At 30.3% G+C, this 115,343-nt stretch carries 99 protein-coding genes, 4 tRNA genes and 2 pseudogenes (2 of these 105 running past the window's edge); 40 read left to right on the top strand and 65 right to left on the bottom strand.

Going from position 1 to position 115,343, the window contains the following annotated elements:
* The 3 genes from H0I27_RS03065 to H0I27_RS03055 form a co-directional block, all read right to left on the bottom strand.
* Positions 1-1,462, bottom strand: the 5' portion of a protein-coding gene (locus tag H0I27_RS03065) for a lysophospholipid acyltransferase family protein (protein WP_218732452.1). 347 nt of this gene lie to the left of the window's left edge; only the first 1,462 of its 1,809 coding nucleotides appear in the window; the start codon lies at positions 1,460-1,462; its stop codon lies off the left edge, out of view.
* Between the two features lie 179 nt (positions 1,463-1,641).
* Positions 1,642-2,895, bottom strand: coding sequence for an aspartate kinase (locus tag H0I27_RS03060; protein WP_218732451.1), 1,254 nt, complete (start codon positions 2,893-2,895; stop codon positions 1,642-1,644).
* 1 nt (position 2,896) lies between these two features.
* Complete coding sequence (locus tag H0I27_RS03055) at positions 2,897-3,376, bottom strand: GNAT family N-acetyltransferase (protein ID WP_218732450.1); 480 nt, start codon at positions 3,374-3,376, stop codon at positions 2,897-2,899.
* Between the two features lie 176 nt (positions 3,377-3,552).
* Here H0I27_RS03055 and fbp point away from each other — a divergent pair, with 176 nt between their 5' ends.
* Together fbp and H0I27_RS03045 are read left to right on the top strand one after the other, a co-directional pair.
* The gene (gene fbp, locus H0I27_RS03050) at positions 3,553-4,563 is read left to right on the top strand and encodes a class 1 fructose-bisphosphatase (protein WP_218732449.1); all 1,011 of its coding nucleotides are present in this window, start codon (positions 3,553-3,555) and stop codon (positions 4,561-4,563) included.
* Positions 4,564-4,676: 113 nt separating this feature from the next.
* Complete coding sequence (locus H0I27_RS03045) at positions 4,677-5,285, top strand: superoxide dismutase (RefSeq protein WP_218732448.1); 609 nt, start codon at positions 4,677-4,679, stop codon at positions 5,283-5,285.
* A 107-nt stretch (positions 5,286-5,392) separates the two neighbouring features.
* On the opposite strand, the gene H0I27_RS03040 is transcribed toward H0I27_RS03045, so the two are convergent.
* Positions 5,393-6,922: a sulfatase gene (locus H0I27_RS03040; RefSeq protein WP_218732447.1), complete on the bottom strand. Its 1,530-nt coding sequence runs from the start codon at positions 6,920-6,922 to the stop codon at positions 5,393-5,395.
* A gap of 240 nt (positions 6,923-7,162) precedes the next feature.
* Here H0I27_RS03040 and H0I27_RS03035 point away from each other — a divergent pair.
* The 3 genes from H0I27_RS03035 (at position 7,163) to H0I27_RS03025 (ending at position 7,770) form a co-directional block, all read left to right on the top strand.
* A tRNA-Gly gene (locus H0I27_RS03035) sits at positions 7,163-7,234 on the top strand.
* 15 nt (positions 7,235-7,249) lie between these two features.
* Positions 7,250-7,335: transfer RNA gene (locus H0I27_RS03030), tRNA-Leu, on the top strand.
* Between the two features lie 349 nt (positions 7,336-7,684).
* Positions 7,685-7,770 (top strand) — tRNA-Leu (locus tag H0I27_RS03025).
* Positions 7,771-8,010: 240 nt separating this feature from the next.
* Here H0I27_RS03025 and H0I27_RS03020 read toward each other — a convergent pair.
* The 7 genes and pseudogenes from H0I27_RS03020 to H0I27_RS02990 form a co-directional block, all read right to left on the bottom strand.
* A complete protein-coding gene (locus H0I27_RS03020; protein WP_218732446.1) occupies positions 8,011-8,868 on the bottom strand; it encodes a pseudouridine synthase in 858 nt (285 codons plus the stop codon).
* Positions 8,869-8,904: 36 nt separating this feature from the next.
* The gene (locus tag H0I27_RS03015) at positions 8,905-9,822 is read right to left on the bottom strand and encodes a geranylgeranylglycerol-phosphate geranylgeranyltransferase (protein ID WP_218732445.1); all 918 of its coding nucleotides are present in this window, start codon (positions 9,820-9,822) and stop codon (positions 8,905-8,907) included.
* A gap of 4 nt (positions 9,823-9,826) precedes the next feature.
* Positions 9,827-10,753 (bottom strand): mevalonate kinase, encoded by a 927-nt coding sequence (locus H0I27_RS03010; RefSeq protein WP_218732444.1) that lies wholly within the window; start codon positions 10,751-10,753, stop codon positions 9,827-9,829.
* A gap of 54 nt (positions 10,754-10,807) precedes the next feature.
* A complete protein-coding gene (locus H0I27_RS03005; protein ID WP_218732443.1) occupies positions 10,808-11,203 on the bottom strand; it encodes a toxin-antitoxin system YwqK family antitoxin in 396 nt (131 codons plus the stop codon).
* 25 nt (positions 11,204-11,228) lie between these two features.
* On the bottom strand, positions 11,229-12,308 hold the full coding sequence (locus tag H0I27_RS03000; protein ID WP_218732442.1) for a diphosphomevalonate/mevalonate 3,5-bisphosphate decarboxylase family protein: 1,080 nt from the start codon (positions 12,306-12,308) through the stop codon (positions 11,229-11,231).
* Between the two features lie 28 nt (positions 12,309-12,336).
* Positions 12,337-13,058 (bottom strand): annotated as a pseudogene (locus H0I27_RS02995) (LytR/AlgR family response regulator transcription factor).
* An 83-nt stretch (positions 13,059-13,141) separates the two neighbouring features.
* Positions 13,142-14,185 (bottom strand): sensor histidine kinase, encoded by a 1,044-nt coding sequence (locus H0I27_RS02990; protein WP_218732441.1) that lies wholly within the window; start codon positions 14,183-14,185, stop codon positions 13,142-13,144.
* 207 nt (positions 14,186-14,392) lie between these two features.
* Between H0I27_RS02990 and H0I27_RS02985 the strand changes: the two genes are divergently transcribed.
* From H0I27_RS02985 to H0I27_RS02960, 6 genes are all read left to right on the top strand, one after another.
* A complete protein-coding gene (locus H0I27_RS02985) occupies positions 14,393-14,731 on the top strand; it encodes a MotA/TolQ/ExbB proton channel family protein (RefSeq protein WP_218732440.1) in 339 nt (112 codons plus the stop codon).
* Positions 14,732-14,794: 63 nt separating this feature from the next.
* A complete protein-coding gene (locus H0I27_RS02980) occupies positions 14,795-15,400 on the top strand; it encodes a thiamine diphosphokinase (protein ID WP_218732439.1) in 606 nt (201 codons plus the stop codon).
* An 11-nt stretch (positions 15,401-15,411) separates the two neighbouring features.
* Positions 15,412-15,645, top strand: a complete 234-nt coding sequence (locus H0I27_RS02975) for a hypothetical protein (protein WP_218732438.1) — start codon at positions 15,412-15,414, stop codon at positions 15,643-15,645.
* 95 nt (positions 15,646-15,740) lie between these two features.
* Positions 15,741-16,115 (top strand): hypothetical protein, encoded by a 375-nt coding sequence (locus H0I27_RS02970; protein ID WP_218732437.1) that lies wholly within the window; start codon positions 15,741-15,743, stop codon positions 16,113-16,115.
* Between the two features lie 117 nt (positions 16,116-16,232).
* The gene (locus H0I27_RS02965; RefSeq protein WP_218732436.1) at positions 16,233-16,730 is read left to right on the top strand and encodes a hypothetical protein; all 498 of its coding nucleotides are present in this window, start codon (positions 16,233-16,235) and stop codon (positions 16,728-16,730) included.
* A 224-nt stretch (positions 16,731-16,954) separates the two neighbouring features.
* Positions 16,955-17,338 carry a VOC family protein gene (locus H0I27_RS02960; protein WP_218732435.1) on the top strand — a complete coding sequence of 128 codons (384 nt, stop codon included), beginning with the start codon at positions 16,955-16,957 and terminating at the stop codon, positions 17,336-17,338.
* Between the two features lie 6 nt (positions 17,339-17,344).
* Here the strand turns inward: H0I27_RS02960 and H0I27_RS02955 are convergent, their stop codons facing one another.
* The 5 genes and pseudogenes from H0I27_RS02955 to H0I27_RS02940 all read right to left on the bottom strand — a co-directional run.
* Positions 17,345-17,899, bottom strand: a complete 555-nt coding sequence (locus tag H0I27_RS02955; protein ID WP_218732434.1) for a thioredoxin family protein — start codon at positions 17,897-17,899, stop codon at positions 17,345-17,347.
* 110 nt (positions 17,900-18,009) lie between these two features.
* Positions 18,010-19,221, bottom strand: coding sequence for an NAD(P)/FAD-dependent oxidoreductase (locus H0I27_RS02950; RefSeq protein WP_218732433.1), 1,212 nt, complete (start codon positions 19,219-19,221; stop codon positions 18,010-18,012).
* Positions 19,222-19,314: 93 nt separating this feature from the next.
* Positions 19,315-20,241: a GYDIA family GHMP kinase gene (locus H0I27_RS02945; RefSeq protein ID WP_218732432.1), complete on the bottom strand. Its 927-nt coding sequence runs from the start codon at positions 20,239-20,241 to the stop codon at positions 19,315-19,317.
* Entirely contained in the window at positions 20,241-20,450 is a 210-nt protein-coding gene (locus tag H0I27_RS17610) for a DUF1569 domain-containing protein (RefSeq protein WP_254712748.1), read from the bottom strand. The genes H0I27_RS02945 and H0I27_RS17610 overlap by 1 nt, the downstream gene beginning before the upstream one ends.
* Before the next feature lie 249 nt (positions 20,451-20,699).
* Positions 20,700-21,968, bottom strand: a pseudogene (locus H0I27_RS02940) (hydroxymethylglutaryl-CoA reductase, degradative); the annotation flags it as partial.
* A 144-nt stretch (positions 21,969-22,112) separates the two neighbouring features.
* On the opposite strand from H0I27_RS02940, the gene H0I27_RS02935 reads away from it, so the two are divergent.
* From H0I27_RS02935 to H0I27_RS02920, 4 genes are all read left to right on the top strand, one after another.
* Positions 22,113-24,314, top strand: a complete 2,202-nt coding sequence (locus tag H0I27_RS02935; RefSeq protein WP_218732430.1) for a S9 family peptidase — start codon at positions 22,113-22,115, stop codon at positions 24,312-24,314.
* 11 nt (positions 24,315-24,325) lie between these two features.
* Entirely contained in the window at positions 24,326-25,750 is a 1,425-nt protein-coding gene (locus H0I27_RS02930; RefSeq protein ID WP_218732429.1) for a peptide MFS transporter, read from the top strand.
* A gap of 71 nt (positions 25,751-25,821) precedes the next feature.
* Positions 25,822-27,390, top strand: a complete 1,569-nt coding sequence (locus H0I27_RS02925) for a peptide MFS transporter (protein ID WP_218732428.1) — start codon at positions 25,822-25,824, stop codon at positions 27,388-27,390.
* An 87-nt stretch (positions 27,391-27,477) separates the two neighbouring features.
* On the top strand, positions 27,478-27,999 hold the full coding sequence (locus tag H0I27_RS02920; protein WP_218732427.1) for a DUF255 domain-containing protein: 522 nt from the start codon (positions 27,478-27,480) through the stop codon (positions 27,997-27,999).
* A 34-nt stretch (positions 28,000-28,033) separates the two neighbouring features.
* Here H0I27_RS02920 and H0I27_RS02915 read toward each other — a convergent pair whose 3' ends face one another.
* The 6 genes from H0I27_RS02915 to surE form a co-directional block, all read right to left on the bottom strand.
* Entirely contained in the window at positions 28,034-29,932 is a 1,899-nt protein-coding gene (locus H0I27_RS02915) for a ComEC/Rec2 family competence protein (protein WP_254713133.1), read from the bottom strand.
* A 155-nt stretch (positions 29,933-30,087) separates the two neighbouring features.
* Complete coding sequence (locus H0I27_RS02910; RefSeq protein ID WP_218732425.1) at positions 30,088-30,570, bottom strand: C40 family peptidase; 483 nt, start codon at positions 30,568-30,570, stop codon at positions 30,088-30,090.
* A gap of 35 nt (positions 30,571-30,605) precedes the next feature.
* Positions 30,606-30,941: a n-acetylglutamate synthase gene (locus H0I27_RS02905; protein ID WP_218732424.1), complete on the bottom strand. Its 336-nt coding sequence runs from the start codon at positions 30,939-30,941 to the stop codon at positions 30,606-30,608.
* Positions 30,942-30,952: 11 nt separating this feature from the next.
* Positions 30,953-32,074 (bottom strand): lipid-A-disaccharide synthase, encoded by a 1,122-nt coding sequence (gene lpxB, locus H0I27_RS02900; RefSeq protein ID WP_218732423.1) that lies wholly within the window; start codon positions 32,072-32,074, stop codon positions 30,953-30,955.
* Positions 32,075-32,151: 77 nt separating this feature from the next.
* Positions 32,152-32,439, bottom strand: a complete 288-nt coding sequence (locus H0I27_RS02895; RefSeq protein WP_218732422.1) for a hypothetical protein — start codon at positions 32,437-32,439, stop codon at positions 32,152-32,154.
* Entirely contained in the window at positions 32,427-33,197 is a 771-nt protein-coding gene (gene surE / locus H0I27_RS02890; RefSeq protein WP_218733759.1) for a 5'/3'-nucleotidase SurE, read from the bottom strand. Before surE ends, H0I27_RS02895 begins: the two co-directional genes overlap by 13 nt.
* Positions 33,198-33,529: 332 nt before the next feature.
* Here surE and H0I27_RS02885 point away from each other — a divergent pair, with 332 nt between their 5' ends.
* Together H0I27_RS02885 and H0I27_RS02880 are read left to right on the top strand one after the other, a co-directional pair.
* On the top strand, positions 33,530-35,659 hold the full coding sequence (locus H0I27_RS02885; RefSeq protein ID WP_218732421.1) for a carboxy terminal-processing peptidase: 2,130 nt from the start codon (positions 33,530-33,532) through the stop codon (positions 35,657-35,659).
* Between the two features lie 78 nt (positions 35,660-35,737).
* Positions 35,738-36,184, top strand: coding sequence for a thioesterase family protein (locus H0I27_RS02880; RefSeq protein WP_218732420.1), 447 nt, complete (start codon positions 35,738-35,740; stop codon positions 36,182-36,184).
* Positions 36,185-36,347: 163 nt separating this feature from the next.
* Here H0I27_RS02880 and H0I27_RS02875 read toward each other — a convergent pair whose 3' ends face one another.
* Positions 36,348-37,976: a sodium/sugar symporter gene (locus tag H0I27_RS02875; protein ID WP_218732419.1), complete on the bottom strand. Its 1,629-nt coding sequence runs from the start codon at positions 37,974-37,976 to the stop codon at positions 36,348-36,350.
* Between the two features lie 168 nt (positions 37,977-38,144).
* Between H0I27_RS02875 and H0I27_RS02870 the strand changes: the two genes are divergently transcribed.
* The 4 genes from H0I27_RS02870 to H0I27_RS02855 are packed head-to-tail and all read left to right on the top strand — an operon-like array spanning position 38,145 to position 42,236.
* Positions 38,145-39,137, top strand: a complete 993-nt coding sequence (locus H0I27_RS02870) for a GntR family transcriptional regulator (protein ID WP_218732418.1) — start codon at positions 38,145-38,147, stop codon at positions 39,135-39,137.
* 7 nt (positions 39,138-39,144) lie between these two features.
* Entirely contained in the window at positions 39,145-40,035 is an 891-nt protein-coding gene (locus tag H0I27_RS02865) for an aldose 1-epimerase (RefSeq protein WP_218732417.1), read from the top strand.
* An 11-nt stretch (positions 40,036-40,046) separates the two neighbouring features.
* Positions 40,047-41,198: a galactokinase gene (gene galK / locus H0I27_RS02860; protein WP_218732416.1), complete on the top strand. Its 1,152-nt coding sequence runs from the start codon at positions 40,047-40,049 to the stop codon at positions 41,196-41,198.
* A gap of 15 nt (positions 41,199-41,213) precedes the next feature.
* A complete protein-coding gene (locus H0I27_RS02855; protein WP_218732415.1) occupies positions 41,214-42,236 on the top strand; it encodes a UDP-glucose--hexose-1-phosphate uridylyltransferase in 1,023 nt (340 codons plus the stop codon).
* 466 nt (positions 42,237-42,702) lie between these two features.
* On the opposite strand, the gene H0I27_RS02850 is transcribed toward H0I27_RS02855, so the two are convergent.
* The 11 genes from H0I27_RS02850 to H0I27_RS02800 all read right to left on the bottom strand — a co-directional run bounded on the left by H0I27_RS02850 (position 42,703) and on the right by H0I27_RS02800 (position 67,376).
* Complete coding sequence (locus H0I27_RS02850) at positions 42,703-44,499, bottom strand: alkaline phosphatase (RefSeq protein WP_254713132.1); 1,797 nt, start codon at positions 44,497-44,499, stop codon at positions 42,703-42,705.
* A 7-nt stretch (positions 44,500-44,506) separates the two neighbouring features.
* Positions 44,507-45,610, bottom strand: a complete 1,104-nt coding sequence (locus tag H0I27_RS02845; protein ID WP_218732414.1) for an alkaline phosphatase — start codon at positions 45,608-45,610, stop codon at positions 44,507-44,509.
* A gap of 97 nt (positions 45,611-45,707) precedes the next feature.
* Entirely contained in the window at positions 45,708-47,453 is a 1,746-nt protein-coding gene (locus tag H0I27_RS02840; protein ID WP_218732413.1) for a RagB/SusD family nutrient uptake outer membrane protein, read from the bottom strand.
* Between the two features lie 10 nt (positions 47,454-47,463).
* Entirely contained in the window at positions 47,464-50,433 is a 2,970-nt protein-coding gene (locus tag H0I27_RS02835; RefSeq protein ID WP_218732412.1) for a TonB-dependent receptor, read from the bottom strand.
* Between the two features lie 177 nt (positions 50,434-50,610).
* Positions 50,611-54,447: a two-component regulator propeller domain-containing protein gene (locus H0I27_RS02830; RefSeq protein WP_218732411.1), complete on the bottom strand. Its 3,837-nt coding sequence runs from the start codon at positions 54,445-54,447 to the stop codon at positions 50,611-50,613.
* 278 nt (positions 54,448-54,725) lie between these two features.
* Positions 54,726-56,693 (bottom strand): protein-disulfide reductase DsbD, encoded by a 1,968-nt coding sequence (locus H0I27_RS02825; RefSeq protein ID WP_218732410.1) that lies wholly within the window; start codon positions 56,691-56,693, stop codon positions 54,726-54,728.
* Between the two features lie 15 nt (positions 56,694-56,708).
* A complete protein-coding gene (locus H0I27_RS02820) occupies positions 56,709-59,513 on the bottom strand; it encodes a pitrilysin family protein (protein WP_218732409.1) in 2,805 nt (934 codons plus the stop codon).
* A 215-nt stretch (positions 59,514-59,728) separates the two neighbouring features.
* Complete coding sequence (locus H0I27_RS02815) at positions 59,729-61,102, bottom strand: TlpA disulfide reductase family protein (protein WP_218732408.1); 1,374 nt, start codon at positions 61,100-61,102, stop codon at positions 59,729-59,731.
* Between the two features lie 251 nt (positions 61,103-61,353).
* Entirely contained in the window at positions 61,354-62,790 is a 1,437-nt protein-coding gene (locus H0I27_RS02810; protein ID WP_218732407.1) for a RagB/SusD family nutrient uptake outer membrane protein, read from the bottom strand.
* A gap of 4 nt (positions 62,791-62,794) precedes the next feature.
* Positions 62,795-66,082 (bottom strand): SusC/RagA family TonB-linked outer membrane protein, encoded by a 3,288-nt coding sequence (locus tag H0I27_RS02805; protein ID WP_218732406.1) that lies wholly within the window; start codon positions 66,080-66,082, stop codon positions 62,795-62,797.
* A gap of 157 nt (positions 66,083-66,239) precedes the next feature.
* Positions 66,240-67,376: a FecR family protein gene (locus tag H0I27_RS02800; protein WP_218732405.1), complete on the bottom strand. Its 1,137-nt coding sequence runs from the start codon at positions 67,374-67,376 to the stop codon at positions 66,240-66,242.
* A 347-nt stretch (positions 67,377-67,723) separates the two neighbouring features.
* Between H0I27_RS02800 and H0I27_RS02795 the strand changes: the two genes are divergently transcribed.
* Positions 67,724-68,293, top strand: coding sequence for an RNA polymerase sigma factor (locus H0I27_RS02795; RefSeq protein WP_218732404.1), 570 nt, complete (start codon positions 67,724-67,726; stop codon positions 68,291-68,293).
* Positions 68,294-68,403: 110 nt separating this feature from the next.
* On the opposite strand, the gene H0I27_RS02790 is transcribed toward H0I27_RS02795, so the two are convergent.
* Positions 68,404-68,485 (bottom strand) — tRNA-Leu (locus H0I27_RS02790).
* Between the two features lie 105 nt (positions 68,486-68,590).
* Between H0I27_RS02790 and H0I27_RS02785 the strand changes: the two genes are divergently transcribed.
* The gene (locus H0I27_RS02785) at positions 68,591-69,979 is read left to right on the top strand and encodes a dipeptidase (RefSeq protein WP_218732403.1); all 1,389 of its coding nucleotides are present in this window, start codon (positions 68,591-68,593) and stop codon (positions 69,977-69,979) included.
* Between the two features lie 409 nt (positions 69,980-70,388).
* Here the strand turns inward: H0I27_RS02785 and H0I27_RS02780 are convergent, their stop codons facing one another.
* The 5 genes from H0I27_RS02780 to H0I27_RS02760 all read right to left on the bottom strand — a co-directional run bounded on the left by H0I27_RS02780 (position 70,389) and on the right by H0I27_RS02760 (position 74,223).
* Positions 70,389-70,985, bottom strand: a complete 597-nt coding sequence (locus H0I27_RS02780) for an alkylphosphonate utilization protein (protein ID WP_218732402.1) — start codon at positions 70,983-70,985, stop codon at positions 70,389-70,391.
* Between the two features lie 359 nt (positions 70,986-71,344).
* Complete coding sequence (gene ade / locus H0I27_RS02775; protein ID WP_218732401.1) at positions 71,345-72,967, bottom strand: adenine deaminase; 1,623 nt, start codon at positions 72,965-72,967, stop codon at positions 71,345-71,347.
* A 52-nt stretch (positions 72,968-73,019) separates the two neighbouring features.
* Complete coding sequence (locus tag H0I27_RS02770; protein WP_218732400.1) at positions 73,020-73,568, bottom strand: 5-formyltetrahydrofolate cyclo-ligase; 549 nt, start codon at positions 73,566-73,568, stop codon at positions 73,020-73,022.
* Between the two features lie 19 nt (positions 73,569-73,587).
* Positions 73,588-73,842 (bottom strand): DUF3781 domain-containing protein, encoded by a 255-nt coding sequence (locus H0I27_RS02765; RefSeq protein ID WP_218732399.1) that lies wholly within the window; start codon positions 73,840-73,842, stop codon positions 73,588-73,590.
* 12 nt (positions 73,843-73,854) lie between these two features.
* A complete protein-coding gene (locus H0I27_RS02760; protein ID WP_218732398.1) occupies positions 73,855-74,223 on the bottom strand; it encodes an MmcQ/YjbR family DNA-binding protein in 369 nt (122 codons plus the stop codon).
* A gap of 75 nt (positions 74,224-74,298) precedes the next feature.
* Between H0I27_RS02760 and H0I27_RS02755 the strand changes: the two genes are divergently transcribed.
* Positions 74,299-75,282 (top strand): magnesium and cobalt transport protein CorA, encoded by a 984-nt coding sequence (locus tag H0I27_RS02755; protein WP_218732397.1) that lies wholly within the window; start codon positions 74,299-74,301, stop codon positions 75,280-75,282.
* Positions 75,283-75,551: 269 nt separating this feature from the next.
* Here H0I27_RS02755 and H0I27_RS02750 read toward each other — a convergent pair whose 3' ends face one another.
* From H0I27_RS02750 to ruvC, 3 genes are all read right to left on the bottom strand, one after another.
* Entirely contained in the window at positions 75,552-76,301 is a 750-nt protein-coding gene (locus H0I27_RS02750) for a cyclase family protein (RefSeq protein ID WP_218732396.1), read from the bottom strand.
* 107 nt (positions 76,302-76,408) lie between these two features.
* Positions 76,409-77,536 (bottom strand): radical SAM family heme chaperone HemW, encoded by a 1,128-nt coding sequence (gene hemW, locus H0I27_RS02745; protein WP_218732395.1) that lies wholly within the window; start codon positions 77,534-77,536, stop codon positions 76,409-76,411.
* Positions 77,536-78,090 carry a crossover junction endodeoxyribonuclease RuvC gene (gene ruvC, locus H0I27_RS02740; protein ID WP_218732394.1) on the bottom strand — a complete coding sequence of 185 codons (555 nt, stop codon included), beginning with the start codon at positions 78,088-78,090 and terminating at the stop codon, positions 77,536-77,538. Before ruvC ends, hemW begins: the two co-directional genes overlap by 1 nt.
* A gap of 106 nt (positions 78,091-78,196) precedes the next feature.
* On the opposite strand from ruvC, the gene H0I27_RS02735 reads away from it, so the two are divergent.
* Both H0I27_RS02735 and H0I27_RS02730 read left to right on the top strand, forming a co-directional pair.
* Positions 78,197-79,114, top strand: coding sequence for a flippase-like domain-containing protein (locus tag H0I27_RS02735; protein WP_254713131.1), 918 nt, complete (start codon positions 78,197-78,199; stop codon positions 79,112-79,114).
* On the top strand, positions 79,111-80,292 hold the full coding sequence (locus tag H0I27_RS02730) for a glycosyltransferase (RefSeq protein WP_218732392.1): 1,182 nt from the start codon (positions 79,111-79,113) through the stop codon (positions 80,290-80,292). Before H0I27_RS02735 ends, H0I27_RS02730 begins: the two co-directional genes overlap by 4 nt.
* 133 nt (positions 80,293-80,425) lie before the next feature.
* Here H0I27_RS02730 and H0I27_RS17710 read toward each other — a convergent pair whose 3' ends face one another.
* The 3 genes from H0I27_RS17710 to H0I27_RS02720 are packed head-to-tail and all read right to left on the bottom strand — an operon-like array spanning position 80,426 to position 81,781.
* Complete coding sequence (locus H0I27_RS17710; protein WP_262887957.1) at positions 80,426-80,557, bottom strand: hypothetical protein; 132 nt, start codon at positions 80,555-80,557, stop codon at positions 80,426-80,428.
* A 10-nt stretch (positions 80,558-80,567) separates the two neighbouring features.
* The gene (gene mnmD / locus H0I27_RS02725; RefSeq protein ID WP_218732391.1) at positions 80,568-81,239 is read right to left on the bottom strand and encodes a tRNA (5-methylaminomethyl-2-thiouridine)(34)-methyltransferase MnmD; all 672 of its coding nucleotides are present in this window, start codon (positions 81,237-81,239) and stop codon (positions 80,568-80,570) included.
* A 35-nt stretch (positions 81,240-81,274) separates the two neighbouring features.
* A complete protein-coding gene (locus H0I27_RS02720) occupies positions 81,275-81,781 on the bottom strand; it encodes a DUF4920 domain-containing protein (RefSeq protein ID WP_218732390.1) in 507 nt (168 codons plus the stop codon).
* Positions 81,782-81,901: 120 nt separating this feature from the next.
* Between H0I27_RS02720 and H0I27_RS02715 the strand changes: the two genes are divergently transcribed.
* From H0I27_RS02715 to H0I27_RS02660, 12 genes are all read left to right on the top strand, one after another.
* On the top strand, positions 81,902-82,960 hold the full coding sequence (locus H0I27_RS02715) for a branched-chain amino acid aminotransferase (protein WP_218732389.1): 1,059 nt from the start codon (positions 81,902-81,904) through the stop codon (positions 82,958-82,960).
* A 274-nt stretch (positions 82,961-83,234) separates the two neighbouring features.
* Positions 83,235-85,667, top strand: coding sequence for a glycoside hydrolase family 2 TIM barrel-domain containing protein (locus tag H0I27_RS02710; RefSeq protein ID WP_218732388.1), 2,433 nt, complete (start codon positions 83,235-83,237; stop codon positions 85,665-85,667).
* Between the two features lie 343 nt (positions 85,668-86,010).
* The gene (rplM, locus tag H0I27_RS02705) at positions 86,011-86,466 is read left to right on the top strand and encodes a 50S ribosomal protein L13 (RefSeq protein ID WP_208890954.1); all 456 of its coding nucleotides are present in this window, start codon (positions 86,011-86,013) and stop codon (positions 86,464-86,466) included.
* Entirely contained in the window at positions 86,466-86,852 is a 387-nt protein-coding gene (rpsI, locus tag H0I27_RS02700) for a 30S ribosomal protein S9 (protein ID WP_218732387.1), read from the top strand. Before rplM ends, rpsI begins: the two co-directional genes overlap by 1 nt.
* A gap of 145 nt (positions 86,853-86,997) precedes the next feature.
* Positions 86,998-87,792, top strand: coding sequence for a 30S ribosomal protein S2 (gene rpsB / locus H0I27_RS02695; protein WP_218732386.1), 795 nt, complete (start codon positions 86,998-87,000; stop codon positions 87,790-87,792).
* A 24-nt stretch (positions 87,793-87,816) separates the two neighbouring features.
* Positions 87,817-88,788 (top strand): translation elongation factor Ts, encoded by a 972-nt coding sequence (tsf, locus tag H0I27_RS02690; RefSeq protein ID WP_218732385.1) that lies wholly within the window; start codon positions 87,817-87,819, stop codon positions 88,786-88,788.
* Between the two features lie 147 nt (positions 88,789-88,935).
* Positions 88,936-89,646, top strand: a complete 711-nt coding sequence (pyrH, locus tag H0I27_RS02685) for a UMP kinase (protein WP_218732384.1) — start codon at positions 88,936-88,938, stop codon at positions 89,644-89,646.
* Between the two features lie 28 nt (positions 89,647-89,674).
* Positions 89,675-90,229, top strand: a complete 555-nt coding sequence (frr, locus tag H0I27_RS02680) for a ribosome recycling factor (RefSeq protein WP_218732383.1) — start codon at positions 89,675-89,677, stop codon at positions 90,227-90,229.
* Positions 90,230-90,325: 96 nt separating this feature from the next.
* Positions 90,326-92,701, top strand: a complete 2,376-nt coding sequence (locus H0I27_RS02675) for an RND family transporter (protein WP_218732382.1) — start codon at positions 90,326-90,328, stop codon at positions 92,699-92,701.
* Positions 92,702-93,076: 375 nt separating this feature from the next.
* The gene (gene asnS / locus H0I27_RS02670) at positions 93,077-94,510 is read left to right on the top strand and encodes an asparagine--tRNA ligase (RefSeq protein ID WP_218732381.1); all 1,434 of its coding nucleotides are present in this window, start codon (positions 93,077-93,079) and stop codon (positions 94,508-94,510) included.
* An 85-nt stretch (positions 94,511-94,595) separates the two neighbouring features.
* Entirely contained in the window at positions 94,596-96,053 is a 1,458-nt protein-coding gene (rpoN, locus tag H0I27_RS02665) for an RNA polymerase factor sigma-54 (protein ID WP_218732380.1), read from the top strand.
* Positions 96,053-96,652: a hypothetical protein gene (locus H0I27_RS02660; protein ID WP_218732379.1), complete on the top strand. Its 600-nt coding sequence runs from the start codon at positions 96,053-96,055 to the stop codon at positions 96,650-96,652. The genes rpoN and H0I27_RS02660 overlap by 1 nt, the downstream gene beginning before the upstream one ends.
* Here H0I27_RS02660 and H0I27_RS02655 read toward each other — a convergent pair.
* The 6 genes from H0I27_RS02655 to H0I27_RS02630 all read right to left on the bottom strand — a co-directional run bounded on the left by H0I27_RS02655 (position 96,647) and on the right by H0I27_RS02630 (position 100,989).
* Entirely contained in the window at positions 96,647-97,324 is a 678-nt protein-coding gene (locus tag H0I27_RS02655; protein WP_218732378.1) for a porin family protein, read from the bottom strand. The two genes, H0I27_RS02660 and H0I27_RS02655, sit on opposite strands and share 6 nt — an antisense overlap.
* Positions 97,325-97,444: 120 nt before the next feature.
* A complete protein-coding gene (locus H0I27_RS02650; RefSeq protein ID WP_165734320.1) occupies positions 97,445-97,906 on the bottom strand; it encodes a biopolymer transporter ExbD in 462 nt (153 codons plus the stop codon).
* Between the two features lie 18 nt (positions 97,907-97,924).
* Entirely contained in the window at positions 97,925-98,545 is a 621-nt protein-coding gene (locus tag H0I27_RS02645) for a biopolymer transporter ExbD (RefSeq protein ID WP_218732377.1), read from the bottom strand.
* Positions 98,546-98,549: 4 nt separating this feature from the next.
* Positions 98,550-99,005, bottom strand: coding sequence for a hypothetical protein (locus H0I27_RS02640; RefSeq protein WP_218732376.1), 456 nt, complete (start codon positions 99,003-99,005; stop codon positions 98,550-98,552).
* Between the two features lie 8 nt (positions 99,006-99,013).
* The gene (locus tag H0I27_RS02635) at positions 99,014-99,736 is read right to left on the bottom strand and encodes a MotA/TolQ/ExbB proton channel family protein (protein ID WP_165734317.1); all 723 of its coding nucleotides are present in this window, start codon (positions 99,734-99,736) and stop codon (positions 99,014-99,016) included.
* 209 nt (positions 99,737-99,945) lie between these two features.
* Positions 99,946-100,989: an asparaginase gene (locus H0I27_RS02630; protein ID WP_218732375.1), complete on the bottom strand. Its 1,044-nt coding sequence runs from the start codon at positions 100,987-100,989 to the stop codon at positions 99,946-99,948.
* A gap of 95 nt (positions 100,990-101,084) precedes the next feature.
* Here H0I27_RS02630 and H0I27_RS02625 point away from each other — a divergent pair, with 95 nt between their 5' ends.
* The gene (locus H0I27_RS02625) at positions 101,085-101,783 is read left to right on the top strand and encodes a zinc metallopeptidase (RefSeq protein ID WP_218732374.1); all 699 of its coding nucleotides are present in this window, start codon (positions 101,085-101,087) and stop codon (positions 101,781-101,783) included.
* Positions 101,784-102,176: 393 nt separating this feature from the next.
* Here the strand turns inward: H0I27_RS02625 and lepA are convergent, their stop codons facing one another.
* Positions 102,177-103,973 (bottom strand): translation elongation factor 4, encoded by a 1,797-nt coding sequence (gene lepA, locus H0I27_RS02620; protein WP_218732373.1) that lies wholly within the window; start codon positions 103,971-103,973, stop codon positions 102,177-102,179.
* A 180-nt stretch (positions 103,974-104,153) separates the two neighbouring features.
* Entirely contained in the window at positions 104,154-104,429 is a 276-nt protein-coding gene (locus tag H0I27_RS02615) for an EF-hand domain-containing protein (protein ID WP_218732372.1), read from the bottom strand.
* A gap of 183 nt (positions 104,430-104,612) precedes the next feature.
* Between H0I27_RS02615 and dusB the strand changes: the two genes are divergently transcribed.
* A complete protein-coding gene (dusB, locus tag H0I27_RS02610; protein WP_218732371.1) occupies positions 104,613-105,611 on the top strand; it encodes a tRNA dihydrouridine synthase DusB in 999 nt (332 codons plus the stop codon).
* A gap of 4 nt (positions 105,612-105,615) precedes the next feature.
* Here the strand turns inward: dusB and H0I27_RS02605 are convergent, their stop codons facing one another.
* The 11 genes from H0I27_RS02605 to H0I27_RS02555 form a co-directional block, all read right to left on the bottom strand.
* Positions 105,616-106,200 carry a hypothetical protein gene (locus H0I27_RS02605; RefSeq protein ID WP_218732370.1) on the bottom strand — a complete coding sequence of 195 codons (585 nt, stop codon included), beginning with the start codon at positions 106,198-106,200 and terminating at the stop codon, positions 105,616-105,618.
* Between the two features lie 5 nt (positions 106,201-106,205).
* On the bottom strand, positions 106,206-107,408 hold the full coding sequence (locus tag H0I27_RS02600) for an ABC transporter permease (protein ID WP_218732369.1): 1,203 nt from the start codon (positions 107,406-107,408) through the stop codon (positions 106,206-106,208).
* 14 nt (positions 107,409-107,422) lie between these two features.
* Positions 107,423-107,818: a 30S ribosome-binding factor RbfA gene (gene rbfA, locus H0I27_RS02595; RefSeq protein ID WP_165734310.1), complete on the bottom strand. Its 396-nt coding sequence runs from the start codon at positions 107,816-107,818 to the stop codon at positions 107,423-107,425.
* A 20-nt stretch (positions 107,819-107,838) separates the two neighbouring features.
* Positions 107,839-108,483 (bottom strand): response regulator transcription factor, encoded by a 645-nt coding sequence (locus H0I27_RS02590; RefSeq protein ID WP_218732368.1) that lies wholly within the window; start codon positions 108,481-108,483, stop codon positions 107,839-107,841.
* Entirely contained in the window at positions 108,480-109,232 is a 753-nt protein-coding gene (locus H0I27_RS02585; RefSeq protein ID WP_218732367.1) for a sensor histidine kinase, read from the bottom strand. Before H0I27_RS02585 ends, H0I27_RS02590 begins: the two co-directional genes overlap by 4 nt.
* Positions 109,208-109,858: a hypothetical protein gene (locus tag H0I27_RS02580; RefSeq protein ID WP_218732366.1), complete on the bottom strand. Its 651-nt coding sequence runs from the start codon at positions 109,856-109,858 to the stop codon at positions 109,208-109,210. Before H0I27_RS02580 ends, H0I27_RS02585 begins: the two co-directional genes overlap by 25 nt.
* Before the next feature lie 4 nt (positions 109,859-109,862).
* A complete protein-coding gene (locus tag H0I27_RS02575; RefSeq protein ID WP_218732365.1) occupies positions 109,863-110,471 on the bottom strand; it encodes a hypothetical protein in 609 nt (202 codons plus the stop codon).
* Between the two features lie 339 nt (positions 110,472-110,810).
* Positions 110,811-111,104, bottom strand: a complete 294-nt coding sequence (locus tag H0I27_RS02570) for a F0F1 ATP synthase subunit epsilon (RefSeq protein WP_165734305.1) — start codon at positions 111,102-111,104, stop codon at positions 110,811-110,813.
* Positions 111,105-111,182: 78 nt separating this feature from the next.
* Entirely contained in the window at positions 111,183-112,691 is a 1,509-nt protein-coding gene (gene atpD, locus H0I27_RS02565; protein WP_165734304.1) for a F0F1 ATP synthase subunit beta, read from the bottom strand.
* Between the two features lie 190 nt (positions 112,692-112,881).
* A complete protein-coding gene (locus H0I27_RS02560; protein ID WP_218732364.1) occupies positions 112,882-114,240 on the bottom strand; it encodes an OmpA family protein in 1,359 nt (452 codons plus the stop codon).
* 316 nt (positions 114,241-114,556) lie between these two features.
* Positions 114,557-115,343, bottom strand: partial view of an exodeoxyribonuclease V subunit beta gene (locus tag H0I27_RS02555; protein ID WP_218732363.1) — the 3' end only. It continues 2,342 nt past the right edge of the window; only the last 787 of its 3,129 coding nucleotides appear in the window; its start codon lies beyond the right edge, outside the window — the gene reads right to left on this strand; its stop codon occupies positions 114,557-114,559.

The following is a 115,343-nucleotide window of genomic DNA, read 5'->3' as shown; positions in this document are numbered from 1 at the left end:
CGTAATAATGAGATTTCATAAACTCTATCATTAACGATTTTGAAAAATCTGAAAACTGATTGCTAATAGAAACTCCTCCCATTAAGTATTTATATTCTGGATAACGTAAAGTAACATGTACAATTCCCTTCCATAATAAAAATAGTGGCATTGGCTTTTGTTGATATTCGCCAATAATGAAAGCTCTACCCATTTCTATGGTATTGTCCATCATTTGAAATAATTCTGGCTCAATTCTAAACAGTGTTTGAATATAGAAACCATTAATACCATATTTTTTATAAATATCTTTTCCAAGCCCCATTCTGTAAGCTCCTGCCAAACAGTTTGCTTCTCTGTCCCACAGTAACAAATGGTGATAATATTTGTCGAATTTATCTAAATCTATTTCTTTATTGGTTCCTTCACCTACAGCCCTAAAAGTAACTTCTCGCAATCTACCAATTTCATGTAATAAATTAGGAATCTCTTTTGCACTGGCAAAAAACACTTCGTAGTTCTTACTTTCTAACAACCTACCATCTCCTTTTCTTAAAGCATCTACTTCTTTAATAAATAAATCTGTATTTCTTTGAGGTGTTATTTTTTTAGCAGCCTTTTTAGGAATCTTTAAAGTTTGGGCAGATATTAACTTATGTGCTTTTTCAAAAGGATTAGCCAACATATAAGTTTTCTTTCTGATAAATTCGGAATAAGCAGAAATCTCTTTATATTCTTCTTGGTCTTTTACAGAAATTGGCTTCCCTATTCTTACTTTTATAACTTTACCTCCTTGAGATATTACTTCAGATGGTAATTTTGCAGTTCTTAAAGTATCTGATATTTTTGATAAAAAATAAAATAGACGACTGTTTTTTGCATGAAAATAAATAGGAATTACAGGCACATTCGCCTTTTTAATAAACCTAACAGCACCTTCTTCCCAAGGTTTATCTACATTTAACTTTCCATCTTTATAAGTAGATACTTCTCCTGCAGGAAAAATACCTAAAGGATTCCCTTCTCTTAAATGTAATAATGCATTTTTAATACCAGCTACACTAGATTTAGCATCCTTTCTTGATTCAAAAGGATTTACAGGCATTACAAAAGGCTTTAAAGGCTCAACTCTGTGTAGTAAAAAATTGGCTATAATTTTGTAATCTGCTCTTTTTTCTATGAGTAATTTTAGTAATAAAACACCATCTATACCGCCTAAAGGATGGTTAGACACCGTAATAAAAGGGCCCTCTTTTGGAATTCTCTTTAAATCTTCTTCCGGAATTTCAAATTTGATATCGCAATCATCTAAAATACTGTTTAAAAAATTTAAATCTTTTTTATTTTTATTCTTAGCGTAGATTCTATTGATTGCAGAAATACGAAGTATCCTTAATAGAATCCACCCAATAAAAGTTCCTAAAAAACCAAACTTATGTAAACCAATTACTTGCGCAATCTCTTTAGCTGTTACTAATGCCATATATTATAATTAGACGGAACTGCAAACTTACTAAAAATAAATATTGAATTACTATTTAGTTACTAAAACAGAATAAAGACACCAGTTTTACATGCATCAAAGATTTACTAGCTATTAAAACTTAAAGCTTTTACTTCCATGAAAACGTGTAAAATTAGTGCCTTTTTTATATTGTGAAGTTATTTTGTTACTAAAACAATTTGAATTGTTTCTTTATTTACTTGTGTTAATAAAGGAGTTCCCTTAGCTTCTATACTTGCTACAGCCTTATCATCAAAATGACGTACAGTAAACAAGTCTACACCTTTCTGAACATCAATTTTAAACTGCGTTTTTAACTCATTATAAAATTCATCGAACTTGTTAAATTTATTATCAATACAAACAGAAAAGCTAATGGCAGAATTCTGAATTAAGTTTACTTTTAATTGATAATCATGTAATTTTTGAAAGATATAACTGATATTATTTTCTACCATAAAAGAAAAATCTAATGCAGAAATAGAAACCAAAATCTGATCTTTTTTAACAATAAAACAAGGTATAAAAGGTTCTAACATTTTTCCTTTAGAAACTCTTGTACCTGTTTCCTTTGGATTTACAAAAGAACGCACCAATAACGGAATATCTTTTCTTTCTAGGGGCTGTAATGTTTTTGGGTGAATTACAGAAGCTCCGTAAAATGCCATTTCTATAGCTTCTTCATAAGAAATTTGCTCTAATAAAGTAGTATCTTCAAAGACTCTTGGGTCTGCATTTAAAACCCCAGGAACATCTTTCCAGATTGTAACATTCTCTGCATCTAAACAATACGCAAAAATACCTGCCGTATAATCCGAACCTTCTCTACCTAAAGTAGTGGTGTTTTCTGTATCATTTGCTGCAATAAAACCTTGAGTAATATTTAATTTAGAAGCATCTAATTTTTTATTAATTAGTTCTTGCGTTAAATTCCAATCTACTTTTGCATCTCTATAATTACTATCTGTTTTTATGTAATTTCTAACATCGAACCAGTTATTTTCTACACCAATTTTAGTTAAATATGCACTTACTATTTTTGTTGATAAAAGCTCTCCAAAACAGATAATTTGATCATATACATAATTATATCTCTGCGAAGTATTTCTAGCTAAAAACCAGCTTAATTCTCCTAAAAGGATATCAATTTCTTTATAAATTTCATCATCCTTATCAAACAAATCATTCATTAAATTTTTATGGAAGTCTTCTATAATACCTAAATTTTCAGACAACTTATCTGTCTTATTATAATATGCGTCTATAACCTCTTCAAAAGCATTGGTTATTTTACCCATTGCAGAAATTACAACTACTGTACTTTCCGTTCCTTCGCTTTGTAAAATCTGTGTTACATTTTTTACACTTGCTGCATCTTTTACAGACGCTCCTCCAAATTTAAAAATCTTCATTTTAATTATTTTGAATAAATTTTGATAAGTTTTCTTTGTCCATTTGTACTACAGACCAATCGTTTAAATACGTGGCACCTGTACTTTTATAAAATTCTACTGCATTGGTATTCCAATCTATTACTTCCCACGCAACTCTCTTAAAATTATTGTCATGAGCATATTTTAAAACAGCTGTATACAAAGCTTTTCCTGCGCCTATTTTCTGTTTACTTTGGGTTACTATTAAGTCTTCTAAATGAATAGTTCTTCCTTTCCATGTAGAATAACGTTCGTAAAACAAAGCAATACCAATAATTTTATTTTCTTGCTCTGCTACAAAAACTTTAAACTTAGGATTCTTAGAAAAACCATCTTTTATTAAATCATCTACTGTTACTTCTACAGCATCTGGTTCTTTCTCAAAAACTGCTAATTCTGTGATTAAATTCAGCACAGATTGCATGTCTTTTTCTTCTCCTAATCTTACAGTAAAGTCCATCTTTTTATAAATTTTAATCAAAGATAGTTATTTACATATCTACCAAAAATATTTGAAGATTTTAGACAATTATTTTTGAATTGTTTAAATTTCTAAAGGAAAATTAAATAACTAAAACGTTGTAGTAACTTTAAAAAATATAGATATTTGTTAAAATTAACAACATAACACGCAAAATGACAGGAAAAAAACAAACTTTAGGTGAATTTATTATTGAACATCAACATGCTTTTAAATATAGTTCTGGAGAACTTTCTAGTCTTTTAAATTCTATAAGATTAGCAGCAAAAGTGGTAAATCACGAAGTTAACAAAGCTGGTTTGGTAGATATTATTGGTGCAGCTGGAGACACAAATATTCAAGGTGAAGATCAACAAAAATTAGACGTGTATGCTAATGATAAGTTTATACAGACTTTAACAAGAAGGAATATTGTTTGTGGTATTGCTAGTGAAGAAGAAGATAGTTTTATTTCTATTAATAGTAACGATGAGAATCATCAAAATAAATATGTTGTTTTAATTGATCCTTTAGATGGTTCTTCTAATATTGATGTAAATGTCTCGGTAGGAACGATCTTCTCTATTTATAGACGTATTACTCCTACAGGTACTCCTGTAGAATTAAAAGATTTTTTACAAAAAGGAAGTGCACAAGTTGCTGCTGGTTATGTAGTGTACGGAACTTCTACGATGATTGTTTACACCACTGGAGATGGTGTTAATGGCTTTACATTAAACCCTGCAATTGGTTCTTTTTACTTATCTCACCCAAATATGGAGTTCCCAGAAGACGGAACAATGTATTCTGTAAACGAAGGAAATTATTTAGACTTTCCTTTAGGTGTAAAAAAATATATTAAATACTGCCAGGAAGAAGAAGGAAACAGACCTTATACCAGTAGATATATTGGTTCTTTGGTTTCTGACTTTCATAGAAACATGATAAAAGGAGGTATTTATATGTATCCAAAAGGTTCTAGAAACCCAAACGGAAAACTACGTTTACTCTATGAATGTAACCCAATGGCTTTTATTGCAGAACAAGCTAACGGAAAATCTTCTGATGGTTATACAAGGACTATGGATGTGGAGCCTACTGAGCTACACCAAAGAGTTCCTTTTATTTGTGGAAGTAAAAATATGGTAAATCAGTTAGAGGAATTTATGCAAATACACGGAGAATAAATCTTATTTATACTGTAATCAATTATCAAAACATAAAATACTTGTAAAACCATCCATTTATGGTTAATTTTACAAGCGTAAATAGTATACTAACTTTTAAAAAACATAAAAAAATGGCTTTTCAATTACCGGAATTAGGATACGCTTATGATGCGTTAGAACCAAATATTGATGCAAGAACTATGGAGATTCACCATAGTAAACATCACCAAGGATATACAAATAACTTAAACAATGCAATTGCAGATACGGACTTAGAAGGAAAATCTATTGAAGATATTCTTGCTAATTTAGATATGAGCAATGGAGCTGTTAGAAATAATGGTGGTGGTTTTTACAATCATTCATTATTCTGGTCAGTTTTAAACCCAAATGATAGAGGATATTTATCTGGTGAATTAAAAGATGCTATTGAAGCTGCTTTTGGTACTAAAGATGATTTTATTGCCGCTTTTTCTAAAGCAGCAGCTACTCAGTTTGGTTCTGGTTGGGCGTGGTTATGTGTTTTACCAGGAGGTAAAGTAGAAGTTTGTTCTACACCAAACCAAGACAATCCATTAATGCCAGGTGTAACTTGTGGCGGAACTCCAATCTTAGGATTAGACGTTTGGGAACATGCTTACTACTTAAACTACCAAAACAGAAGACCAGATTATATCAATGCATTTTTTGATGTAATTAACTGGAACGAAGTTGAAAAACGTTACGCAGCAGCAAAATAAGTAACACAGTTGCTTTTAGATATCGCACTCATAAAGTGAATTAACTTAAGAGTAAGATTACTAATTTTCATAAAAAAAGCATCCTAAATTTAGGATGCTTTTTTATTTTACTTACTGTTGCTCTTTTTTAAATATTCTTTATAAGCTTTACTATATTTTTTATAACCAACCTCAACACCTTCTTTCATTTGCTGATGTACTTTTGGATGTTCTTTTTCAAACCATTTAACAAAAGCTAAACCTGGAACAGGAGCCGGATTATAAACAATATTATCCGGAGTCATAGCTTTCTCAAATTCTAATGTTTTTACACGTAGCTTTTCTAATATCTCTTTGTATTTTTTATTAGAAGCTAAGTTATTTAACTGATGTGGATCTTCTTTTAAATTATACAACTCCTCTTTAGGTTTTGTTGCTTCAAAAAATGGTTTTTGAGCGTCATTTAATTTACCTTCTTTATACAGTTTTCTCATCACATGTACAGCAGGTCTGTAAAACTCTAAATAAGCTTGTTGTGCATCATAAGGAATCTCTGGTTTCTCATTTTTAATATAAGACCAATCTTCAGAAATTACAGCTTTAGACTTTTCTTCAATTTCGTCCCATAAATCTCTTGTACCATAAACAAATTCCCTCTCAAAGTCTTTCTTAAAAATTGGTTTTCCGGTCATATAATCAGGAACTTCAATCCCTGCAAAATCTACAATTGTAGCAGTAATATCTGTTGATGAAACCACATCTTTTCTAACTTGACCACCTTTAAAATGCTTCGGATAATACAGTATAAAAGGAATTCTTAACCCAGTATCTTGTAAATACCCCTTTCCTCGGATATTACAACGACCATTATCTCCAATAAAGATTACAATTGTGTTGTTCGCCATTCCCTTGTCTTCTAATTCATTAAAAATCATTCCAACTTCATTATCCATATATTCGATTTGGTCTAAATACTTAGCCCAATCCAATCGTATCGCAGGATCATCTGCCATATATGGAGGTAACGTTACTGTCTTAGCATCTACAGGATGTTTAGACTTCTCTCTAACGTCATCCCACCAATCTCCCCTATGTGTAACATCTAATTGTATCTGAGCAAAAAAAGGTTGATCTTCTTTTGTAAACGTATCATATTTATCAAACAAACCAAACTCCGTTTTTCCATCCCATTTCCCAATAGGCTTACTTTTAAAATTAACATCTGTCTTCCTTCCTTTTTTCATCACTCCATGATGACCTAATATTGTAGTATAACCTACATCTCTTAACAATTTTGTAAACGGTTTATATATAGAATCTAGAGGTACCTTTCTATTACTTCTATGATGCTGTGAGTTTGTTTTAACTTGATGTGTACCAATCATCATTGCAGATCTACTTGGCGAACATATTGGATTGGTTACAAAAGCATTATCAAAACGAATACCTTCTGATGCCATTTTATTTAAATATGGCGTTTTTACGTTTGGCATTCCATAGATTTCCAAATCGGTACTCATATCTTCTGCCATTAACCAAATAATATTAGGTTGCTGACTCTTAACATCATTTATAACCACTTTTTCTGATGTTTTTTTACAAGATGATATTGCAAGAAGCACTAAAAAAGTAAAAGCTACATATTTTATTAATTTCATATTTAAACACATTAATTGTTATCACGTAAATCTACGCATAATTTATAAAAGCTAAATTACTGAACCCCTACATCATGTAATTACAGTATCAAGAACCAATTAATCATGTAAAAATCGCTATCAATAAAAAAGTGAAAAAAAATAAATAAAAAACTTGTCAGAATAATAAAAGATATTATATTTGCACCGCTCTTAGGAATAAGGGTAATTAAAAAGAAAAGTTCTTTTAAAATTATGACTGCGAAAGTAGCTCAGGGGTAGAGCATCACCTTGCCAAGGTGGGGGTCGCGGGTTCAAATCCCGTCTTTCGCTCTATTCAATTACCATGCTGAAGTGGTGGAATTGGTAGACACGCTGGACTTAAAATCCAGTGGTCAGTAATGGCCGTGCGGGTTCAAGTCCCGCCTTCAGTACAATAACCGTTGTTAATCTTTTAGATTTTCAACGGTTTTTTGCTTTTACAAACTTAGGCACTCGCCTACTCCTCACTTTTTATTAAATTTATTTAATTTCATACTTAAACAATCATCAATAATAACAGCTCTATATCAAATAAAAAAAACATTAAACAATAGACTATTAACACTTTATGTAAAAATATAAAAATAATTAATTATTTCTCCATTTAAACATTGCGTACTACTAATAAAGATAATATATTTGCACTCCTTAGAAATAAGGACAACTATAAAAAAGTTCATTAAAAATAAAAAAGTAAAATTTGATTTAATTACCATCTTTACTTTATAAATAAAATACCATGCTGAAGTGGTGGAATTGGTAGACACGCTGGACTTAAAATCCAGTGGTCAGTAATGGCCGTGCGGGTTCAAGTCCCGCCTTCAGTACAATAACCGTTGTTAATCTTTTAGATTTTCAACGGTTTTTTTGCTTTTATAAACTTTCCGCCCAACTCACAGCTAATTACACCCTTTGATTATTATACCTGAATATTGTTTCGTAAAAGTATATATTGTAAACAAACACCTTATGAACCTAAACTGAATTAAAGCACTCAGATCAACTATCTATAAACATAAGATTATATGTAAAAAAAAATCCAGCTAAAAGCTGGATTCTTAATTATTCTATTTCATTATCTGAAGATTAGTAACCTCTAAATTAGTTAACTCTCTCCACCTACCTCTCGGTAAGTTTTTCTTAGTTAATTCAGCAAAAACAACTCTATCTAGCTTGCTTACTTTATAACCAACATGTTCAAATATCTTACGAACAATTCTATTTCTACCAGAATGGATTTCGATACCAATTTCAGATTTCGGTTGACCATCTACATAAGAAACAGCATCGATAAACACTTTTCTACCTTCAATAATAACCTCCCCTCGTAATTTCTCTAAATCTCTTAACTCTAATTTTCTATCTAGAGATGCATGATATAGTTTACGAACATTATGTTTTGGGTGTGTTAATTTCTTTGCTAAATCACCATCATTTGTAAACAGCAACAAACCAGTTGTGTTTCTATCTAACCTACCTACAGGGTAAATTCTTTCTTTAGATGCATTTGCAATCAATTCCATTACTGTTTTTCTACCTCTATCATCATCCATTGTGGTAATGTAGTTCTTAGGCTTATTCAGTAAAATATATCTTTTTTGTTCTGGTGTAATAGAAGTTCCATCAAAACGAACAATATCGTCTGGCTGAACTTTATATCCCATTTCTGTCACCAACTTTCCATTTACCTCTACACTACCGTGCTCTATATACATATCTGCTTCTCTACGAGAACATACTCCAGAATTTGCAATATATTTGTTTAAACGGATCCCTGAGGCGTCATTACTTGCCTTTGGAGTTTCTTTAATTTTGGTAAAAGTTTTCTTTGGAGTTTTTCTAGCTACAGGTTTGCTTTTTCTACTTAAAGGAGTACTTTTTTTACCTTCTTGTCGTCCTCTCGACGAGTTTTTATTTGAATTCATTACTTAAAAATTTTTGCAAAAATACGCAAAAAAACCTTAATTCAATCGGTCTATTACTTTTTCTACAATTAGTTCAGGCTTTATAAAAATTAAAGAGAAAACTCCTATTAAAAGCAACACTTTCAAAACGTTATGCATTAATCTATAATGTTTCGTTTCGGAAGAATTCCATAAATAAAAGCCTAAAAAAACAAGAACAAATAAAGCAAAGTAAAAATAATATCTCATGTAGCTTAAAGCTGGATAACTAAACAAAACTACAATAGGAAACAACGTTAAAAACAATAAGAATATTGATAATTTCTTTGTTCTTACCTCTCCATAAAAAACAGGAAAAGTATCGTAATCATTCACAATTGCTCCCTTCATACTCTGCAAATCTTTCAACAACTCTCTAACCATTATTACTAGAAACAAGAAAATTGCATGAACAAAAATGATTTTAGAAAAGTTCTGAAAATACACAAATACAGCAAAAAAAGGCAAAATGGTAAGTATAGTAGCAGAAACTAAACCTGTAAAAGGATACTTCTTAAGCTTGTGAGAGTAAAACCAAATAGCAAATATATAAATAGCAAAAAACAAAGCTGCTCTAACAGATATTAGGTAACCAAAAATAAAACCTAAAAAATTTAAAGTAAAATAAAGCTTTAACTTCGTAGACTGTTTTACATAATTATCTAAGCCCGTTTTTAATGGTCTATTTATGCGATCTACCTTTGCATCATAAAAATTATTAATAATATAACCAGACGCCACCACACATATACTTGCTAAAACAATGTATAACAAGTCTGCATCAAAAACAATTGTTCTGAGAGATTTTGTAGGCGAAAAAACAAAAATAGCCGCTAAGTATTGCGCTAAAACTAAAACAAGAATATTATACCCCCTGATTACAGAAACTAAGCTTAAAAGTTTAAAAATAATTCTTTTGACTTTAAAACTAGGCATATATTTAGAATCTATAAACCAACTCTAACTTATAATCTTTAAGACTTTTTTGAGCTTTTTCATAATCTTCAGTAAAACCTAAAATATAACCACCACCACCAGAACCACAAAGTTTCAGGTAATAATCATTTGTTTTAATTCCATTTTCCCAAACTTTATGAAAAGCATCAGGAATCATCGGTTTAAAGTTCTTTAAAACTATCTTGGATAATGATTTTACATTTCCAAATAAAGATTTCACGTTTCCTCCTAAGAAATCCTCGATACAAGCGTCTGTAGTAGTTGCAAATTCTTCGCTGATCATTTTTCTAAAACCTTCGTTTTTCATCTTATTCATAAAGATGTTAACCATAGGCTCCGTTTCTCCTATTTGCTCAGAATCTAACAAGAAAACAGCACCTTTTCCTTGTTTTTGAGAAGGAATACCCGCTGGCTCTACATTGTCTTTAGAGTTGATTAAAATTGGCAAACTTAAGTAACTATTTAAAGGATCTAAACCAGAACTTTTACCATGAAAAAAAGATTCCATTAAAGAAAAAACTCCTTTTAATCTTAACAATTTTTCTCTTGTTAAATTTTCTAAAACTGTTATTTTATTATCCGCATATTTATCATAAATAGACGCCACTAAAGCGCCAGAACTACCAACTCCATAACCTTGTGGAATTGAAGAATCGAAATACATTCCGTTTTCAATATCTGTTTTAAGACTAGATAAATTAAACGAAACTAACTCTGTTTCTAGAGAAGATAAATATTTATAAAAACGTTCTAAATTTTGGTTGGAAACTTTAGGTTTTCCAGATAAATCTGATGAAGTTTTTAAAGCTCCTCTGTATGCGTTAAACGGAATTGCCAAACCTTTAGAATCTTTTATAATTCCGTATTCTCCGAAGAGAAGGATTTTAGCATAAAATAATGGTCCTTTCATTTTTCTTTTTTATAGTACTGCAAAAATACAACATATTAAGTTAAGAGATAATTATTAAAAATTCTTGTAAAAAGTTTTCCAAACGCCAACTTTTTCTCCTTTTGTATATTTCCCTTTTTCTTTATTTTTTCCATTCTTATAATACGTTTTCCAAACACCTTCTTCTAACCCATTTGCATAAATTCCAGATGTTCTTAACTCGCCTGTTTCATAAAACTCAGAAAAAACGCCATCATACTTCCCTTCAGAATAGCCTATTTTTCTAAAAATATTACCGCTTTTGTAGTAATACTTTACTTCGTTACCATCAGTAGGAACTACTTTGTAATAATATGATTTAACTTTATTTGTTTCCTTTAAGTCTGCATCTAACCACGTAGTTTTTTGAGCAGAAATGGTTATTGTTAAAAAGAAAATTAAAATTGATAGTAACTTTATAAAAGCTTTCATTTAAATTATTTTTAATTCAGACATTCTATTTCTTATTAGCTCCAAACCCCACAGAGTCATAAATATACTGATTTTTTTGGCAGTATTTAGAAAGTTCTTTATCTATAAATTGATTCACTTTTTCTTTTTCTACCTCAGGATACAACACATGCACATTTGCACCAGCATCTAAGGTAAAACAGATATTGCTATCATTTTCGGTTCTATATTCCCAAATTTTATTGATAATTTCTAAGGTATTTGGTTTCATCAAAATAAAATACGGATTGCTTGTCATCATCATTGCATGCAACGTTAATGCTTCACTTTCTACCAAACTGACGAATGCTTTTATATCTCCGTTTTGTAAAATTTCTGATATCTTACTCAAGTTATCATTTGCTTGTGTAAAACGACTTTCTGCATACGGATGCTCATGCATTAAATTATGACCAACTGTACTAGAAACTTGTTTTTCGCCTTTGTCTACTAACAAAATAGCATCTTGATAATTATGAAAAACAGTATGTAATTTGTATGGAAATTGTACGCCATACAAATCTGAACTTCCTTCTATTTCTGGGTGATTTCCCCAAACAACCATTGGCCCTTCTATACTTCTACTGGCACTTCCAGATCCTAAACGTGCTAAAAAAGAAGCTTTTTTATTAATTTCTTCTACTGATAAATCAGGATTTAATTCAGCCTCTAAACTCATTAAACACATAGCAATGGCACTTAATCCGCTTGCAGATGATGCGATTCCGCTAGAGTGTGGAAAAGAATTTTCCGAATTAATTATCATTTTATAATCAAAAATATAAGGACAATATTCTTGTATTCTTGTGAAAAATTCTGCAATTTTTGGTTTGAATGCATCTTTTTGTTTTCCTTCGAAAAACAAATCGAAATCTACTATTTCCGACTTTACTTTTTTCTCAAAATCAATCGTAGTAATTGTATGACAATTGTTTAATGTAAAACTAATAGAAGCGTTTTTTGGTATTTGCGGATTGCTCTTTCCCCAATATTTTACCAACGCAATATTACTTGGTGTTTGCCAAGTAAAGCTTGCTTTTTCTACCGAATTGTTATTTGATTTCGAAATAAATTGTGCTGTATCCAAACGTCTTGATTTTGCACCAAAGATAAAACTATTTCAAAGAATTTTCAGTTAACTTTTTAAGTACATTTTCTTTGTACGTTCTACTTATAGGAATTGCATTTTTTTCAATTTCAATAAATTCATTCGTATAAGAATCTGTCTTATTTAAATTGATAATATAAGACCTATGAATTCTTAAAAATTGTTGAGAAGGCAATTCATTTCCAAATTACTAATCGTTTCTCTAGTTACTAAAACGGTGTCTTTTGTATGAATTTTGATATAATCAGATAAACTCTCAACATATAGAATATCATCAAAATTAATCTTTACCATTTTACGTTCTGAACGCACAAAAATATAATCGCTTTTAACAGAGGGTTCTTCAACATCAACCTGACTCACAATAACAGTTTGCGTTTCAAAAAACTTATTAACGGCTTGTAAAAAACGATCAAAAGCTATAGGTTTTAACAAATAATCTACGGCTTGCAAATCGAAACCATCAACAGCATATTCTCTGTAAGCTGTTGTAAAAATAATTTTAGACTTCTTGTTTATTGATTTTGCCAAAGACAAACCAGAAATGTCTGGCATATTAATATCTAAAAAGGATAAATCTATATTATTAGAATTTGCTATTTCGAAAGCTTCCATGGCATTTTTGCAACTTTTTACCAAATTTAAATTCGGAATTTTAGCCACAAAAGTTTCTAAAATATTTCTAGCAACTGGCTCGTCATCAACAATAACACAATTAATGGTATTCATTTTTCAGCAATTTGTTTTCATATTGTAAGTACCTTGAGATTTCTCGTCATTCGTACCTCTTTCTGTCGAAATGACAATTTTAATTAAAACTCAATTTTTAAATGTACTTTAAAAGTATCATTATTTTCAATTATTTCTAATTGATATTTGCCTGGATACAACATTTCTAAACGTTTTCTAATGTTCGGAAGTCCAATTCCAGTATTCGTTTCTTCTTTTCTTTTGGATGAATTTTCAATCTCAAAAAACAAACAATTATTTGCTGTTTTTAGACGAATATCAACATTTAAAACTCCGTCAATAATTACACCATGCTTAAAACTATTTTCTACAAAAGGAATTAATAACATTGGCGGAATTTGAAGAGGATCGTTCAGTTTATCTTTACTGAAATTCACTTTTAAAGTATCATGAAAACGCATTTTCTCTAATGAAACATAATCTTCCAAATGATGTATCTCTTCTACTAACGGCACTTTTGGCTTTTCTACTTGATATAGAATATAATCTAATAAATTAGATAATTTTAAAATCATTTCTGGTGCTTCATCCGCTTTAGCGATTGCAAAACCATAAATTGTGTTTAAAGAGTTAAATAAAAAATGTGGATGAATTTGCATTTTTAAGAACTTTAACTCTTGTTCTTTTAACTCTAACTTAGTTTGTAAAAATTTATTTTCTAAAGTCTTTTTTTCATCTAAAGACTTATAATTACTTTTTAATATTTTTAATCCGCTTGCCAAAATCACAATAAAAAAAATACAAACCAAAATTACAGCAGGATTTGTAGTTAATGCTGGCATTTTTTTAAATTCTAAATTAAAATAAAACACAAACCCCACTACTTCTATCATTAAAATAGTTGTAGCGACAAAAACACCTGAATAAATAGTATAAAGAACAAATTTCTTATATTGTTTTTTTAATAAATATTTAGGAATTAAATCATATACAAAAACATACGCAATAATTAATGTTACAATACTTAAAAGAGAAGAAAACCAAAATAAAAAAGCTTTGTTTGATGAACCTACACTAAAAAAACTTTTGAAGAAAAACCAAACAATCATCCAACATAAAAAATGTATTGGTATTTTTTTTAAGACTAATATCAGTTCTTTTTGCATATGTTACAAAATAAAAATAAAGATTTAATTTTTAGGATAATTAGCGACGGATTACTTATTTTAATCTCTAAAAAACAAATTTGACACTTTTTATACTAAAACTACCTGTTTTTTGTAGAAACCAAGTAAAAAGGATTCATTCATCTCAAATATATTTTAAGAACAAACATTACCAATATTTTTGAAACGAATTTAAAAACTTATATTATGACTTACATAACCGAAGGAGGTACTCAATTTATGATCCCTTTATTAATTCTATTCTTTTTAACACTTTTTTTAATTGCAAAAAGTTTTAAAGTAAATTCAGATAAAAACAGAGAACTTATTAAATCTGTAAGTTTATTTGCGCTTGTTTTTGGTTTTTTTGGTCTTTTTCTCGGATTATACCAAATGTTTACTGTGATTGCAATAGCAAACAGTGTATCTCACGGTGTTTTAGCTGTGGGGTTAAAATGTGCAATTACAGCAACTTTATTTGGTTTTATCATTTTTCTTATTGGTAGATTAGGTGTAATTGCACTTACGTGGATTAAAAAAGAATAAGTAAAAAATTACTTGATAAAAATACCCATTTCATTAATTCTGAAATGGGTATTTTTGCATTCTATGCATACAAAAAAAGTTTTTCTACTTCTAAACGGAGAACCTCCAATAGCAATTCCTAATTTGGAGGAATACGAAATTATTTGTGCTACAGATGGCGCTTATCAATTTTTAGAAAAAAATAAAATAAAACCCGATTTTATTAGCGGCGATTTTGATTCAATAAAAAACCTACCAAAAGATATTGAAGTAATTCATACTCCGAATCAAGATTTTACAGATTTTGATAAAATCCTTCAGATTCTATTTGATAAAAGTTTTAAAAACGTTGATGTTTTTGGTGCCAGCGGAAAAGAACAAGACCATTTTTTAGGAAATTTGCACACCGCCATTCAGTGGAAAAACAAATTAAACCTTACTTTTTTCGATAATCATAGTCGTTATTTTTTAGCGGATAAAAATACTGAAATCTTAAATTCTGTTGATAAAACAATTTCATTAGTTCCTTTCCCAAAAGCAAAAAACATTTGCACTTTAGGATTGCAATATCCTTTAGATAAGGAAGATTTAGTTTTCGGAGAAAGAATTGGCACAAGAAATAAAGCAATTACAAACGATATAAAAATTACTTTTGAAAGCGGAGAATTATTCATTTTCATCAACCATTAAAAACGAATACATTGAGTAGAAAAATAAAATTATTGTGGGATTTTAGAGGTCCTGATGCACAAGAAACAGCAAAACATCATACCATTCATTTAAAAGAATTTGCAGAAATGGAAAACTTAACTTTTCATGAAATTAATATTGAAGAAAAAAATCCAATGTTATTTTCTGCCTTCATTACAGTAGATGAAAAAGATATGAAAGTTTATAGAGATGCATTAAAACCTCATCGAGGTGAAGTTGGATAAGATTGTTAATTATTATACAACAAATACACTTTTTTATTTTTCCTAATATAAAATTAACTAATTTTGCAATGTCATAACTTGTATGGCAAAAAATAATGAAGCAGAAACACCAAATACTAAAAGTACTATTACTCATTTCAATTTATTGTTCTGGGATGTATCTTTCTGCAAATACAACTTCTTATTTTAACGCACAAAATGCGAACCAAGATACAGAACAGCTTACCTATTTAGTTACAGCTTCTAAAGTATTTCATGCGCATACACAACAATCAGAAAACTTAGTTTCTGAAACAATAGATTTTTCATTACCCAATTTTAAATTGTCTTCAGACGATTTATTAGCAATTTCTTATACAACTAAACTAGAGTTCAATTCTAAGTTTAAACAGTATAAAAACTACTTAGAAAACACCCTAATTAGACAACGAAAGTCTGATCTTATTTTTCCTTTCCATAATTTTTGGTAACCCTTTATTTTATTTACTAACAACTACCTTTTACGTAGTTAAAATAAAACATTGATATGTTGCGGATACCCGTTTCATATAAAAATCAGTATATCAAAAAAAATTAAAAAACATAAAATGGATTTAGGTACAATAATAATAGGAGTAATATGTATTGCATTATGTGCACTACCTTTTGTATTAACAAATAAAAACAAAAAAAATAAAGAAAAAAAAGTATTAAACTCATTGAAAGAGTTTGCAAAACAGCATAATTCTGAAATTACAGAGCACGAAATTAGTGAATGTTATGCAATTGGTTTAGATGAAAATAAACATGCAATTTCATTTTTACAAAAAACAAAAGAGCAAGTTAATCTTCAGTTTATAGATCTTAACACTATTAAAAACAGCGAGATAAATAACATCAGTAAATCTATAGGAAAGAACGAAACAACACTAGACAAGTTAAACTTAAAACTAAACGTTATCGGTAAAAACAAACCTAGTATTGTTCTTGAATTTTATAATTCAGATATTAATTTTCAACCTGGCAATGAGTTTGATTCTATAGAAAAATGGAACAAAATAATTAATTCATTACTTCAAAATCAGCAACAAAATAAAGCTGCATAATACCCTTAAAATAATAACGGATCTTACTAATTTATATACACAAAATAAGATTCGTTATTATTTATATAGCACTCAACACCAAATAGGTCATTGATGTTTTCCTAAAATTGATATAAAAAACTATATTGAATTTGATTAAAATAAAAGAGGTACGTCATTTGAAGTTAGATATTCTTTATTAGTTTTGTTGTTAGGAAAAGTAAACTCCTCATAAAACTTTATAAATGCAACCTTTTATATTTAATCATATTGCCCTTTCTGTAAAAGATGTAGATACATCTATAGCGTTTTATCAAAAAGTACTACAACTAAAAGAGATTAAAAATACTGCCTCTAATTCAAAAACAAGATGGTTATCTCTTGGTGAAGGAAAACAACTTCATATAATTCCTCGTCCTGATGCGATCATTAAAACGAATGAAGCTGTGCACTTTGCTTTATCAACCAAGGATATTGCAACATTTATACTCCATTTAAAAGAATTAAAAATTGAGTATTCCGATTGGATCGGTACACCAAACAAAGATTATGTTAGAAATGATGGTATTCTACAGGTGTATTTTCAAGACCCAAACGGATATTGGATTGAAGTAAATAATGATGTCTAATAGATACTATTTCCATTTAATACCACACCCCATACTTGGTTTTTGGTTTTCTAAAGTGGGTTTATTTTCTAATAAATTATCAAGAGAATTACGTAAATCAATTCCTGTTACCGGTTTTCCGTTTCCTGGTCTAGAATTGTCTAATTGTCCGTGATAAACAGCTTTTAAATCTTTATCAAAAACATAAAAATCGGGTGTACATGCAGCATCATACGCTTTTGCTACTTCCTGCGTTTCATCATATAAATACGGAAAAGGATAGTTTTCATCCTTAGCAAGTTGCTTCATCAATTCAGGCGAATCTTGTGGATAATTCTCAACATCATTAGCACTTATCGCAATAAAGTTAATTCCTTTTTGTTGATACTCGTTTGCCATTTTTACCAACTCACTATTTACATGAATTACAAACGGACAATGATTACAAATAAACATAATTACTGTTCCTTTTTCTCCTTTTGCTTCGTTTAAAGAAACAAAAGAGTTATCAACTGTATTTAATAAAGTAAAATCAGGTGCTATTGTTCCGTTTTTAAACTCGTTCGATTCTGCTCTTGCCATAATTATATTCTCTTTTATTATTTTTTCACCACTCGTCATTGCAAGGAACGAAGCAACCTCTCCGTTAAAAAACAGATTACTTCGTTCCTCTCAATGATATTTTTAATATTTTAATCTTCTGCCAAAGCATTTGCACAAATAAAACCACTTGTCCACGCATTTTGGAAATTGAAACCTCCAGTAACAGCATCAATATTTAAAACTTCACCAACAAAAAATAGATTTTGGTGTTTCTTACTTTCAAAGCGTTTAAAGTTAATTTCTTTTAAATCGATTCCTCCAGCAGTTACAAATTCATCTTTAAAAGTAGTTCTTCCGTTGGCATTAAAAACACCTTTTGTCAATTGGTTTGCTAAACCTTCTAATTGATTATTATTTAAATCTGCCCAATTCTGAGTTGCACTAATTCCTGCTGCAAGCACAAAACGCTCCCACAATCTTTTAGAAACCTCAGCAAAAGGAGATTTTAAAATAGCCGTTTTTCTAGGTTCTTTCTTTTTTAAATTTAAAAGAACATTTAAAACTTTATCGGTTGGTCTAGACAACCAGTTTACCTCTACGTTATATTGATAATTTTTATCAGCCAAAATTCTTGCGCCAAAGGCGGATAATTTTAAAACCGCGGGACCACTCATTCCCCAATGTGTAATTAACAAAGGTCCGGATGCTTCTAATTTTGTTCCAGAAATGGTAACTGTAGCATTTGGCACAGAAGTTCCTAATAAATCTACCAATCTTTTATCGTTAATATTAAAGGTAAATAAAGACGGAACTGGTTCTACAACGCTATGATCTAATGTTTGGCATAATTCCCATACTTTTTTAGAACTTCCTGCAGCGATCACTAATTTATCAGCTTCAAAAACTTGTTCTTTTGTGTTGATAATCCATTTATTATCTTGTTGAGAAACCGAATTTACACCACAGTTTGTTAACACTTTAATTCCTAAGTTATCAACAGCATTTTGAAAACAATCTATAATTGCCTGACTTGTATTTGCTTCTGGAAAAACACGATTATCGTCTTCTATTTTTAAAGGAACTCCTCTGTTTTCGAACCATTCAAAAGTATCGCCTGTCATAAACTGGTGAAAAGGCCCTAACAATTCTTTTTTTCCTCTTGGATAGAATTCTGTTAAGTCCTTTGGAATAAAACATGCGTGTGTAACATTACATCTTCCACCTCCAGAAATTTTCACCTTTTGTAAAACGTCTTTTCCTTTTTCGAGAATTGTAATATCTAATTCAGGGTTATTTTCTTTAGCGTTTATCGCTGTAAAATATCCTGCTGCTCCTCCTCCAATAATTATTACTTTACTCATTTGTTTATCTTATATAAAACCTCTCGACTGCGCTCGAGGAGACATTTAGAATATTAATTGTCAGGTCGAGCGCAGTCGAGACCTAATATTTTATTATAAAACCATCTGACTGTAAGTCAATATGGTTTCAAATCCTTTATTTTTAAAATAGCTTGGTGTTGATGCGTCTCCTGTTACTAAAACAAAATCTCCTCCCCAAGCACCTAAACTTTTTACCGATCCAAAATAGTCTGGAAACAACTTCTCTTTAACTGTTTTTAGTTTTATAATTGAACTGATAATTTGTTCATGTTCAACTATTAATTCCTCAAATTCTTGTAATGATTTTGTAGTTAAAAATTCCTCAGAAATTTCTGAAATTCTCTTTATTTCTTTATCAAAATTAATGTTACTCTCCCTGAACTTTGCAATTCCTTCTTTAGAATCTTGCTTCTGATTTAAATGAACAAAAAACAAATTCTCTTTAAAATTCGGATTGAATTCCACTTGCTCAACAACAGGTTCTTTATTTTCTATTTGATAAAAAACTGGCGTATCGTTTTGTGCACAAGCAATATCATAACCACTTCCTTTAAAGGAATTCCAAAGCAATTGAAAAGCATCTACTTTTGCCCAAGATGCTACAGAATTTATTAATGTAGATGAAGTTCCTAATCCCCAATTTCTTGGAAATGTAAGGTTTGTTTTTACAACAAATCCGTTTTCTGATGCTAAAAAATCTGGATTTAAGTTTTTAGCTTCTTTTAAAATATCTAACAACGTTTCTGCAATAACCTCTCCACTTCCTTCTTTATCGGAATTGAAAGTACAATTTATCAAACGTAGTTTTTTTAAATCGAAAACAGCCTCAAACCAACATTCTCCGGTGTGTGTAAAACTTCCCCAAATAATTTGAGGTTCTTTTATTTTCTCAACACTTAAATTTTGTCCAAATTTAGTTGGAATTGCCAAAGATTTTGCGCCATCTAAAACAAGATATTCTCCTGTTAATAAAAGTTTTCCGTTAGAATAAAAATTCATTATACCAATCCAAATTGTTTAAAATGATGTGTAAAATGTTTTACATGAAATTTCTGCCAATACTCATAATCTAACTCTCCAAAAAACGGATGATTTTCAGCTTTGGCTATTTCAAAATGAACTTTAAAAGCATCAATTTGAATGAATAAATCATGAATTGCTTCACCTACAGAATTAAATTTTAAGGCATTTGGTTCTTCAGACAACATACTTGCTTTAAACCCAACTTGCAACTCCCCTTCTGTATTTAAAAAAGGTTTTCTTCTTGCTGATTTTTCATCAGAAACATAATAATCAGCAGCTATTTTTCCATTAGAAATTTGTAATAAAAAACTTAAATGTTCTATCATTTGTTGCCCATTCATCTTCCCAAAAAGCGGCTTTGTCTTTTCATCAATCTTAGCCAGTTTATAACTTACCAAGTTCTTATTAAAAAAATCAATCCAATTGATAGAAGGTTTTCTTAAAGCATCTATTTTTTCTACAACTGCAGAATGTGTCACTGTCTTTTTATCAAAAAAAGCTGTAACTATTTCTTTTTCTTCTTCGGTAGCATTAAACTGATTTAAGATATTCTGTAAATGCATTTTCATGTGTCCATGCTGAATTCCCATAGTCGTTAAAGCTCTTAAAGCTGCAAAATTTTGAGCCAAACCTGCTGCTGCCATAATTTGCATTAAAGTTCTTGCAGATGGTTTTTGCAACATTTCTAAAGATAACTTTGCTAGAGGATGTAAACCTGTTAAGCCACCAACGGTTCCTAAAGCCAACGGAATATCAATCCAGAATTTAAAAATTCCATCATCAATAGTACAATGAGACAAGCTAGAGTATTGTCCGGATTTAGAAGCGTACGCGTGCGCACCAGCTTCTACTGCTCTAAAATCGTTACCAGTAGCTAAAACAACAGCATCAATTCCATTCATAATTCCTTTATTATGCGTTACCGCTCTATAAGGTTCTATTTCTGCAATTTTTACTGCTTGGTAAAATTTCTCTGCAAATCTCTGAGGATTCTCACCTCCTAATTCTTCTATCTTACAACTCACTTCTGCCCTAACCAAACATTCTGGAACGTAGTTAGAAAGTATGCTCATTACAATTTCTATATCGTCTTTTTCAAACTTTTTAGCAATTGCTTCTAAACATGAGTTTATAAAATTTGCACCCATTGAATCTTTCGTTTCAAAGGTTGCGTGCAGTTGATAATAGTTTTCTAATTTATCAGTTTTATCAACTAATTTTATATCTAAAATTCCACCACCACGTTTTTCCATATTTTTAGTGATGGAAGCCGTTGCAGCAAATAATTCTGTTTTATTTTTATTAAAATAGTCTTCAAGATTGGTTTTATCTCCAGCATACATAAAATGGACTTGCCCAATTTTTGTTGTACCAATTACCTTGGTTTTAAAACCTCCTCTTGTACTCCAAAATTTACCAACTAAAGAAGCAGCTGCTACTACAGAACTTTCTTCTACCACCATAGGAATTACATAAGTTCTATCATTAATTACAAAATTTGGTGCAATACCAAAAGGCATGTAAAAGTTAGAAATTGTATTCTCAATAAAGTCATCATGAAGTTGTTGCAATTCAGCATCATCATTCCAATATTGTTTAATTATATCTTTTGTATGGGAATGATTGTGGAAATAATTCTCTGTTAACCACGTAATTTTTTCATCTTTCGTTAACTTAGAAAAACCAGAAATAAGTTTGCTCATTAATTTGGGTATAAAACTATCAACAACAAAGATAAGTCAAACTGTTAAAACATTAATAGATAATCAACATTTATGGATTTTTAAGATATTTTTTATGGATTTTTGCGTAAACTTGGCAAACTTTTATCAAATACAAGGTCTACAATGAGAAAAGGAGTCTCCCTTACAGTTATTTTACTATTAATTAACTGTATAACATTTGCACAAGTAAATGCAAGTAAAACATCAAACAAAAAAAACATAACATTAGAAGAAATCTGGAACGGAACATTTTCTGCAGATAGAATGAATTCTTTAAATTCTATGAATGGCGATTATTATGCTGTTTTAGATTTTAATAGATCATCTAGATCGGTTACTGTGGATAAATACAGTTACAAAACTTTAGAAAAAGTTGAAACAATTGTAAATAGTGCCGATTTAAAAGGTTTAAATAGTTTCTCTTCTTATAGTTTTAATAATGATGAAACCAAACTGATTTTAGGAACCAACTTCCAACAAATTTATCGTCATTCTAAAAAAGGAACCTATTATGCCTATGATATTGCTTCTAAAGAATTGACGTTGATTGGTGAGGCAATTCAAGAACCAGTTTTTTCTCCGGACAATAAAAATGTAGCGTATGCAAAAGACAATAACATTTTTATTAAAAATGTAGCTTCAAACAAAATTACTCAGGTAACAACGGATGGTAAAATAAATGAAATCATCAACGGAATTACAGATTGGGTCTATGAAGAAGAATTTGCTTTTGTAAGAGCTTTTGAATGGAATAAAACAGGAACTCATTTAGCTTTTTTACGTTTTGATGAAACCAACGTTCCTACTTTTTCTATGGATGTTGTTGGTACAGAATTATACCCAACACAACAAGTTTTTAAGTATCCTAAAGCAGGTGAAAAAAATGCAGATGTTACTTTACACATGTATACGCTTTCATCTAAAAATACAGAAACAATTTCTTTAGGAGATTATGAATATATTCCTAGAATTAAATGGTCTAATGATTCAGATATTTTAGTTGCAACGACTTTAAACCGTCATCAAAATAACTTAAACCTACACAAAGTTAATTCTCAAAATGCTACTGCTTCTTTATTATTAAATGAAACTGATAAAGCGTATGTAGATATTACAGACAATCTTACTTTTTTAGCTGATAACAGTTTTATTTGGACAAGCGAAAAGGATGGTTACAACCATATTTATCATTATGATTTTAATGGTAAATTAATCAATCAAATTACAAAAGGAGATTGGGAAGTAACCAACTACTACGGTTTTAACGAAAAAAAGAAAACCATCTATTATCAATCTGTAGAAAACGGATCTATCAATAGAGGTGTGTATTCTATCAACATAAAAGGAAAAAAGAAACAGTTATTAAGTAATGAAGACGGTCAGAATACGGCTGCTTTTAGTAAAAACTTAAACTTTTTCATCAACACGTATTCTTCTGCAGAAACTCCTCCTATTTATTCTTTATATAATAGCAAAGGAAAAATGTTAAAGGTGATAAAAGATAATGTTGCTTTAAAAGAAAAATTATCCGCATATAAAATGAGTCCTAAAGAGTTTTCTACCATTAACATTAATGGAAACGACTTAAATATGTGGATGGTAAAACCTTTAGATTTTGATGAAACTAAAAAATACCCACTTTTAATGTTTCAATATTCTGGTCCTGGTTCTCAACAAGTTGGAAACTCTTGGAACGCAAGCAATGATTACTGGCACAATATGTTAGCGCAAAAAGGAATTATTGTAGTTTGTATTGATGGACGTGGAACGGGTTATAAAGGTGCCGATTTTAAAAAAGTAACTCAAAAAGAATTGGGTAAATATGAAGTTGAAGATCAAATAGCAGCAGCAAAAAAATTAGTAGAACGTTCTTATATAGACAATAATAATGTTGGTATTTGGGGATGGTCTTATGGTGGTTTTATGAGCACCAATTGTATTTTAAAAGGAAATGATATTTTTACCACAGCAATAGCAGTAGCTCCGGTTACTTCTTGGCGTTTTTACGATTCTGTTTATACAGAACGTTATATGCAAACTCCGCAAGAAAACGCAAGTGGTTATGATGATAATTCGCCATTTAATTATGCAGATAAATTAAAAGGAAACTACTTATTAGTTCACGGAACTGGTGATGATAATGTACATGTACAAAACTCTTACAGAATGATAAATTCTTTAATTGAAGCTAATAAACAATTTGATATGTTTATTGTACCAGACCGAGCACACGGAATTTATAAAGGAAGAAATACTCGTTTAAATTTGTTCACAAAAATGACTAACTTTATCGACGAAAATTTAAATACAAAATCAACTAAATAAAAGGATAAACTATGAGTAATTTAATAAAAGAACCACACGAAAAAGAATTATTTGGGCATCCTGTAGGATTGTACGTATTATTTTTTGTTGAAATGTGGGAGCGTTTTTCATATTATGGAATGCGTGCAATTTTAACCTTATATCTTGCTGCTCCAATTATTATAGGAGATCCTCAATCTGGTTTTGGTTGGTCTAACGGAGAAACTTTATCTTTTTACGGAACATATACCATGTTTGTGTATTTAACTTCCATTCCTGGAGGCTGGATTGCAGATAAATTTATAGGACAGAAAAAAGCAGTAATGCTGGGAGGAATTTTACTATGTATTGGTCATGGAATTTTAGCCGTAGAAGCACAATGGGCATTCTTTACAGGACTTCTTTTTATTGTTATTGGTGTAGGTTTTTTAAAACCAAACATCTCTACAATGGTTGGTGGTTTGTACAAACAAGGAGATGAAAGAAGAGATAAAGGTTTTTATGTTTTCTATATAGGAATTAATTTGGGAGCTTTCTTAGGAGCTATTTTAGTTGGTGCAGTTGCCGCTAAATATGGCTGGCATTATGGTTTTGGTTTAGCAGGTATCGGTATGGCACTGGGACAAATTGTATATATGTATGGCTTAAAATATTTAGGTAGTGTTGGAAATTTTATCGGTAATGCAGATTCACCTGATAAAGAATTACTAAAAAAACCTTTAACAAAAATTGAAAAAGATAGAATGTTAGTAATGTTCTTATCTTTCTTAATTATTATTGTTTTTTGGGGTGCTTTTGAACAAGCCGGTGGGTTAATGAGTTTATATACAGAACAAAAAACAAATAGAATTTTATCTTTCTCTTTACCTTTAATTGGAAATGAAATTCCTGCAGCTGTTTTTCAATCTGTTAATGCCTTTTTTATTATTGTTTTAGGTACTGCAGTTGGTGGGTTTTGGTATAATTGGAAAAAGAAAGGAAGAGAATCTTCTTCTTTATTTAAGATGGCGATAGGTGTAATTATTATGGCTTTTGGTTTTTTCTTTATGAGTAAAGCTGCTTCTGAAGTAGTTATGAATGGAGATGAAGTAGCAGAAAAATCTGCAATGATTTGGTTAATATTAGCATACCTTTTTCATACTATTGGTGAGCTTTGTGCTTCTCCGGTTGCATTGTCTTTTATCACTAAGTTAGCACCGTTAAAATACGCTTCTCTAATGATGGGAGCATATTTTGCTGCAACTGGTTTAGGTAATAAAGTCGCAGGTTTTATTGGTGGACTTTCTGAAGATGCTGGAGATTTTGAAGTATTTACAGGAATCGCAATAACATGTACTATTTTTGGTTTATTATTAATTGCAATTCTAAAACCTCTAAAGAGGCTAACACATGGAGCTGAAGATAGGCAAGCAATTAAAAATGAAGAAACAGAAGGTTTCGAACTAGCTGATAATTAATGAAACAAAATAATAAACCTCATAAATGATATCTTAATGAGGTTTGTTATACTTATATAATTTTATTTTACATGAATACAGCCAAATACAGATTTGAAGGTTCAGAAATGAACAATAAATTATTGCTAGGACACCCAGCAGGTTTATTTATTTTATTTTTCACAGAAATGTGGGAGCGTTTTTCATATTATGGAATGCGTGCATTATTAGTTATTTTTTTAATTTCATCATTAACTGATGGCGGTTGGGCTTGGAGTCGTGAAGATGCTTTAAGTTTATACGGTACCTACACAATGTTAGTTTACTTTACTCCTATTATTGGAGGTATTTTAGCCGATAGATTTTTAGGATACAGAAATGCAGTTGTTATAGGTGCTTTATTAATGACACTTGGACACGCAGCGATGGCATTCGATACTCCTTGGGCATTATATGTAGGTATTGGTTTACTAATTGCAGGAAATGGTTTCTTTAAACCTAATATTACTTCAATTATTAATGGTGTTTATAAAAACGCTCAAGAAAAAAAGGATGGTGCATTTACTATTTTTTATATGGGTGTAAATGCTGGTGCTTTTTTAGGTATTATGCTTTGTGGTTATGTAGGTGAAACTTATGGTTGGCATTTTGGTTTTGGTTTAGCTGGTATTTTTATGTTTTTCGGAATGTTACAATTCTATTTCGCTCAAAGCATTTTTGGTAATGTTGGTACAAAGCCAAGTAAAATTGTTGATTTATCTGATGCAGTTGCTAGTAAAGATGAAAAGAGTTATGACGATGTACCAAGCAATGTACAGAGAGACAGATATATTGTTGTTGGTATTTTAGCATTCTTTACTATTTTCTTTTGGGCTGCATTTGAGCAAGCCGGTGGTTCTATGACTATTTTTGCTAAAGATTATACCAATAGAGTATTAGAAGGTAGCGCTGCAAATATTTTTAGAATCGCAAATACACTACTTACTGTTGTTCCTTTAATGATTATTACCTATGTTTTAATTAGTTTATTTAAAATTACTTTTAAAAAATATGCATTATCTAATCTTTTCTTAGGAATCAGTTTTGCAATAATTTGGATCATAGTAATCATCATGTTAAAAAACCAGTTTAGTGAAGTTTCTACGGAAATACCTGCTTCTTGGTTTGGTATCTTAAATTCATTCTTTATTATAACATTTGCGCCATTATTTTCTAAAATATGGGAAAGTAAATTCAATCCACCTGCAACCGTAAAATTTGGTGTCGGATTAATATTATTAGGACTAGGGTTCTTAGTTTTGGCCTATGGTTCTGCAAGTATACCTCAAGGTGCACAAACAGCATCAGTAAGTGTTATTTGGCTTATTTTAGCCTATTTACTTCACACTTTAGGTGAATTAAGTTTATCTCCTGTAGGCTTGTCTTACGTTTCTAAACTAGTACCAGGAAAAATGATTGCTATGATGTTTGGTCTATGGTATATAGCTGTTGGTATGGGAAATAAATTAGCTGGTTTGATGGGAGGAATGATTGATGAAATAACAACGAAATACTCTATGAGTACCTTCTTTTTAATTTTCACTTTTGTACCTATCATTGCAGGTCTTTTAATTATGAGCTTAACGCCTTTATTAAAAAAACTAATGCACGGAGTAAAATAAACTTCATCAAAATAAATGAAAAAAAGAGCTTTTTTAAAGGCTCTTTTTTTTTTGTAAATTAGACATAAATATTACGACTCAATAATTATGAAAAAACTGATATTACTTATTGCTGTTTGCCTATTTTGTATAAATACAAATGGACAAGAAAATATTAAATGGCTTGATTTTGAAGAAGCTATCGAATTAAACAAAGCAAATCCTAAACCTATTTTAGTTGATATTTACACAGATTGGTGTGGCTATTGTAAAAAAATGGATTTAAACACTTACTCTAACAAAACCATTGGTGATTATATAAATAAAAACTTTTACGCTGTTAAACTAGACGGAGAAGGTAAAAAAGACATTGTTTTTAATGATCATACATTTAAATTTCAAAAAGAAGGTAGACGTGGCTATCACCAATTAGCAGCTTCTTTAATGGATGGAAAATTATCGTATCCAACTACCCTCTTTTTGTCGGAAGATGTACAGTTATTAGATAAAATCCCTGGTTATTTAGACAAAGAAATTATGGAAAAAATATTAGTCTATTTTTCTAGAGAAGTATACAAAACTAAAAAATGGGAAGACTTTAATACCGATTTTAAAAGCAGTTTAAAATAATACTATTATAGACATAAACACCTACACGTTTATTTTAATCAATGATAAACGCTCCATTTTGACCTGTATAATGAAATGGGATTTGATGTTTTAAACAAGTCTCTTCCCAACGATTTACACTACTCTTATAATTAGAACCATCAGCAATAATTTGTGATGGTTTTATTGTTTTTATCAATCTTGATAAATTTATTTTTGGCGAATATTGCAAAACTACAATTGGTTCCCTCATTCCAGAAATCGTATAAATCCCCAAACTATCAATCAGTAAAATATCCTTTTTAGAAAATTGAAGAAAGTTCTTAAAATTGAATTCCTTAACCTCATCAATACCTTCTGAAACTCGGTACGTTTTAATACTATTTTCATTCTTAAACCTCATACTATCTATGTCGTGTTGCAAAAAGAGTTGTCTTCCTACTCTCTTTCCAATCACAGAAAATCTACTTTTATGAAACACAATCAATTCTTCTTTCGATTTATTTTCTTTCGTTTCAAATAGAAAAACAGTTTGTAAAAGTACTATTGAAACTAAAAAGTAAATCAAATTTTTAGATGATTTTTTGATTAAGAATGAAACTCCTAAAAACAAGAATACATACCAAAACAACATCGTAACAAATGAAATGGAAATTTCTTTAAATAAGAATTCTTCTTGAAGAGAAACCCAACTTACAAAACCATTCATCCAAGAAATAATCATTCCATAGATATTTGCCAAAACCTGAGGTAGAATATTTAAAAGTGATGTAATAATGACTAAAATCCCTCCGATTAAAATTGCCCCTAAAAAAGGAATGATAACTAAGTTTGAGGCCAAAAATAACCCTGGAAATTGTTGAAAATAATAAATACTTAAAGGCAATATTCCTATTTGGGCTGCTATTGAAACGGTAAACAATTGCCAGAAAAAATCGACAAATTTAAACTTAGGTTTCCATATTGCATACAATTTAGGCTGTGTCCAAAGAATACCAAAAACTGCTAAATAACTGAGTTGAAAACCAACATCAAAAAGAAACATAGGTTTTATCAATAGTAAAAAAAGCATGGAAGAAATAAAGGAAAACTCTACTACCTTTTTTCTTTGAAAAGACAACCCAATAGCTAAAAAAGTAAACATGGTAACCGCTCTAACTACAGACGCAGAAAGACCTGCGATAAATGCGAACATCCAAAGTAAAGAAACAATAATAAGTGTTTTTATAAACTTTCCGTACTTAATTCTTTCAACAGGTTTAAAAATGAAAGATAAAATCAATAGAATAACACCAATGTGTAAACCAGAAACTGCCAAAATATGGATTGCTCCTGCTCTTTGATAATCTACAATCAATTCTTTAGAAATATCTTGTCGTTGCCCCAACAAAAGTGCATTAATAACCGCTAATTCATTTTTCTTAAAATGGTATTTCTGTAATGCTTCCTGAATTTGATTTCTAAATTTCGCCGACAAACCAAATAAAGTGGTTGACTGAGTACGAAGCTTTAAAAACTGATTTGTATCCACAAATAATTGATGATGAATACCTTGTTTTGCTAAATAAGACTTATAGTTAAATTGATGCGGATTTAAAGGCGGAATTAACTCTTTTAAAGTAGGTTTTAAGAATAACTGATCATCAATTTGTAACGAATTTACACTACTATCATTCTTAACATTTAGAAGTATTGTTCCTGTAGTTTTCAGATCATCAACATTAATAATAGCAGCCTCATATTTTTGGTAATAATTACCAGGTTTTAATATTTTATGAATCTGTAAAACAACCTTAGAATTGTCTTTTAAATGATATTGATAATATGAATCATAATTTCTGTCATCACTCACATAAACAGCCGAAACACCAATACAAAAGAATAAAACAAGAGCAGTACATGTTCTTAAAACCTTATGTTTTATCAGAAAAAATAAAACAGATAAACCTACCAAAAAAATAGTGGTCCTAAGAAAAGTAAAAGTCCAAAATTGAGTAAAAAACTGGAAACAAATTCCAATAATTACAAGCACAACAAAGTGCAAGGGTATGTAATTGTACAACCTTTTCATAGCAAGTTAAAGTTACTAAAAAAAACGTTAACTATTAATTACAAGATTGTTGTTGCTTTTACGAAGGCATTTTTCCAGTATTTTTCTGATAGTGCAGAAACAATTACACCTCTAGAAGTAGTGGCGTGTACAAACTTAATTTGTCCTTTTAAATGGGAAACCACCAAGCCAACATGATTGATATTTCCTCGTCTGTTTTTACTTGTTTTAAAGAACAATAAATCACCTTTTTTAACTTTACTTAAAGCAATTTCATCACCTCTCTTTGCCATATCTCTAGAGATTCTTGGCAATTGTACGTTTTCGTTTCCAAAGGCAACATATACCACTCCAGAGCAATCCATCCCTCTATTGGTAGTTCCTCCAAATTTGTAACGAACACCTTTATATTCTAAGGCATTTGCTACTATTTTATCCGCCTTAGTAATTGGTTTTGGTGTCTTTTTAACAACCGTTTTAGTGGATGAACAAGAACTTAATAATAAAGAAATTACAACTATTAAAAAACTCCATTTCTTCATATTAAATATTCTTTTACGTATCATTTGTACCTTCATTAAACTTCTTCTAAAACGGACATTCCACTTGTTTTATCACCAGAAGTCCACGTCCAATTTTCATAGAGAGTAATTTTTCCGTTAACCTCTATTTCAGGTTTAGAATAACAAATACCTGTCATTAATTCTCCTTTAAGATTTACTTGATGATAACGCATTTCTATATTCCCATGCTCATCTACAAGACCAATTAAATGACCTTTAACTATTTGCCCGCCTTTATATTCAGACGTTAAAATAGTACCTTTTTGCTTGTATGTAAAAATGGTTTCTTTTGAAGTTTCACCATTATCAGCATTTTGAACAACTCTAAACTTTTTATTATTATAGTTCATACAATTTAGAATTAGTTATCTCCTTTTCTTAAATCACTTACAATTTGTTTCGCTACTTTTTCTGAAGCACCTTTACCTCCCAATTTCTTTTCTAATTCAAAGTATTCTAAAAAGAATTTTTCTCGATAGGTATCATCTAAAATCTTGGTCAATTCAATTTTTAAATTCTGCTTATTAAAATCATTCTGAATTAATTCTTTAACCACTTCTCTATCCATGATTAAATTTACCAAAGAAATAAATTTTAAAGTGATTATTCTTTTTGCAATCTGATAAGAGATTGTTCCGCCTTTATAACAAACCACTTGCGGCACTTTAAACAAAGCAGTTTCTAAAGTTGCAGTGCCAGACCCAACAATTGCTGCGTAAGAAATACTTAATAAATCGTACGTTTTATTGTTGATAAAAGAAACTTTACGATCACCAATAATACTTTGATAAAAACTAAAATCTTGACTTGGAGCCCCACCAATTACAAACTGATACTCAGAAAAATCATCAATTAAAGACAACATTACAGAGAGCATTTTGGTTATTTCTTGCTTTCTACTTCCGGGTAACAAAGCAATAATAGGTTTGTCTGTTAAGTTATATTCTTTTCTAAAAGCAGCTTCTTTTACTTGTTTTCTACCTGCAATTCCGTCAATTAAAGGATGTCCAACAAAAGTTACATTATAGTCGTATTTTTCATAAAATTCTTTTTCGAAAGGAAGGATTACAAACATTTTATCGATATCTCTTTTAATACCTTTTACTCTACTTGCTCTACTTGCCCAAACTTGTGGAGAAATATAATAATTGGTTTTAAAACCTTGCTCTTTTGCCCATTTAGCAACACGTAAATTAAACCCAGAGTTATCAATTAAAATAAGTACATCTGGCTTAAATTGGGCAATATCTTTTTTGCAAATTTTAATAAAACCCAATACTTTAGAAAGATTCATTATAACTTCAAAAAAGCCCATAAAAGCTCTTTCTTTATAATGACTAACCAAAGTTCCGCCAACATTTTGCATTAGATCTCCACCCCAAAACCGAATGTCTGCATTTGCATCTTCTTTATACAATGCTTTCATTAGGTTAGAGCCATGTAAATCTCCTGAAGCTTCACCAGCAATTATGTAATATTTCATAAATTTTACTTGTTTGGTCGAGCGCAGTCGAGACCTTATTAAACCTCTCGACTGCGCTCGAGGAGACATTATCTCTGTTAGAAAAACTTTAAAACTAAAGTAGTTAGTGCAATTAAAATAGTTGCCAATAAAACTCCTTTTGCTTTGTTGTCTTCTTTCTTTTTGATAAAAATAAAGAACACAAATAAATTAGGAATTGCAGCTAAAGACAATACTTTACCATACAATTCTCCTTCTTTAATTAAATCGATGGTTTCGTAAAAACCAAATTTCGAAATATATTCTAAATATAAAAATATACCTCCAAAAGTGGCAAATAAGGAAACCAATACGCCTATTAAAATATGTTTTTTTACAGTTCCCAAGCGTTTAATTTTTGAATCATGTGATGTGCAGTCATATCGAATTGTACAGGTACTACAGAAATATAGCCACTTTCTAATGCATAAAGATCTGTATCTTGACCTTTATCTTTATTAATAAACTCACCAGAAAGCCAGTAATATTCTTTTCCCATAGGGTTTTTTCGTTTATCAAAAATCTCTTTCCAAACTCCATTAGCTTGTCTACAAATTTTAATCCCTTTTATTTCTTCCTTTTTTAACTTCGGAATATTTACGTTTAAGACAACGCCTTCTGGAATTCCGTTTAGCAACGCATTTAAAGTAATCTTTTTTATATATTCTTCAGATTGTTTAAAATCTGCATGCCATTTAAAATCTAATAAAGAAAAACCAATAGCAGGGATTCCTTCTATACCTGCTTCAATAGCTGCACTCATAGTACCAGAATAAATAACACTAATAGATGCATTAGAACCATGATTAATTCCTGAAACACATAAGTCTGGTTTTCTATTTAAAATTTCGTTCACTGCCATTTTTACACAATCTGCAGGCGTACCAGAACAAGTGTATTCTAATTGCGGACCATCATCTATCGTTATGGCATTACAAGTTAAAACATTATCAACCGTAATTGCATGCCCCATTCCGCTTTGCGGACTATCAGGAGCCACCACAACAACTTCACCAATTTTATTCATTATTCTAATTAAAGCTCTTAAACCAGGAGCTGTAATTCCATCATCATTCGTAATTAAAATTAATGGTTTGTTTTGCATCATCATTGTTTAAAGTTCAAAATTTAGAATTAAAGGTAGTTTTCAATTAAAAAATTGAACTTTAAATTCTAAATTATTTTAAGCAAATATAATTGATTTTATACGATTCCTTTTTAACATTTTGTAAAGAATACAATTTCTCTTTTTTACGTAATATTGTAGAAACGAAAGCTATTTTGATATTTAAAAATTGAACTAAAAGAAGAAATAGTGTTTAATCCATTCACAAAAACGAATAAGACTAGTAGTTCCTAAATAATTTTGGCATTATTTTAGTAGTTTAGCAAAGCACAACTAGTAATTTTAGAATTAAAAAAACGACATACCTAAATATGAAGACAAAATATAAAATCACCACATTTTTATTAGCAATACTTCTATTTGCAACTAGCTTGCAAACTCAAGCCGCTAATACGGATACCAATTCAGACCCTGAAAAAGATAAAATTTTAGTTTACATTCTTAGAAATATACTTACCAGAAGTCATTTTGTTGTAAAAGACATGAATGATGATTTTTCTGAATATGTGTATACCGAATTCATTGATGGTTTAGACCCAAGCAAAAGGTATTTTACTCAAAAGGATATGAAAGATTTTTCTAAATTCAAATATGAAATCGACAATCAACTTTTAAAAGAAGATGTCTCTTTCTATAATTTGGTTTATGAACGATTTACTAGTAAAATTAAAAATGCAAAATCATATTATGGTGATTTGTTAAAACAACCTTTTAACTTTAACAAAACGGAAACCATTGATGTAGATTATGAAAAAGTTCCTTTCGCTAAAAATGAAAACGAGCTGATAGACTACTGGCGTAAGCAATTAAAATTAAGTACTCTTATTAGAATTCAAGATAAGTTAGACAAACAAAAAGCGGACGTACTAAAAAACAAAAATCACAAAACAAAAAGTTTTGATGAACTTGAAAAAGAGGCACGTGCAGAAGTTCTTAAAAATATGGACGATTTATATGTTAGAATTGAAGAGCTAGAACATGAAGATTGGTTTTCTACTTTTCTAAACAGTGTTGTGGGTGCTTTTGACCCTCACACAACCTATATGGCGCCAAGTATAAAAGAACGTTTTGACCAAGACATGTCTGGTAAACTAGAAGGAATTGGAGCGCGTTTAGTAAAAAAGGGAATTTATACCGAAATTTTTGAATTGGTTTCTGGAGGTCCTGCATGGAAAGAAGGTAGCTTAGAACCTGGTGATATTATTCTAGAAGTTGCTCAAGGAGATGAAGAGCCATTAGATATTGTTGGGATGCGTTTAGATGATGCTATAAAATTTATCAAAGGAAAAAAAGGTACAGAAGTTAAATTAACCGTTAAGAAAAAATTAGACGGTACCAACAAAGTAATTTCTATTACTAGAGACGTTGTAGAACTAGAAGAAACTTTTGTAAAATCTAGTATTGTAGAAAAAGATGGTAAAAAATTCGGAATTATAGATTTACCTAAGTTTTATATCGATTTTAATGAGGAAAGTTATAGAGATTCTGCAAAAGATATGGAGCAAGAAATAGAACGCTTAAAAAGTGAAGGTGTTACTGGCTTAATTGTAGATCTAAGAAATAATGGAGGTGGTTCTCTAAAAACAGCCATTGAAATTAGTGGATTGTTTATTAATGAAGGTCCAATTGTACAAGTAAAATATAGAGGTGAAGATCCAATTATTAAAAAAGATATTGATCCAAAAATTCAATGGGAAGGAGCAGTAGTTGTTCTTGTAAATGAGTTTTCTGCCTCAGCTTCAGAAATTTTTGCTGCAGCAATGCAAGATTATAAAAGAGCAGTAATTATGGGCGGTAACCAAACCTATGGTAAAGGAACCGTGCAAAGTGTTTTACCTATTAATCAATTTACAAAATACGATAAAGACTTAGGAGCTCTAAAAATGACTATTCAAAAATTCTATAGAGTTAATGGTGGTTCTACTCAAATTGAAGGAGTGTATTCAGACATTGCAATGCCAGACAGATATAGTTATATGAAATTTGGCGAAAGAGATTTGGATGGCGCATTGGTTTGGGACAAAGTAAAACAAGCAGATTATGTGCAAACAAATTCGTACCAAAATTTTAATGATGTTGTTAATAACAGTAAACAAAGAATTGCTACAGATTCTAAATTTAAGTTGATAAACGAATATGCTAAATGGTTAAAAAAGAAGCAAGACGATAATTCTTACTCTTTAAACTATAAACAATTTGAAGAAGTAAATGTAGCCAATGAAAAAGATGCAGAAAAATTTAAATCTGTTTTTGATTATAAATCAGATTTAACGTTTAACTCTCCAACTTACGAACTTTCATTAATTAAAAAGGATACAGCACTAGCTGACAAACGATTGGCATGGCATAAAAATTTATCGAAAGATGTCTATGTTTTTGAAGCTATAAACGTTTTAAGTGAGTTAAAAATGAATACCAAAAACGAAATAGTAAAACAATAATTACCAAATATTAAATAACAACAAGCCTGATAATATTGTCTAATGTTATCAGGTTTTTTGTTTCAAAAAAGAGCTAACATGAGTTTTAAAGTAACATTTCACACAAAATGGTCTGACTTTGACCCAAACAGACACATGCGTCACACAGCATATAATGATTATGCCGCAGAAGTAAGAGTACGATATTTTAGAGATCAAAATTTCTCTATAGCAGAATTTACAAAACACAACCTTGGTCCTATTTTATTTACCGAAGAAACTTCTTTTAGAAAAGAAATCCATTTGGGAGAAAATATCTCTGTAGACTTTAAGATTTCTGGTTTATCTAAAAATGGTGAACGTTGGAAAATCACACATCAAGTTTTTAATGAAGCTGGTCAATTATCAGCAATTATAAAAGTATATGGAGCTTGGATAGATTTAACTAAACGAAAACTAACCGTACCACCAAAAGAAGCCCAACATTTGTTTGACGCTTCCGAAAAAAGTGACGACTTTGAAGAGATAGCTCTTAAAAAAAGTTAAGAACATAAAAATACTTAATAAAAGGATTCAAGCTTGTCACGCTAAACATGTTTCAGCGTCTTATTTTCTTTACAAGCTATCAATTCTAAAACCTAAAAATTAGGTAAAAAAAAATCGTCTAAATTTCTTTAGACGATTTTTTATATAAACTATTTGGTAATTCCTACCAGAATAAACAATATAGTACAGTTACTAAAATACAAACGGCAATAGAACCTAAGTTAAACAACGGAGTTGTTTTAAATAAATCTGAGCCAAAATCAATCCCTTTAGGATCATCTTTCCCTTTGTTTTGAATATTACTCATAACCATAATGATAATAAGCGTTAAGACAGCTGTAATTCCCATTTGATGCATCCAAGGCTCAAATACTGCTATTGGAATGAATTTCAATGTTAATGCAATTGGAATAGATAAAATAGCTCCCCAAATCGCTGCATTATTAGTTGTTTTCTTATAAAACAAACCTAAAATAAATACAGCTAAAATACCTGGACTTACAATACCTGTGTACTCTTGAATAAATTGAAATGCTTGATCGATACCCCCTAAAAGTGGCGCTACAATAACAGCAATTATTAAAGCAACTGCAGCAGAAATTCTCCCCACATTTACCGTAGTTTTATCATCTGCATTTTTGTTGAAGTATTGCTTATAAATATCCATTGTAAAAATGGTAGATGTAGAATTCAACATCGAAGCTAAAGAAGAAACAATAGCAGCAGCTAAAGCAGCAAAAGCAACACCTTTTAATCCTGTAGGTAAAAATTGTAGTAACCAAGGATATGCTTTATCAGCTTGTTCGGCAGAAGGCACATTTAACATACCTACTTCACCTAAATTAGCCATAATAGCTGGGTCGTTTACCATTACATACGCTGCAATACCAGGAATTACAACAATTAAAGGAATAATCAATTTTAAAAATGCTGCTAATAAAATCCCTTTTTGAGATTCTTTTAAAGATTTAGCAGCTAAAGTTCTTTGAATAATATATTGGTTGAATCCCCAATAATATAAGTTTGCAACCCATAAACCACCAACCAATACCCAAATACCAGGTAAGTTTACATAGTTATCATTAGATTCATCCAATATCATATGAAATTTTTCTGGAGCAGCATCTAATACTTTAGAAAAACCTGCTAACATTCCTTCTCCTCCAGAAACCGTATTTAAAGCTAAATAAGTAGTAACCAAACCACCTAACACTAAAAATACTACTTGTATAACATCTGTCCATGCTACCGCAGATAAACCTCCGTACAAAGAGTATGCAGCTGCAAATAATGCCAAACCAATAATTGCATACATCATATCTACTCCCATAATGGTTTCAATAGCCAAACCTCCTAAATATAAAACAGAAGCAAGATTAACAAATATGTATAAACCTAACCAAAATACAGCTAAAATTGTTTTAAGGTTGGTAGAAAAACGTTTTTCAACAAATTCAGGAATTGTATACAATCCTTTTTCTATAAAAATAGGTAAGAAATATTTACCAACAATTATTAAAGTTAATGCTGCCATCCATTCATAAGAAGCAATTGCAATACCCAAGGCAAAACCAGAACCAGACATCCCTATAAATTGTTCTGCAGAAATATTTGCAGCAATTAAAGAAGTACCAATTGCCCACCAAGGCAAAGATTTACTTGCCAAGAAGTAATCTTCTGCATTTTTTTGGTGTCCTTTTTTATCTCGAGAAACCCATAAACCTACACCTAAAATTAAAATGGCATACGCAATGAAGACTATATAGTCCCAAATTTCAAAACCTGCTTTCATAATTATTATTTTTGTTTTAGTTAATTATTTATACAAGTCAAATATATGTATATAATTTCAGAAAATGTATCTGTAAGCCCAAAGAAATGTACCTCTGAGTACATTTTTATCAAACTAGTAGGGTCAGGTAGGTTTTTTGTTGAAAAAATTATATATTTGTAATTAATTATGATAGAAGTTAAAAAAGAAATAGGCATTCCTAAATATAAGCAAATCATTAATGCTATAGAAAATGCTATAGAAAATGGTTTGTTAAAAAAAGGAGATCAATTGCCTTCTATTAATACTATTAAAAACAACAATAAACTTTCTAGAGATACCGTTTTAATGGCCTTTAATGAATTAAAGAACCGAGGTATCATAGAATCTATTGTAGGAAAAGGGTATTATGTTATAAGTGAAGATATTAATGTGCATCAAAAGATATTTTTACTTTTTGATGAACTTAATTCATTTAAAGAAGATTTATATAATTCTTTTTTAGAAAACTTAGAAGACACTATTCAGGTAGATATTTTCTTTCATCATTTTAATGAAGCTATTTTTAAAAAACTAATAAAAGACAATGCTGGTAGTTATAATTATTATGTAATTATGCCTGCTAATTTAGAAAACACCAGTAAGAGCATTCAATTATTACCAGATGATAAAGTCTATATTTTAGATCAGGTGCCAGAAGATTTGGTAGCATATCCATCCATCTATCAAAATTTTGAAAAATCCATCTATGAAAACCTAACTAAGGCTTCAGGATTTGTTTCAAAATATAATAAAATTAATCTAATCTTCTCAGAAGAAAAACAACCTAAAGGCATTCTTAAAGGGTTTACACAATTCTGCGAACAAAGCACAATGCCTTTTGAAATTTTAAGCACTGTAAAAGAAACTCCTTTAATAAAAGGTGAACTTTACGTATTGCTAGATGATATAAGTTTACTAAGAATTATCAAGAAAATGAAAAGTCAGAATATGACTTTAGTAAATGATATTGGCGTTATTTCTTATAACGATACATTATTAAAGGAAATAGTTGAAGGAGGCATTACCACCATTACTACAGATTTTAACGAAATGGGAAAAAGGTTAGCCAAAATGATTTTGAACAAAGAACAAGACAAAGTAGAAAATCCGAATAAATTAATTATTAGAAACTCAATATAACAACACATTGTATACCATAAACCATAACACAGAAACAAATATTTTAGAAGTAAAAAATACTGAAAACACGGTTTTTGGTAAAATTCATCTAAATGAAGGAGCTAGTTTACAAGAACTAACTTTAGGCGGAAATGCCATTATTCAAGATTTAGCTCCATTGACATACGATTCTACATTTGCCTCTTCTATTTTATTTCCGTTTGCAAATAGAATTAAAGATGGAAAATATTCTTTTAATAATGAAGATTTTCAATTAGAAAAAAACCAAGAAGAAGAGCAAAATGCATTGCATGGTTTTGTGTACAATAAAACGTTTAAAGTAATTGCAAAAGAAGCATCTGCAGATAATGCTAAAATAACTGTAGAGTATAATGAAAACATACGAAATGATGGTTTTCCGTATACATACACAATTGTAGTTACTTATATTTTTACAAATGATGGGCTAGATTTATCTGTTAGTGTAAGAAATACCGACGCTAAACCTTTTCCGTTTACTTTAGGGTGGCACCCGTATTTCATCAGTGATAATTTAGCAAAAAGTTCTCTAAATTTTGATTGTGATCAACAATTAATTATTGGTGACCGTAATATTACTACTGGCTCTGAGACTGTAAATTCTATGATACATTTAGATATCGAGAAAAAACAATTGGATGATTGTTGGGGTTTAAATTCTGACAAAGTAGCGTTTAACACTCCTAAATATCAATTAAACTTTCAATCTTCAGGTACCAAAAATTATTTACAAGCATATACGCCACCTAGATTAAATACCATAGCCATTGAGCCAACCACAGGTGTTTCTAATAGTTTTAATAATAAAATAGGATTACAAACACTAGACCCTAATGAAAAATATTCCATTGTTTGGAAAATAAACATAATCAACAATTAACGAAGCAAATTATGAGTGCAACACTAATTAAGGATGTTAAAGAGACATTTATCAAAGAATTTAAAACGGAACCTTTATTAATTTTTTCTCCTGGAAGAATTAATATTATTGGAGAACATACAGATTATAATGATGGTTTTGTATTTCCAGCAGCTGTAAATAAAGGTATTGCTGCTGCTATTCAAAAAACTGACGCTAATAACTCTACAGCCATCGCTTTAGATTTAGACAGTACCATAAAATTTGAATTAGATAAAATAAAGCCTTCTAAAGAAGGAAGTTGGGAAAACTACGTTTTTGGTGTTGTTGCAGAAATACAGAATAAAAACAAAGTGATTGGCAATTTCAACATCATCTTTAAAGGAAATATTCCTGGAGGTGCAGGTATGTCTTCTTCTGCTGCTTTAGAAAATAGTGTTGTTTTTGGTTTAAATGAATTGTTTGATTTAGGTTTAACCAAACACGAAATGATTTTAATATCTCAAAAAGCAGAGCATAATTATGTAGGTGTAAACTGCGGAATTATGGATCAATATGCTAGTATGTTTGGTATTAAAGACCATGCATTGCATTTAGATTGTAGAACTGTAGAATCGAATCCTTATAAAATTGATTTCGAAAATCATCAATTAATGTTGATAAACACCAACGTTAAACATAGTTTATCAGACAGTGCTTATAATGACAGACGTTCTGCTTGCGAAAGTGTATCTGAATTATTAAACATAAAGGCATTAAGAGATGCTACTGAAGCAGATTTAGAAACTGTTGCTGATAAAGTGACACCTGCAAATTATCAAAAAACCTTATTTGTAATTCAAGAAAATAACAGAACCATAAAAGCAGCAAAGGCAATTGAAGACAATAATTTAGAATTGTTAGGTGCTTTAATTTACCAATCTCACGAAGGTCTATCTAATCAATACAAAGTAAGTTGCGATGAATTAGACTTTTTAGTAGCACAGGCTAAGAAAAACAAACACGTTTTAGGCGCAAGAATGATGGGCGGTGGTTTTGGTGGTTGCACCATTAATTTAATTGATAAAAGCGAAGCAAAAGCTTTTGCAGAAACGGCATCTGAAGCCTATAAAAATGAATTTAATAATGAATGTTCAGTGTATTTTATTGAACTTTCTGAAGGTACACATATCGTAAACCAATAATTACAACACAAGAAAATGAGCAATACAAATTTACAAGACTATTCGCACAAGCGATTTAATATTCTTACAGGAGAATGGGTGTTAGTTTCACCTCATAGAGCAAAAAGACCTTGGCAAGGACAAAATGAAGAAGTTAATAATGAAAAAAGACCAACACATGATGAATCTTGTTATTTATGTGCAGGAAACACAAGAATTAACGGAGAAGTAAACCCAGATTATAAAGACGTTTTTGTTTTTACAAATGATTTTGCTGCTTTACAAAATGATTCGCCAACGTTTAACGTAAACGACGGACTTTTAAAAGCACAGAGTGAAACTGGTATTTGTAAGGTAATTTGCTTTAGCCCAGATCACTCAAAAAGTTTGGCAGACATGTCGGCTACAGAAATTCAGAAAGTTGTTTTTGCATGGCAAAGAGAGTTTAAAGAATTGTCTGAAAACCCAAACATAAATTACGTTCAAATATTTGAGAACAAAGGTGCAGTAATGGGCTGTAGTAATCCGCATCCTCACGGACAAATTTGGAGTCAATCTTCTTTACCAAACGAAGTTGATAAAAAAAACACACAACAATTAAACTACTTCAATAACAACAATAGTAGTTTATTGGGTGATTATTTAGCACAAGAATTAGAAAAGCAAGAACGTATTATTTTTGAAAATGATGGTTTTGTAGTTTTAGTTCCGTTTTGGGCTATTTGGCCTTTCGAAGCAATGATTGTTCCAAAAAGGCCTTTGGCTAACATCTTAGAAATGACAGAAGCTGAAACGTTACAATACGGAGAAGCAATTTCTGTATTAACAAAAGCATACGACAAGATTTTTAATACTTCTTTTCCATATTCTAGCGGAATTCATCAAGCACCAACAGATGGTAATGACAACAAACATTGGCATTTCCACATGAGTTTTTATCCACCTTTATTAAGAAGTGCTTCTGTAAAGAAATTTATGGTTGGTTACGAAATGTTTGGAACTCCTCAAAGAGATATAACTGCAGAACAAGCAGTAAAAATGATTAAAGATTGTTTGTAGGAATTACAGACTGATAGAAATAAAGGAAATCATCTAAAAAGCAATTTTTAGATGATTTTTTATTTTTAATATGTTACACACCCATTATTTATAAACTGTAATTATATCGCACGAAGCAATCTCATAAATAAACTCTCATAGTCTTTCTAAAATAACAACTGACAAACCTTAAATAATCTTCCACTCTGCCTGAAATAACAAACTTTACACATTAATCAAGGAATTTAGAAAATTAAACATTCAAAATTGGATTGATATCTATAAAGTTTATGATAAAAAGATTGGTTATCAAAAAGACTCATTCATTGGAAGAAAAAATATACTTTTTGATTTAAAAAATGGATCATGTATAAAGCTATAAATGTATTTTTTTTGTACACCTATAGCTTTACATAATTATATACAACCGATTTTGTATAAAATCACTATTAAGCAACTTATACAAAATATTTGCTATTATCTTTATCTATTTTAAAACTTTAAGTATTTTAGAAAACACTTCATTATTTTCATAAACTCCTTGAAACTCGTTTGACTTAGCTCCATATGCAAAAATAGGAACCATAATTGCAGTATGATCATAAGAAGCAAAATAACCTTCTATTTGGTGTGTTTTTACATCGCCTTGCGGAATGCTAAAACCAGATGTTTCATGATCTGCTGTTATAATAACCAAAGTTTCTGGGTTATTATCTGCAAATATTAAAGCTTCTGTAATTGCTTTATCAAAATCTATCGATTCTGCTAAAATTCCTGCGGTATCATTAGAATGACCTGCGTGATCTATCTTTGCAGCTTCAATCATCAAAAAGAAAGGTTTTTGTTTTTTCCTTAAAAAATTAAGCCCAGTTTTGGTTGCATCAGCTAAAACACTACCTCTTCCTTCTGTAATCCATTTCATACCATGTTCAGACATAAAAAAACCTACTTTGTCATCCGTAGTATTTTTTAAATCATTAAAAGATGAAACTATTTTAAAGTTATCCGTAAGGTTTGTCTTTTTAAAAGTAGAAGCTCCACCTCCAATAAAAAGATTAAGTCTACTATTAATTAAATCTTTAGAAATTATAGAATCATCAGACCTATCTTTTGCATGTGCGTAAAATGAAGCGGGTGTTGCTCCTAAAATATTATCTGTAGTGATACATGCTGTAGAAAAACCTTGTTCGCTTAAAATTTCTGTAATATTTTTTAAAGGCTCTCCATTTACTCCTGTACCAATTGCTCTGTTATTTGTTTTAACTCCGGTTGCTAAAGCAGTACCTGCAGCAGCAGAATCTGTTGTAAAATCGTCTGCAGCTTGTGTTTTTATAAAGCCAATACTTTTTAATTGAGTTAAAGTTAATTCGCCATTATTTGCAAGTGCTGTAGATGAAATTTGAGCCAAACCATTTCCATCTCCAATTAATAAAATAATGTTTTTAACAGGTGAGTCTTTTTGATCGTTGTTAAAACTTGGCTTGTAAACTTCAGAAAAAGTAGTTGAAGTTACCAGTCTGCTTGGTAAAGATTTAAAATAATTAACACACTTAAAAGGATGATCTGTATTTATGATTGCAACTCCCATTTCAGATAAAGTTCTCCATGCTCTTTTAGAATCTGGACTTCCCCAAAAACGAAAAGGTTTATTCGTTTTATTTGCTTTTTCTAAAACCTCTACAATACGATTTTCATCATCATGTGTTAACCTTCCTTTTCCATTCCATTGAGAAAATTGTTTAAAATCTAAACTAACCATAGCAATTTTTTTCCAAATTTCTGATGAAACCGAAGTTTCTAATTCTTGATAATCAAAAAAGATAAAATCAGGATAATTGACATAATCTTTAGCTTTTGGTCTGTTTCCAGAAACAACAATTTTAATCTGCTTATTGTTAATTATAGAAGTATGTTTTTTTAGAACTTCTATAAGTTTTTCTAAGGTTTTAAAAGCATCAGATTTAATATCAATCAAAAGGATTAATTGTTCTTCCTTTTTGTACTCCATATTAAAAACAGTTTCTAATGGCTTTAGATATAAAGCTTCTAATGTTTTTGATGGGGAAATATCTTCATAATTATGAGCAACAAACAAATTGTTGTCTTTTAGAAAAATGTCAGCTTCAAAAGAAGTTGCTCCGTTTGCAAAAGCATTCCAAAAAGGTACTGATTGATTGTAATCGTTGTGAGAATGAACCATCACTTCTTCTTGTGCAATAACTGTATTGTTTAATCCTAAAAAGAAAACCAATACTATTAAAAATATATTTGTTTTTTGTTTCATTTTAATCTTATTTATTATTGATTGCTTTAAACATTTTATGGTAAATTTCATTATTTTCATAAATACCCTGAAAATTTTCTGAACCTTCCCCTTCTGCAAAAACCGGAATTAAAGTTCCACTATGTTGATCGTTGTTAAAATTGATAGAAACATTATCTACTTCTTCAGATTTTTCTCCGGTTTCTTCATCTATCATATAAGATTTACCAATACTAACACCTCCTGTTTCATGATCTGCAGTAACCACTAAAAGTGTATTTGGATGTTCTTTTATGTATCTTAAAACCACACCAATTGTTTTGTCAAAATCTAAGACTTCTTGTTTTAATAACTCTGCATCCATTGCATGTCCTCCCCAATCTATATAAGAACCTTCTATCATAAAAAAGAATGGTTTTCCTTTCTTAGTAAAATAATCTAAACCTAATTGAGTTGCATCTTGTAAAAAACTTTTTCTACCCTCTGTTTTAGAAGGCAAACCTTCTTCGGCTAGTAAATATCCGTTCTTTTTGTTTACATCAAACTTTGATAAACTCACAGAATCTAATTGGTAGTTTTTTGCAATTAACGCTGTATATAAATCTTTTTTATCAGTTCTACGTTTTAAGTATTTTAAACCTCCACCAACAAAAAAATCTACATTAGATTTTACTAAATCTAAAGCGATTTCTTCATGTAAGTCTCTATCCTTTACATGTGCATAAAAAGAAGCAGGAGTTGCATGTGTAACTGGTGTTAAAGTTACAAAACCAGTCTGATAGTCTTCTTTTTGTAAAGTTTCTAAAATTGTAGGCAAAGGCAAACTATCTTTAGACATGCCAATGGCTCTTTTATATGTTTTTTCTCCTGTTGAAAAAGCAGTAGCACCTGCCGCAGAATCTGTAATTGTATGACTTGTACTTGGTGTTTTTATAAAACCAATATTTTTAAATTGCTCAAAATTAGGCGTTTCTTTTCCAAAATAAAAAGCAGTAGAAATTTGGGTAAGTCCCATACCATCACCAATCATAAAAATGATATTTAACGGTTCTTCTTGGGTTCTTTTTTCTGATTTTTTTTCACATCCTATGTAAAACATAGAAATTAAACTCAGTATTATAATTTTCTTCATTTTTCAAAAAATTTGAAAGTATATTTTTATTAATATTATAATAGAAAAAGGGAGCTATTTTTATAAAAGAGCTCCCTTAAAATAAAACAATAAACAACTAATATCCTTTATTTTGTTCTAAATACCCTGGCGTGTTAGAAGCTCCATCTATAGCCACTTGTGGAATAGGAAATAACCTATTATTTACATCTGTATCTGTTTTTTCTGTCCATGAATCTTCGTAGTGACTAAAACGGATTTGATTTGTTCTTCTTAAACCCTCCCAATAAAACTCAAAACCAAGTTCTCTATATAATACATCTAAATCTATTGATGAAAGAGCGGTTGCTATTGGTTCTCGTGCATTTCTTGATGTTTTTATTGTATTTACATCTGCTAAAGCACTAGCAACATCTCCTTTTCTTAATTTAGCTTCTGCGCGCATCATGTAAATTTCTGCATAACGCATTAACACTAAGTCTACACTACTGTAGTTATTTCCATTATTAGAAGTGTGGCTAAATTGATATTTAGAAACTCGATAACCTGTATGGTGTGCTCTACCTTCGTTTGTAAAATCTGCTTGTTGAGTAAGGTTTACGTAATCTACATTTTTATCTGTACCGTTTCCTTTAATTTGCTTTACTGGATAAATTCTATAACCTTCATCACAAGTATAAAAAGCACCATTTTCATCTTTTCTAACAGCCCAAGTTACTCCTCTTAAAATACCTCTGTCTATTTCAAAATCTTCTGCTCCTACACAGTAATAATGATCTTCGTCATTTAAAGGAGAAAGACCTGTAAGATCATCTAAACCATAAGTAACTTCTTGGGTATTTTTCTGAAGAAATCTAGGATCTGCGTCTGCAGGATCTACACTACCATAAGCATCTACCCAAGTTTGGTAAAAGTCTGATGTAATTGCAGGACCATCTGTACCATCTGCATTTGTAAATTCTGGCCTAGGAAACATAGAACCTGGTAAAGACCAATATGCCCAACGGCTATGTTCATTCTTTAAAACTCCACGTTGATCTAATGCGAAAATTAATTCTGCATTATTGCTATTACTATCATTAAATAAATCGAAATATTCTGGAGATAAAGAAAACTTACCTGAATTGATAATATTATCTGTATATTCAATAACTTTATCCATGTCTTCTGTTGTAAAATTAGGAGTTCCGTAAGGATTTCTATAAACAGCAGCATTTAGATTTAATCTTGCTAAAAATCCCCAAACGGCAGATTGTGTCATTCTACCAGAACCTTTATCAGTATTTATCACATCAACAACAGATAACAATTCGCTTTCTATATAATCTACTGCATCTTGCCCTCTAAGAATTTCTGAGTTTTCATTAGAAGATTCTTTTTTAAATGCAAGTCCCCAACTATCTAAAGTTAACATATTTAAATAAGCTCTAAGCGCTTTCATTTCATAAAGAGCACTTTCTGCTTCTGTATTTCCTTCTTCAGCCATTGGCGTAAGAACTTCTATAGCAGTTAATGTTCTAGAAATATTTATTGTAAGTTCTGTCCAAGCACTTTTTACCAAATCATTTGTAGAAGTTATAGAATGAGAATGAGCCGCTAAAAATTTACCACCATCATACCAATCTGTACCTCCTCTGTAAGGTAAAATTGCCTCATCACTTGGTATTAATTGCAAACCGTAATAGTTTGTGTGTCTCCAAGTCCAAGCAACCTGACCGTACGCAGGTGCAATTGCTCCACTAATTGCTTCTGCTTGTCCTGCACCAGTTAAAGATTCATCTAAAACTTCTTCTTTTAAATCACTACAGCTAGACATTAATAGAATGCTAATTGCAAATACTGTATTTTTTATTATGTTTTTCATTTTTGTCTTATTAAAATTCTACATTTAGACTTAAAAGGATTGTTCTACTTTTTGGATAACTGTAATAGTCGATACCAAAAGTTTGAATACCTCCAACAGGACTTCCTGTATTAATCTCTGGATCGAAACCACTGTAATCTGTTATCACAAATAAGTTTTGACCTGTAATTGATAAGCGAAGATTTTTGATGCTATTTCCAAGACCTAATGCTTCTGGCGTAAAATTGTAAGCTAAAGTTGCATTGTTTAATCTTAAAAAATCTCCGTCCTCTAAATATCTTGTAGAAACTAAGTTAGAATTTGTTGCAGATTCATCTAAATATTCTACAGCTCTATCTGTCGTGTTAAAAGAATTGGCTAAATTTCCTTTGTTAAAAGAAGACATAGCAACGTGGTTGTAAATTTTATTACCACCAGCTCCATTAAAATTTAACCCTAAATCGAATTTTTTGTAATTAAAATTTAAGTAGAATGCATAAATATAATCTGGTAAAGCATTACCAGCTACAATACGGTCATCATCTAAAATTTCACCATCATTATTAATGTCTGCAAATTGATTTAAACCATCTTCTCCAATTCCGGTAAATTCTTGAACATAAAAAGTACCAATAGCTTCTCCGTTTAAAACACCATTAATTGTAGCTCCTGTTTGTCCTGAACCTTGTGCGGCACCAGTTGTTAATATTTGATAAGGAGAGTTTACAACTTCGTTTTTAGTGATAGAAATGTTACCACCAATATTATAAGTGAAGTCTTTATTTATAGTATTGTTGTAATCTAAGGCAATTTCAACCCCGTTGTTTCTAATTTCCATATTAGGAATGTTAGTCCAATAACTAGAAACCGGAACAATAGGATCTGTAGGAGTAACTTGTAATAAAATGTTGTCTGTAATTTTATTAAAATAATCGATTGTACCTGTCAACTTGTTACCAAATAAACCAAAGTCTAAACCAATATTTGCCTGTGTAGAAACTTCCCATTGAATATTTGGGTTTGCTAAACGAGTAAAGATAGAACCATAAGGATATCCGCCTAAATCTGATGCGCTAGAATCTAATGGGTATGTGTTGTTATCCGTATTACTTTCTGTATAACTAGCTTGTGTTATTTTAGAAGGAATTTCTTGACTACCCGTTTGCCCCCAACTTGCTCTTAATTTTAAGTTGTTGATGTTATCAGAATCCTTCAAGAAATTTTCTTTATTGATGTTCCATCCTAAGGCAACAGAAGGGAAATATCCATATTTATTATTCTCACCAAATTTAGAAGAACCATCTGCACGCATTGTTGCAGTCATTAAATATTTATCATTAAAGGTATAATTTACTCTACCAAAGAAAGATTGCAACTCATTTTTAGTAGCATAAGCAGACTGAGTTGTTTGCTGGTTTGCCGTTTCTATTTGATATCTTGGCTCTACTCCATTATCTGGAAAACCTTCTAAATAAAATTGTTTTTGATTTACTTCAGTTTGTTGGTAGGTATGTCCCAATAGCAAAGTAAAACTACTTAATTTCTTATGAAAACTATACGTTAAAGTATTCTCTATAAGAGTATTGCTGTTTTTAGTAGTGGCTGTATTTAAGCTTCCTAAAGTTGTATTTGTTTCTGTAGCGTAAGGCATGTATTGCACATCTCTTTCTGTAATAGAATAATCTACACCAAGATTTAATTTATAAGTTAAACCTTTTGCAATTTTATAAGAAGGAGAAATATTAGCCAAAATACGGTTGTTGTTTGTGTAATCGCCATAAATTGTTTCTCCAATAAAAGGATTTAAAATATCGTTACTTAAGTTTCCTTTTAATTCACCATTTTCATAAGGGGAGTCTGTTGGGTTAAGGCTTAGCATATCACTTACAACACTACCAGAATTAGGTCTTATATTGTCTAATTTAGTCGCTGTTAAATTAAAAGTAACATTAAATTTATCGTCAATTGCTTTTTGAGTTAAGTTTAAACGACCAGAGTAACGTTTTAAGTTACTGTTTCTTAAAATACCCTCTTGATCATCTACACCTACAGAAGCTGCGTAAGAAGAATTTTCTGTACCTCCACTCATAGAAAGGTTAATGTTTTTTGACACCGCAGTTCTTGTTAATTCATCTTGCCAATTTGTAGATGCTCCTCCATCAATTAAAGTACCATTTACGGCAGTTACATTAGCTCTAAATTCATCAGCAGTAAAAACATCTACTTTATTTGCTAGCGTAGAAAAACCACTAGAGACGTTTAAGTTTACTTTGTTTCTTCCTTTTTTTCCTTTTTTTGTAGTAATTACAATAACACCATTAGCTGCTCTAGAACCGTAAATTGCAGTTGAAGAAGCGTCTTTTAAAACTTCTATACTTTCTATATCTTGTGGATTTATAAAGTTTAACGGATTAGTAGCAATACCATTACCAGAATTATCTAATGCAAAACCATCTACAATATAAAGCGGAGTAGTACCAGAACGCAAACTACCAACACCTCTAATAACAATATCTTGTGTAGCACCAGGCTCACCACTAGAAGAAGATACGTTTACACCGGCAACTTTACCTTGTAAAAGTTGACCCGCGTTTGCAACAACTCCTTGGTTAAAATCTTCATTTTTTACAGAAGAAATTGCTCCAGTTACATCAGATCTTTTTTGAGATCCATAACCTACTATAACCACCTCATCCAAAGAATTTGCTTCTTCTTTTAAAATGATATTTAATTTTTGGTTTCCAGCATAAAGAACTTCTTTAGTCTCATAACCTAAATATGAAAATATTAAAACGCCATTTTCATCATTTAAATTGATAGAGAAAACTCCATCAAAATCTGTTATAGTTCCTGTATTAAGCTGTCCTTTTAAAACAACAGAAACATTAGGTATTGGTATTCCATCTGCATCAGAAACTACGGTTCCAGACACGTTAACTTGCGCAATAGAATAGGAAGTAAAACCTAATGCAAGTATTAAAATTAAATAAATTTTTTTCATCTAGTTTGATTTTTAAATTGTGGTAAAACTAATTTACAGAAAGTGTTGGTTGGGGTGTTTTTGTTTCATCAAAGAGTATTAATCATTCAAATCAGCATAGAAAAGAAGCAGATTAGGTGTGTTTTCGTTACAGTAACAATTCCCTAACGTTAAGAAAATCCTACAGCAACAAACGGTTTAGTTAAATTGATCTTTAAACTCTTTAGGGCTTTTTCCAAAATGCTTTTTAAATGCTTTTCCAAAATATTTTGGATCGTTATAACCGCACTCAAAACTTATTTCAGAGATGTTTAATTTTTTAGTTTTTAACAAAGCTTCTGCTTTTTGTAGTCTAAGAGACATAATTACATCTGAAGGAGATTGTTTTAACCGCTCTTTAAATAATCGATAACACTTTACCCTAGAAACATCTAATAAGTCTACCAACATTTCTACATTAAAAGAAGAGTTATGTAATTCTTTCTTTATAACTTCTAAACTCTTTTTTAATAATTTATCATTAGCCGTTAAAACAAGATCTTTACCTGTTAAAATATCGAATATTTTTTCTTGAAATTTATTTTCTTCAATAGAAACATATTTTCTATTTATTAAAGAGTCTATTTTTTTTTGAATAAAAGATTCACTTACCGGAAGCTGAATAAGAGTGTCTACACCAAACTCAATCGATTGTTCTCTTAGTTCGTAATTAATATCTTCTGATATATAAATTATAGCGATTTTCTTGTTTTTTGTTGCATCAGAATTATTGATAAAATATAAAAGATCTTTAGAGAAAGAAACTTGATAGATTACAACAATATGTATCTGAATTTGTTTGGTAATCGAGTTTAAATTATTTGCAGAGTTTTCAAAAATTAAATTATAATTATTATGTTCTAAAATTTGATTTGCAGCTGCAAAATTTTCTTCATCACTAAAGATTAATACATTTTTTTTGTCTGCAGATAAATTTTCTTGTTGATTAAAATGTTTCCACGAAATAGTTTCTATAGATTTATCCTTCGGGTTTATTTTAGTAATTGGTATTTGTAATGCTACCTTAAATTCTTGGTCTAAATTATAATTAATAAGTTTTCCTTTTAAATCAACCAAAAGAGTTTGTAACGCTTTAAAATAAGGACTGTAATGTAAAACACTGTACCAATTATTTTTTAAAAGATCACTATTAGAGGAAATTTCTATAATTACAAAAGAATTCTTATAATTGATTTTTAAGTTTAACTTACTGCTATTATCTGAGTATTTATTAATGTCATTAAAAAAGTATTGTAGCATTAAACGAAAACGTAAAACATCTATTTCTACCCAATTAATAGAAGTGTCTATATTAAAATTAAAATCTACTTTATTGGTTTGTAAAGATTCCTCTAACTTATTAATACTGTTTTTTAAAACCGGAAATAAATTAATTACAGAAGTCTTAATAGCTCCAATTTCTTTTACGTGGCTTAGATAATTCCATTCAGAAATTAGGTTTACCATTTTGTTAGACTCTTCTAAAATAGTTTTTTTATCATCAGAATTTTCTGACAAACAATTTGCAGTTTGTAAAATTTTAGAAACAGGTTCTTGAAACTCTGATAAAACAAATGTTTTAAATTTTTCGACTTCAAAATCTTCATTTTTAAGATTGTTATGTAGTTTTAAAAGTGTCTCTTTTTGACGTAAAATTTCTTTATTTTTTTCATCTAATTGATTGTTAATAACCTCTAAATCTTTTTTTTGATTTTCGATGACATTTGTACGAATTAAAATCTTTTTTTCTAGGTTTTTTTGAAGTGATTTTGTTCTTAAATTCTTAAGGTAGATAAGTATTATTGCTGTAATTAATATAAATACTGATAAGAGCACATAAAATAAGTTCGTTTTATAAAAAGCCTTTTTTATTTGTAAGGAGAAAAGTAATTCTTCTTCATTTTCTTTTCCTTCTTTAAGTAAAAAATTATAACTTCCAGAAGTTAAATTTTGATATTTTATGTTGTTATTGATATCTAATAAAGTCCAATTACTATCTAAGCCTTCTAATTTATAATAGATATTTTTCTCTGTTTTTTTAGGGAATCTAATCGGAATTAAATCAATACTAATCTGATTTTCATTATGACTTTTTATAATATTTGGAGAGAAGTTTTCACTATCATCAACCAGTAATTTAATTTTTGACTTAGTGTTATTAAACTGAATATTACTAGGATTAAAATAATTTAAACCATTAATTCCACCAAAAAACAAATCACCTTTAGCACCCTGATAATAAGCGCCTTCAGAAAATTCAGAAACTTGCCAACCTCCTTTTGGATGAAAAGTTTTTACTTCAAAACTTTTTTTATCAATCACAACAATTCCTTTAGTAGTACTTAACCAAACTTGCTCTTTATGATCTAAAATACCGTAAATTAATTGGCTAGGTAAACCTTCTTTTTCTGTAATATTCTTAATAATACCTTTTTCTTTACTAAAAACACTTAATCCACCAAGTGATGCAATCCAATAATAATTTGTTTTTTCATCTTTATAAACAGCATAAATACTATTACTTAAAAGACCTTTATTAGTATTTATAGATTGTAATTCGCCATTTTTAATATCAATTAATTTTAAACCTTTATTATTATTATTATTATTATTATTAGATTTTAAAGTGTTTTTTTGCTCTTTATGATAATCAGAAAGGTTATTTTGGGTTTCTATTGTTTTTAATTTTCCTTTGCTAATATCTAATAATTGTAGTCCATTATTTTCTGTAGCAAGAATAAGCTCGTTATCTATCAATTTTAAATTTCTAATATGATATTTACGAATTAATTCTTGTCCAATAAAAGACTCAAAATTATTTGTGTTTAGATTAAATTTAGCAACTCCACCCCAGCAAGCAACCCATAATTGTTTATCACTATCTTCGTAAATAGAATAATTTCTATTGTTAGGTATGTTTTTATTGTTCTTAGAATTATATAAATTATAATTTCCATTTTTTTCTATTCTAATAATTCCAGCATAAGTTCCTGCCCAAATAGTTCCATCAGAAGCGGTAAACAAAGACCTTATACGTTTCCAATCTGGCTCATTGATAGCTTCTTTAATTATAAATTCTTTGTAGTTTTTAGAAGTAGAATTGTAATTATATAGTCCTTTTGTGTAATAACCTAACCAAAGTTTACCTTGTAGATCTTTGGTTATTGCACGTAAAGTTTCATTAGGAATGTTAGGAGATTTTATTGGGTGAGGTGCAATAGATGCTATCTTATCAGAATTAGAATACGCCATACTAATTCCACCATCTTTTAAGCCAAGCCAAATGTTTCCAAAATAATCTTCGTGTAAAGTTTCTACTTCATTACTTTTAAAACTTTCTTTAGAATAAGGGTCTTTTGTGTAATTTTCTATATGATATTTATTGGCTTTGTCTAATATATTTTTAATGATGAATAAACCATTTTTACGAGTGGCATACCAAATATTACCTGTTTTATCTTTTAAAACATCATTAATAATAAGGTTTGGGTATTTTGTTAAAAGAATGCTACTTAAAGCGTTGTTGTTTATTTTTGATGTTTGTCTATTGGTTTCTTTAAATTGACCAGCAACAAATTCGTAACAGCTATTTTGAGTGTGAACTAAAATATTACCATCTTTTGTAACAGAGATATCATTTGGTTTGTTCTTAAAAGTGTAATTTTTAAATTTTTTATTACCTAAGTATCTACTTATTTTCGCATCTTCTGTAATAATCCAAATTGTACCTTTTATATCTTGTTTAACTTTGCTGATGTAGTTACCAGCGATGGAATTACTGTTGTTAATGTCATGTTTAAAGGAAGTAAATATATATCCATCAAAATAATTTAAACCATCCCAAGTTGCAATCCATAAACCTCCATTAATATCATTTTCGATATCTTTTACAGAATTATTAGATAAACCCTCGTTTATCGAAAAATTATCAAATTTAATTTGTTGACCAAAAGTTTGTAATGTTATAAAAAAAATGAATAATACTACTCTTGTCATAGTGTATATTTAAACCCACAAGAATATACTTTTAAGATTACCTTAATATAAATATTAGGTTAAGTAAATAAAAATTATGCCTTTAAAATTCTTACCCGTTTTAGGTTTATAAATATTATTTTTTCAATAAAATTAAATTTATAAACAACTAACAAGTGTTACCGCATTAATTTCACTTTTTTATCATGAATAAATAAATTGGTTAATAGCATTAAATTTCTAATAATACTAAAAAATAGTTTTGACTACAACATCAAAACTATTTCATATTGAAAATATTATTTTTCAAAACTTTTAATTCCTTTTTGAAGCCATACATAATATTCTTCAACATCTGGTGTGTAAGCTGTTGGGTTTGTTAAATTTTCTTCTTCATGATTCATTAAAACATAAAAAGGTTGTGCATTTGCTCGGTATTTGATCGTTTGAAATTCACTCCATTTCTGACCAATATATTTTAACTTTTTCCCTGGTCTTAATTTTGATTCCATTTCTTCTCCTACAGGTAAAGGTCTCTTATCATCTACATATAAAGAAATCAAGACCACTTCATTTTTTAAAATTGAAAGTATTCTATCTTTTGGCCAAACATTTTGTTCCATCTTACGGCAATTTACACATGCATATCCTGTAAAATCTAAGAGTACTGGTTTTCCTACTTTTTTAGCATACGCCAACCCTTTATCATAATCCTTAAAAGCCATAATATCATGTGGAGCCATTAAATGTGCGCCATCGGGTATTACTGAGTGATTTGTATTACTTTGTGAACTTCCTGTTTTAGAAAACCCGACTCCGTAAGGTGATTCACTGTAACTTTGTGACGGTGGAAATGCACTAATCAAATTCAATGGTGCACCCCATAATCCAGGGATCATGTAAATTGTAAATGTTAAAGAAAGTATTCCTAAACTAAGTCTTCCTACAGAAATATGTGTTAAAGGAGAATCATGTGATAATTGTATTTTACCAAATAAGTAGAAAGCTAACACTCCAAAAATAGCAATCCAAATAGCTAAAAACACTTCACGTTCTAACCAATGTAATTGCAATACTAAATCTGCATTTGATAAAAATTTAAATGCCAATGCTAATTCTAAAAACCCTAATACAACTTTAACAGTATTTAACCATCCACCAGATTTAGGTAATGAATTTAACCAACCAGGAAAAGCGGCAAATAAGGCAAACGGAATTGCTAAGGCTAATGAAAAACCTAACATTCCTACAATAGGACCTATTTGACTACCTCCTGCAGCAGCCTCTACAAGTAAAGTACCTACAATAGGACCTGTACAAGAAAAAGAAACAATAGCTAAGGCAAGTGCCATAAAAAAGATACCTATTATACCTCCTCTATCAGCTTGCGCATCAACTTTTGTTCCCCAACTACTTGGTAATACTATTTCGAAAGCACCTAAAAAGGATACAGCAAAAACGATTAATAATACGAAGAAAATAATATTAAACCACACATTTGTTGATAAGGCATTTAAGGCATCTGCACCAAAAATAGCACTAACAAGAATACCTAGTAGTACATATATAATAACGATGGATGCACCATAAATTAGAGCATTTTTAACACCTGCAGCCTTACTTTTACTTTGCTTGGTAAAAAAACTCACCGTCATAGGAATCATTGGAAACACACAGGGAGTTAACAATGCTGCAAAACCAGAGAAAAAAGCTATAATAAAAATAGCAAATAGCCCTTTGTTTTCTTCCTGAATTTCTTCAAGACGCATGCTATTATCAATAACATCATTTTTTACGGCCTCAATTCTATTTACTAAATCTCTGTTTAATTGAAACGTCAAATCAACTTCTATTGGAGCTAAACAGCGGGCATCGTCGCAAACCATAAATTCAACAAATCCAGAAATGTTAGATTTTTCAGATTCCACTTCAACTTTTTGCTTAAACGTTGCTTTGTTTTCAAAAAATTTAATTTCCATTCCGAAGACGGGATCATCAACAATATGTCCTTCTTCCTCTTCGGTATTTCCTATAATATTAAACCCACTCTCACTATCGTCATAAACGAAAGTTGTTGGTATTGGACCATCTTCTGGAACGGTTTGAGAATATAAATGCCAACCTTCTTCTATAGTAGCTGTGGAAATTAAATTATATTCCGTTTCTGAAATTTTTTCTACTGAAGTAATCCATTTTACGGGATCTAAGACTTGGCCTTTTACAAAACTAATTGTAAGTAAGGCTATTGCTAATAATATATTTTTCATTAAAAAATCTTTTAATTATTCCTTTGGCTTAAAAACGACATGATAGGATTTTCCATCTTGTAGAACTTGACTTGCGATATCTTGAATATCCTTAATTGACATCTTGTTTACAATATCTTCAAAATTCTTGGGATCATTTAAGTTTAAGTTAAAACGATAAAAATTGGTTAATAAACTCATATCGTAACCATTTTTATCTTTTGATTGCAAGCGTTCCTTTAAAAAATTTGTTCTTGTTTTATTTAAATCCTCTTCCCTTACATTTCCTGCTACTATATTTTGTAGTTCAGCATTTACGATATCGACTAATTTGTCGGCCAATTCAGGATTACAATCAAATTTAAAAGACACACTTAATTCAGATTTTGGCTCTCTTGATAAGTATGCATTTGCTCTAGGACTATATGCGCCTCCTTCGGACTCTCTAATACTTTCTGTTACTCTTAACTGAAGAATATCGCCCAAGACATTAGCATAAATAGCACTATTAATAGCGTATGGCACTTCCTTTTTATAGATTATATTTACTGTCGCTTTTGGATCTTCCATAGCTAAATAAATATCATCATTAATTTTATTTGAAATCCATTCCGGCCTGTTATCCTTATAAGTTTCTTTGGTATTATATGTAGGAATACCAGCAACGTATTTTTCTAATAATGGCTTTAATTGTTCTGCTTTCAAATCGCCTACAATAAAAAATTCAAAATCTGAAGCATCATGAAATCGTGATTCATAAATTGATTTTATTTTATCAAATTTAATTTCAGAAATATATGTTTTATCAAAAAGGCGTGCTTTAGGATTATTTTCGCCATAAATAGCCACTGTCAAGCTATCCTTCATTTTATCTCCAACACTATTAGATTTTCTAATAAGGTAGTTATCTAAGCTATTTTTAAGCACTTTAAAAGCTGGCTCTTCAAATCGGGGTTTTACAAAATATAAATACACCATTTGCAACATGGTTTCTACATCTTTTGTATTTGATTCCCCTGAAACACTTTCGTTAATTGCGCCTAAACCGATGCTTACATTGGCTGTTTTTCCGGCTAACACTTTTCTTAAATCGGTTGCGCTAAAATCTCCTAATCCCGACTTTTGAATTAAGCTCTTTACGAAATTCCCTGAAGGTAAATCTTCTATAGGCAACAAAGATGTTCCTCCATAACTGAAAGCTTTTAAAGCAACCTTATCTTTTTCTTTATCAACAAATTTATAATGTACTTTAATGTTATTATTCAACATATAAGTTGTTGAATTCAGGTCTTTATTTACAACTGTTTCTACAATTTCACCAGACTCAAAATTAATACCTGACACTAAGGTTTTACCACCCATTGCTTCCTGATATGGTTCAATAGTTTCATCTTTTTTAACCGAATTAAGAATATTTAAAGCTTCGCCTTTAGTTAAATTATCTTGCCCCTCTACTCCTGTAACATTTAAATATCTGTTATTTTTAGCATACAGATTTTTAATTGTAGTATGTAACTCTTCCTTCGTTAGATTCTTAAAAATCTGCAATACAACTTCATACTCATTTTCTATATCTGAAATTGTTTCATTTTTAAGATAGTTGTTCTGAATAGCTTTAATGATATTTTTGTGACTAACACTTTCCTTCTTTGCTATTCTGTTTTCATATGCTGTTTTGTATTTAACAATGCCTCTGTTTATTTCAGATTGAGTAAAACCAAATTTAACAGCTCTTTCAACTTCTGTTAACACTTCATAAAACGCTTCTTTTTGCTTATTTGGTTTTGGAGACACACCTATACTTAAGCTGTTAAATGTTCTAGAAAGTCCACCATACCCCATCCCAGCGCCTAAGAAAGTTACTTCTGGTTTTTGTGCTTGTTCATAAATTCTAGCATTTAGCATACTCACTGACATAGACTCTAAAATTGAACGTTTTAAATCCGCTACAGTTTCAGTTTTTAAAGATTTTTTGTGACGTATTCCAAATGAGATTTTTGCTGTAGAAATTTCTGGATCCATACCTAAACTGTACATCAGGCCCTTACTTTCTGGAATATCAACCACAAAGCGTTCTCTAGGATTTTCAACAGCTGGAATTTTTGAAAACTTTTCAATAATTTTTTGTTCGATTGTTTCAGCATCAAAATTACCAATTACAGCTATAGCTTGTAAATCTGTTCTGTACCAATCGTGATAAAAATCGCGAAGCATTTTATAATCAAAACCTTCAATAATAGACATCAGGCCAATAGGAAGTCTATCCGCATATTTGGAGTGATTAAATGTAATAGGTAAAGATTTACTAAACAAACGCATTTGCCCATTCTGTCTAGTTCTCCATTCTTCTTTTATTACACCACGTTCTGCATCTATTTCTTCATCGGTTAATAATAAGAAATTAGACCAATCGCTTAACACCGTTAAACAAGTATCTACCAAACCATCTTTGGTTGGAATGTTATTCATATTATACACAGTTTCATCAAATGAAGTATATGCATTTATGTCTTTTCCAAAAACAGCTCCATGTGCCTGCAGTGTATTTAACATACTTTTTCCTGGAAAATTACGAGTACCATTAAAGGCCATATGCTCTAAAAAGTGAGCTAATCCTTGTTGATCATCGTTCTCTAAAACAGAACCTACATTTTGAATGATGTAATAGCTCGCAGCATCTTTTACAACATCTGTACTCTTAATGTAATAAGTTAATCCATTTGGTAAAACACCTTTTTTGATACTGTTATCGACGGCTAAAGGTTGATTTAAATCAATGGTTTGGCTAATGGCTAAAAAACCAGTTGATAGCATTATTAATACTGAAAGAAAATATTTCATATATATATTGTACTAAAAATTAAATTATGTTTTTATTTAAAAATAGTTAAGAGGAAGAAAAGGTTTAAAAATTCTTAACAAAATTAAAAAGGATTACTTTTTCAAATAACCCTTTTTGCAATCTTTCTAAATTTTTATTGCGACTAACTCAAAGTAATACTAAGAAGGATTGAGATTAAATATGTTTTATTTGAATACAAAATAGTTAATAAAAACTAAATCTCATGTTTGTCAAACAATGTGATTAACCTTGCGTTTGATGGTCTTGGGGCATTAGCATCAACGATGTTTCCTGAAGGATCTATTAAAATAAATTTAGGAATACCATTAATTGCATAATCCTTAATAAACTTGGATTTAAAATCGTTGTCCGCAAATAATTGAATACCTCCAAGTTCTTTTTCTTTGACCATCGTTCTCCATTTCTCATAGTCTTTTTGTTTGTCTACTGAAATACTTACAAATTCTATATTTTTTCCATGATATTGTTTTTCAACTTCCTTTAAAAAAGGAATTTCTCTTGTACAAGGTCCGCACCATGTTGCCCAAACATCTATATAAACAAATTTACCTTTTAAATCTTCTAAAGACGTCGTTCCTCCAGCATAATTAATATAGTTTTCAAATTTAGGAGATACTTTCCCTTCTTGAACATTCTTTAAACTTTCATATAGTTTTTCTACTTTTTTCTTTTGTTTTTCATCTGTAGAAGTAGCCATAAAGAGCGTGTAATATTCTTCAAGGTTTTTTGTTCTAGTAATATTAGCTATAGTTGAGTTTAATAATGCATTTTTTATCGTTTCGCTTTTAATTGCTGAAAACGTTCTTAAATTAGCAATATCTTTACTAATGTTTTCAGATCTTCCCAATTCATTAGCTTTATTTTTATAATGTATTCCTAATAAAGTTTTATAAGCTGTAGAATTAGCATAATCTTCTTCATTATTGTAATCAACATTTTGCAAATCATTTAAAAAATCTGGAGTAACTTTAAAGCCTCTTTTTTTAGCATAATGTCCATGGTAAAATTCATAGTTTGTTAGCTTAATAAGGTAAGTGTATTTTATATCTTTTTGTTGTGCTAGTTTAAAGCTTTCTGAAATCTCTTTTGTGTTTTCTAATAATTGATTTAGAGAAGAAGTGATTGTATCTATTTTTTCTGTAAATACATCTTGTTCTAAAATGTAGATATTTTCGGCACCTTCTAGTTCTTTAGCTTTTTTAGCTCTAGCTTTAAGAAAGTTGTTTTCTACAGCACCTTTGCCATTTATTTCAATGGTTTTACCCAATTCTTCTAAATCTGCATTAATAGTTAAATCGTAGCCACTTTCTAGATATATTTGGGTTCGCTTTTTATTGTAATTTATTTGATACAATCCTTTTAATCCTCTAATGGTATCTTTAAATGTACCATCACTAGATATTTCTATTTTTTTTCTAAATGAGCGATCATTAACACCTGACAATAATACTTGGTTATCAGTCTTATTTAATAATTTACCAGAGATAAGAGCATAATCTATAGCAGGGTCTTGCTTGCAAGAAAAGGCTAATACAGCCATTCCGATAATAAAAAGTTGTTTTTTCATAAGATTCATTATTATTTATAAAATTTTATTTTTATCTAGTTTGAATAAAATATAATTGTAATTAATGGTTTTATACCTAGAACATACATGTAAGAAAACTAAGCTATACAAAAGCTGTATTCCTATATGTTATTTCTAAAGTATCATTATTACCTCTTTCTAACTTATTAAAAATAAAATTTAGAAAGAGATCTCAACAATTAAAATAAACTGTAAAGTTTTAGTTACTCCTACTTTTGGAAGTACAATTTTTAATATCCAGGGTTTTGAGTTAAATTAGTGTTGTTTAATATTTCTTGAATAGGTATAGGGAATAAAACATCTGTAGGTTCCCACATTGACTTAAGAGGCGCAACAACAGCATCAACTTTACCCGTGCGCTTTAAATCGTACCAACGGTGCCCTCCTTCAACCATTAATTCTATGCGTCTTTCATGAGCAATAGCATCAAGTAGGGTTGCTTTAGTGTTGGCTGTAGTATTTTCTAAACCAGCTCGATTACGAATCATATTAACATCCTCTTGAGAGCCAGAAATATCTTCTAATTGAGCTCTTGCTTCAGCTCTAATTAAAAACAGTTCTGCAAATCTTAAAAATACTAATTCTTCTACAGGTGCATCTCTATTAAAAAATGAATTTTTCTTGTATTTATGGGCATAATGAAATATTCCTCTAGAGTTATCTTCTATACCAACCCAATGATCGAATCGTGCATCTCCAGTTTCAAAAGAATTAAATAACTGGTCGGTTAATTCATATGCGCTCCATGAACCGCCACCAAACGGAGAACCAAATCTACCAATTACAAAGGTTTGAGCATAACCGTTCTGGTTTCGTGTTTCATTAATTGATATTTGAAGAATAGATTCTCTTGTAGGTTTTAAAAATACATCATCTAAATTAGGCTCTAATATATATGTAGGGTTTTCGATAACCTTAGTGGCTTCTATTTCTGCATTGGCCCAATCTTCTGTATATAAATAAGCCCTGGCCAACAATGCAGTTGCTGCGCTTTTGTTTGCGCGATTTCTTTTACCATCTGCATGATCATAATTATCTGCCATTAAAGACTGTGCTTCTTTTAAGTCTGCAATAATATGCTCGTATACCTCTGTTGTAGGCATTCTGCTTAACGTATTTAATGTTGCTATAACACTAGTATTAGCATACGGTATATCTCCAAATATATTTACTAAATGAAAATGGAAAAAGGCTCTAAAAAATAAGGCTTCACCTAAAACTTGATTTCTGAAATCTTCAGAAAGCACATTATTATCTCCTAATCCTTCTATAATTGGATTTACCAAGATTAATTTATTGTAAGAATCCGTCCATAAATCATTGAACACAATCAGATTATCTATCTCAATATTGTTATCTCCAATCGCACCTACATCAGTATTTCTATGGTTGGTAGTTATCTCATCTCCAGATATACCGGTATATTGCTCAATTCTTGCCTCAGTAAAGGTACCATTATAACTATATCCAAGTAGCTGATACAAGCCTATTATCGCTGATTCAGTTGTTTCTTCATATAAAAATACATTATCTGAACTCAGTTCTCCTTGGGGAGCATCTATTTCTACAAATTTTTCACAGCTTACAAATAAGCTGCTTAAACAAGCAATAATTAAAACTGCAGAAGCTACCTTCAATTTTTTAATTTTTATGTTTATAAGTTTCATATTCTTAAAGTGTTAATTGAATTCCTGTTATAATTGTAAGTAATGCTGGTAATCCTAAACCTCCTGTTTCTGGGTCTATTCCTTCATATGAAGTAAGCGTTCCTAAGTTTTGTCCGCGCACATAAAGTTTAGCAGCCTTAAATTTTAAACGGTCTAGTACTGTTTTAGGAATATTATAAGTTAATGATACATTCTGTAATTTTATAAACGACTTGTCTACAACATGTCTTCCTGTACTACTATCTAGAGCTAATGGACTAGTATATGTAGTACTACTGTTATTCAATTGCTGAATTTTAGCAATATCACCTGGGTTTGCCCAAGCATCTAAGAAGTCGACAGGTAAATTCCCATGTCCTCCCTCATAAGCTCCAGGTCTCCTAAAACTGCTTAAAAAATCAAACCCTTTTGTTTGTTTAAAGCTCATAGAGATATCTAATTGCCAATTTTTATAGGTGAAATTATTTCCAAATCCACCGTAAAAATCAGGCATTAAATCTACAAAAAACTGTCTATCAAGTACATTAACTCTTCCATCTTCATTCACATCTGTAATCAAGTAGATTCCGGTTTCAGGATCAACTCCTGTACCATTATATTGTTTACGACCATATAAAGATTCTCCTACTACATAAAGGTTGTCAAAAGCAGGAAAACTTTCTATATCAAAGAATTTTTTTAATTCATTTTTTTCAAAAGAAATATTGAATGACGTATTCCAAGTAAAATTAGTGTTGCTAATATTAGTTGTATTTAAAGTAAGCTCTACCCCTCTGTTCTCTACCAAAGCAGGTAAATTAAATTGCTGTGTTACAAAACCAGTAACTCTAGACAATGGAAGTCCTATTAATTGATTAGACGAGTGATTTTTATACCAAACCGTTTCTAAATTTACGCGATTATTAAACAGTGCTAAATCCAAAGCCAATTCTAATTTGGTGTTTTCTTCCCATGAATAAAAAGGATTTTCGGCTCTTGAAGGGGTGATACCAAGAATATCATTATATCCAATAAGATTTGATTTTGAATAGGTAGAAAGATATTGATAATCACCTATTTGATCATTCCCAGTAATACCGTAACTTCCTCTAAATTTACCAAGACTTAAAAATGATAAATTATCTTTTACAAAATCTTCACTAGAAAACACCCATGAAGCACCTACTGCTCCAAAATTTCCAAACTTTTTATTAGGTCCAAAACGAGAAGAACCATCTCTACGTCCAGTTAAATTTAGTAAATACTTAGACTTGTAATTATAATTAAGTCTTGTATACAAGGCATTGTATTTATATTGAGAAATACTGTTGCTTGTTATTTGTTGTTCTGGAGCAGCTCTTATATCACTTAGCAATAAATCAGAAGTATACCCATAACCTAATACGCCTATTCTTTTTGAGGTAACGCTTTGAAAAGCCGCACCTACTTGCATTATGAAATGATGATCTCCAAAACTTTTAGTATACGCTAATTCAGGCTCAACATTCCAACTATTGGTTGTAGACATGGTTTCTGAATTTCTACCATAAACAGCGGCATTTGCAACTTGATCTCTTGGGTTTAAACCAGATAATGGATTTAATTCAATATAATTAACTAAGGTGTTTGAATACCCCAATATCACCTTTGCTTCAAGATTAGGAATCAAATTTTTATATGACACAATAGCACTTCCTGTATAATTACGACTAACTCTTTCTAAAGAGTTTTCTAAGGCAGCTAAAGGATTTTGAAAGTACAAATCATCTTCTTGACCTTCGTAATTAATATTTCCGTTTGCATCTAACAACTCTGGTGCGTTAGGCGCTAAAGTAAATGCAGATCTAAAATATTCAGAAGAAGCTGCTGTATTTTGATTATTTGCCGTAATTGAATATCTAGAAGTAAAAGCAACATTAAACTTATCGTTTATAGATCGGTGATTTAAACTAAGCGAAGACGAGGCTTGTTTATGCGAAGAATCATCATAATTATAAATATTAGTTTGGTCAGATAAATTGAAAGAGAATAAATAACTAGTCGTTTCTGACCCACCTGAAACAGCTAAACGAGCTGTTCTTTGTATCCCTATATCTCCTAATAGTTCTTCTCTCCAATTTACATCTCTAGTTGGATCCCAATTAATTAAATCTACATTATTACTTAGATCAGATTCCTCTATAGGCCAAATACCCTCGTTCTCAGCAGTTTGCCTACGCATTGCTAAATACTCTTCTGTATTCATTAAATCTATGCGATTTAAATTTGGCATTTTTAAAAATCCATGAGAATATTCTGCAACAACTCTTGTTTCACCTGCTTGCCCTTGTTTAGTTGTAATTAAAATAATACCATTGGCTCCACGAGATCCGTAAATAGACGTAGCATCAGCATCTTTTAATACATCAATACTTTCTATATCAGCAGGATTTAAATATTCTAAAGGGCTTATTGCAACACCACCTAAACTACCAACATTTGAAGATGGAATAGGTACACCGTTTAAAATGTACATTGGTAAGTTAGCACTTGAATTTAAACTGTTAATACCTCTAATTCTTACTGTAGCAGCTGCTCCAGGTAAACCATCATTTTGTGTAATTTGTAAACCAGCAATTTTACCTTTTAAACCTTCTATAGGGTCTGTTGTAGGTTGTTGACCAATATCTTTAGCTTTTACAGTACCAATATTACCTGTAGCTAATTTTCTAGAGGTTTTATAGTATCCTGCGTTTATTACTACCTCATTTAATTCATTTGTAGCTTCTTTTAAAGCTACATTGATTTTGTTTTTAGATCCAACAGTAATTTCTTGTTTAATGTATCCTAAAGAAGTAAAAACTAATATATTTCCTGTACTTACAGCTATTCTATAGTTCCCGTCAAAATCGGTAGAAGTACCAAGGTTTTTATTTTTCACCTTTACAGTGACACCAACAAGAGGAACACCTTGCTCATCGGTAACAAAACCAGAAACAATAATGTTTTGCTGTTTTTCGGAAATGGCTTGTTTAATTATAATAGTGTGTTGCTCAGATATCATAAAACTCAGATTGTTTGAAGTCATACAATCTTCTAAAAGTTTGGATACCTTAACTTTTCCTTTTTTCAGATATACTTTTGAGATTTGCTCAAAGCAATCTTCAGAATAAATAAAATTGTAATCAGTTTGATCACTTATCAACTTAAAAACTTCATCAACAGAAACAATTTTATCTGTATTAATAGTAATGTTGATATCCTGAGACAACAAATCTCCTGGAGACAAACTGAATACTGTAAAACAACAAGTAAAGATTAGTGTTCTCATCATCATTTTTAATAGCCGCTTACCAAAAATGGGACGGTTGTTAGTTGGATTAATTTTCATAAATTTGCATAAGTTTGATTAGTTAAACATTTAATTGATTGAATTGAATTTAGGAGGGGAAAATATTCACGGTCCAATGTTTCTATTTTTTCCCTCTTTTTTATTTCAGTAAAACTGATTTATTTTTAATTTCATAAGACTTTATTTTATTTGTATTTTGTATTAACAATAAAATAGATTCTAGGTTTTGATTTTTATTTAAATCTCCATTAAATTTTTGGTTAGCTATATCATCATTTGAAAACTCAAAATCTACATCGTACCAACGAGATAATACTTTTGAAATGTCTTTTAATGTTTTTTTCTTAAAAACAAATGCACCATGTATCCAAGCTATTTCACTATTAGCTTCTACTTGGTGAATAACTAATTGATTATCTTCTTTACTAAAAATAGATTTTTGATTTGGAGTTAATAATTTACGATCAAATTTAGTAGTTACAGAAACACTTCCCTCAACTAATGTAGTAGAAACATTAGCCTCATCTTTATACGCTTTAATATTAAACTTTGTACCTAAAACCTCTATAGTTTGACTTCTATTAACTACATTAAATTTAGTTCCTTGGTGATTTGTACTTGGTGATACCTCAAAATAAGCTTCCCCATAAACCAACTCTACAACTCTAGGCTTGTCTTTTAAAAAGTTTACAGGGTATTTTAATTGAGATTCTGAATTTAACCAAACCTCTGTTTCATCTGAAAGTACAACATGGTATTGCCCACCACTTGGTATGGTTAAATAATTATATTCAATTATTTTTGCTTTAGTTTCAGCAGCTTTGTATATAATTTCTTTAGCAGTACTACTAATTTTTATATCTTGATAATTTACTACACTATCTAAAATAATTTGAGAACCATCTGCTAACGTTAACGTTGCTTTATCTGTACCAGGGCTTATAGACACTTCATTACTTTTATTAAAAGTATTTTTGGTTAAATAGAAAAAACTAAAAGAAATTAACACTAAGATTGCTGCTGCATATTTCACAAAATTTCTTCTATATAACAGAAGCACCTTTACAGTATTTTTTTCTTTGTCGATACCCTTTTTTACATTTTCATAAGCTCTGTATACATCATTCTTAAGTGTAGCCATATTTAAATCATGATAATCTAAAATGTATTTTTCAAACTTAGATTGATTATCTACATTTTCTAACCACTTATACAAAAGATTCAATTCATCTTTTGTTATCGTATTTGCAATAAATTTCGTTATAATTTTTTTCACGATTTAATACCTAATTACGGGTTTACATACATTATTACTTACTATTTAAGTAAAACCCCTAAAAAAAAATAATGTTTTTTTAATTTCATTGAGATTAATTCAAAAAAAATAACAAAATTTATATTTATTAAAACGTTTTTTCAAACTATTTCACCTAGTCTTTTAAAGAGTAACAACATCTATTACAGTAAGATACTTGCAACTTTAGAATTGAAAACTAAAATTACAAATTGAATATTTATAAATTTTTATTGCTTATTAAAGCTTTTGTTTATATTATTGTTAATATTTTCAATAAAAAGCCTAAAATAATTCATGATTTCATCAATATTACTAAGATTTATAGTATGAATGAATTAGAAGCAACAGAAAGGGTAAAAGATGGTGACGAAAACGCCTTTAAATATATATTTAACCTATATTATGACAGGTTAGTAGCATACATCTGCACTTATTCTCATGATAAAATGAACTCTGAAGACATTGTACAGCAAGCCTTTATAGATTTATGGAATAATAAAGAGAAATTAGACATAAACAAATCTCCAAGAAACTATTTATATAGCATTGCTTACAATCGATTTATTGATAGTATTAATAAAGATAAAAAACAGAATAACTTATTAGATCTCGTATACGAAAATGCTTTAAGAGATCGGATTGATCAAGATAATGAAGCCCTTGAAGATCGGGTAAAAAAGATGAATTTAATTATAGAGTCCTTACCCCCTAAATGCAGACAAATTCTTGAAATGAATAAGATTAAAGGCATTAAATATCAAGAAATAGCAAAAATTAAGGGAATTTCTATAAAAACAGTGGAATCACAAATGAGTATTGCATTTAAAAAAATACGCAAAGGTTTTGAAAAGGAAAATTTTCACCTTTTTTTCATAGATCTTTTTTTCAAAAGATAAATCTTTAAAATTATTATCAGGTTTTAAACTTATCTCCAAATCCTCAACTTCATCTGTTTGACACCTAAAAAAAGAAAACCCTCTAAATCAAACGATTAGAGGGTTAATTGTACAGGCGGAGAGACTCGAACTCTCACACCTCGCGGCACTAGATCCTAAGTCTAGCGTGTCTACCAATTCCACCACGCCTGCAACTTTTCCAATTTAATTGGGCTGCAAATATAAACATTCCTTGCAAACTGCAAAGCAGTTCATAATAATTTTTCTACTTTTGATGAAGAAATAAAAATATATTTTATGAATACTATTCAATCTTACATAAAAGACAACAAACAACGCTTCTTAAACGAACTCATAGAACTGCTTAAAATCCCTTCTGTAAGTGCAGATTCGGCTTATAAGAAAGACGTTTTACTAACGGCTGATTTTGTTTTAGAAAGTTTAAAAAAAGCAGGTTGCGACAACGTAGAAATGTGCGAAACTCCAGGATATCCTATTATTTACGGAGAAAAAATCATAGATAAGAACTTACCAACTGTATTAGTTTATGGTCATTATGATGTTCAACCAGCAGATCCTATAGAACTTTGGACCTCTCCTCCATTTGAGCCAGTGATTAAAAATACAGAAATTCATCCAGAAGGAGCCATTTTTGCAAGAGGTGCTTGTGACGATAAAGGACAGATGTATATGCATGTAAAAGCATTAGAATACATGACCTCTACCGGAAACCTACCTTGTAACGTAAAGTTTATGATTGAAGGTGAAGAAGAAGTTGGATCTGAAAGTTTGGCTTGGTTTGTACCAAGAAACACAGAAAAACTAGCCAATGATGTAATCTTAATTTCAGATACCGGAATGATTGCGAATGACATTCCTTCAATTACAACAGGTTTACGTGGTTTAAGTTATGTAGAAGTAGAAGTTACAGGACCAAACAGAGATTTACATTCTGGTTTATACGGAGGCGCAGTTGCAAATCCTATCAATATTTTAACCAAAATGATTGCCTCTTTACATGATGAAAACAACCACATTACCATTCCTGGTTTTTACGATAAGGTAGAAGAATTATCTACCGAAGAAAGAGCAGAAATGGCAAAAGCTCCTTTTTCTTTAGAGAAATATAAGGATGCTTTAAAAATTGACGATGTTCATGGGGAAGCAGGTTATTCTACCAACGAGCGCAACGCAATTAGACCAACTTTAGACGTAAACGGAATTTGGGGTGGTTACATTGGCGAAGGCGCAAAAACGGTAATTGCTAGTAAAGCATTCGCTAAAATTTCTATGCGTTTGGTGCCAAATCAAGATTGGAAAGAAATTACAGAACTCTTCAAAAAACATTTCGAAAGCATTGCTCCTAAATCAGTAACAGTTCTTGTAAAACCCCATCATGGTGGACAAGGATATGTAACTCCAATAGACAATATTGCGTATAAAGCTGCAAGTAAAGCATACGAAACTAGCTTTGGAAAAACACCTATTCCTCAAAGAAGCGGTGGTAGTATCCCAATTGTCGCCCTATTTGAGCAACATTTAAAAAGCAAGACTATTTTAATGGGCTTCGGTTTAGATTCTGATGCCATTCACTCACCAAACGAACATTTTGGGGTGTGGAATTACCTAAAAGGGATTGAAACAATACCTTATTTCTATAAATATTTTACAGAGATGTCTAAATAAAATAATTAATCCGTTCAGCAATGAACGGATTTTTTTTTGGCATTATATTTCTTAGACAAAAAAACTATTTCTAAAAAAGAAATGGAATAAATAATACCAACTACTATAAAAAGTGTAAATATAAAAAAGAATAAAGAGGGTTCTGGTGCTGTATATATAATTAGTAAAAAGAACTAAAGTTAGCATAATATAGACATAAAAAAAAACCTCGATACATCGAGGTTTTTTTTATGTAAAGGTCTAATTTCTTAAAATTGTAAATAAGAAAATTTAAACTCAATTTATTAGCAAATATGCGCGTTAGCGATTGAAACGGCATCCTTTTTTCTTTTTAGAAAAAAGATACAGTGAAAAGCGCGACCTGAAAGGAAACGCCCAACTACTCTACTGCGCTAAAAATAACAGAAGATTACTCTTTTTCTGCCATCTTTTTAACGTAATCTGTAATAATTACAATTTGAGTTGGTCCTACTTTACCTTCTATAAACTTAGCATTTTCATGATCTAAAGAAATTCTACGTACCGCAGTTCCTTGCTTAGCAACCATACTAGATCCTTTTACTTTTAAATCTTTAATTAAAACCACAGAATCTCCAGCCTCTAAGATTGCACCGTTCGCATCTCTATGAATTATTTTTTCACTATCATCTAAATGATCTCCAGATTCTTTAGCAAAACGTAAATCATCATCTTCTAAATACATCATGTCTAGCAAGTCTTGTGGCCAACCTTCTGCTCTTAAACGAGACAACATTCTCCACGCAACCACTTTTACACCTCTATATTCACTCCACATAGAATCGTTTAAACAACGCCAGTGATTTGCATCTGTTTCTTCTGGATTCTCTATTTGAGTAATACAAGTTTCACAAGCCAATACGCTACCATCTACTCCACCTCCACCAGTAATTGTTGGCTTTACATCATAAATTGATAAATTGGTTGTTGATGTACATAATTCGCATTTATTTCCACTTCTATTTTCTAAATCTTCTTGTAAACTCATAATTTATTTTTGTTGTACAAATGTACATATTTTAACGAAAAAAGCTAATTAAAAACCAAAGAAGTGAGCATTAAATTAAGAATTTGATAAAATTTTAACGTGAAGCTATTTCCTGCTTTTCACACTCGCTTTTTTTATCCTAAAAAGGAATAAAAAAGAGCTCAAACAATTGCTTCAATCAGGGCTAGACTTGTTTGCATACGTATTGCTAATACCAAACAAATTGTCACTTCTAAGAATGAGAAGTTACATAACATTGATAACCCAAAACTGAGCAACCTTATGAGATTTCTCCTATAGTCGAAATGACAATTAGGCTTAAAAACTTTATTACTTTAAAACTTGTTATTTTGAAACTCTTAAAAAACCTCTAAAGAAGTAAATTTAAAAGTACTTCCATCAAACAAACCTTTGTCAGACAACTTTAAAGCAGGAATTACCAACAAAGCCATAAAAGACAAACTCATATAAGGCGCTCTTAATTTACTACCCATTTCTTTTGCCATTGTATCTAGTTCTGCATACGCTTTACCGATAACCTCAGCTGGCTTATCAGACATTATTCCTGCGACTGGTAAAGAAACTATTTTTTCTTCCGTATCAGTTACAGCACAAACTCCACCGCTATTTTCGATAATTAAATTTACCGCTTTGCAAATTGCTTCGTCAGAAACTCCGATGGCAATAATATTATGAGAATCGTGCCCAACAGAACTTGCAATAGCTCCTTCTTTTATTCCGAAGTTTTTAATAAAAGCAATTGCTGGAGCATCATTCTGATAACGATTAACAACGGTCATTTTTAAAATATCAGTTTCTGTGTTTGAAACTAAATTCCCATCAACAATTAAAGCATCTGCTTCAATTTGATTGGTAACCAATTCGCCATCTAAAGCTTCAATTACTCTAATTTTTTCTGATGAAGATTCAAATCTAAAATCAGTAACTTCTTTTTTATCCGTATTAAAGTTATTCAATACTTCAAAATCTACCTGTTTTACAAAAGATTTATCATTTTTAGCAACTAATTCTCCGTTTATATAGGTTTCTAAAACATTGAACTTTTCTAAACTATCAACTACTACAAAATCTGCATCGTCGCCTTCTTCTAAAAGTCCAACATCTAACCTATAATGTTTTACAGGATTTACACATGCTGCTTGCAAGACTTTAAAAACATCAATTCCTTTTGCAACTGCTCTTTCACAAAGTTGATTGATATGTCCAAGCAATAAATCATCTGGGTGTTTATCATCTGAACAAAACATTATATTTTCGAAATGCTCTGGTAATAAATCGATTAAAGCTTCGAAGTTTTTGGCAGCAGAACCTTCTCTAATAATTACTTTCATTCCTTTCTGTAACTTCTCTAAAGCTTCATCAAAAGAAAAACACTCATGATCTGTAGAAATTCCGGCAGCAATATATTTGGTAGCATCATCACCTCTTAAACCTGGCGCATGACCATCAATGGGTTTGTTGTTATTTTTAGCATGTTGAATCTTAGCTAAAACCTCAGCATCATCAAATAAAACACCGGGATAATTCATCATTTCCGCCAGATATTTAATGTCTGGGTTTTCCATCATTAATTTAATATCATCAGCATCTATTATTGCTCCGGCACTTTCAAAAGACGTTGCTGGCACACAACTTGGCGCACCAAAATTGAATTTTAACGGGACTTTCTTTCCGTTTTCAATCATAAACTCAACTCCTTTTACACCTAAAACATTGGCAATTTCATGCGGGTCAGAAACCGTTGCAACTGTACCGTGTTTTACTGCAATTTTAGCAAATTCCGAAGGAACCAACATAGAGCTTTCTATGTGAATATGTGCATCTATAAAACCGGGTAAAATGTAGTTTTCTTGGTTATGATTTACTTCTTTTACAGACGAAATTTTTCCGTTCACAACTTCAATTTCTCCTTTGTAAATTCTTTTATTCTGTATATCAACTATGTTTCCTTGTACAATCATTTGCTTTCTATTTCTAAAACAAATTTACAAAGAATTAAAGGCGATTTAAAGTTTATTTAGGATAGATTACTTGATGTAGCGGAATATCAAAATCGTTAGAATCTTCAATTTGATAAATGGGCTTAAAATAATTGAGTCCAATAAATTTTGCGTCCTCTTTACAGTTGGATAAAAAACGATCGTAAAATCCTTTTCCGTAACCAACTCGGTAATTTAATTCATCAGAAATTAACAACGGAACAAAAATAAGATCTAGTTCCTTTTCATTTACAGGTTCTGCATTTACAGGTTCTGGAACTCCGTATTTATTTTGTTCTAAGACCGTATCTTCTTCTAAATAGAAATGAGAAAGTGTGTTGTTTACTAAGTTAGATTTACTAACCACAATTCGTTTTTTTATGCTTCTGAAGTAATTAATAATTGGTTGTGTTTCTATTTCTTTAAACTTTGTGAGAGACAAAAACATGTGTACATTTCTAATACCAACAATTTCTAAATCGTAAATTTGTTCGTAGATATTTTCTTGAAATTCTTGAATTTGACTTTCAGTTAAATCGTTTCGTTTCTGTTTGTAAATCTTTCTAAGTTCTTGCTTTTTCATTATTGAAAAATTCTATATTTTAAATTCTATCTACCGTAATAATTCTAAAAGTATTAGAATTTACAGTAATTCTAACATTATAATCTTTATTAGAAATATAAAAATTCTTTCCTTTTTTAAGGTAGTTTTCTATAACTGTTTCTTCTAAAACCTTTCTGATGAAATTCTCAGTTTCATCCTTAGATAAAGCTATTTTTAACTTTTTATTTATCCGTTGATATACCAATTCGGTGTAACAATGTTTTTCTAAAATTTCGTTTTTATTGTTTTCCATCATTTCAGAAAGCTATAATTCTTCTAATTCTTTTTGAAGTTTTTTTGTCAATCCTTTTACCACCAAATCGTAAGAATGATTGATGAGTTCTTTTGCCAAATCATCTGAAACATCACTAGAATTTAATAAAACAGTGTTCCAGTGTTTTTTACTCATATGATACCCTGCAGTAATCCCTTCAAACTCCTCTCTTAATTCTATTGCTTTTTCTGGATTGCATTTTAGATTGATTTTAGCTTCTACTTTCTCCCAAGAAGTTAAACTTGTTAATAAAAACATTTTATCCATCACTTTAAAAACTAACGTTACCTCATCAAAAGGAAAATGTTCTGTTACTCCTTTTTTAGAAATGCAAAAATCTCTTAATTGTTCTATATGCATTCGCTCAATTATTAAAATAACCTTTATTATTAAGATTTAAAAAGTATCTTTATAAACCAAAATTACAACTTTTTTATGACTGAAAATGATTTTTTAGACAACACCTCCATAATTAGTTATTCTGCAAAGAACTACGAAAAAACAACTTATAATGGAATTTCAGAAATTGTTTTTTCAGAAAATACAGCTACCACTAAATGGTTAAATACGTATGGAATACAGTTTCATGATGCCTATAAAAAAGTAATTTATCAAAATAAATTAGACGATTTTTTAATAAAATTATTAAGCGATGAAGAACACCCTAATAAGGTAATTTTATTAGATAATTTGCTATTTATAACCACCAGAGTTTTAATTACCCAAAGTCAGAAATTAGATTCAGAACAAATGATTTTTATTGTTTCTTCAGACTTTTTATGGTCTATTCAAGAAAAACATGGAGATTATTTTGGTTGGATTCGCGAGCGTTTAGAAGGTAACAAAGGTATTGTAAGAAAGAAAAAAACAGATTATTTACTATATTTAATATTAGAGTCTATAATTGATAACTACCAAGACACCTATGAAGCAAATGCAGATTTAAGCGCAGATAAACTAAATTCTACGCACATAAAACCAACTCCAGAATTTACTTCTTTAGTAGAAAAAAGGAAGCAAGAATTATTCAATTTTAAAAAAGCAACCTTAAGTTTAAGAGATACCATTATAAAATTAGAAAAAATAGAAATTAAAGATTTTAATGTAAAATACTTTAATGAGTTAAAAGAACAAACCAATAACCTAATTTCTAATATCGATTTTGAATTGCAAGAATTAGAAAGTAAAATAAACCTAATTTTTAGTATTCAAGGACACCGTTTAAATGAGGTAATGAAAACGCTTACTATTTTGTCTGTAATCTTTATACCTTTAACTTTTTTAGCAGGAATTTACGGAATGAACTTTGAAAACATTCCAGAATTAAAAACTAAATATGGTTATTTTATTTTATTGGGTGTTATGGCAATAGTTACCATAGTTTCTGTTTGGTATTTTAAACGTAAAAAGTGGTTTTAATGCTCTTTTTTAATAAAAAATCTAGAACCAACTACAATTAAAGATATTACACCGAAAATCAACAAAAACTATTTCACTAAATAAATGACTATATAAACTCCAAATCCTTTGCTGGAATTACTTTTTAGCAGTGTATTTATAATAGAATTTATCTTGTCGGAATTCGATATCATAAAATAAAAACCAAAAGACAACACAGATAATCCTAAAACCTTAACAAGTTTTAAATTAACTTTTTTCATTTAATAACATCTTGGTTTTTTCTTAATCTACTTTATAATTTTATACAAAATAGGCTTACTAGGCGTTGCATCATTTTCGAATGGTGCAATCATTAAGTTTAATAAATACTCACCGTCTTCTATAGTATTTGGCACATATATAAATTCTGTAATGGTTGCATCCATTCTTAATTTACCACTAGTATTCCAAAAAGCATTGTGCGATAAAAGCTTACCATCATCTTTTTCCTTATCTACAGAAGGTAAATCAATTAACAAGTGTTTTATTCCTTTTTCTTTTAAATAAATTGCAGCTTTTTCTGATAAATAAGTTGGATTCGTATTAAAGTATTTCATACTCTTTTTTTCATCTAAATTAGGTAAAGTACGAATTACAATAGCATCTCTTTTCTTATTTCGTAAAGCATGTTTTAATTGCTTCACTCCAATTAAAAAATCTCCATTATGAAACAAAGGAGCAATAGTAACTACTTCTGCTAAAAAAATAAAATATTTTAAATGTTGATTTACAGAGTGTACTTCTTTGGTAATATGCCCAACACATTCTGTATGAGTTATGTGAGAATGCGGGTTAAACTGGATGCTATTAAAGTTAACCACAGCACCATTTGCTACACTTACTTCATAATCATCAAATTTTTCTACTTCAATTTTAGGGTCATCAATTCCCCAAGCATTTACTTTTCCTTTATTCATATCAATAGGAATTGAAATATCTAAAGGTTCCGAAACGTTTATTTCTATTTTTCTTGAATTGTACTCTATTACCGCTTTCATATTTTACCGACCTTATTTGCGTAATTTTTAGTTTTTACTTCAAACTCAAATATAAGTTTTCTTTCTTTATGTTAGATATAATCTAAACATTTAACATTAATAAAAAACTAATTGACCATAAATAAATCTGAAGAAATTCCGTCTGATAAAAACTTCCCTTTTGGAGTAGTTCTTAAAACTCGGTTTTCAATAATCAATAATTCTTGTTCTAAATGTTTTTTGGCTTGTTTTTCTAAATACTTTACATATTTACCGCCAAAATCTTTTTCTATTTTCTCTATAGAAACTCCCCAAATGGTCCTTAAACCTGTCATAATATATTCATTATAACCATCCGTTTTTGTAAGTGTTTCTCTTTCTATAGGAAGTGTATTTTCTTGAATAGCTTTTATATATTTTGCATTATTTCTTACATTCCAACTTCGTTGGATTCCATTAAACGAATGTGCCGAAGGACCAATACCTAAATATGGTTTCCCTAGCCAATAAGAAGAATTATTCTGACTAAAAAAGCCTTCTTTTCCGAAGTTAGACAACTCGTAATGCACAAAATCTACTTTCTTTAATTCTTCAATTAAAATATGGAATTGTTCCTCTGCTTTTTCATCATCCACATTTTTAATTTCTCCCTTTTTAATTAATGTTGCTAATGCCGTTTTTGGCTCGACCGTTAAGGCGTAACTAGATATATGTGGAATTCCGAAACTCAATGCAGTTTGTATATTATCTCTCCACTCATCATTTGTACAATCTGGAATTCCATAAATTAAATCGACAGAAATATTGCTAAAGTAGCGAGTTGCAATTTCAAGGCATTTTTTTGCTTCGGATGAATTATGCGCACGGTTCATGAGTTTTAAATCTTTTTCAAAAAACGATTGCACGCCAATACTTAATCTATTTATTGGTGTTTTAGAAAGTTCTATTATTTTTTCTTCGGATAAATCATCCGGATTTGCTTCTAACGTAATTTCTGGGTTCTCAATTACTGTATGATTTCTATAAACCGTATCAATCAGTACTTGAATTTCATCAGTATTTAAAACAGACGGAGTTCCGCCTCCAAAATAAATGCTTTCTATAATGGTATTTTTTAACTCGTCTTTTCTAATTTCAATCTCTTTAATTAAAGACAAAATCATATCTTCTTTTTTCTTCAATGAAGTAGAAAAATGAAAGTCGCAATAAAAACATGCTTGTTTACAGAACGGTATGTGAATGTAGATTCCGGACATTATTTTTTAACTCTCTTTTCATTCTGTTTCACAAAACTAGCCCAACCTGTATAATTCTTTCCTCCAACTACCTTTCCTGAATTATAGAAATGGCAAACTGCAGCTGCCAAACCATCCGTTGCATCTAAGTTTTTTGGCAATGTTTTTAAGTTTAAAAGTGATTTTAACATCAAAGCAACTTGTTCTTTACTAGCACTTCCACTTCCTGTAACTGCCATTTTTATTTTCTTCGGCAAATATTCTGTAATCGGAATTTCACGAGATAAACCTGCAGCCATCGCAACACCTTGTGCGCGTCCTAACTTTAACATCGATTGTACATTCTTCCCAAAAAAAGGAGCTTCAATTGCAATTTCATCTGGATGATATGTGTCGATCAGTTCAATTGTACGCTCAAAAATAAGCTTTAATTTCAGGTAATGGTCATCGTATTTTTTTAAGATTAATTCATTCATTTGAATAAATTCCATCTTTTTACCAACAATTTTTATCACACCAAAACCCATAATTGTAGTTCCAGGGTCAATACCTAAAATAATTTTTTCTATCGCCAAAGTGGTAGATTGTTTTTGTTTTTATCACCAAACTTACTGATGATTATTTGTTACTTTGCAAACCATGTATAATTCGCTTTCATACAAATCTAAACAATTCTTTTGGTTGATAATAAAACTATCGATTGTAATTGGTTGCGGATATTTTATTTACACAAAACTAATTGATAACGAGCAGCTAAAATTTGCTGTTTTTTATAAAAAATTAATAGAAAATGATATTTTTTCCATCAAAAACATATTTTTTCTATCTGTTTTCACATTATTGAATTGGTTTTTAGAAATCTTGAAATGGAGATCACTTGTCGATCATGTAAAACAAATCTCTTTTATTGAAGCCACAAAGCAATCCTTAGCTTCATTAACAACTTCTTTAATTACACCCAACAGAATTGGGGAATACGGGGCAAAAGCACTGTATTTTAAAAAGCAACATAGAAAGCAAATATTAGGTTTAAATTTAGTAGGTAACTTTTATCAAATGCTTATGACCTTATTTTTTGGAAGTATAGGTTTCTGTTATTTTGTTCTTAGTCATAAAATTGATGTTGATCTTTATCAAATTTTAAAAGTTTTACTCTTAGTATTTATTGTAATATATTTCTTATTATTTCTACTCAAAAGACTTGATTTTAAGGGTTTTACTTTTGAAAAAGCAAGAAGTTTTATAAAAAACATACCTTTAGCACTAAATATAAAAGTTGCTGTTTTATCAATGTTTAGATTCTTGGTTTTCTCAAATCAGTTTTACTATTTATTACTCATTTTTAATGTTGATATTTCTTATGTTGATGCAATTTCGTCAATTACCTCTGTATACTTAATTGCTTCTACAATACCAATGTTATCTTTATTTGATGTTATTTTAAAAGGATCTGTAGCTATTTGGATGTTTTCGTTTTTCAACATAGAACCTCTTATCATTCTATCTACAACCACTTTAATGTGGATTTTAAATTTTGTTTTACCTGCAATTATTGGTAGTTATTTTGTGTTAACTTTTAAACCTAGTTTTACAAAATGATTTGGCTACTAATTTTCATATTTACTTTTTATGCTATTCTAATTCTCTGGTTGGCAATTGGCTTTAAAAAAGTTAAAGAATTTAAAAAAACAGCATCAGTAAATAAAGCCTTATTTTCAGTAATTATTCCTTTTAGAAATGAAGCTGAAAACCTACCTATTTTATTAAAATCAATCGCAGAGTTGAATTACCCAAAAGAATTGGTAGAGTTTATTTTGGTTGACGATGCTTCTACGGATAACTCTGTTAAAATAATTCAACAATTTGTCATTTCCAACAAGGAACAAGGAGAAATCTCAGGAGTCCAAGAAGATCTCGATACAATTTCGCAAAAAAGTGAAATCACTAGAACAGACATTCGCATCATAAAAAACAATAGAACTTCCAACTCACCAAAAAAAGACGCTATTACTACCGCAATTTCTCTTTCAAAAAACAATTGGATTGTTACCACAGATGCAGATTGTATTTTACCTAAAAATTGGTTAAAAAGCCTAGATAGCTTTATTCAGAATAATAATGCAAAAATGGTAGTTGCTCCTGTAAACTACAAAGCTAAAAACAACTTTTTAGAACAGTTTCAATTATTAGATTTTATGAGCATGCAAGGAACTACCATTGGTGGTTTTGGAATGGATTTTCCTTTTTTGTGCAATGGAGCAAACTTTGCTTACAGAAAAGATACTTTTCTGCAACTAAACGGTTTTGAAGGCAACAACAATATTGCCAGCGGAGATGATGTTTTTCTGTTTGAAAAATTTATAATTGCTGATAAAAAAAGTGTTTTTTATCTAAAATCTAAAGAAGCTATTGTTACTACATTTCCCGTAAAAACATGGAGTGATTTAGTAAACCAAAGAACACGATGGGCTGCAAAAACGGGTAATTTTAGTTCTTTAAAAGTAAAGTTAATTGGTTTGCTAGTTTTACTGACCAACTTTGTTGTTGTTTACTATTTATTGCTTGGAAACTTAGAAACACTTTTTATCCCTTTTGTATTAAAATTGATTATTGATTTGTTTTTATTCTTACCAACAATTCAGTTTTTTAAACAGGAAAAACATTTTTATAAATGGTATCTTTTTGCGAGTTTTTTATATCCTTTTTTTAGCCTTCTGGTTATTTTTAAATCTCTCTTTTTTAAATACAATTGGAAAGGAAGACGTTTTAAAAAATAATCTCTACTTTAGGTAAATGAATATTGTCTGCAAAGAGGTTTAGCCCTGATTGCAGCAATTGTTTGAGCTCTTTTTTATCCTTTTTCAGGATAAAAAAAGCGAGTGCGGAAAGCAGGAAATAGCTTCTAAAAAATTAAAATAATGCATTCATAATATCTTCGGCTTTGAACCAAAGAATTAAAACGAAAGCTAAAACAGCAATTAAAAAAAGCCCTTTTGTTGGTTTTGATTGCTTTTGTCTTCCAAATTTTCTTTTGAATTCCATCTTATTTTTTTTAGTCGTTAGTTTTGGTAGTTATTTTAGTTGCTCTTAACATTTCCCTTTTTCCTGGAGGTCCTGGCAAACGCTCTACTGTTAAACCAACTTCTTGCATAGCTCTTCTAACGCTTCCTTTTGCCGAATAAGTTACTAAAATTCCGTTTTCTTTTAATGCTTCAAACATTTTACGGAAAATCTCTACTGTCCATAATTGAGGCTGAACACGAGCACCAAAAGCATCAAAATAAATTAAATTAAACGCATCTTTATCTTCGATATCTTCAAAAAATTGTTTTCTTTTTGTTAGCGAAAAATGATCTGAAATCTGATGCTTTTCTTCCCAAGAAACAGCGTGCATTTTATCGAACAAAGCACTTTCTTTTTCTGCTTTTAAAACAGAAATAAAATTCATATTCTCTACCTCTTCTGCAGTAACAGGATATGCCTCTACACCAACATAGTTTATATTTCTTTTTGCTTCTAAATAAGTAATAAAACAGTTTAAACCTGTACCAAAACCAATCTCTAAGATAGATACTTCTTCTGCTGCAACCAACTTTAACCCGCTATTAATAAAAACATGGTAAGACTCATTAATGGAACCGTTTTTAGAATGATATTGTTCATTTAAATCAGGTAGATTAATGGTTGTAGAACCATCGGAAGTTATTAGAATTTCTCTTTTCAAAATATGTAGACTTATTACTTATTGAAACTAATTTCTTATTTTTTCATTAAAACACCATCTGCCTCAAAAGTAAATTCTTTTTTAGGCTCGGTAATTTGTGCTATTTCTTCTTTAGTTTTCCCTGCATCTTCTGCGTAATGTTGCAATTCTTCTACAGATGTTTCTTGTACAAATGCTTTACCATTTAAAACTACTTCTTTTCCTTGAGAATCTAAAGGCATAAAAAAACCATAATCTTTAAAACGAACCATTGTTTCTGTTTCTTCGCTTAAAGGCAACTTCATCCAACATCCTTTTTTAGAACAAACTTCTTTAATACTAGATGCAAATTTCACATTAATAGTATCACCAGCTTTCATGGTTATAAATTTAGCTAATAACTCTTCTGAAGTAATTGCATTATCTAATTCAATTTTCTCTCCGAAAGATTCATAAACCACTTCTTGTTTTGGTTCTGATGTTTCATTGTTTGCTTTCTTGCCCTCTTTACATGCCGTAAAACCAAGTAAAATAACCAAACAAAAGGATATTACATATTTCATATTTTCTAAATTTATTGAGTATCGAACAAAAGTACATATTTTAATGAGTAAAAGCAATGATTAGTTATATCGTCCGATGAATATTTTATGTACATTTGTCTAATAATTCAATCAAAAAGAATGAAATCTGATATAGAAATTCAACGTATAGAAAAATCGAAGATAGATTCTGTAGATTTTAACAATCTACCATTTGGTAGTGTATATTCTGACCACATGTTAGAGTGTGATTTTATAGATGGCGAGTGGCAAACACCTGTTATTAAACCTTATGCACCTATCTCATTAGACCCAGCTGCAAAGATTTTCCACTACGGACAATCTATTTTTGAAGGTATGAAAGCCTACAAAGACGCAGACGATAACACCATGTTATTTAGACCTTTAGAAAACTGGAAGCGCTTAAATAAATCTGCAGAACGTTTGGTTATTCCAGCTGTTCCTGAAGATGTTTTTATGGAAGGTTTAAAAAAATTATTAGAAGTTGATAACAAATGGATTCCTACAAATGAAGGAAGCTCTTTATACATAAGACCTTTTATGTTTGCTTCTGGAATAGGTTTTCACGCTTCTCCTGCAAATGCATATAAATTTATTATTTGTACTGCTCCTTCTGGTGCGTATTTTTCTGGTAAAGTAAAAGTTTTAATAGAAGAAAAATATGCTCGTGCAGCAAATGGCGGTGTTGGTTTTGCGAAAGCTGGTGGTAATTATGCCGCTCAGTTTTACCCTACACAATTAGCCATAGACAAAGGTTACAATCAAGTTATTTGGACAGATGATAATACGCACGAGTATATTGAGGAAGCTGGAGCAATGAATATTTTCATTAGAATTAATGATACTTTAATCACAAGCCCTACAAGTGATAGAATCTTAGACGGAATTACACGTAAAAGTGTTATTCAGATTGCAGAGGACATGAATATTGATGTAGAAGTTAGAAAAATTACAGTTTCTGAAGTAATTGCTGCTGCGCAAAGCGGTAGTTTAAAAGAAATGTTTGGAGCAGGAACTGCTGCAGTGATTTCTCCTATTGCAGGTTTTGGATACCAAGGTTCTGATTATGATTTACCCGAATTAGAAGTTCCTTTTGCTGGAATTCTAAAGAAAGCAATTACTGATATACAAACAAACCAAGCTGAAGATCCTTACGGATGGAGAGTAATTATTAAGTAAACAATTTACAGTTAAAATATATTATATAAAAGCATCAATTAATTTTGATGCTTTTTTTTGTACTTAAATCAGAATTAAGTAAAACAAGTAATAACAGAAGCTTCACATCTTCTTAAAAAACAAACCATAGACTTATCAAAAACGAAACGTTCACAATTAAAAATAAAGTATTTTTTATTTATATTAACCACGCCAACACAACTACCATGAAAGAGCGAAAGTAAATTGAAAAATTAAATTTCCGTTTTGCTATTCAAAATTATAAAACAATAAAATGAACTTTAAAAAAACGTCTAAAATATTTTTACTGACATTATTAATTTCCTCTAATATTATTAGTCAAACAAGAAAAACTATAGAACTTTCAGAAAACTGGACTTTTAATAAAGGTGAAAATAAAAATGCCGAAAAAATAAATTTTAATGATAAAAACTGGCAAAAAGTAACAGTTCCTCATGATTGGGCAATATACGGTCCCTTTGATAAAGAAATAGACAAACAAGTTATTGCAATTACTCAAAACGGAGAAAAGGAAGCTACAGAAAAAACAGGTAGAACTGGTTCTTTACCACACACAGGAACTGCTTGGTACAGAAATAAATTTAATATTTCTGAAACCAATATCAACAAAAAAATAATTTTATTGTTTGAAGGCGCAATGAGTGAGCCCCAAGTATTTTTAAATGGAAAAAAAATTGGCGAATGGGCTTACGGCTATAGTTACTTTTACTTTAATATTTCTAAAGATTTAATTGCAGAAGAAAACACTTTAGCCGTAAAATTAACCAACAAAGAGTATGCTTCACGTTGGTACCCAGGAGCAGGTTTGTATAGAAAAGTAAGTCTAATCATAAAAGAAAAAGAAAGCATTAATCAATGGGGAACTTTTATTACAACTCCTTTTGTTAGTAAAAGTGAAGCTAAAGTTAATATAAAAACAAAAATATCTAATGAGTCTGGTGTATTAACAACTACAATTTTTGACGCAAATGGAAATTTGGTAAATCAACTCAAATCCGATATTCATTTTAACAATGAATTCGATCAAAACATAAAAGTAAAAAACCCTATTTTATGGAGTCCAGAAAATCCATATTTATACAAAGTAGTCACAAAGCTTTATGTAAAAAATCAATTAAAAGATGAAATCACAACAAAATTTGGGATAAGAGAAATAAAATATGAACCTAAAAAAGGATTTAGTTTAAACGGTAAAAAAACTAAATTTAAAGGAGTTTGTTTACATCATGATTTAGGTCCTTTAGGGACAGCGGTAAATACCGCAGCTTTAAAAAGACAACTAGCAATTTTAAAAGACATGGGAGTTAATGCAATTAGAAGTTCTCACAATATGCCTTCTTTTGAGCAACTTGAACTTTGTGACGAAATGGGGTTTCTTTTTTTAGCAGAAAGTTTTGATGAATGGGCAAAACCAAAAGTAAAAAATGGCTACAATCGTTTTTTTGATGAATATGCAGAAAAAGATATTGTTAATTTAGTTAGAGCTACCAGAAATCATCCTTCAATTGTAATGTGGAGTTCTGGAAATGAAGTACCAGATCAATGGGGAGCGGAAGGTGTAAAACGCGCAAAATGGTTGCAAGATATTTTTCATAGAGAAGACCCTACAAGACCCGTTACAGTTGGCATGGATCAAGTAAAAGCAGTTATGGCTTCTGGGTTTGGAGCAATTATGGACATCCCTGGATTAAATTACAGAGTACATTTATATGATGAAGCTTATAAAAAATTTCCTCAAGGGATTTTATTAGGTTCAGAAACAGCATCAACAGTTAGCTCTAGAGGCATCTATAAATTTCCTGTAGAAAAAGCAGCTATGAAAAAATATGATGATTTTCAAAGTTCTTCTTATGACTTAGAATATTGTAGTTGGTCTAACTTACCAGAAGATGATTTTATCTTACAAGATGATAAACCTTGGGTTATTGGTGAGTTTGTTTGGACTGGTTTTGATTATTTAGGAGAACCAACTCCGTATGACGAAAGTTGGCCCTCTAGAAGTTCTTATTTCGGAATTAATGATTTAGCAGGTCTGCCAAAAGACAGATATTACTTATACAGAAGTAGATGGAATACCAAAGAAGAAACCTTACATATTTTACCACATTGGAATTGGGAAGGAAGAGAAGGTGAAAAAACACCCGTTTTTGTGTACACAAATTACAATAGCGCAGAACTATTTGTAAATGGAAAAAGTATGGGGATTCAAAAGAAAGATCATTCTAGTCCACAAAATAGATATCGCTTAATGTGGATGAATGTAAAATACGAACCAGGAACTTTAAAGGTTGTTGCTTTTGATGAAAAAGGAAACCCTGTTTCTGAAAAAGAAGTTCATACTGCCGGTAAACCTTCAAAAATAATTCTTAGCCCAGACAGAAAAATTATAAAAGCAGATGGGAAAGATTTATCTTTTGTTACAGTTTCTGTAGTAGATAAAAACGGAATTGAATGTCCAACAGCAACTAATCAACTTAAATTTAAAGTAGAAGGAAATGCTAGCTATAGAGCAGCTTGTAATGGAGATGCTACTTCATTAGAATTATTTCACCTACCAACAATGAAGCTTTTTAGTGGTAAATTAGTAGTCATTGTCCAAGCTTCAAAAAAAGAAGGAGATATAGAATTAACTGTTATCGGCAAAGGATTAAATACAGGAAAACTAAGTATAAGTTCTAAAAAATAGATTTTTAATCTACATTTTAAAAAATGTAACCATCTAAGGGCATTTTTCACTTGAGTAGGCTACTCTCCTCAATTTAATTTAGCTTTTTTATGCCAAACTAGAATTCTAATTAAGTTCCAATTATCTCTATTGTGAATTGTTATTATAAAAAGAGTACGCTAAACCAATATTTTATCCCTTAAAAATAAATTTCTATTTTATTAAGGTAATGAATAAGTAATTAATGGATTAAGCGTAAAATAAATACAAAACACTATTTGTCAATCAAATAAAATACAGTACATTTGCACTCCTTTTTTAAGGAAAATTCAATCATTAATAAACAAAAACTAATAGTGTAATTATGAACACATTAAGTTACAAAACAGTATCAGCAAACAAAGCTACCGTAAACAAGGAGTGGGTTTTAGTTGATGCAGACGGGCAAACGTTGGGTCGTCTAGCTTCTAAAGTAGCAAAGCTAATTAGAGGTAAAAACAAACCTAATTTTACTCCTCACGTAGATTGTGGAGATAACGTGGTTATCATCAACGCAGAAAAAATTGTTTTAACTGGTAACAAATGGAAAGAGAAATCTTACATCCGTCACACAGGTTATCCAGGAGGACAAAGATCGTTAACTGCAACAGAAATGTTTGAGAAAGATCCTACAAGATTAATCGAAAAAGCAGTAAAAGGAATGTTACCTAAAAATATTTTAGGAGCGGCACTTTACAGAAACTTGTATGTATATGCAGGTACAGAGCACAAACATGCAGGTCAAGAACCTAAAGCTATTAACCTTAACGATCTTAAATAATGGATATAGTACATAAAATCGGTAGAAGAAAAACAGCTGTAGCTCGTATTTATCTTTCTGAAGGAACAGGAAACATTACAGTAAACAAAAAAGATTACAAAAACTACTTTACTACTGGAACTTTACAGTATAAAGTACAACAACCTTTAATGTTAACAGAAAACTTAGAATCTTACGATATTAAAGTTAATGTTTACGGTGGTGGTGTAACAGGACAAGCAGAAGCGATCCGTTTAGCTATTACAAGAGCTTTAGTTGCTATCAACGAAGAGCACAGATTGGTGTTAAAACCAGAAGGTTTATTAACTCGTGACCCAAGAATGGTTGAACGTAAGAAATTCGGTCAGAAAAAAGCACGTAAAAAATTCCAATTCTCGAAACGTTAATATTTGTCAGAATTTATTCTGCAATTTATTATATCGAGAACTGTTATTATATTTTAATATTAAACAGTTTAGCATCTAAATAGTTAGGACTCGAAAGACTACCTAACTATTGATTTCAAAACAGAAAGTAAACACATTTAAGAAAATGGCAAACGTAAACATTCAAGAATTATTAGATAGTGGTGTACACTTTGGACACTTAACTAGAAAATGGAACCCAAACATGGCTCCATACATTTATACAGAACGTAATGGTGTTCACATCATCGATTTGTATAAAACAGCAGCAAAAATAGAAGAAACTTCAGAAGCTTTAAAAAAGATCGCTAACTCTGGACGTAAAATTTTATTTGTAGCTACTAAAAAGCAAGCAAAAGATATCGTTGCAGAAAAAGCAAAAGCAGTAAACATGCCTTTCATTACAGAAAGATGGCCAGGTGGTATGTTAACTAACTTTGTAACTATTAGAAAAGCTGTTAAGAAAATGGCTCATATTGATAGAATGAAGCAAGATGGTTCTTTTGATGCATTATCTAAAAGAGAAAAATTACAAATCAATCGTCAGAGAGAAAAATTAGAAAAGAATTTAGGTTCTATTTCAGATATGACTCGTTTACCTGGTGCATTATTTGTAGTAGATATTAAAAAAGAGCACATTGCTGTTGCAGAAGCTCAAAAATTAAGCATTCCTATTTTTGCAATGGTTGATACAAACTCTGATCCTAGATTAGTAGATTTTATCATTCCAGCAAATGATGATGCTTCTAAGTCTATAGACAAAGTATTATCTTATGTTACTGATGCAATTGCAGAAGGTTTATCTGATAGAAAAGCAGACAAAGAAAAAGTAAAAGAAACTAAAGAAGTTGCAGCTCCAAAAGCTGAAGCAGCAGCTCCTAAGGCAGAAGTTACTGAAGCACCTGCTGAAGAAAAAAAATAATTCTAACTAAAAAACATACATAACATGGAAACAGTAAAGATTAGTGCTGCTGATGTTAAAAAATTAAGAGAAGCAACTGGAGCTGGAATGATGGACTGTAAAAAGGCATTAGTTGAGGCTGTTGGTGATTTTGATAAAGCAATTGATATTTTACGTAAAAAAGGTCAAAAAATTGCTGCAAAAAGAGCTGATAGAGAATCTACAGAAGGAGTTGCAGTAACAAAAATCAATGCTGATAATACTGCTGGTGTAGCAATCGTATTAGCTTGTGAGACTGATTTTGTTGGTAAAAACGATGCTTTCGTTGAATTAGGAAGTCAATTTGCAGAAATTGCTTTAAATCATGCTGATAAGGAATCTTTCTTAGCTGCTGATTTTCGAGGAATGACTGTTGCTGATAAATTAATTGAGCAAACTGGTGTTATTGGAGAAAAGTTAGAGATAACTGCTTTTGAGAAAATCGAAGCTGCTTATGTTGGTGCTTATACTCACATTGGTAAAATTGCTGCTTTAGTAGGTTTAACTGCTGTAGTAGACAATGCAGACGTTTTAGCTAAAGACGTAGCTATGCAAGTAGCTTCTATGGGTGCATCTTCTTTATCTTACAAAGATTTTGATCCTGCATTTGTTGCTGCTGAAACTGAAGCAAGAATTGCTGTAATTGAAAAAGATAATATTGAATTAGGAAGATTAGGGAAAACGTTGAAAAACGTACCTCAATTTATCTCTATGTCTCAATTATCTGACGAAGTTTTAGCAAAAGCTGAAGAAGCTGCAAAAGCTGAATTAGCTGCAGAAGGAAAACCAGAAAAAATCTGGGATAGAATTTTACCAGGAAAAATGGAAAGATTTATTGCAGACAACACAACTTTAGATTTAGAGCAATGTCTTTTAGACCAAGCTTTTATTAAAGATGAAAAGAAAAATGTTGCACAATATGTAAGTACATTTGGTGATGTTTCTGTAAGTGGTTTCAAAAGAGTTACTTTAGGATAAACATTTATCTTCTATTCTTGTAAATACAAGAATTTAAATATTTAAAACCTCGCATTCTATAATTTTAGAATTGCGAGGTTTTTTTGTATCCCAAAAAAAGGAAACTCAAAAAAAAAGCTTAATTTTGCACAACTTTCAAAATAAACTATGCAATACAAGAGAATTCTTTTAAAATTAAGTGGAGAAGCTTTAATGGGCGAAAGACAATACGGAATTGATCCTAAACGTTTAGCTGAATACGCAAAAGAAATTAAAGAAGTAGTACAAAAAGGAATAGAAGTTGCCATTGTAATTGGTGGTGGAAATATCTTTAGAGGTGTTGCTGGTGCTGCAAATGGTATGGATCGTGTACAAGGAGACCATATGGGTATGTTAGCAACCTGTATTAACGGTCTAGCACTGCAAAGTGCTTTAGAAGATGAAGATGTGCATACGCGTTTGCAAACAGCTTTAGAAATTAAAGAAGTTGCAGAGCCATATATTAAAAGAAAAGCAATTCGTCACTTAGAAAAAGGAAGAGTTGTTATATTTGGTGCAGGTACGGGAAATCCGTATTTTACAACAGATACAGCTGCAGTTCTTAGAGCAATAGAAATAGATGCAGATGCTATTTTAAAAGGAACTAGAGTTGATGGAATCTATGATGTAGATCCAGAAAAGAATAAAGGTGCCATTAAATTTGAAAACATAACTTTTAAAGACGTAATTAAAAAAGGTCTTAAAGTGATGGATATGACTGCATTTACATTAAGTGAAGAAAACAAATTGCCAATTATTGTTTTTGACATGAATACAAATGGAAACTTAATGAAGTTGGTTTCTGGTGAAAAAATTGGTACTATTGTTAATACTCAATAATTAGGTTTTATAAAAATATTTACTGACGATGAACGAAGAAATTGAATTTATTCTTGATTCCGCTAAAGAAGCGATGAATAATGCTATTGAGCATTTAATTAAAGAACTAAGAACTATTAGAGCTGGTAAAGCAACCCCTGCAATGTTAGCAAATGTAATGGTAGATTATTACGGGTCTCAAACTCCGTTAGGCCAAATTGCAAATGTTACTACACCAGACCCAAGAACAATATCTGTGCAACCTTGGGAGAAAAACATGTTACAACCTATAGAAAAAGCTATAATGGTTGCCAACTTAGGTTTTAACCCAATGAACAATGGCGATATTATTATGATAAACGTTCCGCCATTAACAGAAGAAAGAAGAATCGGTTTAGCAAAACAAGCAAAAGCAGAAGCAGAACACGCAAAAGTAGGTATTAGAAATGCTCGTAAGGATGCAAATAATGATATCAAAAAAACAGATGTGTCAGATGATCTTAAGAAAATATCAGAAGCTGATGTGCAAAAATTAACAGATACTTTTATAAAGCAGATAGAAGAAAAACTAGCTGTAAAAGAAGTTGAAATCATGAAGGTTTAAAAAAACCGACACAATAAAAAAAAGAGGGTGTTTCTTAACACTCTCTTTTTATTTACAACAATGTACAATTAATTACAATTTCTAAAATTTAACTTAATGAATTTCTGGACAAAAGTTGCTGGTCTTATCTTAAGAAACCGTTATTTGGTTTTACTAGGTATTGCCATCATTACAGGTTTATTAGCTTCTCAAATGAAATATATGAAATTCTCATATACAGAAGCCAATTTATTACCTGAAGATCACATAGCAAATCTAGAATACAATCAATTTTTAGAAATTTTTGGAGAAGAAGGTAACTTAGTTATTTTAGGGATTAAAGATTCTACCGTTTTTACACCAAAAAAGTTTAATGCTTGGAATAATTTAGTACGAAAATTTGATAGCTTAGACGAAGTAGATTTTACAATTTCTATTGCAGATGTACAAAAATTAAAGGCAGATAGAAAACAACGAAAATTTGTACTAGAACCTTTATATGAAAAAGAACCAACAACAACACAAGAGGTTCTAGACATCAAAAAACAGTTATTTGAAAAACTCCCTTTCTACGATAATTTACTATTTAATAAGGAAACAGGTACATTACAAACAGCCATTTATATTAAAAAAGAAATCATAAATACACCAAAACGTAGAGATTTCATTTTTAATACATTAATACCAACTATAACTAAATTTGAAAAAGAAAATAATGTAGACATTCGGGTTTCTGGGATGCCATATATTAGAACGTTAAATGCACAAAATATTCAAGATGAAATATTACTTTTTGTAGCAGGTGCATTAGGAATTACAGCAGTTATTTTCTTCTTTTTCTTTCGATCTTTTAGAGCAACCTTTATTACACTTTTAGTAGTAATGACTGGTGTTATTTGGGCCTTTGGTTTTATAGGATGGTTCGGTTATGAGATAACAGTTTTATCGGCATTAATACCTCCTTTAATTATTGTTATTGGAGTACCCAATGCTGTTTTTCTAATTAATAAATATCAGCAAGAAATAAAGAAACATGGTCAGCAAGCTAAAGCCTTACAACGTGTAATTTCTAAGGTAGGTAATGCTACATTAATGACGAACATTACAACTGCATCTGGTTTCGCAACATTTGTCTTTGTAAAAAGTAGTTTACTAAGAGAGTTTGGTATTCTAGCTTCCGTAAACATCATTAGTATTTTTATACTAGCCTTATTAATTATACCTATTTTATATAGTTTTATGCCACTTCCAAAAAAGAAGCATTTAAACCACTTAGAAACAAAGTGGATTGAAAATGTTGTGAATTGGATGGAAAAAATGGTACGAAACAGGAGAATAACAATCTATTTTACCACAGTTATTGTAATAGTTGCGGCAATTATAGGAGTTTATAAAATAAAAGTTTCGGGTAGTTTAATAGAAGACATGCCTAAAAGTTTAGAATTTTATCAAGATATAAAATTCTTTGAAAGTGAGTTTGGAGGTATAATGCCCTTAGAGATTTTAGTTGATACTAAAAAGGAAAAAGGAGTCATGAGTTTATCCACTTTAAAAAAGATGGAAAAAATAAATGAAGCCATAGAAGCTTTTCCAGAACTTTCTAAACCAATCTCTATTACCAATGTAGTAAAATACTCTAAACAGGCTTATTACAAAGGGAATCCTAAATATTATCAATTACCAACAAGTCAAGAACAGAGTTACATTTTTGCATATACCAAAAACTCAAATAGTGATGCTAGCATGCTTAAAAACTTTGTAGATTCTACAGGACGTTATGCAAGAATAACTACTTTTATGAAAGACATTGGTACTGAAAAGATGAATGTAATTCAAGAACGTTTAAGGGAGGTAATTGCTAAAGAATTTCCATCAGATAAATATACAGTTTCAGTTACAGGAAAAGCATTAGTTTTTATAAAAGGAACCAATTATTTAATTAAGAATTTAGTTATTTCTTTATCATTGGCAATTTTCTTAATTGCCATTTTTATGGCTTGGATGTTTAGATCTCCACCAATGATTTTTATTTCATTACTGCCTAACATATTGCCATTACTAATTACAGCTGGTTTAATGGGCTACTTTGGTATTCCTATAAAACCATCAACAATACTTGTATTTAGTATTGCGTTCGGTATTTCTGTAGACGATACTATTCACTTTTTAGCAAAATACAGACAAGAATTAATGACTAATAATTGGCGTGTAAAACCATCGGTTTATGGAGCACTTAGAGAAACAGGAGTAAGTATGTTCTATACTTCTATTGTACTCTTTTTTGGCTTTTTAACCTTTACACTTTCTAGTTTTGGAGGTACCATTGCATTAGGAGGCTTAGTCTCTGTAACTTTATTATTAGCAATGGTTTCTAACTTACTATTATTACCATCATTATTATTAACTTTTGAAAAGAAAATAGCAAACAAGAAAGTATTTAAGGAACCTTCTATAAGAATTATTCCTCCGGATGAAGACAAATTAGAAGAATAAATATTTAGCTGATATATAAATATTTACTAAAAAAATCGGATGTTATTATTTGACATCCGATTTTTTAATAGAAGAATGAACAATGTTTTAACGATAGAAATTAACAGTATTTTAAGCAAACATCACCTAAAACTACTGTAAATATCATTGCTCATCTTCTCACAAAAAAGTATCTTTACTCCTTAATAAAAAAACATTTTTTGTATATTATACTTAACTTTTTTTGATAAAAAATATTTCTTTTTTTTAAAGATCTGTGACAATCAAAAAATTAGGTTTCTATATAATTCTTCCTAAAAAAAGAGTTTTCTAGAAAAAAACATCAGAATAATACAACCTATTAATAACATATATTTATATCAATATTATAAGAATATGATAAACAGCAACGTAGCCGAACTTTTAAAATCGGAAGGATTATTACTACAAGAAGTAACCCTAAAAGGATGGGTTAGAACATTTAGAAGCAATCGTTTTATTGCTTTAAATGATGGTACTACTATTAACAACATACAATGTGTTATCGATTTTGAAAACACAGATGAAACCACATTAAAAAGAATTACAACTGGTGCAGCTATTTGCATAAAAGGTACTTTGGCTGCAAGCCAAGGAAAAGGACAATCTGTAGAAATTCAAGTTTCAGAAATTGAAATTTTGGGAGACTCTAATCCAGATGAATATCCTATTCAACCAAAAAAACACAGTTTCGAATTTTTAAGAGAAAATTCACATTTACGTGTAAGAACAAATACTTTTAGTGCTGTAATGCGTGTACGTTCTAAATTATCTTTTGCGGTACATCAGTATTTTCAGGAAAGAGATTTTAATTATGTGAACACACCTATAGTGACTAGTTCTGATGCAGAGGGTGCAGGAGAAATCTTTAAAGTAACTACCTTTAAAGACAACGAAGCTCCAGTAAACGAGGATGGTAAAATTGACCATTCTAAAGATTTCTTTGGTAAGGAAACCAATTTAACTGTTTCTGGCCAATTAGAAGCTGAAACGTTTGCAATGGCTTTAGGAAAAGCCTATACTTTTGGACCAACATTTAGAGCCGAAAACTCTAATACTACGCGCCATTTAGCAGAGTTTTGGATGATAGAACCAGAGGTTGCCTTTATGGATCTAGATGGTAATATGGATTTAGCAGAAGACTTTATTAAGCATGTGATAAACTATGTTTTAGATAAATGTGCAGATGATTTAGCTTTTCTAGACCAACGTTTAACACAAGAAGAAAAAAGCAAACCACAAGCACAAAGAAGTGAAATGAGTTTGTTAGACAAACTAAAGTTTGTTGTAGATAACAACTTTAAGAGAGTTTCTTATACAGAAGCAATCGATATTTTACGTAATTCTAAACCAAATAAAAAGAAAAAATTTCAATTCCCAATTAATGAATGGGGAGCAGATTTACAATCTGAACACGAACGCTTTTTAGTTGAAAAACACTTTAAATGTCCGGTTATTTTATTTGATTATCCAGCAGACATCAAAGCATTTTACATGCGTTTAAATGATGATGGAAAGACAGTTAGAGCTATGGATGTTCTATTCCCTGGAATTGGAGAAATAGTTGGAGGGTCACAAAGAGAAGAACGTTATGATGTTTTAGCTGATAAAATGAAAACACTCGGTATTGAAGAAGAACTTTGGTGGTATTTAGATTTAAGAAAATTTGGTACAGCAGTTCATTCTGGTTTTGGGTTAGGTTTTGAAAGACTCGTACAATTTACCACAGGAATGAGTAATATTAGAGACGTAATTCCATTCCCAAGAACGCCACAAAATGCAGATTTTTAAAAGTAAATAAAAAATTAAAGCACTAAAACGTCATTCCTATCAGAATGACGTTTTTTATTTTAACCTATTTCATATATTTGTATATATGCTAAAACAAAGTTTACAATACAAGCTATTACAGAAATTATCTCCTCAACAAATACAGTTGATGAAGTTAATTCAATTGCCTACGCAAGCTTTTGAGGAACGTCTAAAACAAGAAATTGAAGAAAATCCTGCATTAGATACTGGAAAGGATGATGCAGATTCTATAGATGATGATTTATCGAATGAATATGATGATGCTGGAACGGAGAAAATAGAAGCAGAAGACATCAATATAGATGATTATCTAAGTGATGACGAAATACCAAATTATAAAACACAAGCTAATAATTACTCTGCTGATGATGAAGAGAAAAACGTACCTTATGCAAGTGGTACTAGTTTTCATCAATCCTTAAAAAATCAATTAAGCACCTATACTTTTACCGATGAAGAACTTTCTATAGCTGAATTTTTAGTGGGTAGTATAGATGACAGTGGTTATATAAGAAGAGATATTATAGATGTAGTAGACGATTTAGCTTTTACAGAAAATGTTTTTACTACAGAAGAAAAAGTTATCTCTATTCTAAAAAAAGTGGTGCATACTTTAGATCCCATTGGTGTTGGAGCCAGAGATTTAAAAGAATGTTTAATTATTCAATTAAAGAGAAAAGAAAGCAACAAAATTAGAAGCTTAGCAATTGAAATTCTAGAAACTGCTTTTGATCATTTTGTAAAAAAACATTATAAAAAATTACAAGAAAAGTTTACTATTTCTGAAGAGGAATTGAAAGAAGTAAATAAAGAAATTTCTAAACTAAACCCTAAACCCGGGAGTTCTTATGCTGGTAATAATAAAATAGCAGAACAAATTGTTCCTGACTTTTCTATTAAATTGGTTGATGGTGAATTAGATTTAGTTTTAAACTCAAGAAATGCTCCCGAATTGCATATTTCTAGAGAATATAACAATATGCTTAAAGGCTACCAAGAAGCTACTGTAAAAAGTAAGTCACAAAAGGATGCTGTATTCTTTATCAAGCAAAAATTAGATTCGGCAAAATGGTTTATTGATGCAATTAAACAGCGTCAACAAACACTTTTAGTGACTATGAATACGATTATGCACTATCAGTATGATTATTTTTTAACAGGTGATGAGCGCAAGTTAAAACCAATGATTTTAAAAGATATTGCAGACAAAATTAACATGGATGTTTCTACGGTTTCTAGAGTTGCCAATAGTAAATATGTGTCTACTCCTTATGGTACAAAATTGATAAAGGAATTCTTTTCTGAATCTATGAAAAACGACCAAGGAGAAGATGTATCTACCAAAGAAATAAAGAAAATATTAGAGACCGTAATTTTAGAAGAGAATAAAAAGAAACCTCTAACTGACGAAAAACTGGCAGCAATCTTAAAGGAAAAAGGATATCCTATTGCTAGAAGAACGGTGGCAAAATATAGGGAACAATTAGATTTACCGGTAGCACGTTTACGTAAAGAGATTTAATGAAGTTTTATAAATTTATATCCGTTATGCTGCACCCAATTGTAATACCTACAATTGGAATAACCTTATATTTTATATTAATTCAAAATAGTTTTAGCAAGAATCAAAAGTTTGCCGTACTAGGTCTGATTTTTGTAACAACTTACTTAGTACCTTTACTCATACTCATTCTTTTTAGGAGGTTTAAGCTTATAAAATCATTTAAAGCAGAAAGTATAAAGGAAAGAAAAGTTCCTGTTGCTATGATGATTGTATTGTTTTATTTACTAGGTAATACACTATATGGAATAGCTAACTTAAGAGATTTAGGAATGCTTTTTTACGCCACCTCATTAGGATTGGTATTTATATACATATTGTTTGCTTTTAAAATAAAAACAAGCATCCATTTAATATCCATAGGGATTACAATTGGCTTCTTTTACGTGTTGAGTTTTATGTATCAGCAAAACCTAACGGCAGTACTTATCTGTGGTTTACTTCTCTCCGGAATTTTAGCTAGCGCAAGGTTGCACTTAAAAGCACACACACATAAAGAAGTATATTTAGGCTTTATACTAGGCTTTGTATCTCCAAGTATTGTTTTCTACTTTTTATAAAAGATAGAAAATAAGTCCAAATTTTAAGATTTTAGTATTTATAACTTCTCCGTTTATAGTACTATTTTCAAAAACAGGTGTTAAACCGTAATAAAGGTTGATATTAAACTCATCATACCCCGTAGATAAAGTTAAGCCATACTGCAATTTATTGTAATTAGAAACATCCTTATACTTAAAGGTGTTCCCATTTTCATCATCAAACTGAAATTTATTAGAGAGGTTGTACGAAAACTTAACACCACCATATATCCTCCAGAAACTATATTTATTCGCTGTTGAAGTTCTCCATCTAAATTCTAATGGAAATTCTAAATTATGAGATTTAAATAGATTAGCACTAATACTTGCATCACTACTAAAATCAGTTGCATTGTTTATTTCTTCGACTTTAAGCTCATGATTAAAAAAATCAAATCCATATCCTACACCAGCTGCAATAGAGACATTACCTTGTTTATTTAAAATTACATCTTTTAAAAAACCAACTGAAAGTCCATATGAAAAGTTACTTTTAAATATTTCTTGGGGTTGATCTATAAACTGAGCATAAGAAACTGCCACATAAATTTGATCTTCCGCATACCTATCTCCTAGGTTTAAGGAATCTTTCTGTGCAAAAGACCCAATTACATTAATCAAAATTATAAAGAGTGTTAAAGCTGTTTTCATATACAAATTAAACGTTTTATAAAGTGATAATATTTTATTAGAATTTTAATTTCTAAAAAAAACATAAAAAAAAGGATAATTCAATGAATTATCCTTTTTTTAAAAATTATATTATTTAGATTACTCAGTCTTTTTTGAAGCAGAATAACTAATCTTAAGAGCATTTACATCTCTTAATTTTAATCTAATATCTGTAATTGTACCAACACTAGATTCAGTATCTGCCTTAATAGAAGTTGTCATAAATGGAACTTCTGCTTCAGAAACTTTAGATCTTGCATTTATTATAAATGCAGGAACTTCATCCGCAGTAGCAATTTTATCATTCAATTGAATTCTATTATAACTTGTACCATACTTAGCATCTTTAGCTTTACCTACATAAATAGTAGTTACCAAACTTTTATGCTCTAATTTCTTTACTTCTGTTGCCGAAGGTAACCTTGGAGCATCAATTTGTAAAGAAGTTTCTCTCATGGTAGTAGTAACCATAAAAAAGAATAACAACATAAATACAATATCTGGTAAAGCTGCAGTATTTACTGCTGGCATTCCTTTCTTCTTTTTTCTAAATTTAGACATACTGTTAAATTTTAAAAATTAATTTGTAGGTTCTTGATCTGAAATAATTTGAGGATAAGCTGTTTTGATAAACTCAACTTTATTTTTCAAATTCTCATTAGCTCTATCGTCCTTATAACTTTCTTCAAGTTCTTCAAATGGAATCTTGTATTTTTCAACACTTAGTCTATTTCTTAAAAAACTATAAGCTTTTAACAATTCATCTTGAACAGTTAAATAAGTTCCATATTCTGTTAACCTATCACTTTGTACCGATATAATAGCTTTATTAGGGTGATCTGAAGATTCATCACTTCTATCACCTTTACAATAACTACATGGTCCGGTAGCAACGCCATTTTCAACTTTACCTTCTCCTCCACCATTATCTACAAATGAGATAGCGGCTTCTTTTAGGTCTTTAATATCCATTCTTTCGCCTTCAACTAAAAGCTCATTATTTCTATTAATACTTACCTCAAAAATGTTTTTTTCCTTAATAACAGGTGGCACATAATCTGCTGGTGGTTTTTCAGATAGTTTTTTAGAAACTCCTGAATCCACATTCATTGTTGTTGTTACTAAGAAAAAGATTAACAGCAAGAAGGCAATATCTGCCATAGAACCTGCATTAATTTCTGGATTCTCTCTTCTTGCCATATTATTATGATTTTATTAATCCTTTTACTAAATCGTATACAAAGAATAAACTAGCTACTAGGCCTAGACAAACGCTATACCATATACCTGTTCCTACCCATTGGTTACTAGAAGCTCCTGCTTCACCACCTACAAGTACTTTTCCTTGTGTATCAAGTACAGCATTACTATCTGCTAAAAAGTAAGCAAAAACTAATACTACACCTAAAGCAGCAACTCCTAACAAAGTCTTTTTCAAATTTTCTGGATTTGTAAAAAGGCTAAATAAAGAAAGCAACAATGTTGCACCTACTGCAAAGTAAAGTAATATAGTAGAAAAAGTAACTATACTACCAACAGAACCACTTAAGGCTGCTGTATCTCCCTCATCTGACATAAAGATGTTGATAAAGAGAAAGGCTCCAATTACAGCTATTACAGCTATAAATATGTTTAAAATTTTTGATAAATTATTTTTCATAATATATCTTATTTTTTATATTTCACTAATAAATCTATTAATTGAATAGATGCATCTTCCATGTTGTTTACAATACTATCGATTTTAGATACGATGTAATTATAAAAAATCTGTAAAATAATTGCTACTATTAAACCAAATACAGTTGTTAATAATGCTACTTTAATACCAACAGCTACAACTCCAGGAGAAATATCATTTGCTACTGCAATCATATCAAAAGCCTGAATCATACCAATTACTGTACCCATAAACCCAAGCATCGGTGCTAAAGCAATAAATAAAGATAACCAAGAGATGTTTTTCTCTAAAAGTCCCATTTGAACTCCTCCATAAGAAACTACAGCTTTTTCTGCAGCATCTACTCCTTCATCTACTCTATCTAAACCTTGGTAAAAGATAGATGCAACTGGTCCTTTAGAGTTTCTACAAACTTCTTTAGCAGCTTCTATACCACCAGAACTTAAAGCATCATCTACACTTGCTACTAATTTCTTAGTATTCGTTGTTGCCATGTTTAAATAAATAATTCTTTCAATTGCAATTGCTAAACCTAAAATTAAGGCTACTAATACAATTCCCATAAATTCTGGGCCACCCTCAATAAAACGTTGTTTTAATTCTTGGTGGAAAGTTTTTGACTCTTCAGCTGCTTCTTGTGCGAAAGTTGATTGAATAGCTCCAAAAAACATAAATCCTGTTACGGATAGGACATTTACTACTTTTTTCATCTTTGTTATAATTAATTTTTAATAGTTAACGGGTTAAAGATATTAATTTTCATCTCAAAAAAATAATATGAAAGATAATTTAACTAAAATATTTAAAAAATCATCCCTCTATTACTTTTGAGAGTGCCAAGTAACAAAAAAATATTGAGCATTTAAAAAAAAAATCAATCTATTTGATATTAAAAACTTCAATTAACTCAATAATATGTTTAAAAATGATAATTATCAGTTAATTCACCTCTTAAAGATTTTTCAAAGAAATGTTTAAAGTCATCATCTGATAGGTTTTTATCTAATAAGTACATTAACTTAGCTATCGCAGACTCGGTAGTAATATCTCTACCATTAATCACCCCTATTTCTAAAAGCAGCAAACTTGTATCATAATGCCCCATCATTACTCTACCACTTTTACATTGGGTTACGTTTATAATTTTAATTCCTTTATCAATTGCCGTTTTTAACAAACAAATAAAGCTTTCGGAATTGGGTGCATTACCAGATCCATACGTTTCTAGTACAACTCCTTTTAAATTAGGAATATTTAATATACTTTCTACTACCCGATTTGATATCCCTGGAAATAATTTTAAAATAACAACTTCATCAACCAAATGCTTTCTAACAATTAATGCTTCCTTTTGTTCTTCTTGATGAATTAAATGCTCATTAAATTTAAGATGCACACCACTTTCTGCTAATGGCGGAAAATTCATAGACGTAAATGCCTCAAATAACTCTGAACTTATTTTAGTGGTTCTATTCGCTCTATATAACTTATATTCAAAATACAAACAAACTTCAGACACAATTGGTTTTCCATTCTTATATGCACACGCTACCTCTATAGAAGTAATTAAATTCTCTTTAGCATCTGTTCTTAAATCTCCAATTGGCAGTTGAGATCCTGTAAAAATGATTGGTTTTTGCAAGTTTTCTAACATAAAACTAATCGCAGAAGAAGTGTACGCCATGGTATCGGAACCTGTTAACACAACAAAACCATCAAATTTTTTATAGTTTTCTTCAATAATTTCCACAATACTTATGTAGTATTTGGTATTCATGTTTGATGAATCTATTGCATCTTCAAAAGAAACACTTTCTATCTTACAATTTAACTGTTGCAATTCTGGAATCTTTTCTACAATCTGACTAAAATCAAATGCTTTTAAGGCATTTGTCTTATAGTCTTTCATCATACCAATCGTTCCGCCAGTATATATAAGTAATATGTTAGGTTTTCTTGTCATTTTGTCATTTTTATCTTCCAAACAATAAATTGGAATACTTTATGTTGTAAATTTATCAAACAAAAATGAAATACAATTTTTAAACAATATAAATTATGATAGGATTCTATATTTTAATAGGAGTAATTGCTTTAGCTAGTTGGTTAGTGAGTAATACGCTGAAGAATAAATTTAAAAAATACTCTAAAATTCAGCTAAGAAACGGGATGAGTGGTGCAGAAATTGCAGAAAAAATGTTAGCTGATAACGGTATTTTTGATGTAAAAGTAATTTCTACTCCTGGTAGATTAACAGACCATTACAACCCTGCAGATAAAACAGTAAATTTAAGTGAATCTGTTTACAACCAAAGAAATGCGGCTGCAGCTGCTGTTGCTGCGCATGAATGCGGTCACGCAGTGCAACATGCACAAGCATATAGTTATTTAACAATGCGATCTAAATTAGTACCCGTTGTTAGTGTAACTTCTAAATTTTCTCAATGGTTAGTAATTGGTGGGTTAATTATGGGAGCAGCTTCTGGAGCTACTGGAATTGGTTTTTACATTGCCGTTGCAGGTTTGGTTTTTATGGGCTTTGCAACCCTTTTTAGTTTTGTTACTTTACCTGTAGAATATGATGCTAGTAATAGAGCATTGGCTTGGTTAAAAAACAAAAACATGGTTTCTCAAGAAGAATTAGCAGGAGCAACCGATGCTTTAACATGGGCTGCAAGAACGTATTTAGTTGCTGCCTTGGGTTCATTAGCAACCTTATTATACTGGGGAATGCAAATTTTAGGAGGAAGAGATTAGCATCGCAGATGCTATTTGTATTTACTTTTTAAGTGATAAATTATATTTAAACACTTTTGATTTATTTCGAAAGTGTTTTTTTGATTTATATTGATTGGAAACTTGATGTAAAAATAGTTTTATTAATACTGCTTTCGCAGGATAAAAGTTAAGCTGACAAACTAGTTTAGCCCAGATTGAACGGTCTGTTTGAGTTCTTTTTTATTCCTTTTTAAGGATAAAAAAAGCGAGTAGTGAAAGCTGGAGATAGCTTCAAAAAGATTAACAGATTGACAGCTTACATAAAAGTAAACTCTGAAATGACGTGTATAAAAAAACCTTCTTGATTTCTCAAAAAGGTTTCTATCTATTTATTTTATCTTGATTCTTAGTTCTAAAAATCTTAATATTTACTTAGTCATTCAACTTTAAGACCGCCATAAATGCTTCTTGCGGAATTTCTACATTACCAACCTGACGCATTCTTTTCTTCCCTTTTTTCTGCTTCTCTAATAACTTACGTTTTCTAGAAATATCTCCTCCATAACATTTTGCAGTAACATCTTTACGCAATGCTTTGGTAGTTTCACGGGCAATAATTTTTGCACCAATTGCTGCCTGAATAGGAATATCGAACTGTTGACGAGGAATTAATTCTTTTAACTTCTCTACAATTTTCTTACCAATCGTATAGGCATTATCAGCGTGTAAAAGTGCAGAAAGCGCATCTACAGGTTGTGCGTTTAAAAGAATATCTACTCTTACTAATTTGGATTCTCTCATACCAATTGGCGAATAATCGAAAGAAGCATACCCTTTAGAAACCGTTTTTAAACGATCGTAAAAATCGAAAACAATTTCTGCCAAAGGCATATCAAACGTTAACTCCACTCTTTCTGTAGTTAAGTATGTTTGATTGGTAATTTCTCCACGTTTTTCGATACACAAACTCATTACTTGCCCAACAAAATCAGACTTGGTAATTATACTTGCTTTGATAAAAGGTTCTTCTACTCTATCTAATCTAGATGGATCCGGTAAATCTGTAGGATTATTTAAAAGTAATATTTCGTTCGGATTTTTCTTTGTGTACGCATGGTAAGAAACGTTGGGAACCGTTGTAATAACAGTCATATTAAACTCACGCTCTAAACGTTCTTGAATAATTTCCATGTGTAACATTCCTAAAAATCCACAACGGAAACCAAAACCTAAAGCGGCAGAACTTTCTGGTTGAAACACCAAAGAAGCATCATTTAATTGCAGCTTTTCCATAGAATAACGCAACTCTTCGTAATCTTCTGTATCCACTGGATAAATACCCGCAAAAACCATTGGTTTTACATCTTCGAAACCATCAATTATTTCTGTAGTTGGCTTGTATGCATCTGTAATAGTATCTCCTACTTTTACTTCTTTTGCAGTTTTAATTCCTGTAATTAAATATCCAACATCTCCTGTTTTTACAGATTTTTTTACAACTTGAGTCAGCTTTAAAGTACCAACTTCATCGGCAAAATAATTTTTACCAGTTGCCATAAACTTAATCTCTTGTCCTTTTTTTATTTCTCCGTTTAAAACACGGAAATACGTTTCAATTCCACGATAAGAATTGTAAACAGAATCGAAAATTAAGGCTTGTAACGGAGCATCTGGATCTCCTTTTGGAGCAGGAACTCTATCAATAATGGCAGCTAAAATATTATCGACTCCAAAACCTGTTTTTCCACTTGCGTGAATTACATCTTCTGGGTCACAACCTAATAAATCTACAATATCATCTGTTACTTCTTCTGGATTTGCAGAAGGTAAATCTACTTTATTTAAAATAGGAATAATTTCTAAATCATTCTCTAAGGCTAGATATAGGTTAGAAATTGTTTGTGCTTGTATGCTTTGTGCGGCATCTACAATTAACAATGCGCCTTCACAAGCGGCAATTGAACGAGAAACTTCGTATGAGAAATCTACGTGACCAGGAGTGTCTATTAAATTAAGGATATAGTGTTCTCCTTTGTGCTCAAAATCCATTTGGATAGCATGCGATTTTATGGTAATACCACGTTCTCGCTCTAAATCCATATTATCTAATAATTGATCCTTCTTTTCACGATCTGTTACAGCACCTGTGTACTCTAATAACCTATCTGCTAACGTACTTTTACCATGATCTATATGTGCGATAATGCAAAAGTTTCTAATGTTTTTCATACTTCGTTTTCTAACTGCGTTCAACTGACAAAGATAGGTAAATAAGTTTGTGAATTAAATAACTAAAAGTATCTTAATTTTTGCAGTTGACAGCTATTTTTTGCAGTCTAGAAGAAAAGCATTTTTAAAACCTTGCTAAGTGTGCTTTTTGGTGATATAAATTTTAAATTAGAAAGAGATTTACAAATCTCTTTCTAATTCTGCAATTGCTACTTTAAATTCTTCTAGATTGATACATTCATCACCCGATTTATCATATCCTTTTATCAATTCACCAGCTACAATTCCTCTAAAAAAGCCACTGATATCTGCATCTTTTAATAGGTCTTTTACTTCATCTTTATTTAATTTACCTTCTTTATCTTTATCAAAAAAAAGAAAAGCTTCTGCCGGACTTTGAAATTTACTAGTGATTAAAAAATTGATTTTTTTTAAAATATCTTCTTTTGCTCCCATAATATAATTTGATTCTTTTATACTGTAAGATATAATTTTATTTTTAAAATACAAAGCTTTTCATATTTCTAAGAGATGATTTAAAAAATGAATTTAGAAATATTCCAACTGAAAAAACAGCAAAAAATATTTTTCACCTTAAAGGTTTAAAAAAACACTAAATTTGCAAAAAATTATATCGTTTTGATTAAAATCGGCAACATAGAATTACCAGACTTTCCTCTTTTATTAGCACCAATGGAAGATGTCTCTGATCCACCATTTAGAGCTTTATGTAAAGAACAAGGAGCAGATGTGGTATATACAGAGTTTATTTCTTCTGAAGGCTTGATTCGTGATGCAGCAAAAAGCATTATGAAACTAGACATCTATGAAAAAGAACGTCCGGTAGGAATTCAGATTTTTGGAGCCAACTTAGAATCGATGTTAAGAACAGTGGAGATTGTTGAAAAATCAAAGCCAGATATTATTGATATCAACTTTGGTTGCCCCGTAAAGAAAGTTGTTTCTAAAGGTGCAGGAGCAGGAATTTTAAAAGACATAGATTTAATGGTTTCATTAACTGAAGCCATGGTAAAACATACTAATTTACCTATTACAGTTAAAACGCGTTTAGGTTGGGATCATGATTCTATTAGAATTGTAGAAGTTGCAGAACGCTTGCAAGATGTAGGTTGTAAAGCAATTTCAATTCACGGCAGAACGCGTGCCCAAATGTATAAAGGTGAGGCAGATTGGAAACCGATTGCAGACGTAAAAAACAACCAAAGAATGCACATACCTGTTTTTGGAAATGGTGATGTAACTTCTCCTGAAAAAGCCATGGAAATGAGAGATTCTTATGGTTTAGATGGTTGTATGATTGGTAGAGCTGCTATTGGCTATCCTTGGTTTTTTAATGAAATAAAACACTTCTTTAAAACTGGCGAACATTTAACAAAACCAACAATTGCACAACGTGTAGAAATGGCAAGAAGGCACTTACAAATGGCCATTGATTGGAAAGGACCTGTATTAGGTGTTTTTGAAACTAGAAGACATTATACCAATTACTTTAAAGGGATTCCGCATTTTAAAGAATACAGAATGAAAATGGTAACTTCTGATGATGCAAAAGATGTTTTTGCGACGTTTGATGAAGTGGAAGCTAAGTTTGGGAACACGATTATCCCTCAATATTAGACCGTTATTCTACGATTGAGAAAGAGTTAATTATTTTATCTATATCTTTTATATAGTTCTTAAAGTTTTTTTCTTCATTTTTATATTCAACAGTATAACCATTTTGTTTATAATAAATTATAAAGACAACACTTTCATAAATTGCATGAGGAAACTTCTCTTTAAATTTTAAAAGATACATCCTTTCATATTTTTTATGTTTAGACTCAACTAATTGATAACTAAAACCCTTACCCCACATTCGTTTCTTTCTGCTTAAAAAAAGATCTAAATAATCTTCTAAGGTATACTCTAATTTACATTCATTATCAATTTTATCACTACTTATGTATACATCAGCAAGTCTTCGATTATAATTTAAAGAATCAACAAACTCTCCTTTAATATAATACCAATCTCCGCTACTATATTTAGATTTCTCCCAATTATCAGGTAAGTCAATTGTATAGTTTAAAACCTTTTCAGCTCTTTGAAGACTGTCTAACTCTTGAAAAGGTTGCGTTTTACATTTCCTTTTCTGATTTAGTGAAGCACAAGAAACGAATGCAAGCAAAAGAAATAGTATTAATAAATTAAACGAATTTTTCATGAAAATTACTTTTCTACAAACTCTTTAGAAATTCTACTACTAGCAATTTTAGAGGCTATAAAGCCCAAAATTGTAATGGTAGCTATTACAATAAAAAGATTCGAGAATCTAAATTCTACCGGATAAGCAAAGTTTTGGGTAATCATAAATATGCCAAATTCTTTCTGAATAAAAACAATTATAATACCCAGAGTTAACCCGATAATCATTCCTAAAAAGGTTAATAGGAAACCTTGTAAAATAAAAACTTTTTTAATTTCTTTAATAGATGCACCTAAACTAAAAAGAGTTTTTAAGTTCGATTTTTTATCAATAATCATCATTATAATTGCACCAATAACATTAAATAATGCTATAATTACAATTAATGTAAAAATAAGATACGACACAAAATTCTCTGTATTAATTACCTTATAGAAAACCTCATTTAATTGTTGTTTAGTCTGTACTTTAAATTGATTTCCTAATTGCTGTTGTAGTTCTTCCGAAAACAAATCGGCGTCTAAATTGTCTTTTAATTTAATTTCAACACCTGTTATTTGGTTATCATCAAAATTCAATAAATTCTTTGCTTCATTTATAGAAACAAAAACAAATTTACTTTCAAACTCTTCCGTACCAGAATACAAACCAACAATTTGTACATCTTTTTTATAAAAAGCATTATTAGGGTTGATAAAACCTACTCCTGGTTTAGGAACCATAATTGTTAAAGGAGATCCATAATTTAAAACTCCTAATGATAACTTTCTTGAAATTCCATTACCAACAACTGCAGTATTTGGCTGATCTAAATCTAACCAACCTCCTAAACTGATTACAGAATCTATATCTGTAATAGAAGTATAACTCTCTTCAACACCCTTTATATAAGCAATTTCATTCTTATCATTGTACTCTAAAAAAACGCGTTCTTCTATAATTTTAGATGTTGCTTTAATAGAAGTATTATTTATTAATGCTTGATGGACATCTTCCGAATAGAAAAAAGTTTTCCCTTTATTAGAAGTAATTTTAATATCAGGATCAGATACATCTAACAAGCTGTAACTAAATGTACGCAAGCCAGAAAAACCAGAAAGGATAATAAACAAGGCTAAAGAGCCTACAATTACACCAAAAGAAGCAATAATTGTAATAATATTGATGGCATTATTACTTGTTTTTGTAAATAAATATCTTTTGGCTATGTATAAGGGAAAGTTCAAATGCGAGAATGAATTTAACTTCTTTTACGTCTTGGCAAAACGCTAGGATCTTTAATAGGATTGTCATCTTCACCTTTTAAAGATTTATCAATTTCCTCAATATAATCTAACGTATCATCTCCAAAAAATAATAATTCGGGCATTCTACGTAATTGGTGTTTTGTTCTTTTTGCCATTTCATGGCGAATTAAAACCGTATTAGATTGTACACCTTTAATAATTTCTTCTCTATTGCTAGAAGGAAATACACTTAAATAAACTTTAGCGACTCCTAAATCTGATGTTACATGAACCTTAGAAACAGAAATAATTATTCCTTTCATTCCATCTTGCGCTGCTTTCTGTAAAACATCTACCAAATCCTTTTGCAATACTCCTGCAATTTTACGTTGTCTGTTCGTTTCTTCCATGCTGCAAATTTACACTTTTTTTATGGAGTGTAAATTTTATTTTTGATTGCATACATAACCAAACCAACTCTATTCTTTACATGTAATTTAGTAAACAAAACATCTCTATACCCATCAATTGTTTTTGGACTTAAACACATAATTTCTGCAATTTCCTTATAGGTTAATTCAGAACAAGCATGTTTCATAAAAGTAATTTCTCTTTCTTTAAATTTTATTTCTGCCTCTCCATTTCCAGAAAGAGATTTCATTAATAAATTGGTTACATTTTTGGTATGATAAAATCCATTTTCTGCTATTTCCACCAAAGCTTTTTCTAAAACTACTTTTTCGGTATCTTTTAATAAGTAACCAATAGCACCAACTTTTAACATTTTTAAAATAGTAGCGTCTTCATCTTCCACAGAAAGTGCCATTACATGTACTTCATTATGGTTTTTAGAGATCCATTCAGTTGTTTCAATTCCATTCATTATAGGCATATTGATATCCATTAAAACAACATCTGGAATAAATTCTGGTGAAGAAGAGAATTTATCAACTAATTCTTGTCCATTTTTGCACGTATATAAAACTTTAAATTTATTAAAAGTATTTACCATAGCAGCAATTGCTTGTGAAAGCAATGTGTGATCATCTACAATAACAACTGAATATTTAATCATAACCTATATACTATATTTAAGGAAGTACCTTTATTTACTTCAGAAGTAAAAACTGCTGTAGCTCCAATTAATTTTGCTCTATTTTTAATATTTTCAAGTCCTATACCGTTTCGTTTATTTTCTAATGATGAAAAACCAACTCCGTTATCTTTTGCAGTAATTTCTAAATTAATGGCACCAAACTTTAATTCAACGGTTAAATTGGATGCCTTAGAATGTTTTATGGTATTAGAAAAGAACTCCTGTAAAATTCGGAAAATAATGATGCTAGATTTTTCATTAATTATATGTTCATTCCCTAAAATTATCAAGCTCGCATTTATAAAGTTTAATCTATTAAAACGATCTATTTCTAATTGTACGGCTTCTCTTAATTTTATATTCTTTATCGCTTCAGGGTTAATTAATTTTGATAATGCTCTTACCTCTGTTAAACCTTTAGTAATCGTTTCTGAAACTTCGTGGATATTTTCTGGAGAAGCATTCTGCAATTGAATTTTAGCTAAAGTTAATAACTGCCCAATATTATCGTGCAATTCCCAACTAATATTTCTTAAAGTCTCTTCTCTAATTTCTATTTGTGTTTCGGCTATTTCTCTTTCAAACCTTTTTTTATTTTCCGCTTGCAGTTCTAGAAGGCTATTCTTTCTTTTTTGAAAAACAGTAAACAATAAAATAATAAAAATAACAAATGTGATGATTATTATAGTGGTTACAATTAATATTATTTGACTCGCTTCTGACTCCATAGTGCTCCCAATATAAAACAACTATACATAAATATCACTAACACTAACTGAATATTATATAAATAGTCTATTACAGCCCTAGAAGTACCTTTCATATTATTTAAAATAGAAGTGATTGGTATGGTACCTAAATAATAGCACAATAGTCCAAAAGCGATCCAAAAAGTAAGAGATCGCTTATAATTAAGAATTTCATTAGAAGATAAAAAATCCTTATAAAATAAAAATAAAACAATAGCAATTAACAAACTACCAGAAATGGAGGCAATACTATTGTAAACTTCAAAATAAGTTCCTTGATACAAATAATAGAGCGTAGTTAAGAAATAAACTACATTAAAAAGAATTATAAGACCCGTAACTGTTTTTCGAGTTTTTGCTGAAAATAATATTTGTTTTGCAAATAAAAATAAGAAATTAAATTCGACAAAAGTAAGGGTATTGTATACCCATAAATTGTCTAGCTCTAAACTATATTTTACATAGCTTGCAATCAACTCACAAGCAAACATAGCAATCAAGTACCCCAAAAAGTATTTTAAATCAACATCAAAAGATTTTTTAAAATAGAAAATAGCATAGACTACTATGGCTACAAAATATAATATGTAAATTAATTTATCCAAAATATTACATTGGTGGTGTTGGTTTCAATCTATTAGCCCCAGAACTTTTAAGATCTTCTTGATCACCAATAAAAGGTAAAAAAGAAGCTCTAACTACCTGCTTCGTTTCTTTACTACTAAATTGATCTAAAAATTTTGTAAAAGGGATTGCTTCTCCTTTATTAGAATACAAAGGTTCATAAGCAACATTTTTCTTTTCTTTAGTATCTGCAGTTGGCATAAAAATTAAAGTTTGTCTACCTCTTAAAATCTCTTCTGGATAATCTTTAGGATATGCAGCAGTAAAAATTCTAACACCAGTAAGCTCAATATCTTTTTCTTTTGATAACCTTTCTACATAAGCAATATATTGCTTTAATTGATTAATATCGTAAAAATGAGAAATACTCTCAATTTCATTAGCATCACCTGTAAGTTCTTTCCTATACTTGTCTAAAACAGGTTTCTGTCCTACATCATATTGATGAAACATACTAGCCATTTCTTTATAAGTGATCGTATTAGAAGGCCTAGAACTATCAACTTCAGTAACCTGAGATATTGTTTCAGACTTACAACTAATTATAAATAATGCTAAAAAAAATATTTGATAAAATTTAAAAACTGTTTTCATAATATAGTAGTTGGATTAATACGCTTGAAAATACAAATTAAATTATAATCTAAGAAGAGTAAAAGCAAAAAACAACATTAAACACTATATATCAAACACTTAGTCGAAACACTACTTATATCAAACTTGCTTAAAAAGGGGTTTTTCCTGTATAAATTCAATGATTTACACTAACAGTTTATTCCTAATTATTTACCAATTTTGAAGTATGAAATAAAAAGAAAAGTAAAGGGGGAAATTGCAAAAAATACACTTGATACTTTATAGAAAGTGTTTAAATTAAAAAAGTCTCAAAACTGTTGTTTTGAGACTTTTAATTTTTATAATTATTTTAGAAATTTAATCTGCTAAAATAATTGCTTTATTATCTTTTAATTCTAAAGTTCCAGATTTAATAGCAATTGTTAGAATATTATCATCATCTATATGAATTTCATAATGTCCTTTAAATTGATCAAATTCTAAATGTTCTTTACTATGAACATGAATTTTAACTATTCCTTCCTTTAAGTTAGCAACAATTGGTGCGTGATTATTTAACATTTGAAACTCACCATTTTCTCCAGGAACTGATAATGAATCAATTCTTGCTGAAAATAATATAGCTTCTGGTGTTACAATTTCTAAAAACATATCTCTTATAGTTTACAGTCTTCAATTTGCAGTTTACTTTCTTTTTTAAGATTGAAAACTGCAAACCGCTGACTAATTTTATGCTTCTGCTAACATTTTCTCACCAGCATCAATTGCATCTTGAATTGATCCTCTTAAGTTAAATGCTGCTTCAGGGTATTTATCTAACTCACCATCCATAATCATATTAAAACCTTTAATAGTGTCTTTAATATCAACTAAAACTCCTGGTATACCAGTAAATTGTTCAGCTACGTGGAAAGGTTGAGATAAGAAACGTTGTACACGTCTAGCTCTATGAACTACTAATTTATCTTCTTCAGATAATTCTTCCATACCTAAAATTGCAATAATATCTTGTAATTCTTTATAACGTTGTAAAATTTCTTTTACAGCTGTTGCAGTATTATAATGCTCATCACCTAAAATTTCTGCAGATAAAATTCTTGAAGTTGAATCTAAAGGATCTACCGCTGGATAAATACCTAATTCTGCAATCTTACGAGACAATACTGTTGTTGCATCTAAATGCGCAAACGTTGTTGCTGGTGCTGGATCTGTTAAATCATCTGCAGGAACATATACCGCTTGTACAGATGTAATAGAACCTTTTTTAGTTGATGTAATACGCTCTTGCATTGCACCCATTTCTGTTGCTAATGTTGGTTGGTAACCTACCGCTGATGGCATACGTCCTAAAAGTGCTGACACCTCAGAACCTGCTTGTGTAAAACGGAAAATATTATCAACAAAGAAAAGAACATCTTTACCTTCTGCTTCTCCAGCTCCATCTCTAAAGTATTCTGCAATTGTTAAACCAGATAACGCAACACGTGCACGTGCTCCAGGTGGCTCGTTCATTTGACCGAATACGAAAGTAGCTTTAGAACCTTTCATTCCAGGTTTATCTACCTTAGATAAATCCCATCCTCCTGCTTCCATAGAATGCATAAAATCGTCTCCGTATTTTATAATTCCAGATTCTAACATTTCACGAAGTAAATCGTTTCCTTCACGAGTTCTTTCTCCAACACCTGCAAAGACTGATAAACCACCATGTCCTTTTGCAATGTTGTTAATTAACTCTTGAATTAATACTGTCTTACCTACTCCTGCTCCTCCAAATAATCCAATTTTACCTCCTTTTGCATAAGGCTCAATTAAATCGATTACTTTTATACCTGTAAATAAAACTTCAGTAGATACTGATAAATCTTCAAATTTAGGTGCAGATCTGTGAATTGGCAAACCATCTTTACCTTCTTTTTTCAAGTTACCTAAACCATCAATAGCATCTCCAGTTACGTTAAACAAACGGCCATAAATATCGTTTCCGATAGGCATTTGAATAGGATTACCTGTAGCCACAACCTCAGTTCCTCTACTTAATCCATCAGTAGCATCCATTGAGATAGTTCTAACTGTATCTTCTCCAATATGCTGTTGTACCTCTAATACTAAAATAGAGCCGTCAGCTTTTTTGATTTCTAACGAATCGTAAATTTTAGGAAGTTCATTTTCAGTATTGAATTCAACATCAATTACTGGCCCAATAATTTGTGAAACTTTACCTGTTATTGTAGACATTATGTATCTAATTAAAGTTATTATTTTATTTCAGAGATTTCAGCCTCTTTTTTCAGATTGCAAAGGTAATTTTTTTGTCCTTAATTAAAAAAGATTTTCCTCTTTTTTAATTGAAAAAGAAACAAATAACAGAAACAAAAAAAACTCTGCTCAAAATGAGCAGAGTTTTATATTAAAATGTAGTTAAAAATTATTTATCAGATAACTTAATAACTACTCTTCTGTTTTTACTTCTTCCTAAACTAGTGTTGTTAGATGCAATAGGATCTTTCTCTCCTTGACCAACTGTTTCTAATCTATTAGCGTCAAAACCTTTTTCAACTAAATAAGCTTTAGCAGATTCTGCTCTTCTTTCAGTTAAGTATAAGTTGTAAGCACTAGCTCCTCTACTATCTGCATAACCTTCTATTACATAGATTACATTATCTACAGAACTAATTAAATCATAAACTTTATCTAATTTTCCAGCAGATGCTCTATTAATTTTAGCGCTATCTGTACTAAATAAGATTTCTTTTGAATATCCTGATAAAGCTGCAATTTGCTCTGCTGTCATAGCGTCTTCTGGACAACCATTATTAGAAGCAACACCTGCAAACTCAGGACATTTATCATCTTTATCTAAAACTCCGTCTCCGTCAGTATCTGGCCAAGGACATCCTGCATTATCAGCTGGTCCTGCAACAGATGGACATTTATCATCTTTATCAGCTACACTATCTCCGTCTGTATCTGGGCAACCTTTATTAGCTTTAGTTCCTTTAGCACTAGGACACATATCATCTTTATCAGCTACACCGTCTCCGTCAGAATCAGGACAACCATTCATAGCTGCTAAACCTGCAACTGAAGGACAAGCATCATCAGAATCTTTTACTCCATCGCCATCAGCATCAGGACAACCATTAAATTCTACTAAACCTGCTTCTTCTGGACAAGCATCATCTTTATCATATACTCCGTCTCCGTCAGTATCTGTTCCTCCAAATTTAATCACTAAACCTAAAGAAGTTTGGTAATGCGCTCTTACATTATCAGAAAAACCTTTTTTAGTTCCTGTTTGAAAGTTTAATCCTAAGTTATCATTAAACCAAGTGTTAAAACCAACACCTCCATTTAACATTGCTTCACCACTAGAATCTACAGAAGTATAACCTCCACCTAAATATACATAAGGATCAAACCAACCTGTTTGTCCAACTAAGTTATTTAAGTCATACTTTACAACTGCATCTACAGCCCAATAAAGAAAATCTGAATCATCTTCAATTGTAACTGTTTCAATTTTATTTAAAGACCCCGCTAATTGTAAAGAGAAACCTTTGTCTAAATACTTTTCTCCAGATATTCTAGAAATAGAAGGTAAAATGTTCCAATCTTTATTCCCAAATAAATCTTTTATTTGGTCGCTAAAGTCATCACCATTGTAAAAATCTACTACGTTTACACCAAAACCTACAGCCCAAGGGTTGTTTTCATCTTGTGCGTTTACGTTACCAACTGTTACCAACGTAAACAAAGCTATCACAGCTATTCTTAATCGTTTCATTATCAAATTTTTAAATTAAAAGTTCGTTATTATTATACGCAAAAGTAAATCCTTAAATCGTATATACAAAGACAAATCTACAAAATATTATTAAAACAATACGTTTTATTAATTCTAATTCCCTTTGAATTCACTCTATATTTTTTATAAAGACTCTAATAAAGTTCTTTAAGACACTCATTAGCATTAACTAAAGGATAACCAATTCTATTTTCTAACTTTTTTTTCAGCTCTAAAGAGAAAAGAATTAAGCAGTTAAATTACTATTTTTAATTATAAATTTATCTTAATTTTTAAGTTGATACTTTTCTACAAATTACACCTCAACAACGTCAATTTCTTCATTAATATAGATCAATAGTTTTTTTTCTACTTTAAAATTCATTGATTTTAGAGTTCTTTCATACCTTAATAACTGCTGATGATATTCTGACGAAGGGTTCCCTGTCTTATAATCAATAATAACCACTTTTTTATCTGCTATAAAAATCAACCTATCTAAAATAATAATCTGATTATCTACATCAACAATTTCCCTTTCATTAAAAACTTTAACTTTATCTGAAAAATAAAGTTCTAATTCAGGATGATTTACAATACTAAAAACACTTTTTGTAATAAAAATTTGCTGTTCTATATTTATAACCCCTTGTTGATAATACATAGAAATGACCTTCTCAACATCTTTTGAAGTAATAATTTTAGATAAAATTTCATGAAATAAATTCCCAAAATCAATAGCTTTTCCTTGTTCTGTATTCCATAATTTAGAAGAATTTGCTAACAAAACAATATTATGTTCTTGCCAAGGAGTTGAAATAAATTTCTCATGGATTTCTGCAACAGAATTTTCTTCTTTCTTTTCACTGACCCTTTGCACATCTCCAAAAATATATTCAGAAAAATCATCATTCCAAAGGTTTTGCTGTTTTAAATAATTGATAAAAACACCTGAATAAAAATTAGTATTCTCCTCTCCTTTAGCTGAAATTTTTTTATCGGTAATAACATGTAATTGCTCTACAGCTCTTGTTAAAGTAACATACAATAGATTAAAATTATCTAATTCTAATTCTTCGCGTTGCTTGTTATAAATATCTAAA

Source organism: Polaribacter sp. HaHaR_3_91 (assembly GCF_019278525.1).
Lineage (GTDB): Bacteria > Bacteroidota > Bacteroidia > Flavobacteriales > Flavobacteriaceae > Polaribacter.
The sequence above is the reverse complement of the archived record's forward strand: the minus strand, read 5'-3'. Positions and strand labels throughout refer to the sequence as shown.

Excerpts from the sequence above, each read along its gene's own strand:
- H0I27_RS02605 (WP_218732370.1), bottom strand. The coding sequence starts at position 106,200 with ATGAAAAATTCGTTTAATTTATTAATACTATTTCTTTTGCTTGCATTC.
- H0I27_RS02870 (WP_218732418.1), top strand. The coding sequence starts at position 38,145 with ATGATAGAAGTTAAAAAAGAAATAGGCATTCCTAAATATAAGCAAATC.
- H0I27_RS02965 (WP_218732436.1), top strand. The coding sequence starts at position 16,233 with ATGGATTTAGGTACAATAATAATAGGAGTAATATGTATTGCATTATGT.
- H0I27_RS03015 (WP_218732445.1), bottom strand. The coding sequence starts at position 9,822 with ATGCCTAGTTTTAAAGTCAAAAGAATTATTTTTAAACTTTTAAGCTTA.
- rpsB (WP_218732386.1), top strand. The coding sequence starts at position 86,998 with ATGGCAAACGTAAACATTCAAGAATTATTAGATAGTGGTGTACACTTT.
- H0I27_RS03040 (WP_218732447.1), bottom strand. The coding sequence starts at position 6,922 with ATGAAATTAATAAAATATGTAGCTTTTACTTTTTTAGTGCTTCTTGCA.
- hemW (WP_218732395.1), bottom strand. The coding sequence starts at position 77,536 with ATGTCCGGAATCTACATTCACATACCGTTCTGTAAACAAGCATGTTTT.
- rpoN (WP_218732380.1), top strand. The coding sequence starts at position 94,596 with ATGCTAAAACAAAGTTTACAATACAAGCTATTACAGAAATTATCTCCT.
- H0I27_RS02880 (WP_218732420.1), top strand. The coding sequence starts at position 35,738 with ATGAGTTTTAAAGTAACATTTCACACAAAATGGTCTGACTTTGACCCA.
- H0I27_RS02805 (WP_218732406.1), bottom strand. The coding sequence starts at position 66,082 with ATGATGAGAACACTAATCTTTACTTGTTGTTTTACAGTATTCAGTTTG.
- H0I27_RS02980 (WP_218732439.1), top strand. The coding sequence starts at position 14,795 with ATGCATACAAAAAAAGTTTTTCTACTTCTAAACGGAGAACCTCCAATA.
- H0I27_RS02935 (WP_218732430.1), top strand. The coding sequence starts at position 22,113 with ATGAGAAAAGGAGTCTCCCTTACAGTTATTTTACTATTAATTAACTGT.
- frr (WP_218732383.1), top strand. The coding sequence starts at position 89,675 with ATGAACGAAGAAATTGAATTTATTCTTGATTCCGCTAAAGAAGCGATG.
- H0I27_RS02960 (WP_218732435.1), top strand. The coding sequence starts at position 16,955 with ATGCAACCTTTTATATTTAATCATATTGCCCTTTCTGTAAAAGATGTA.
- H0I27_RS03005 (WP_218732443.1), bottom strand. The coding sequence starts at position 11,203 with ATGAAAGCTTTTATAAAGTTACTATCAATTTTAATTTTCTTTTTAACA.
- H0I27_RS02945 (WP_218732432.1), bottom strand. The coding sequence starts at position 20,241 with ATGAATTTTTATTCTAACGGAAAACTTTTATTAACAGGAGAATATCTT.
- H0I27_RS02835 (WP_218732412.1), bottom strand. The coding sequence starts at position 50,433 with ATGAAAAAAATTTATTTAATTTTAATACTTGCATTAGGTTTTACTTCC.
- H0I27_RS02570 (WP_165734305.1), bottom strand. The coding sequence starts at position 111,104 with ATGTTTTTAGAAATTGTAACACCAGAAGCTATATTATTTTCAGCAAGA.
- H0I27_RS03055 (WP_218732450.1), bottom strand. The coding sequence starts at position 3,376 with ATGGACTTTACTGTAAGATTAGGAGAAGAAAAAGACATGCAATCTGTG.
- H0I27_RS02780 (WP_218732402.1), bottom strand. The coding sequence starts at position 70,985 with ATGAGTTTACAAGAAGATTTAGAAAATAGAAGTGGAAATAAATGCGAA.
- H0I27_RS02910 (WP_218732425.1), bottom strand. The coding sequence starts at position 30,570 with ATGAAGAAATGGAGTTTTTTAATAGTTGTAATTTCTTTATTATTAAGT.
- H0I27_RS02770 (WP_218732400.1), bottom strand. The coding sequence starts at position 73,568 with ATGAAAAAGCAAGAACTTAGAAAGATTTACAAACAGAAACGAAACGAT.
- H0I27_RS02920 (WP_218732427.1), top strand. The coding sequence starts at position 27,478 with ATGAAAAAACTGATATTACTTATTGCTGTTTGCCTATTTTGTATAAAT.
- rpsI (WP_218732387.1), top strand. The coding sequence starts at position 86,466 with ATGGATATAGTACATAAAATCGGTAGAAGAAAAACAGCTGTAGCTCGT.
- H0I27_RS02635 (WP_165734317.1), bottom strand. The coding sequence starts at position 99,736 with ATGAAAAAAGTAGTAAATGTCCTATCCGTAACAGGATTTATGTTTTTT.
- H0I27_RS02850 (WP_254713132.1), bottom strand. The coding sequence starts at position 44,499 with ATGAAACAAAAAACAAATATATTTTTAATAGTATTGGTTTTCTTTTTA.
- rbfA (WP_165734310.1), bottom strand. The coding sequence starts at position 107,818 with ATGGAAGAAACGAACAGACAACGTAAAATTGCAGGAGTATTGCAAAAG.
- ade (WP_218732401.1), bottom strand. The coding sequence starts at position 72,967 with ATGATTGTACAAGGAAACATAGTTGATATACAGAATAAAAGAATTTAC.
- H0I27_RS03010 (WP_218732444.1), bottom strand. The coding sequence starts at position 10,753 with ATGAAAGGACCATTATTTTATGCTAAAATCCTTCTCTTCGGAGAATAC.
- H0I27_RS17610 (WP_254712748.1), bottom strand. The coding sequence starts at position 20,450 with ATGTTGTCTGAAGAACCAAATGCCTTAAAATTTAATTCTGTAGGTGAA.
- H0I27_RS02875 (WP_218732419.1), bottom strand. The coding sequence starts at position 37,976 with ATGAAAGCAGGTTTTGAAATTTGGGACTATATAGTCTTCATTGCGTAT.
- H0I27_RS02585 (WP_218732367.1), bottom strand. The coding sequence starts at position 109,232 with ATGGAGTCAGAAGCGAGTCAAATAATATTAATTGTAACCACTATAATA.
- H0I27_RS02715 (WP_218732389.1), top strand. The coding sequence starts at position 81,902 with ATGAAATCTGATATAGAAATTCAACGTATAGAAAAATCGAAGATAGAT.
- H0I27_RS02930 (WP_218732429.1), top strand. The coding sequence starts at position 24,326 with ATGAGTAATTTAATAAAAGAACCACACGAAAAAGAATTATTTGGGCAT.
- H0I27_RS02985 (WP_218732440.1), top strand. The coding sequence starts at position 14,393 with ATGACTTACATAACCGAAGGAGGTACTCAATTTATGATCCCTTTATTA.
- H0I27_RS02675 (WP_218732382.1), top strand. The coding sequence starts at position 90,326 with ATGAATTTCTGGACAAAAGTTGCTGGTCTTATCTTAAGAAACCGTTAT.
- asnS (WP_218732381.1), top strand. The coding sequence starts at position 93,077 with ATGATAAACAGCAACGTAGCCGAACTTTTAAAATCGGAAGGATTATTA.
- H0I27_RS02590 (WP_218732368.1), bottom strand. The coding sequence starts at position 108,483 with ATGATTAAATATTCAGTTGTTATTGTAGATGATCACACATTGCTTTCA.
- H0I27_RS03060 (WP_218732451.1), bottom strand. The coding sequence starts at position 2,895 with ATGAAGATTTTTAAATTTGGAGGAGCGTCTGTAAAAGATGCAGCAAGT.
- lpxB (WP_218732423.1), bottom strand. The coding sequence starts at position 32,074 with ATGAAATATTACATAATTGCTGGTGAAGCTTCAGGAGATTTACATGGC.
- H0I27_RS02905 (WP_218732424.1), bottom strand. The coding sequence starts at position 30,941 with ATGAACTATAATAATAAAAAGTTTAGAGTTGTTCAAAATGCTGATAAT.
- H0I27_RS03020 (WP_218732446.1), bottom strand. The coding sequence starts at position 8,868 with ATGAATTCAAATAAAAACTCGTCGAGAGGACGACAAGAAGGTAAAAAA.
- H0I27_RS02990 (WP_218732441.1), bottom strand. The coding sequence starts at position 14,185 with ATGCAAAAAGAACTGATATTAGTCTTAAAAAAAATACCAATACATTTT.
- H0I27_RS02925 (WP_218732428.1), top strand. The coding sequence starts at position 25,822 with ATGAATACAGCCAAATACAGATTTGAAGGTTCAGAAATGAACAATAAA.
- H0I27_RS02710 (WP_218732388.1), top strand. The coding sequence starts at position 83,235 with ATGAACTTTAAAAAAACGTCTAAAATATTTTTACTGACATTATTAATT.
- H0I27_RS03045 (WP_218732448.1), top strand. The coding sequence starts at position 4,677 with ATGGCTTTTCAATTACCGGAATTAGGATACGCTTATGATGCGTTAGAA.
- fbp (WP_218732449.1), top strand. The coding sequence starts at position 3,553 with ATGACAGGAAAAAAACAAACTTTAGGTGAATTTATTATTGAACATCAA.
- H0I27_RS02815 (WP_218732408.1), bottom strand. The coding sequence starts at position 61,102 with ATGAAAAAACAACTTTTTATTATCGGAATGGCTGTATTAGCCTTTTCT.
- H0I27_RS02970 (WP_218732437.1), top strand. The coding sequence starts at position 15,741 with ATGAAGCAGAAACACCAAATACTAAAAGTACTATTACTCATTTCAATT.
- H0I27_RS02785 (WP_218732403.1), top strand. The coding sequence starts at position 68,591 with ATGAATACTATTCAATCTTACATAAAAGACAACAAACAACGCTTCTTA.
- H0I27_RS02810 (WP_218732407.1), bottom strand. The coding sequence starts at position 62,790 with ATGAAACTTATAAACATAAAAATTAAAAAATTGAAGGTAGCTTCTGCA.
- H0I27_RS02615 (WP_218732372.1), bottom strand. The coding sequence starts at position 104,429 with ATGGGAGCAAAAGAAGATATTTTAAAAAAAATCAATTTTTTAATCACT.
- H0I27_RS02755 (WP_218732397.1), top strand. The coding sequence starts at position 74,299 with ATGACTGAAAATGATTTTTTAGACAACACCTCCATAATTAGTTATTCT.
- H0I27_RS02575 (WP_218732365.1), bottom strand. The coding sequence starts at position 110,471 with ATGAAAACAGTTTTTAAATTTTATCAAATATTTTTTTTAGCATTATTT.
- H0I27_RS02825 (WP_218732410.1), bottom strand. The coding sequence starts at position 56,693 with ATGAAAAATATATTATTAGCAATAGCCTTACTTACAATTAGTTTTGTA.
- H0I27_RS02720 (WP_218732390.1), bottom strand. The coding sequence starts at position 81,781 with ATGAAATATGTAATATCCTTTTGTTTGGTTATTTTACTTGGTTTTACG.
- H0I27_RS02760 (WP_218732398.1), bottom strand. The coding sequence starts at position 74,223 with ATGCATATAGAACAATTAAGAGATTTTTGCATTTCTAAAAAAGGAGTA.
- H0I27_RS02660 (WP_218732379.1), top strand. The coding sequence starts at position 96,053 with ATGAAGTTTTATAAATTTATATCCGTTATGCTGCACCCAATTGTAATA.
- H0I27_RS02955 (WP_218732434.1), bottom strand. The coding sequence starts at position 17,899 with ATGGCAAGAGCAGAATCGAACGAGTTTAAAAACGGAACAATAGCACCT.
- H0I27_RS02855 (WP_218732415.1), top strand. The coding sequence starts at position 41,214 with ATGAGCAATACAAATTTACAAGACTATTCGCACAAGCGATTTAATATT.
- H0I27_RS02950 (WP_218732433.1), bottom strand. The coding sequence starts at position 19,221 with ATGAGTAAAGTAATAATTATTGGAGGAGGAGCAGCAGGATATTTTACA.
- H0I27_RS02750 (WP_218732396.1), bottom strand. The coding sequence starts at position 76,301 with ATGAAAGCGGTAATAGAGTACAATTCAAGAAAAATAGAAATAAACGTT.
- H0I27_RS02830 (WP_218732411.1), bottom strand. The coding sequence starts at position 54,447 with ATGACAAGAGTAGTATTATTCATTTTTTTTATAACATTACAAACTTTT.
- H0I27_RS02765 (WP_218732399.1), bottom strand. The coding sequence starts at position 73,842 with ATGGAAAACAATAAAAACGAAATTTTAGAAAAACATTGTTACACCGAA.
- surE (WP_218733759.1), bottom strand. The coding sequence starts at position 33,197 with ATGCAAAACAAACCATTAATTTTAATTACGAATGATGATGGAATTACA.
- H0I27_RS02560 (WP_218732364.1), bottom strand. The coding sequence starts at position 114,240 with ATGAAACGATTAAGAATAGCTGTGATAGCTTTGTTTACGTTGGTAACA.
- H0I27_RS02840 (WP_218732413.1), bottom strand. The coding sequence starts at position 47,453 with ATGAAAAACATAATAAAAAATACAGTATTTGCAATTAGCATTCTATTA.
- galK (WP_218732416.1), top strand. The coding sequence starts at position 40,047 with ATGAGTGCAACACTAATTAAGGATGTTAAAGAGACATTTATCAAAGAA.
- H0I27_RS02630 (WP_218732375.1), bottom strand. The coding sequence starts at position 100,989 with ATGACAAGAAAACCTAACATATTACTTATATATACTGGCGGAACGATT.
- lepA (WP_218732373.1), bottom strand. The coding sequence starts at position 103,973 with ATGAAAAACATTAGAAACTTTTGCATTATCGCACATATAGATCATGGT.
- H0I27_RS02640 (WP_218732376.1), bottom strand. The coding sequence starts at position 99,005 with ATGAAAAATAATTTATCAAAAATTTTAAACATATTTATAGCTGTAATA.
- H0I27_RS02845 (WP_218732414.1), bottom strand. The coding sequence starts at position 45,610 with ATGAAGAAAATTATAATACTGAGTTTAATTTCTATGTTTTACATAGGA.
- rplM (WP_208890954.1), top strand. The coding sequence starts at position 86,011 with ATGAACACATTAAGTTACAAAACAGTATCAGCAAACAAAGCTACCGTA.
- H0I27_RS02885 (WP_218732421.1), top strand. The coding sequence starts at position 33,530 with ATGAAGACAAAATATAAAATCACCACATTTTTATTAGCAATACTTCTA.
- H0I27_RS02650 (WP_165734320.1), bottom strand. The coding sequence starts at position 97,906 with ATGTCTAAATTTAGAAAAAAGAAGAAAGGAATGCCAGCAGTAAATACT.
- atpD (WP_165734304.1), bottom strand. The coding sequence starts at position 112,691 with ATGTCTACAATAACAGGTAAAGTTTCACAAATTATTGGGCCAGTAATT.
- H0I27_RS17710 (WP_262887957.1), bottom strand. The coding sequence starts at position 80,557 with ATGGAATTCAAAAGAAAATTTGGAAGACAAAAGCAATCAAAACCAACA.
- H0I27_RS02820 (WP_218732409.1), bottom strand. The coding sequence starts at position 59,513 with ATGAAATATTTTCTTTCAGTATTAATAATGCTATCAACTGGTTTTTTA.
- H0I27_RS02795 (WP_218732404.1), top strand. The coding sequence starts at position 67,724 with ATGAATGAATTAGAAGCAACAGAAAGGGTAAAAGATGGTGACGAAAAC.
- tsf (WP_218732385.1), top strand. The coding sequence starts at position 87,817 with ATGGAAACAGTAAAGATTAGTGCTGCTGATGTTAAAAAATTAAGAGAA.
- H0I27_RS02645 (WP_218732377.1), bottom strand. The coding sequence starts at position 98,545 with ATGGCAAGAAGAGAGAATCCAGAAATTAATGCAGGTTCTATGGCAGAT.
- H0I27_RS02730 (WP_218732392.1), top strand. The coding sequence starts at position 79,111 with ATGATTTGGCTACTAATTTTCATATTTACTTTTTATGCTATTCTAATT.
- H0I27_RS02625 (WP_218732374.1), top strand. The coding sequence starts at position 101,085 with ATGATAGGATTCTATATTTTAATAGGAGTAATTGCTTTAGCTAGTTGG.
- H0I27_RS02655 (WP_218732378.1), bottom strand. The coding sequence starts at position 97,324 with ATGAAAACAGCTTTAACACTCTTTATAATTTTGATTAATGTAATTGGG.
- pyrH (WP_218732384.1), top strand. The coding sequence starts at position 88,936 with ATGCAATACAAGAGAATTCTTTTAAAATTAAGTGGAGAAGCTTTAATG.